This window comes from Staphylococcus sp. KUGN1 (assembly GCF_045984185.1).
In the GTDB taxonomy this organism is placed as follows: Bacteria; Bacillota; Bacilli; order Staphylococcales; family Staphylococcaceae; genus Staphylococcus; species Staphylococcus warneri_A.
Window position 1 is genome coordinate 865,071 of record NZ_JBJQIL010000001.1, and the last position, 115,343, is coordinate 980,413.

General features: G+C 33.1%; 86 protein-coding genes, 1 other RNA gene, 2 pseudogenes and 2 riboswitches (2 of these 91 cut by a window edge). Of the genes and pseudogenes, 12 read left to right on the plus strand and 77 right to left on the minus strand.

Annotated elements, in window-relative coordinates:
- From ebh to ACJQQZ_RS04385, 9 genes and pseudogenes are all read right to left on the minus strand, one after another.
- Window positions 1-24,360: pseudogene (gene ebh, locus ACJQQZ_RS12665) on the minus strand (hyperosmolarity resistance protein Ebh); its annotated part reaches 358 nt to the left of the window's first position; the annotation flags it as partial.
- 341 nt (window positions 24,361-24,701) lie between these two features.
- Complete coding sequence (locus ACJQQZ_RS04350) at window positions 24,702-25,580, minus strand: 5'-3' exonuclease (protein WP_002451163.1); 879 nt, start codon at window positions 25,578-25,580, stop codon at window positions 24,702-24,704.
- Window positions 25,581-25,598: 18 nt separating this feature from the next.
- On the minus strand, window positions 25,599-29,045 hold the full coding sequence (locus tag ACJQQZ_RS04355; protein WP_124228297.1) for a dynamin family protein: 3,447 nt from the start codon (window positions 29,043-29,045) through the stop codon (window positions 25,599-25,601).
- A gap of 192 nt (window positions 29,046-29,237) precedes the next feature.
- A complete protein-coding gene (locus ACJQQZ_RS04360; RefSeq protein ID WP_145505282.1) occupies window positions 29,238-29,876 on the minus strand; it encodes an SDR family oxidoreductase in 639 nt (212 codons plus the stop codon).
- Window positions 29,877-30,008: 132 nt separating this feature from the next.
- Entirely contained in the window at window positions 30,009-31,151 is a 1,143-nt protein-coding gene (locus ACJQQZ_RS04365) for a THUMP domain-containing class I SAM-dependent RNA methyltransferase (RefSeq protein WP_049424107.1), read from the minus strand.
- Between the two features lie 178 nt (window positions 31,152-31,329).
- An RNA gene (gene rnpB / locus ACJQQZ_RS04370) (RNase P RNA component class B) lies at window positions 31,330-31,709 on the minus strand.
- Window positions 31,710-31,872: 163 nt separating this feature from the next.
- Window positions 31,873-32,214 (minus strand): cell division regulator GpsB, encoded by a 342-nt coding sequence (gene gpsB / locus ACJQQZ_RS04375; protein ID WP_002451159.1) that lies wholly within the window; start codon window positions 32,212-32,214, stop codon window positions 31,873-31,875.
- Window positions 32,215-32,224: 10 nt separating this feature from the next.
- Window positions 32,225-32,791, minus strand: a complete 567-nt coding sequence (locus tag ACJQQZ_RS04380; protein WP_124228295.1) for an SLOG family protein — start codon at window positions 32,789-32,791, stop codon at window positions 32,225-32,227.
- Window positions 32,792-32,802: 11 nt separating this feature from the next.
- Complete coding sequence (locus ACJQQZ_RS04385) at window positions 32,803-33,135, minus strand: DUF1798 family protein (protein WP_002451157.1); 333 nt, start codon at window positions 33,133-33,135, stop codon at window positions 32,803-32,805.
- 343 nt (window positions 33,136-33,478) lie between these two features.
- On the opposite strand from ACJQQZ_RS04385, the gene recU reads away from it, so the two are divergent.
- Both recU and ACJQQZ_RS04395 read left to right on the plus strand, forming a co-directional pair.
- Complete coding sequence (gene recU, locus ACJQQZ_RS04390) at window positions 33,479-34,105, plus strand: Holliday junction resolvase RecU (RefSeq protein ID WP_124228294.1); 627 nt, start codon at window positions 33,479-33,481, stop codon at window positions 34,103-34,105.
- Window positions 34,102-36,351: a transglycosylase domain-containing protein gene (locus tag ACJQQZ_RS04395; protein ID WP_049424110.1), complete on the plus strand. Its 2,250-nt coding sequence runs from the start codon at window positions 34,102-34,104 to the stop codon at window positions 36,349-36,351. The genes recU and ACJQQZ_RS04395 overlap by 4 nt, the downstream gene beginning before the upstream one ends.
- A gap of 127 nt (window positions 36,352-36,478) precedes the next feature.
- On the opposite strand, the gene ACJQQZ_RS04400 is transcribed toward ACJQQZ_RS04395, so the two are convergent.
- From ACJQQZ_RS04400 to cmk, 25 genes are all read right to left on the minus strand, one after another.
- Window positions 36,479-36,805 (minus strand): YpoC family protein, encoded by a 327-nt coding sequence (locus tag ACJQQZ_RS04400; RefSeq protein WP_002451154.1) that lies wholly within the window; start codon window positions 36,803-36,805, stop codon window positions 36,479-36,481.
- Between the two features lie 5 nt (window positions 36,806-36,810).
- The gene (gene nth / locus ACJQQZ_RS04405; RefSeq protein WP_049424113.1) at window positions 36,811-37,470 is read right to left on the minus strand and encodes an endonuclease III; all 660 of its coding nucleotides are present in this window, start codon (window positions 37,468-37,470) and stop codon (window positions 36,811-36,813) included.
- Window positions 37,460-38,146, minus strand: a complete 687-nt coding sequence (locus ACJQQZ_RS04410; protein WP_002451152.1) for a DnaD domain-containing protein — start codon at window positions 38,144-38,146, stop codon at window positions 37,460-37,462. Before ACJQQZ_RS04410 ends, nth begins: the two co-directional genes overlap by 11 nt.
- Window positions 38,147-38,280: 134 nt before the next feature.
- Window positions 38,281-39,573 (minus strand): asparagine--tRNA ligase, encoded by a 1,293-nt coding sequence (gene asnS / locus ACJQQZ_RS04415; RefSeq protein ID WP_002451151.1) that lies wholly within the window; start codon window positions 39,571-39,573, stop codon window positions 38,281-38,283.
- Window positions 39,574-39,734: 161 nt separating this feature from the next.
- The gene (locus tag ACJQQZ_RS04420; protein ID WP_145505285.1) at window positions 39,735-42,443 is read right to left on the minus strand and encodes a helicase C-terminal domain-containing protein; all 2,709 of its coding nucleotides are present in this window, start codon (window positions 42,441-42,443) and stop codon (window positions 39,735-39,737) included.
- Between the two features lie 24 nt (window positions 42,444-42,467).
- Window positions 42,468-43,439, minus strand: a complete 972-nt coding sequence (locus tag ACJQQZ_RS04425; protein WP_049424118.1) for a biotin--[acetyl-CoA-carboxylase] ligase — start codon at window positions 43,437-43,439, stop codon at window positions 42,468-42,470.
- Window positions 43,426-44,628 (minus strand): CCA tRNA nucleotidyltransferase, encoded by a 1,203-nt coding sequence (locus tag ACJQQZ_RS04430; RefSeq protein WP_002451148.1) that lies wholly within the window; start codon window positions 44,626-44,628, stop codon window positions 43,426-43,428. Before ACJQQZ_RS04430 ends, ACJQQZ_RS04425 begins: the two co-directional genes overlap by 14 nt.
- On the minus strand, window positions 44,621-45,760 hold the full coding sequence (gene bshA / locus ACJQQZ_RS04435) for an N-acetyl-alpha-D-glucosaminyl L-malate synthase BshA (RefSeq protein WP_145505288.1): 1,140 nt from the start codon (window positions 45,758-45,760) through the stop codon (window positions 44,621-44,623). Before bshA ends, ACJQQZ_RS04430 begins: the two co-directional genes overlap by 8 nt.
- A gap of 35 nt (window positions 45,761-45,795) precedes the next feature.
- A complete protein-coding gene (locus tag ACJQQZ_RS04440; protein WP_049424119.1) occupies window positions 45,796-46,113 on the minus strand; it encodes a nucleotide pyrophosphohydrolase in 318 nt (105 codons plus the stop codon).
- Window positions 46,114-46,280: 167 nt separating this feature from the next.
- Window positions 46,281-46,976, minus strand: coding sequence for a zinc metallopeptidase (locus ACJQQZ_RS04445; protein WP_408023081.1), 696 nt, complete (start codon window positions 46,974-46,976; stop codon window positions 46,281-46,283).
- Window positions 46,977-47,020: 44 nt separating this feature from the next.
- Window positions 47,021-47,617: a DUF1405 domain-containing protein gene (locus tag ACJQQZ_RS04450; RefSeq protein ID WP_124228289.1), complete on the minus strand. Its 597-nt coding sequence runs from the start codon at window positions 47,615-47,617 to the stop codon at window positions 47,021-47,023.
- Window positions 47,607-48,182, minus strand: a complete 576-nt coding sequence (locus ACJQQZ_RS04455) for a YpiB family protein (RefSeq protein WP_124224724.1) — start codon at window positions 48,180-48,182, stop codon at window positions 47,607-47,609. Before ACJQQZ_RS04455 ends, ACJQQZ_RS04450 begins: the two co-directional genes overlap by 11 nt.
- A 15-nt stretch (window positions 48,183-48,197) precedes the next feature.
- A complete protein-coding gene (locus tag ACJQQZ_RS04460; protein WP_124228288.1) occupies window positions 48,198-49,442 on the minus strand; it encodes a tetratricopeptide repeat protein in 1,245 nt (414 codons plus the stop codon).
- 5 nt (window positions 49,443-49,447) lie between these two features.
- Complete coding sequence (gene aroA / locus ACJQQZ_RS04465) at window positions 49,448-50,746, minus strand: 3-phosphoshikimate 1-carboxyvinyltransferase (protein WP_124224722.1); 1,299 nt, start codon at window positions 50,744-50,746, stop codon at window positions 49,448-49,450.
- 11 nt (window positions 50,747-50,757) lie between these two features.
- Window positions 50,758-51,822 carry a 3-dehydroquinate synthase gene (gene aroB / locus ACJQQZ_RS04470; protein ID WP_002451139.1) on the minus strand — a complete coding sequence of 355 codons (1,065 nt, stop codon included), beginning with the start codon at window positions 51,820-51,822 and terminating at the stop codon, window positions 50,758-50,760.
- A gap of 24 nt (window positions 51,823-51,846) precedes the next feature.
- Window positions 51,847-53,013, minus strand: coding sequence for a chorismate synthase (gene aroC, locus ACJQQZ_RS04475; protein WP_037552078.1), 1,167 nt, complete (start codon window positions 53,011-53,013; stop codon window positions 51,847-51,849).
- Window positions 53,014-53,272: 259 nt separating this feature from the next.
- On the minus strand, window positions 53,273-53,722 hold the full coding sequence (gene ndk / locus ACJQQZ_RS04480; RefSeq protein ID WP_002451137.1) for a nucleoside-diphosphate kinase: 450 nt from the start codon (window positions 53,720-53,722) through the stop codon (window positions 53,273-53,275).
- 133 nt (window positions 53,723-53,855) lie between these two features.
- Window positions 53,856-54,815, minus strand: a complete 960-nt coding sequence (locus tag ACJQQZ_RS04485; RefSeq protein WP_049425243.1) for a polyprenyl synthetase family protein — start codon at window positions 54,813-54,815, stop codon at window positions 53,856-53,858.
- A 20-nt stretch (window positions 54,816-54,835) separates the two neighbouring features.
- Window positions 54,836-55,543, minus strand: coding sequence for a demethylmenaquinone methyltransferase (locus ACJQQZ_RS04490; protein WP_002451135.1), 708 nt, complete (start codon window positions 55,541-55,543; stop codon window positions 54,836-54,838).
- A gap of 1 nt (window position 55,544) precedes the next feature.
- Entirely contained in the window at window positions 55,545-56,117 is a 573-nt protein-coding gene (locus ACJQQZ_RS04495; protein ID WP_002451134.1) for a hypothetical protein, read from the minus strand.
- Window positions 56,118-56,625: 508 nt separating this feature from the next.
- On the minus strand, window positions 56,626-56,898 hold the full coding sequence (locus ACJQQZ_RS04500; protein ID WP_001043863.1) for an HU family DNA-binding protein: 273 nt from the start codon (window positions 56,896-56,898) through the stop codon (window positions 56,626-56,628).
- A gap of 170 nt (window positions 56,899-57,068) precedes the next feature.
- On the minus strand, window positions 57,069-58,067 hold the full coding sequence (locus ACJQQZ_RS04505) for an NAD(P)H-dependent glycerol-3-phosphate dehydrogenase (RefSeq protein ID WP_408023082.1): 999 nt from the start codon (window positions 58,065-58,067) through the stop codon (window positions 57,069-57,071).
- A 21-nt stretch (window positions 58,068-58,088) separates the two neighbouring features.
- Entirely contained in the window at window positions 58,089-59,399 is a 1,311-nt protein-coding gene (gene der, locus ACJQQZ_RS04510) for a ribosome biogenesis GTPase Der (RefSeq protein WP_049424537.1), read from the minus strand.
- Window positions 59,400-59,574: 175 nt separating this feature from the next.
- The gene (gene rpsA, locus ACJQQZ_RS04515) at window positions 59,575-60,753 is read right to left on the minus strand and encodes a 30S ribosomal protein S1 (RefSeq protein WP_408023083.1); all 1,179 of its coding nucleotides are present in this window, start codon (window positions 60,751-60,753) and stop codon (window positions 59,575-59,577) included.
- Between the two features lie 283 nt (window positions 60,754-61,036).
- Window positions 61,037-61,696 carry a (d)CMP kinase gene (cmk, locus tag ACJQQZ_RS04520; RefSeq protein ID WP_002451130.1) on the minus strand — a complete coding sequence of 220 codons (660 nt, stop codon included), beginning with the start codon at window positions 61,694-61,696 and terminating at the stop codon, window positions 61,037-61,039.
- 76 nt (window positions 61,697-61,772) lie between these two features.
- Between cmk and ACJQQZ_RS04525 the strand changes: the two genes are divergently transcribed.
- Window positions 61,773-62,747 (plus strand): asparaginase, encoded by a 975-nt coding sequence (locus tag ACJQQZ_RS04525; protein WP_049424542.1) that lies wholly within the window; start codon window positions 61,773-61,775, stop codon window positions 62,745-62,747.
- Window positions 62,748-62,804: 57 nt separating this feature from the next.
- On the opposite strand, the gene ypdA is transcribed toward ACJQQZ_RS04525, so the two are convergent.
- The 4 genes from ypdA to ACJQQZ_RS04545 all read right to left on the minus strand — a co-directional run bounded on the left by ypdA (window position 62,805) and on the right by ACJQQZ_RS04545 (window position 68,321).
- The gene (gene ypdA, locus ACJQQZ_RS04530) at window positions 62,805-63,791 is read right to left on the minus strand and encodes a bacillithiol disulfide reductase YpdA (protein ID WP_002451128.1); all 987 of its coding nucleotides are present in this window, start codon (window positions 63,789-63,791) and stop codon (window positions 62,805-62,807) included.
- A gap of 193 nt (window positions 63,792-63,984) precedes the next feature.
- Window positions 63,985-65,841 carry an elastin-binding protein EbpS gene (gene ebpS / locus ACJQQZ_RS04535; RefSeq protein WP_145505290.1) on the minus strand — a complete coding sequence of 619 codons (1,857 nt, stop codon included), beginning with the start codon at window positions 65,839-65,841 and terminating at the stop codon, window positions 63,985-63,987.
- 151 nt (window positions 65,842-65,992) lie between these two features.
- Complete coding sequence (locus ACJQQZ_RS04540; protein ID WP_049424548.1) at window positions 65,993-67,372, minus strand: RecQ family ATP-dependent DNA helicase; 1,380 nt, start codon at window positions 67,370-67,372, stop codon at window positions 65,993-65,995.
- Complete coding sequence (locus tag ACJQQZ_RS04545) at window positions 67,353-68,321, minus strand: YpbB family protein (protein WP_075777844.1); 969 nt, start codon at window positions 68,319-68,321, stop codon at window positions 67,353-67,355. The genes ACJQQZ_RS04540 and ACJQQZ_RS04545 overlap by 20 nt, the downstream gene beginning before the upstream one ends.
- A gap of 111 nt (window positions 68,322-68,432) precedes the next feature.
- Between ACJQQZ_RS04545 and ACJQQZ_RS04550 the strand changes: the two genes are divergently transcribed.
- Window positions 68,433-68,681: a ferredoxin gene (locus ACJQQZ_RS04550; protein WP_002433578.1), complete on the plus strand. Its 249-nt coding sequence runs from the start codon at window positions 68,433-68,435 to the stop codon at window positions 68,679-68,681.
- Between the two features lie 51 nt (window positions 68,682-68,732).
- Here the strand turns inward: ACJQQZ_RS04550 and ACJQQZ_RS04555 are convergent, their stop codons facing one another.
- The 6 genes from ACJQQZ_RS04555 to ACJQQZ_RS04580 form a co-directional block, all read right to left on the minus strand.
- Window positions 68,733-69,281 carry an ECF transporter S component gene (locus tag ACJQQZ_RS04555; protein WP_075777843.1) on the minus strand — a complete coding sequence of 183 codons (549 nt, stop codon included), beginning with the start codon at window positions 69,279-69,281 and terminating at the stop codon, window positions 68,733-68,735.
- Window positions 69,282-69,343: 62 nt separating this feature from the next.
- Window positions 69,344-69,472, minus strand: a riboswitch (FMN riboswitch).
- A 186-nt stretch (window positions 69,473-69,658) separates the two neighbouring features.
- Entirely contained in the window at window positions 69,659-71,401 is a 1,743-nt protein-coding gene (locus tag ACJQQZ_RS04560) for an ATP-binding protein (protein WP_124228285.1), read from the minus strand.
- A complete protein-coding gene (locus ACJQQZ_RS04565) occupies window positions 71,385-72,110 on the minus strand; it encodes a response regulator transcription factor (protein ID WP_002451121.1) in 726 nt (241 codons plus the stop codon). Before ACJQQZ_RS04565 ends, ACJQQZ_RS04560 begins: the two co-directional genes overlap by 17 nt.
- Before the next feature lie 131 nt (window positions 72,111-72,241).
- A complete protein-coding gene (locus tag ACJQQZ_RS04570) occupies window positions 72,242-72,982 on the minus strand; it encodes a pseudouridine synthase (protein ID WP_002451120.1) in 741 nt (246 codons plus the stop codon).
- Window positions 72,975-73,517 carry an SMC-Scp complex subunit ScpB gene (gene scpB / locus ACJQQZ_RS04575; RefSeq protein ID WP_002451119.1) on the minus strand — a complete coding sequence of 181 codons (543 nt, stop codon included), beginning with the start codon at window positions 73,515-73,517 and terminating at the stop codon, window positions 72,975-72,977. The genes ACJQQZ_RS04570 and scpB overlap by 8 nt, the downstream gene beginning before the upstream one ends.
- The gene (locus ACJQQZ_RS04580; protein ID WP_182459445.1) at window positions 73,510-74,241 is read right to left on the minus strand and encodes a segregation and condensation protein A; all 732 of its coding nucleotides are present in this window, start codon (window positions 74,239-74,241) and stop codon (window positions 73,510-73,512) included. Before ACJQQZ_RS04580 ends, scpB begins: the two co-directional genes overlap by 8 nt.
- Before the next feature lie 92 nt (window positions 74,242-74,333).
- On the opposite strand from ACJQQZ_RS04580, the gene ACJQQZ_RS04585 reads away from it, so the two are divergent.
- Window positions 74,334-74,870, plus strand: a complete 537-nt coding sequence (locus ACJQQZ_RS04585; protein WP_049425189.1) for a DUF309 domain-containing protein — start codon at window positions 74,334-74,336, stop codon at window positions 74,868-74,870.
- A 41-nt stretch (window positions 74,871-74,911) separates the two neighbouring features.
- On the opposite strand, the gene xerD is transcribed toward ACJQQZ_RS04585, so the two are convergent.
- From xerD to ACJQQZ_RS04600, 3 genes are all read right to left on the minus strand, one after another.
- Window positions 74,912-75,799: a site-specific tyrosine recombinase XerD gene (gene xerD / locus ACJQQZ_RS04590; RefSeq protein WP_049425190.1), complete on the minus strand. Its 888-nt coding sequence runs from the start codon at window positions 75,797-75,799 to the stop codon at window positions 74,912-74,914.
- 113 nt (window positions 75,800-75,912) lie between these two features.
- Entirely contained in the window at window positions 75,913-76,359 is a 447-nt protein-coding gene (fur, locus tag ACJQQZ_RS04595; RefSeq protein ID WP_049425191.1) for a ferric iron uptake transcriptional regulator, read from the minus strand.
- Between the two features lie 104 nt (window positions 76,360-76,463).
- Window positions 76,464-77,006, minus strand: a complete 543-nt coding sequence (locus tag ACJQQZ_RS04600; protein WP_124228284.1) for an NUDIX domain-containing protein — start codon at window positions 77,004-77,006, stop codon at window positions 76,464-76,466.
- A gap of 82 nt (window positions 77,007-77,088) precedes the next feature.
- On the opposite strand from ACJQQZ_RS04600, the gene ACJQQZ_RS04605 reads away from it, so the two are divergent.
- Window positions 77,089-77,997: an aldo/keto reductase gene (locus ACJQQZ_RS04605; RefSeq protein ID WP_124228283.1), complete on the plus strand. Its 909-nt coding sequence runs from the start codon at window positions 77,089-77,091 to the stop codon at window positions 77,995-77,997.
- A 93-nt stretch (window positions 77,998-78,090) separates the two neighbouring features.
- Here ACJQQZ_RS04605 and ACJQQZ_RS04610 read toward each other — a convergent pair whose 3' ends face one another.
- The gene (locus tag ACJQQZ_RS04610; protein ID WP_049425194.1) at window positions 78,091-78,852 is read right to left on the minus strand and encodes an SDR family NAD(P)-dependent oxidoreductase; all 762 of its coding nucleotides are present in this window, start codon (window positions 78,850-78,852) and stop codon (window positions 78,091-78,093) included.
- Between the two features lie 159 nt (window positions 78,853-79,011).
- Here ACJQQZ_RS04610 and proC point away from each other — a divergent pair, with 159 nt between their 5' ends.
- Window positions 79,012-79,824 (plus strand): pyrroline-5-carboxylate reductase, encoded by an 813-nt coding sequence (gene proC / locus ACJQQZ_RS04615; RefSeq protein WP_002451111.1) that lies wholly within the window; start codon window positions 79,012-79,014, stop codon window positions 79,822-79,824.
- 40 nt (window positions 79,825-79,864) lie between these two features.
- Here proC and rnz read toward each other — a convergent pair whose 3' ends face one another.
- Window positions 79,865-80,785 (minus strand): ribonuclease Z, encoded by a 921-nt coding sequence (gene rnz / locus ACJQQZ_RS04620; RefSeq protein ID WP_049425195.1) that lies wholly within the window; start codon window positions 80,783-80,785, stop codon window positions 79,865-79,867.
- Between the two features lie 316 nt (window positions 80,786-81,101).
- Between rnz and zwf the strand changes: the two genes are divergently transcribed.
- Both zwf and ACJQQZ_RS04630 read left to right on the plus strand, forming a co-directional pair.
- Window positions 81,102-82,586, plus strand: coding sequence for a glucose-6-phosphate dehydrogenase (zwf, locus tag ACJQQZ_RS04625; RefSeq protein WP_408023084.1), 1,485 nt, complete (start codon window positions 81,102-81,104; stop codon window positions 82,584-82,586).
- Window positions 82,587-82,816: 230 nt separating this feature from the next.
- Window positions 82,817-83,686, plus strand: a complete 870-nt coding sequence (locus ACJQQZ_RS04630) for an AraC family transcriptional regulator (protein WP_049425196.1) — start codon at window positions 82,817-82,819, stop codon at window positions 83,684-83,686.
- Window positions 83,687-83,751: 65 nt separating this feature from the next.
- On the opposite strand, the gene ACJQQZ_RS04635 is transcribed toward ACJQQZ_RS04630, so the two are convergent.
- From ACJQQZ_RS04635 to ACJQQZ_RS04750, 24 genes and pseudogenes are all read right to left on the minus strand, one after another.
- Window positions 83,752-85,398: a glycoside hydrolase family 13 protein gene (locus ACJQQZ_RS04635; protein WP_049425197.1), complete on the minus strand. Its 1,647-nt coding sequence runs from the start codon at window positions 85,396-85,398 to the stop codon at window positions 83,752-83,754.
- Window positions 85,399-85,568: 170 nt separating this feature from the next.
- Window positions 85,569-86,975: an NADP-dependent phosphogluconate dehydrogenase gene (gndA, locus tag ACJQQZ_RS04640; RefSeq protein ID WP_049425198.1), complete on the minus strand. Its 1,407-nt coding sequence runs from the start codon at window positions 86,973-86,975 to the stop codon at window positions 85,569-85,571.
- Window positions 86,976-87,053: 78 nt separating this feature from the next.
- A complete protein-coding gene (locus ACJQQZ_RS04645) occupies window positions 87,054-88,175 on the minus strand; it encodes a M20/M25/M40 family metallo-hydrolase (protein ID WP_002451923.1) in 1,122 nt (373 codons plus the stop codon).
- Between the two features lie 333 nt (window positions 88,176-88,508).
- The gene (locus ACJQQZ_RS04650; protein WP_002451922.1) at window positions 88,509-89,498 is read right to left on the minus strand and encodes an aromatic acid exporter family protein; all 990 of its coding nucleotides are present in this window, start codon (window positions 89,496-89,498) and stop codon (window positions 88,509-88,511) included.
- A 14-nt stretch (window positions 89,499-89,512) separates the two neighbouring features.
- Entirely contained in the window at window positions 89,513-89,950 is a 438-nt protein-coding gene (brxB, locus tag ACJQQZ_RS04655; protein WP_002451921.1) for a bacilliredoxin BrxB, read from the minus strand.
- Window positions 89,951-90,100: 150 nt separating this feature from the next.
- Entirely contained in the window at window positions 90,101-91,396 is a 1,296-nt protein-coding gene (locus tag ACJQQZ_RS04660; protein ID WP_049425199.1) for a dihydrolipoamide acetyltransferase family protein, read from the minus strand.
- 12 nt (window positions 91,397-91,408) lie between these two features.
- The gene (locus tag ACJQQZ_RS04665; RefSeq protein WP_145505295.1) at window positions 91,409-92,392 is read right to left on the minus strand and encodes an alpha-ketoacid dehydrogenase subunit beta; all 984 of its coding nucleotides are present in this window, start codon (window positions 92,390-92,392) and stop codon (window positions 91,409-91,411) included.
- Window positions 92,385-93,386, minus strand: coding sequence for a thiamine pyrophosphate-dependent dehydrogenase E1 component subunit alpha (locus ACJQQZ_RS04670; protein ID WP_075777830.1), 1,002 nt, complete (start codon window positions 93,384-93,386; stop codon window positions 92,385-92,387). Before ACJQQZ_RS04670 ends, ACJQQZ_RS04665 begins: the two co-directional genes overlap by 8 nt.
- 15 nt (window positions 93,387-93,401) lie before the next feature.
- Window positions 93,402-94,829 carry a dihydrolipoyl dehydrogenase gene (gene lpdA, locus ACJQQZ_RS04675; protein ID WP_408023085.1) on the minus strand — a complete coding sequence of 476 codons (1,428 nt, stop codon included), beginning with the start codon at window positions 94,827-94,829 and terminating at the stop codon, window positions 93,402-93,404.
- Window positions 94,830-95,102: 273 nt separating this feature from the next.
- Window positions 95,103-96,779: a DNA repair protein RecN gene (recN, locus tag ACJQQZ_RS04680; RefSeq protein ID WP_002451916.1), complete on the minus strand. Its 1,677-nt coding sequence runs from the start codon at window positions 96,777-96,779 to the stop codon at window positions 95,103-95,105.
- A gap of 15 nt (window positions 96,780-96,794) precedes the next feature.
- Entirely contained in the window at window positions 96,795-97,247 is a 453-nt protein-coding gene (gene ahrC / locus ACJQQZ_RS04685) for a transcriptional regulator AhrC/ArgR (protein WP_002451915.1), read from the minus strand.
- A 301-nt stretch (window positions 97,248-97,548) separates the two neighbouring features.
- Complete coding sequence (locus tag ACJQQZ_RS04690; protein ID WP_037552477.1) at window positions 97,549-98,430, minus strand: polyprenyl synthetase family protein; 882 nt, start codon at window positions 98,428-98,430, stop codon at window positions 97,549-97,551.
- A complete protein-coding gene (locus ACJQQZ_RS04695; protein ID WP_002451913.1) occupies window positions 98,408-98,638 on the minus strand; it encodes an exodeoxyribonuclease VII small subunit in 231 nt (76 codons plus the stop codon). Before ACJQQZ_RS04695 ends, ACJQQZ_RS04690 begins: the two co-directional genes overlap by 23 nt.
- Window positions 98,631-99,968, minus strand: coding sequence for an exodeoxyribonuclease VII large subunit (gene xseA, locus ACJQQZ_RS04700; protein WP_049425204.1), 1,338 nt, complete (start codon window positions 99,966-99,968; stop codon window positions 98,631-98,633). The genes ACJQQZ_RS04695 and xseA overlap by 8 nt, the downstream gene beginning before the upstream one ends.
- An 18-nt stretch (window positions 99,969-99,986) precedes the next feature.
- On the minus strand, window positions 99,987-100,373 hold the full coding sequence (nusB, locus tag ACJQQZ_RS04705; protein WP_002451911.1) for a transcription antitermination factor NusB: 387 nt from the start codon (window positions 100,371-100,373) through the stop codon (window positions 99,987-99,989).
- Between the two features lie 98 nt (window positions 100,374-100,471).
- A complete protein-coding gene (locus ACJQQZ_RS04710; protein ID WP_002451910.1) occupies window positions 100,472-100,834 on the minus strand; it encodes an Asp23/Gls24 family envelope stress response protein in 363 nt (120 codons plus the stop codon).
- A 12-nt stretch (window positions 100,835-100,846) separates the two neighbouring features.
- The gene (accC, locus tag ACJQQZ_RS04715; protein ID WP_002451909.1) at window positions 100,847-102,205 is read right to left on the minus strand and encodes an acetyl-CoA carboxylase biotin carboxylase subunit; all 1,359 of its coding nucleotides are present in this window, start codon (window positions 102,203-102,205) and stop codon (window positions 100,847-100,849) included.
- Window positions 102,205-102,675: an acetyl-CoA carboxylase biotin carboxyl carrier protein gene (gene accB, locus ACJQQZ_RS04720; RefSeq protein WP_002451908.1), complete on the minus strand. Its 471-nt coding sequence runs from the start codon at window positions 102,673-102,675 to the stop codon at window positions 102,205-102,207. Before accB ends, accC begins: the two co-directional genes overlap by 1 nt.
- Before the next feature lie 228 nt (window positions 102,676-102,903).
- On the minus strand, window positions 102,904-104,040 hold the full coding sequence (locus ACJQQZ_RS04725) for an acetylornithine transaminase (RefSeq protein ID WP_408023086.1): 1,137 nt from the start codon (window positions 104,038-104,040) through the stop codon (window positions 102,904-102,906).
- Window positions 104,037-104,780 (minus strand): acetylglutamate kinase, encoded by a 744-nt coding sequence (gene argB / locus ACJQQZ_RS04730; RefSeq protein WP_002451906.1) that lies wholly within the window; start codon window positions 104,778-104,780, stop codon window positions 104,037-104,039. Before argB ends, ACJQQZ_RS04725 begins: the two co-directional genes overlap by 4 nt.
- A 10-nt stretch (window positions 104,781-104,790) precedes the next feature.
- Window positions 104,791-105,982: pseudogene (gene argJ, locus ACJQQZ_RS04735) on the minus strand (bifunctional glutamate N-acetyltransferase/amino-acid acetyltransferase ArgJ).
- Window positions 105,983-105,995: 13 nt separating this feature from the next.
- On the minus strand, window positions 105,996-107,018 hold the full coding sequence (gene argC / locus ACJQQZ_RS04740; protein ID WP_145505304.1) for an N-acetyl-gamma-glutamyl-phosphate reductase: 1,023 nt from the start codon (window positions 107,016-107,018) through the stop codon (window positions 105,996-105,998).
- Window positions 107,019-107,185: 167 nt separating this feature from the next.
- On the minus strand, window positions 107,186-107,743 hold the full coding sequence (efp, locus tag ACJQQZ_RS04745; RefSeq protein WP_002451903.1) for an elongation factor P: 558 nt from the start codon (window positions 107,741-107,743) through the stop codon (window positions 107,186-107,188).
- 25 nt (window positions 107,744-107,768) lie between these two features.
- Window positions 107,769-108,830 carry a M24 family metallopeptidase gene (locus ACJQQZ_RS04750; RefSeq protein ID WP_049425444.1) on the minus strand — a complete coding sequence of 354 codons (1,062 nt, stop codon included), beginning with the start codon at window positions 108,828-108,830 and terminating at the stop codon, window positions 107,769-107,771.
- A gap of 108 nt (window positions 108,831-108,938) precedes the next feature.
- On the opposite strand from ACJQQZ_RS04750, the gene ACJQQZ_RS04755 reads away from it, so the two are divergent.
- Both ACJQQZ_RS04755 and ACJQQZ_RS04760 read left to right on the plus strand, forming a co-directional pair.
- Entirely contained in the window at window positions 108,939-109,517 is a 579-nt protein-coding gene (locus ACJQQZ_RS04755) for a hypothetical protein (RefSeq protein WP_002451901.1), read from the plus strand.
- Between the two features lie 16 nt (window positions 109,518-109,533).
- Window positions 109,534-109,743 (plus strand): SA1362 family protein, encoded by a 210-nt coding sequence (locus tag ACJQQZ_RS04760; RefSeq protein ID WP_002451900.1) that lies wholly within the window; start codon window positions 109,534-109,536, stop codon window positions 109,741-109,743.
- 78 nt (window positions 109,744-109,821) lie between these two features.
- On the opposite strand, the gene ACJQQZ_RS04765 is transcribed toward ACJQQZ_RS04760, so the two are convergent.
- Window positions 109,822-110,652, minus strand: a complete 831-nt coding sequence (locus ACJQQZ_RS04765; RefSeq protein ID WP_124228277.1) for a lipoate--protein ligase family protein — start codon at window positions 110,650-110,652, stop codon at window positions 109,822-109,824.
- Window positions 110,653-110,814: 162 nt separating this feature from the next.
- Here ACJQQZ_RS04765 and ACJQQZ_RS04770 point away from each other — a divergent pair, with 162 nt between their 5' ends.
- Window positions 110,815-111,201, plus strand: coding sequence for a rhodanese-like domain-containing protein (locus tag ACJQQZ_RS04770; RefSeq protein ID WP_002451898.1), 387 nt, complete (start codon window positions 110,815-110,817; stop codon window positions 111,199-111,201).
- Between the two features lie 139 nt (window positions 111,202-111,340).
- Here the strand turns inward: ACJQQZ_RS04770 and gcvPB are convergent, their stop codons facing one another.
- From gcvPB to gcvT, 3 genes are read right to left on the minus strand one after another with little or no spacing between them, the layout of a single operon-like run.
- Window positions 111,341-112,813, minus strand: a complete 1,473-nt coding sequence (gene gcvPB / locus ACJQQZ_RS04775; RefSeq protein WP_002451897.1) for an aminomethyl-transferring glycine dehydrogenase subunit GcvPB — start codon at window positions 112,811-112,813, stop codon at window positions 111,341-111,343.
- Entirely contained in the window at window positions 112,803-114,152 is a 1,350-nt protein-coding gene (gcvPA, locus tag ACJQQZ_RS04780) for an aminomethyl-transferring glycine dehydrogenase subunit GcvPA (protein ID WP_145505307.1), read from the minus strand. Before gcvPA ends, gcvPB begins: the two co-directional genes overlap by 11 nt.
- An 18-nt stretch (window positions 114,153-114,170) precedes the next feature.
- Window positions 114,171-115,262, minus strand: a complete 1,092-nt coding sequence (gene gcvT, locus ACJQQZ_RS04785) for a glycine cleavage system aminomethyltransferase GcvT (RefSeq protein ID WP_002451895.1) — start codon at window positions 115,260-115,262, stop codon at window positions 114,171-114,173.
- A 77-nt stretch (window positions 115,263-115,339) separates the two neighbouring features.
- Window positions 115,340-115,343: riboswitch (glycine riboswitch) on the minus strand; it runs 95 nt beyond the window's last position.

The window sequence follows — 115,343 nt, forward strand, 5'->3', positions numbered from 1 at the left end:
ACATCATTTAACGTGCTAGCAGTATTAATTTGTTGTTGTGCCATTTGTTTTTGAGCATTATTCAAATGTGTTAATTGATCTAATTTATTTAATGCATCAGATTTGGAATCATTTAATCTTTGATTACCATTTAATGCATCTTTCGTATGATTGATCGCATCTTTAAGTTGATTGATTTGATCAGTTGTTAAATTAGATCCAATTGGATGATCTAATGCTTGTTGAGCATTTGTGATAGCTTCATCAAAATCATGTTTGAGTTGTGTATCGGCATTAATATAATTACCACTTTGTTTCGTTGGTTCATTATTATCGTTAACCGCCTGTTGAAGTTCATTCATAGCATGATTTAACGTAGTAGCCTCGTTAACAATATTTTGAATGTCATTCACATCGTTAGAATTGTTGATACTGTCAATTATCGCTTGATGTTGTGCTTGATTTAAAGCAGTTAATTGATCAAGCTGTTGAGCTGCATTTGCTTTTGCTTCTGCAACCTTTTCATCACCATTTAAATCGTGTTTAGCATTTTCAATCGCTGTTATCGCTTGTTCAACTTCTTGTTGTGTCGCATTTTGAGATACAAGTTGTTGTGCTTGTGCTACTGCTTGATTATATGCAGCTTGTTTGTCAGGATCAGCTTGTGTAAAGTCAACAGTATTTGTTACATGATTGTGTTCATCAATCGCTTGTTGTAATTGATCAGTAGCATGATCTAATTGATGTGACTTATCTTCTATTTGTTCGATTGATTTTAACGTAGTTGCTTGATTAACTTGATCTTTCATCGCTGATTTTTGTTCATCATTGAGATGTGGTTGTCGATCAATATCTTGGATAGCTTGTGCTTTTGCATTAGTTACACGTGCGTTTCCATCTAAATCGTTCATCGCCTGTTGTAACGATGTTATTGCATTTTCAACTTCTGTTTGAGTTGCGTTTGGACCTGATTGTGTATCTGTAATATGTGATGCATTTGTTAACGCTAAGTTGAATGCATGCTGCTTATCAGTTGATGCTTCTGTGTAATTAGGCTCAACACTTTCTCTATTTGCTTGATTCATTACATCTTTAAGTCTTCCCATTGCTTGGTCAAGTTGATTTGCAGTTTGGACGATTTGAGCAACATCATTTCTTGTTGGCGCTTGGTTAACCGCATCTTTCGCAGATTCAAGTTGATCATGATTTAAATTGTTAAGTCCATCTAAACCAATGATTGCTTGTTGTTGTGCTTGAGCAAGTTTTTGATCACCGTGTAGATTGGCGATAGCGTCGTTTACTTCTTGTAATGTTTGATCTACTTGAGCTTTATCCATGATAGGATTTGTTGTTTCATTGATGATTGCTTTGGCATTTGAAACGGCTTGTTTATACGCTTCTTGCTCAGGTGTATCTTCATTAATAAATTGACTACTAGATTCAACTTGTGGTTCATTTTGAATTGCATTTCTTAATGAAACCATTGCTTGATTTAATGCATTTGCTTGAGCTATGGATTCTGCGACCATATTACGCGTTGGTGCTTGATTGATTTGACTTTCAAATGCGTCACGTTGCGCGTCATTTAAACCACTAAGTTGATTTAAATTATTAACTGCAAGTTGTTTATCATTTTGGAGTTTTTCATCGCCATGTAAGTGATCTTTCGCATTTGTAACAGCCTGTGTCAATTGTTGAACTTGTGTTCTATCCAATGTTGGATGATCTGTTTGATTAATCAATGCTTCCGTTTGTTGTATTGCATTTGTATAAGCATTTTGTTCAAGTGAATCTTCATTAATAAATGGACTACTAGATTCAACTTGTTGATGATCTTGAATTATGTCTCTCAGTGCTTTCATTGACTCATCTAAAGCTTCTGCTTGCGCTACTTTTTGAGCTACTTCGTCGCGAGTTGGTAATTGGTTAATTTGCGCTTGAAGTGCTTGGCGTTGTGCAGCATTAAGGTGTTGTAGATGATCAATCGTTTCGTTTGCCAGTTGTTTATCTTGAGCTAATTTTTGTTCTCCGTGTAATTGATCTTTTGCATTGATAACCGCTTGAGTTGCTTGTTCAATTTGTGATTGATCTAACGTTGGATTTGTAGCTTGATTGATAATATCTAGTGCATGTTGAACCGCTTGATTATAATCATCTTTTTGTTTTGGATCTTCATTTGTGAATTGACTGCTCGTTTCAACTTGTTGATGGTCCTTAACGCTCTCTTTTAATGCTTGCATTGCATTGTTAAGTGCTTCTGCTTGCGCTACTTTTTGAGCAACTTCATCTCTAGTTTGAGCATTAGTAATTGCATCATTAAGCGCTTGTTGTTGTGCTAGTGTTAATTGATTAAATTGATTCATTGTTTCACCAGCATGTTGTTTATCTTCAGCTAGTTTTTCAACACCATTTAACGCTTGTTTAGTAGCATTCACTGATTCAATCGCTTGATTTACATTATCTTTATTGATTGTTGGGTTAGTCGTACCAGAGATAATACTTTCAGCATGTTGAACCGCATTGTCATAATCTTGCTTTTTATTAGGATCTGCGTTGATGTATGGACTACTATCTAATGTTGTTTGTTTATCGGCAATACTTTGTTGTAACGCATCCATATATTGATCAAGTTGTTGTGCTTCGGTTACATCATTTTTAACAGCGGTACGTGTTGTTTCATTATCAATTAAAGCATCTTCCATATGTTTTTGAGCATCATTAAGATGAGGTAATTGGTTAATGAGTGCCTTAGCATGATCTTTTTCACTTTGCAACTTAGCTACACCTTGAAGTGCTTGTTTACTATTATTAACATCTTCAGTTTTTTGATTAATTACATTTGTATCTAATGTGGCTTGTTGTTCATTAATCAAATCTTGAGCATGTTGGACTGCTTGATCATAATTGTGTTGTTCTGTAGGGTCCTCATTAATGTACGCACTACTTGCTTTAACTTCTGCATTATCATCAATACTTTGACGTAAGTCATGCATAGCTTGATTCAGCGTACCTGCTTGTTGTTCAATTTGTTGAACATCCGTGATGAGTGGTGCGTGATTCACTTGTTCTTTTAAAGCTGATTTTTGTGGATTATTTAAATCTGTTAGTCCATCTATGGCTTGTTGAGCATGTAACTTAGAATCTTGTAATCTTTGTTCGCCATTTAAGTTTTGTAATGCTTGTTGAACTTGAGTTAATGCTTGTTCAACTTCTGGTTGAGTTGTATTTGGACCATGTTGATGATCAATAATAGATTGAGCATGAGCAACAGCATCTGAATATGCAGTTTGTTTATCCGGATCAGCGTCATGATAATTTTCACTACCTAGAATATCGTTTTTATTTGCAATGCCTTGTTTTAAGTTGTGCATTGCATCATTCACATTTTGTGCAAGTTGTTTAACTTGATTTACCTCTTCAATTGTCTGTGCTTGCTCTATTTGATTTGTAAGTGCATCATGTTGTGGTTGATTTAAATCAGGTAATGTATTGAGATTTGCTGTTGCATCTTGTTTAGCTTGAGCTAAGTTTTCAGCACCATTTAAATCATCTTTTGCATGATTAATAGCATTCGTCATTTGGTTCACAGCATCTGGTGATAATTGTACCACTTGATTACCATTAACAACTTGTTGTGCTTGCTCTACAACATTATCATATGCCGTTTGTTTATCTGTGCTAGCTTGAGTGTAATCAGTTGTTTGAGGTACTTGAGTATTTGCTTGTAATGTTTGATTCAAGTTACCCATTGCAGTGTTTAATTCATTTGCAGTTTGTTTGATTTGATCGACACTTGGAACAAGACCTGCTTGATTCACTTGTTCTTTTAGAGCTGCTTTTTGTGCAGGATTTAAGTTTGGTAAACCATCAATCATTGTAGATGCTTGTTGTTGTGCATCGTGCAGATTATCATTACCATTCAAATCACCCTTCGTTTGATCCACTTGTTGTAAAGCATTAGTTACAGTTTGTGGGTCTACGATTGCATTCGGAGTACCGTTGATAATTTGTTCAGCGTGATGGATTGCATCGCTATATGCTTGTTGTTTATCTGGGTTAGCATTTGTGTAATTACCATCTGCAATTGTTTGATCTTTGTCTGCAATACCTTGTTTTAATGCTGACATTGCTTGATCTAGAGCGCTTGTTGTAGCCTTAACCTGATTTACATCATTAACGGTATTTGCTAAATTCACTTGTTGTTTTAATGCTTCTTGTTGAGCAGGGTTCAAATCTTGTGCGTTATTAATTTGCTCAATAGCTTCTTGTTTTGCATGTTCAACGTTTGAATTACCATTTAACGCATCCTTAGCATCGTTAAGTTGTTTTAATGCTTGTGCGATGTCATCTTGTGATGCATTGTTTTGGCTATTATGGTCTACGATACTTTCTGCATGTGTTACTGCATAGTTATAAGCATCTTTCTTAGGTTGATCTGCATCTGAATAATTGATACTACCTAACGTATCTGCTTTAGTTTGTAATGCTTGATTTAATTGATTCATAGCATTATCTAAACTTTCAGCATTTTGCTTAATTTTGTTCGTTGTGGCAATATCAGGTGCTTGATCAATTTGACGAATTAATGCATCAATTTGTGCTTGATTTAAATGATCTAGTGTACCTAACGTTGTTTTAGCGTTTTGTTGCGCTGTAGCAAGTTTTTGGTCACCATTTAAATTATGGTTAGCTTCATTAACATGTGCTAATGCTTGTTTGATAGTATCTGGATCCATGGTTGGATTGCTTTGTTCATTTAATAATGTATCCGCATGATTGATAGCATCATCAAATGCTGTTTGTCTATCTGTATCTGCATCATGATAATTTTCGCTGTCTTTGATATCGTCTTTATTTGCGATGCCTTGTTTCAAGGCTGTCATTGCTTCGTTAAGTTGATTTGCAGCTTGTTGAATCGCATTAACATCAGGGACTTGGGTTGCTTGATTGATTTGTTTATTAAATTCGTCACGTTGTGCTTGATTTAAATTTGGTAATTGATCAAGTGCTTGTGTCACCTGTTGTTTAGCATTAGCAAGATTCGTATTACCATTCAAGTCGTTGTTAGCTTGGTTCACTCGATTTAATGCATCTTGTATTTCACTTGGAGAAACAACAACATTTGGCACACCATCTATTAATTGTTGTGCATGCTTAACGGCATCGTTATATGCTTGTTGTTTATCTGGACTTGCATTGGTGTAGTTACCGTCTGCTAATATTTGATCTTTATTAGCGATACCTTGTTTTAATGCGGTCATTGCTTGATTTAAATCTTGGGCGTTTTGTTTAATTGCATTAACGTCAGCTACAGTTGTTGCGTCAGCAACTTGTTGTTTTAACGCCTCTTTTTGAGCACTATTTAAATCATTTGAATTATTGATTGTATCAGTTGCTTGAATTTTAGCGTTTTGAACATTTGCATTACCATTTAAAGCCTCTTTAGCTTTATTTACTGCTTGAATAGCTTCTGCTACTTCTGTTTGTGTCGCATTATTACCGTTTGTCTTAGATAAAATATGCTCAGCATTGTTAATAGCGTTATTATATGCTTCTTGTTTTGCTGGATCAGCATCTGTGTAGTTAACGTTAGATTTAATATCATCTTTATCTTGAATTGCTTGATTCAAATCATTCATAGCGTGATTTAGATTTTCAGCTTCAGTTTTAATTTGATTAGCTTCTTCTACAGATGTTGCTTGTTTAATTTTATTTTCTATGTCTTTTTGTTGAGCGTTATTTAAATGAACATACGTGCCTACTGATTGATTTGCGTCTTCTTTAGCGTGTGTAAGGTTTTCTCTACCATTTAATGCGTCTTTAGTATTAGTAACTGTTTCTGCAGCTTAGTTGATCACAGTTGGATCAATAACTGGATTAGTTACTTCATTTTGAATACCTTGTGCTGTGTTGACTGCATTGTTATAAGCATCTTTATTATTTTCACTTGAATCAATGTAATTTTGACCATTCTTTGTTTCTGTATGATCGGCAATTGATTGATTTAAGTGTTCCATTGCTGTATCAACTGCATGTGCTTTATTTTCATTTTCATTAACTTCTGCAACAGTTGTTGATTGGTCAACTAATTGTTTTAGCGCTTCTTTTTGTGGATTTGTTAAATGTGTTAATCCATCAATTGTTTGGTTAGCATTTTGCTTAGCATTAGCTAAGTTTTCTTTACCATTTAAAGCCTCTTTTTTACTGTTGACTGCATTTATAGCCGCTTCAACTTCATCTTTAGTTAAGTTACCACCTTGTGTTGGGTTCAAGATTGTTTCGGCATTTGAAACTGCATCCGTATAGTCTGTTTTCTTATCAGGACTTGCGTCGTTGTAATTTTGACTATTAAGTGTTTCAGTTTTGTCATTTAAGCTATCTGCAAGTTGTCCCATTGCATTATTTAATGCCTGTGCTTCATTGTTTAATCGAGCGATATCAGCGAGTGTTTGTGCTTGATCTATTTGATGTTCAATGTTTTCACGTTGAGCGTTGTTTAGATGATTTAAGCCGTGAAGTGCTTGATTTGCATTATTTTTAGCATCTTCTACTTTACGATTACCATTTAAATCTTGTTTCGCTGTATTAATTGCAGATAATGCTGCTTCAACTTCACTTTGTGATGCATTTGATCCAGTAGTTGGATCTGTAATTAATTGTGCATCATTAATGGCATGATCATAAGCGCTTTGTTTAGGTTGGTCTGCGTCACTATAATTACTGCGTCACTATAATTAACACTTTGATGTACTTGATCTTTATCATTGACTGCATTTATTAATTGTTCCATAGCTTGATCAAGTGATGTTGCCTTAGCCTTAACTTGTTCAACTGTCGCGATATTTGGTGCGTCTTTAAGTTGTTGTGTCAAATCTGCTTGTTGTGCTTGATTTAAATTTTCTACTCCATTTAAATCTTGAGTTGATGTTTTGATTTGATTCAATGCTTGCATCACAGACTCTGGATTTAATGTAGGTTGAGTTGTTTCATTAATTATACTTTCAGCATTTGTAATGGCATGATTGTAGTCATCTTGGTTACTAGTATTAGCATCCACATATGGCTGGCTTGCTTGAACGTCATGTTGTTTAGCAACTTCTTGTCGTAATTCAGTCATGGCATGGTTCAAGTTTCCTGCATTAGATTTAATCGTATCGATATCAGGAAGTTGTTGTGCTTGATCAATTTGATCTTGGATACGTTGACGTTGTGCGTCTGACAATCCAGTCATTTGTTGTAAAGCATTTGTTGCTTCTTGTTTTGCATTGGCAAGATTTGTATTACCATTTAATCCTTGCTCTGCATTGTTAACATTTTGAGTTGCAGTATTAATATCTGCAGGATTAATAATGACGTCAGGTGTACCATTGATTAAATTTTGTGCACGTTGGTAAGCATCTGTATAAGCACCTTGTTCTTGTGGACTTGCATTAGTGTAATTACCGTCCGCAACAATTGTATCGTGATCTGCAATTGCTTGTTTGAGTTGTTCCATAGAAGTATTTAATGCATCAGCATTATTTTGTAAATCTGTAACAGCTGCAACAGTTTGTGCTTGATTTACTTTTTCTTTAAGTACATTTTTTGTTGCTCATTAAGATGTGGTGCATTGTCAATGCTTTGAATAGCTTGAGTTTGTGCATCATGTAAGTTCTGTGCACCATTTAGCGCTTGTTCCATATTTGTAATAGCTTGTATTGCTTGTTCAACTGCTTGTTTATCACTATTTGGTCCTGTTGCTTTATCTAATATGTTATCTGCATTTTGTAATGCTTGATCAAAGGCTTGTTTCTTATCAGGATTTGCGTCTGCATAATTTTGGCTATTTAAGATATCATTTTGATTAGCAATTGCTTGTTGTAATTGTTGCATTGCTTGGTCTAATGATTGAGCATTTGCTTGTATTTGATGCACAGCCTCTACTGAAGTTGCAGAACCAATTTGATCTCTTAAGTGATCACTTTGATCATGGTTAATATAATCCAATGCATTTAATTGTGTATTAGCTTCATTTTTGGCATTTTGAAGATTAGTATTACCATTTAATTGATCTTTAGTTGTATTAACTTGATTGATGGCAGCTTCTACTTGTTCTTTTGATAAGTTATTACCATTTACTGGATCTAAAATCGCTTGTGCGTTTGTAACTGCATCATCATAATTTGTTTTTCTATCTAAATCAGCATCTAAATAGTTGATTTGTTGTTTGATAGACGCTTGTTTGCTGATGCTATCTTTCAATTGACCCATTACTGTATCTAATGCATTTGCTTGTTCTAATGCTTGAGCAACTTGAGATAGCGTCGTAGCACCATTAATAGCATTTGTCGCAGCTTCTCGTTGATGTTGGTTTAAATGCGTATCATTATTTAATGTTTGTAGTGCATTGGTTTTAGCTTCTGATACTTTTTCTTCACCATTTAATTCTTGTTTAGCATGATTAACATTTTCAATCGCTTGTTCTACTTCAGACTGTGTAAGATCATGTCCAAGGTCTTTATCAAGTGTATTCTGTGCTTGATGCACTGCATTCGTATATGCAGATTGTTTGTTAGTATCAGCATCAGTATAATCTACACTTTGTTCAACATCTTGATAGTGATCAATACTTTGTTGTAATTGGCCCATGGCATGATTTAAATCTTGTGCGGTTTGTTTAGCTTGTGCTACTTCAGCTAATGTTTGTGCATTGTTGATACGATCTTGAGCAGTGTTTGATTGAGCATGATTTAAGTTTGAGTAAGTGCCTAGTTCTTGGATAGCTGCAGTTTTAGCGGCTTGAACTTTTTCTTCACCATTCAAATCTTGTTGTGCTTGATTCACGTTTGCTAAAGCTTGTTCAACTTGAGATTGAGTAAGATCATCTCCATGGTCTTTGTCAAGGATACTTTGTGCTTTTGTAACAGCATCTGTGTATGCCTGTTGTTTATCAGTATCAGCATCAGTATAATCCACGCTTTGTTCAACATCTTGATGATGTGCAATACCTTGTTGAAGTTGACCCATTGTGTTATTAAGCGTATTTGCCACTTGTTGTGCTTTTGTGACAGCTTCTAATGTTTGTGCATCATTGATATGTTGAGTAGCTGTATTAACTTGAGCATGATTTAAATTTGCATACGTGTTTAATGCTTGTTTAGCTGCAGCTTTAGCTTCTTCAACTTTACGATTACCGTTAAGGTCTTGTTTGGCATCATTTACTTTAGCAATGGCAGCTTCAACCTGAGATTGTGTGGCATTCGTACCACTTGTTGGATTCGTAATAGCTTCGGCTTGTGAAACTGCATTATCATAAGCTTGTTGTTTATCAGTATCAGCATCAGTGTAATTCACACTTTGTTGAACATCGTTATGATTTGCAATGCTGTCTTTAAGTTGACCCATTACTGTATTTAATGATGTAGCTGAATCTTTAAGCGCATTAACAGCTGCAATATCATTAGCTTGTTGAACTTGATCATTCAATGCATTAATTTGATTTTGGTTTAAATGATTCATTTGGCCAATATCATTTTTAGCAGCTTCTTTAGCTTGAATTAAGTTTTGTGCACCATTTAACGCAGCCTTTGTTTCATTTACTTTAGTTGCAGCTTGATTAATTTCAGTAGCGCTCATGTTAGGTTGACTTGTAGCATCGATGATCGCATTTGCTTGATCAATAGCCGTGTTGTAGTCATTTTGATTGCTATTTGATGCATCTAAATAATTTTGTCCTGCTTTAATTGATGGGTTATCTTGAATGCTTTGACGTAATGCTTGCATCGCTTGATCTAGTGTTTGAGATTGTGTTTTAACGTTATCAACATTTGCTACATTTTGAGCTTGTTGAATTTGACGTTTTAACTCATCCTTTTGTAAATTTGTTAAGTTTGGTAGATCATTAACAGCGTTGGTAGCATTTGTTTTTGCTTGTTCTAATATCTGTGTACCATCTAAAGCATCTTTAGTAGATGTTACTTGTGCTAAAGCTTGTGCAACAGCATCTTTATCTAGATTTTGACCGTGGTCTTTATCTAAAAGTTGTTCTGCAGTTGAAATGGCTTGATTATAAGCTTGTTGTTTTGATGGTTCGGCATCGATATAGTTTTGACTGTCTAACGTTTGTTGTTTGTTAGCTATACCATCTTGTAATTGACTCATAGCTGTGTTTAGTTCAGTAGCTTTGTCGCTTTGTTGGTTTACATCTGCGACAGTTGTTGCACCATTAATTTGTTGTGTTAATGCTTCTTTTTGAGCATTGTTTAATGATGTTAAGTGTTCTAAATCAGCTAGTGCTTGAGTTTTAGCATGTTCAACGTTTTGGTTACCGTTTAAAGCTTGTTCTGCAGCTTGAACTTTTTTCATTGCTGCTACAACATCAGTTTGTGATGTGTTAGGACCATGAGCTTTGTCTAATATTTGTTGCGCTTGTTGAACAGCATTTGAATAATCTTCTTTGAGATTAGTATCAGCATCTGTATAATTTACGGATTGCTTCATTGCTTCTTGGTTTGCGATAGCTTGGTTTAATTGGTCCATCGCAGTGTTAAGATCATTTGCACTATTTTGAGCTGCTGTTACATCACTTACATGTGTGGCTTGATTAATTTGTTGTGTAATATCCGCCTTTTGTGCATCTGTTAAATGACTTAAATGATCTAAATGAGTTAAGGCATCTTGTTGTGCATGTCTTAAGTTTTCAGTACCATTTAGTGCTTTTTCAGCAGTAGTCACTTGAGTTGCAGCTTGTGTAATAGCATCAGGATCCATTGTAGGTGATGCTATTGGGTTGATGATTCCATTAGCATTATCAACTTGTCTATTATAAGCATCTTGTAAATTTTGATTAGCGTCTGTGTAATTTTGACTCGTTTTAATATTAGATACATTAGAGATGCTATCTCTTAATGTATGCATTGCATCATTGAGAGTCGTTGCTTTGTTTTTTGTTGTATCAACATCAGGTAATGTTTGTGCTTGTGCGATTTGTTGTTTTAACTGTTCTTTTTGAGCTTCATTTAGTGAAGTTAATCCATCAACAGCTGTTGTTGCATTTTGTTTTGCTTTACGTAAGTTTTCATCACCATTTAAGTCTTGTTTAGCAGAATTAACTTGTGATGCAACATTTGAAATTTCACTAGGAATTAATACAGCGCCATTTGTACCATGAATGATATCTTCTGCATTTGCGACCTGATTTGTGTATGCTTGGCGTTTATCATCGCTTGCATTAATGTAATTGCCGCTTGTCAATGTATCGTTTTTATCAGCAATTGCTTCTTTTAAGCTTGTCATATTGTTGTTTAATTCAGTAGCCAGTTGTTCAATTGCTTTGACATCTGCCACACGCTTACCGTTAGATACTTGAGCTTTTAATGCATCTTTTTGAGCATTATTTAAATCAGGACTGTTATTAATCGTATTCGTTGCATTACGTTTAGCATCTTCAAGGTTACGTTCACCGTTTAATGCTTGTTGTGCTTGATTGATTTGATTGATAAGATTTTGAACTTCATTTATCGGTATATTAGGACCTGATTGTTGGTTTATAATGCCTTGTGCGGTATCTAAATACATATCATAATCAGTTTGTTTAGGTTGATCAGCGTCTAAGTAATTTTGAGTTACTTGTACTGTTGGCTGATTGTTCACTAATGTATTTAATTGATCCATTGCACCATCTAACGATTGAGCCTCTTGTTTAATTTGATTTACATCAGCAATATTATTCGCTTGATTAACATTTGCTTCAAATGCTTGTCGTTGGGCATCAGTTAAGTGTGTTAACTTGCCTAAATATTGTTGTGCATTTGTTTTTGTATCATTTAATTTTTGATCACCATTTAATGCTTGTTTAGCATCCACAATTCGTTGTAAAGCTTCTTCAACTTTATCTTGAGATGTATTAGGACCATTTGCATGATCTAATATAGCTTTAGCAGCTGTTATACTTTGCTCATAATCAGATTGTTTTGATTGATCGGCATCGGTATAATTCTCAGTTGTTTTAACTTGAGGTGCTTGATTTACTTCAGCTTGTAATTGTTGCATTGCTTGATTTAAATCATTAGCAGCTTGTTTGACTTGATTAACGTCGCTAATATGTGGTGATTGTGTGATTTGATTTAATAAATTCGATTTTTGCTGATCTGTAATTTGACCTAATGTATCTAAATATTGTTGTGCTGCTTGCTTAGCCGCGTCTAAGTTTTCATCACCGTTTAAATTAGTTTTGGCAGTTGTAACTTGTTGAGCTTTGCTATTGATTGTATCAGCATTCATTTCAGGATGAGTTGCTGTATTGATAATCGATTCCGCATCTGTGACAGCTGTATTATAGGCTTGTTGTTGATCTGGAGATGCATCATGATAATCTTCATTATCTTTAACTGTTGTTTGGTCAGCAATACTTTGTCGTAATGTGTCCATGGCTTGATTTAATGTGTCAGCATTGTTTTGAATACCTTGAACGTCACTAACTGTTTGACCATTATCAATGTCTTGCGTTAATTGCGCTTTTTGAGCATCTGTTAATGATGTCAGTGAATTTAATTGTTGTTTAGCATTTTGTTTAGCTTGTTCTAAATTCTGAGTACCGTTTAATGCTTGTTCGGCATTTTGAACTTGTCTTAAGGCTTCTTCGACTTGCGCTTTATTTTTATTTGGACCTGCTTGGTTAAGAATGTCTTTAGCCGCTTGGACAGCAGATGTGTAATTCGCTTTATTATCTGGTGAAGCGTCTTGATAATTTTGACTATTTAATATGTCATTCTCATTATTGATACCAGTTTGTAAGTCAGACATCGCTTGATTTAAATCGTTCGCAGTTTGTGTTAACTGTTCGACATCAGCAATGTGATTAGCATGATTGATATTGTCAGTCAAACGCGCTTTTTGAGCCTGATTTAAATGAGATAAGCCATCCAGTGCTGTAGTTGCTGTCGTTTTAGCTTGGTCAAGTCTTTCTTCTCCATCTAAAGCATCTTTTGTTTGGTTAACGTTATTAATCGCTTGATTAATTGTATTCACATCAAGTGTTGGTTGTGATGTTTCATTAATGATAGTTTCTGCATTTGCTACAGCATCATTGTAATTTAATTGTTTTTGCTGCTCTGTATCTATATAATCCTCGCCTTGTTTAACATCCTCTTTATTCGCAATCGATTGTTGTAAGTTTGCCATAGCGCCATCAATATTATTAGCAAGTTCTTTTGCATTATTTACTGTATCAATTTGATGTGCGTCATTGATTTGTGTTTCTAATGCTTGACGTTGTGCTTGATTTAAATGTGTTAACTGACCAAGAGCAGTAAGCGCTTGTTGTTTAGCATTATTAAGGTTGGTATTACCATTTAATGCTTGTTCTGCAAATGTGACTTGTTTTAATGCATGGTTAACTTCATTCGGTGTAAGAATAGGACTTTGGCCTGCACCTTCAACGATAGCTTTTGCTTGATCGTATTTACTGTTATAAGCCGATTTTAATTCAGGGTCCGCATTGACGTAGTTATCGCTTTGAATAAGTTGGTCGTGATTAGCGATACCTTGTTTTAATGCTGTCATTGCATTATTTAAATTACCTGCATTTTGCTTAATGTCATTAGCTTGTTGAACATTTTGTGCTTTTGAAACTTGTTGAATTAACGCATTTTTTTGTGCTTGATTTAAATCATTTGCGCCTACAATTGTTGCAGTTGCTTCATCTTTGGCGCGTTGTAAATTTTGTTGTCCATTTAAGGCAGCTTGGCTTGATTTAACAGTTTCAGCTTGTTGATTGATTGTCGTTGGATCCATGACTGGTTGTGTTTGGCTATCAATAGTACCTTTTGCATCATCAACGGCATTATCATAACTTGATTTGATAGATGGTGTTGCATCTGTATAGTTAATACCTGATTTAATTTGTTCATTATTAGCAATACTATCTCTTAATTTAGTCATTGCATTATTTAATTGATTAATATCATTTTGTAATGATACAAGTGCCGCATGATTTGGTGCAGTATTAATTTGTTCTTCTAAACGATGACGTTGAGCATCATTTAAACTTGTTGCATTTTGTAATGTAGTCAACGTTGGTTGACGATCTAAAGTTAAATTAGTGCGTGCTTGATTTAAATCCGCTTCATTTGTTTGTGCTTGTGCCACTTTAGCTTTAATATCAGCTACCGTTGGTTGACCTGCAATAAGTTGATTTAATTCATTTAATGTTTGTCGTGCTTTACCTAACTCTTGATGATAGGCCTCTAATGAAGCGGCTGTCATACCATCAGTATCAGTTGGTCGATTAATACTTGTTTCTAAACTATTTTTCGCAGCTTCTAATGGTGCTTTATCAGGCGTTAAATGCGCTTTAGCTTGATCTAAATCAGATTTAACGGTATTAGCTTGAGCGACATTAGTATTGATGTCTTGAACTGTTGGATTACCGTTAAGTACTTGTTTAACCGCTTCAAGTTTTTCTTTTGCAGCATTTAATTTATCGTTAAATGTATTGATAGAATCTTGAGTCATGCCGTTAGTATCAGTGTTATCAGCCGCTTGGATACTTTGTTGTAACGCTTGTTTCGCAGCTTCTAAAGGCGCCTTATCAACTGTTAATTGTTGTCGTGCTTGGTTTAATGCATTAGTTACATCTTTTGTTGCACTTGTGTTGGTATTGATATCATCAACGGTTGGATTACCATTTAATACTTGTTCGATATCGCGAAGTTTTTCACGCGCAGCATTTAATTTATGATTATAATTTGCAACTGATTCTTGAGTCATACCATTTGTATCAGTTGTTTGGTTGATACTTTGCTCTAGTTCAGTTTTGGCCTGTTGTAAAGGTGCTTTATCAACTGTTAATTGTTGACGAGCTTGATTTAATGCATCTTTCGCAATGTTTGCTTCATTCGTATTTGAATTGATGTCTGCAACACTTGGTGTACCATTAAGTACTTGAGTAATAGATGCAAGTTTGGCTTTCGCTTGTTCAAGTTTTTCATTATAAGCATTAACAGATGATTGTGTCATACCAGTTGTATTGGTAGGTTGATTAATACTTTGTTGTAACGCTTGTTTCGCAGCCTCTAATGGTGCTTTATCAGGTACTAAGTGTTGACGTGCGTCATTTAAAGCATCTTTTGTATTTGTTGCTTGGTTCACATTGTCATTGATTTGTGCAACAGTTGGATGATTATTTAAGACGCGATCAATCTCTTTTATATTTTCTTTTGCGGCATTTAATTTTTCGTTAAGTGCATTAATTGAGTCTTGTGTCATACCTGTTGTATCCGTAGCTTGCGCCTGGTTTATTGCATCTTGAAGTTCAACTTTCGCCTGTTGTAAAGGTGCTTGGTCTGGCGTTAAGTTTGAACGTGCGTTGTTTAATTCGGTTTTAGCATCATTTGCTGCTGTTGTATTTGTATTGATTTGATCCACGGTTGGATTGCTATTTAAAACTTGATTAACTGCGCGCAGTTTTTCTTTTGCAGCATTTAATTTTGCTTGATAAGCATTAATCGTATCTTGAGTCATACCTGTTGTATCAGTAGTTTGATCAATACTTTGTTGTAATGCATGTTTCGCATTTTCTAAAGGTGTTTTATCTACTGTTAATCCATTACGAGCTGTATCTAGTGCTGATTGAGCATCATTTGCATGTGCAACATATTCTCTGATTGTAGCTACGTTAGGGTGAGATTGTAAGATTTGATTAATCTCTTTTAGTTGTTGTTTTGCAGCATTTAATTTTTCATTGTAATTGACTACTGATTGATCAGTCATACCTGTTGTGCTTGTCACTTGATTAATATCATTTTCTAGATCAGCTTTAGCTCTTTCTAAAGGAGAGACATCAGGTGTTAAGTTTGCAATCGCTTGTTTCAATGTATTGTATTTATCTTCTACTTTTGCTTTTTCGTTTGCGATATCTTGTTCTGTTGCATCACCATTATTAATTACTTGTTGAGCTGCTTTTGATTCTGTTTGAGCAGCTTGTTTCGCTTGTTGATAAGCATTGATTGATTCAGTTGTCATACCATCTGTAGATACTGTTTGGTTAATCTCATCATCAAGTTTAGCTTTCGCAGTTTTAAGTTCACTATTATCCGCTAAAGGTTGTAATTGATTAATCGCTTGTGTAATACGTTCATTCACTTGGTTGACTTGTCTTAAAGCATCTTGAACTTCTTGAACTGTTCGAATTGGCTTATTAATAATAGCATCAGCATTTTGACGTGCTTGAGTTAAATCAGGATTAAGAGCTTGCATCGCTTGGTTGTAAGCTGTGATACTAGCTGGTCTCATTCCTGATGTTGTACCAGTTCTATTAAGAAGTTGAGCTGCTTGTTGCAATGCTTCTGTATCAGCCGTTAAACCAGCTTTAGCTTTATTTAATTCAGCTAAAGCGTTGTCTACATTTTGTTTTTGTGCTGCGATTTGTTGAGCTGTTGCATCTCCGTTATCAATCACTTGTTGTGCTTTTGTGATTTCTGATTGAGCAGCTTGTCGTTTCGCATTGTAATTATCAACACTTTGTTGTGTCATGCCATCAAGTGAAGGCTGTTGATCAATAGAAGATTGTAAGTCATTTTTAGCTTGCACTAATTCATGATTGTCGGCTTTATTTTGTAGTAAAGCTTTAGCTTGATCAATTTTAGCTTGCGCTGCTTGAACAGTGTTTAATGCTTGTGTTACTTGTTCAGGTGATGCAAATTGATCTTGAATGACTTGGTCTGCTTGAGCTTTTGCAGTATTGATTTCATTTTGTGCATTTGTCATAGCATTGTTAAATTGAGTAATACTTGCAGGTGTTTTGCCATCAGTGCTAATAGGATCATCTAAATGATTTTTCGCTGAAATTAACTCGCGTTTGTCAGCTTTAGTAAAAATGGTTTCAGTAATTTGTTCTGTACTACCATCATCATAAGTGATTACCACTGGAATGCTTGTTGTACTACCACCAGCAAGATTAACAGGTAATGGTGTACCTGTTTTGATTGTTGCATTTCGTTTATTTAAAACTTGTACAGCATTATTAATATCTTCAGGTGTTACGTTAGAACCATAATCTTTCACAATTTGATTAATAGTGACAGAATGTGCATTTGATACATTAAATGATCGTGAGTTTGTACTTTCTGCATTACCTGAACCTGCTTTGGCAATTGTCGTGACATCACTATTAGGTTTAATCGTATTTGCATCGAAAGTTACTTTACCTGTCGCACTATCTACGCTTACATAACTTGGTTTATTAGCAATTGTCCATTGTCTATTAGACCCTTTTACAACTTGTAATGTTTTTGTCTGTTCGTTAGTATTACCTACTTTTTCAATATAAGTAATATCTAGCGCTGTTGTTGGGTTGACAAGGTTATTTGGTGTGTTATTTGGTGCGATGTCTACTTTGCCGTTTTCCCAAATGTGAGATGTAGCTTGATTAGGTTGAGGTGCTACAACTGTAAATATTTGACTCGGTTGTTCATCACTTATTAATTCGCCGTTACCTTGTGTTGCAATGACTTGAACATTGTCTGATGGACTAAATGTACCTGGTGCTATTGTAATGCCGCTAGTTGTACCTACAATACCAGTCACATTTTGCGCAGAAGTTTCTTTAGTCCAAGGGCTAGTGTTATTATTACGAACAAATGTTGTGATAACTTGTCCATTGTGTTTAATGACTAAGCGGTCCGCGTACGTATCAACATGCCCTGTACGAGTATCAATGGCTTGGTTTGCACCTGGTGCTATTGTTATAACACCTTGTTTTGACTCGGAAATTTGAGGTGCAGTTGGTTGCACATTTCTAATGATAAATCGTCCAGTTTGTGATGTTGCGAATGGTTGTCCTTGATAAAATACATCATATTTCGCATTTAATATTTGAGCAGCATTTGGTTTAGTTAATGCATCCCAACTTTCAGTATTTGTACCTGTTGTAGCTTGGTTCCAACGATATGTGAAACCATCAGTTGGTAAACCATTTTGATTCACAATATGTTGATATTGAGAGGCTTCAATACCTCGTGCGAAAGTTGTACCTAATGTTGTTGTATAGGCATTTGGACTAAAATCAAATTGATATACGTATAAACTCACTGGTACTTGAACAGGTGTAGCTACTCCAGGATAAGTGACATTAATTGTTAAGTTTTGAACGCCAGCTTGGTTTGTACTCGGTTGTGCTTGGTTTGCCCAATCTGCTGTTATACCACTTGTGTTGGTATTAGGATCAAATGTAATATAATGCATTGCTTCAGTACCTTGAGATAGTTGACCACCTTGTACCTCGCGCGTTGGTGCTTTAGCACGTGCGACTGGGTAAATGGTAACAGGTATATCTACATTTCGAGTACCTTGTCTATTCGGTAGTGTAACGACTGCTGTTTTAGTAAAGTTCCCTACATTATTTTTCCAGTTATCTGCATTATCTTGCCAAACTGCTGTAGCACCTTGAGGTAAATGATCAATATATCTTGCTGCGCTACTAAAATCATTTTGTGTATCATCTTTGATGAAATGTGCACCTTCAGAGATTGCATGCAATTGCGGTGTTACGTGTACTGGATTACTATCGAATGAATCAATCGTTATATCTTGTGTGACATCTTCAACTTGGCCTTGACTATTTTGTGTTGTGTAGGTGATATTTCGAGTTATTAAGCTTGTTATGGCTTTGATTTCACCATCTGGTAATGCATCAGATACAACTACCACTGCATTATGACCTGGACCATAAGTTGTACGAGCAATCGCTAAACTTGTGCCATCGGATTTTAATAAAGTCACTGGTGATTGATTTAAAACATTGCTCACGTTGACTTCTTGATTGGTAAGACCTGCTTTATATAACACTGTATTAGAATCAATTCTAGGTGGATCTGGTCGTACACTTACTAAGAATCTAACGTTTTCACTTTGACCATTTGCATAAGTAACACGAACTACTCTCGTTTGACTACCTACGATATGGAGGTTTGGTGGCATATTACCACTACCAACAAAGGAGAATCTCATATTTTGCTGATCATTATCCCAAGAATGATTAATTGGTTTGAGATAATCTTTAGGATTGTTTGGATTATCAATTCCAGGAATAGGTGTTACCCTATTCGTTACAAAGACTTGTTTTGGAATTGTTCTTACTACCATATAAGATGATTTTTTAACTATTGGTGTTGTTTCGCCATCAAATAAGATGTTAGCTCTAACTGTAATGGATTCACCAATACGCGTATTATTCTTGTCTGGTGTATTGTTTGGAAGCCAAGTAATGGTTGCATCTGGAACAGGATCACCATTCTCTAATGTAAAGAAATCATTCGGTGATGCACCTTTACCATTTGGGAAATCTTGACCTTGAATCGTATATTTCGGGCTAGCTATGACATTGTAGATGACATGTTTGACAGGAACAGTGATTGTTGATGTTGAACCGTCGGCATAAGTCACTGTTACTGTTGCTACAGGTGATTGGTTAAATCTTCCGACATTACCAGTCACAACTTTACTTCTAATCTCATTTGCACCAGCTGTTGCATATGGTCGTGTTCCTGAGATATCAGTAGTTGTTATACTATCAATAATCTTTTGTTGATCCGCTTGTGAAATTGCTGCGTTTTCACGAATATTAGCAATACGAATTGGATTTCCTACTGTTGCATTCGTTGTTACTTGATATTTATCTTTTAATGGTTTGACTGTGACGTTAAATGACTGATTAGTCGTGTTTCCACTTGTATCAGCTGCAACTATCGTAACGGTTTTATCACTACTTGAAGGGACATTTGGTGCTTGTAAAGTTACGGTTTGATTATTATTGCTAACTGTGCCATTTACTTGAGATTGAGGTGCTACTTGAACACTACCTAAAGCATAATTATCATTCGCGGTAATAGTATTGGTAAATGATTCACCAGAGTATACAGTATGGTCATTGTAATTTCCTACAGTTAATGTTGGATTGACACTGTCACTCGGTACAAAATACACATTAATGACGTCTGTTGTGTTTGCTTGATTACTATTAATCGCTTGTAAATAAGCTGGTGGACCATATGGTGATAAGAATAATTGTGCTCGATATACAGGACTATTATTACCAGTAATCGTGTTGTTCTTAATCACATGATCTATTGTAAATGCTGGTACACCATTTCTAGCAGATTCATTCACATTGGTTAATGAAGAATTGGTTGTATTAGAACTTAAGTTTGAATACTTGATAGGTTGACCACCATAACCACGACTTGTTTCTACTAAATCTAAAGCTTGAATGATTTTACCGTTATATGTGAATTCACGTTGGCCAGCAGCATCTGGAGCTGTTAAAGAATAACCTACTGAATTATAGTTTGGTGTTCCGCCAGCTTCTGCTAATGCTTTTTCAGTACCTATAATATTTGTTCTCAAGCCAGGAATCGTTGTATTCGCTGTAATAAGTTTAAATACATCATTAGCATTAATTGTTCTACCACTTGTTGCATCATAACGATAAATTAATGATTTATGATCCTGTGACCATTGGAACCCTCCATCTGTTTGGCGACCAGGAATCGTTTGACTTGTCCAACCTACTGTGTAGTCATTCGGGAAATCGACCCATCTTAAGAAATTCATATTAGTCGCATTTGATGTAAATGATTTTTGTAATTTATCTTTAATGATATTTACCGTAATTGTACTTGTAGACAAACCGTTAAGTGTATTAGTAATGACGACATTGCTATCAGATAATTGAAGTTGACTTCTATTAGCGTTTATAAAGGCTTGCTTAATTTGTGCTTTCTCTTCATCTGTGACATTAAATGTTGAAATACGAAATACACGTTGATCACCTGTTGGTTGATTTACATCTACAACCTTTAATTTCAATGTTAAAGGTGCTTGGTCTTGTCTATAGGCATCATTAGCATTTAAACGATACGTATGTGTACCTACAGCAAATTGAGATACTTGTGCAGCATTTGGTAATGAATCAACTGCGGTAATATTAAATAATGTACCATCAGGTAAATCTGCACCGTTACTTAATGCAAAATATTGTTTTAAATCACCAAATTCAAATTGTTGACCTCTAGCAATTGTTACTGTTGCTTCTTTAGTATTGTTGCCATCAGCATATATTGATTTTCGAATAGGTTCATACGTAATCGCATTAGAAATAGAAATTCTGTCCGTTGACCCGTCTTTATAATTGAAGCTAATCATTTCTGTTGAAGGTATATTGATTGGACTTGAACTATCTAAATATTGGGTAATATTTGAATTAACGGCAGTTAAAGCTCTAATGACCTCTTTTTCCTCTGCACGAGTTAAATCTCCAGGATTGACTACATTCACCTTTTGAACGTTAGGTAATACAATTGGAGAGAAATCATTACTCATTTGACCAATATTAATTAAGATTTGCTTAGATTGGCGATTATTTGTTGTGTTATTGGCGTTATCAGTAGCACTAATTTTAAATCTGATTTGACTGTTGAATGGTTGATTATCAGATACAGTTCCTGTAATTCTAAGTGTACCGCCCTCACCATTTGAATTTCGTACAAACTCAGACGTCCATCCCTGTGGTAATCTACTAATATTTGTCGATTTAATTCCAGTACCATTTGCGCCGTCTGTAATATCAAGCGTAAAGTTGACTTGTTCACCTTTATAATACTTGTTTTTTAAACCTACAGGATTACCAATCGTTGGTGGTGTGTTGTCTGCCTGTACTTCAACCGCATTACTAAAATTAGACATAAGATTATCATTGTAATAAACGATTGCTCTAATGATACCGGTATTTGGTAAGTTCTGCACGAAGTCCTCTTGATTGAATGTCACACTATTACTAGTACTTGTCGGCGTTGCACTGCCTATAATGTCATAATTTCTCGGCACTGAAGCGGGGTCATTAGTTCCATCTTGTGCTAGATTTCCAGTGACAACTAAATAAACAAGGGCATTAGGATCTGCAGGTACATTAGAGACTGTGATAGTAGGTTTAGTGCCTCCTTTACCTCTTAACTGTTCAACACTTGTATCAATATGAGGCGGTAATGGCTTGACTCTTATCTCGAAAGGTTGTTCTTTCTTACGTAAACGCACTGTACCTAGGTAATCACCAGGTGCTATATTACCGACTAATTCAAGGTTTCGTTCACTATTATTATTTGTTCTACCTGCTGCGTTTTCTATTCGTAGTGAACTTGGTAAACCACTAATCTCCCAATCATTGTCATTAAAATCTTCATTACTTGTTAATTTAATGCGTAAGGGTTGAGCATAATCAGATGTGTTGCCATTGTTTGTATAACTATTGCCCATATTTCCTTCTAATACATTAAAGATCGGGTGTCCTGCTGATTTAGATTCAGGCAAATCAGCACGGTTCTTAGGATCATTATTAGTGTAAAATCCAATATTATTTTGCAGTTCAGGTTTCACATATAAATATACTGACTTCAAGGTTTCATCATTACCATAATCATCTTGAATATCGAATCCAATATTTAATTTAATAGGGTTACCAGTTCGACTAGCATTTGTTAGTGTATCGTTGTTGATAAGTTTATAAATTTCAAATTCATTTAATGGTGCCTTCCCTACTCCACGATAACGATTAGTAGGTAATGAAGGATCGTAGAAGCCACCTACATAGCGACTAGGTGTTTTGGCATAGCTCATCGGATCTGAAGCAAAGTCTTCTGAATTCTCATTATTCGAATCTAAAATATATTTTGTGACTTCTCTTCTTGCATTTAAATCGTAAATATCTTTTGTGTTGCCAAGATGATAAGTTCGGTTTATGCCTTCAGTAAATGTTTTTACTCGCTCTGTAAAAACATTTAGTGGTTCTACATATAATTCGTTAAAGCTAAATAATTGTCTGTATTCTAGTGCTCTACCACCTGCTGCATAATAAAATCGTTCGGCAGTATTACCTTGTGTTTTAAATTGTATTGTATAACTTGCATTACCTTTTCCTATAAAAGCATACAATCTATCTATACCATATATTTGATTTTTAAATTCACCATTTAGTAAAGCGAAATTTTGTTCGCCGTTTGTTTTAGCTTCATCTGATGCATCTTGTTCATGTTGAAACTCAGGTGCTCTAGCAAACTCTTTAAAGCTCTTAATGTGAATCGTAGGTTCATCATAAAAGGTATAACCTGTAGGTGGGCCTTGCACAAAATTAGAGGCACGAGAACTATCGATACCACCTGCAGTTCGCCACATGGCAGGTAATGATTGTCCTTCTCCAGCACCAACACCTAAACTACCAATCTTATTTGAGTGGTCAGGGTTTTCGATAGTAAATCTAACTGGCCCTACTGGAACTTGTGGATCCGGCAAACCGAACCAAAAGACCATATGTTCATGCATTCTATGACTTTGATTAAATTTAATTGTCCATTCATAACCATCTTTTAATCTTTTCGTAGTGACATAGGCAATCCCTTTAGAGTCTGAAGCACGTAAAGGCTTCCATGGTGTATTTGGTAAGGCAAACGGTGTTCCTTTGTTTGCAGCATAAATATACGTACCAACTGGATAGCCTGAACCATCGTTTGGACTTTTTACGTAATAAGATGTGATGGCTGTTTGATAACTCTCTGATGCTTTTGGATCAGTAGAGCGTTCTTTTATTTCATGTTTACGTCGTTCTTGTAACTGACGCTTAGGCAAAGTACGCATGGTTGCTACTGCTTGTTCTAAGTCTTGATATGCAAGTTGTAAAGATTTTTCGCTAATTGGATGACTGCTTCCAAGTAATGTATTAACTTTATCGAAAGCTTCCTTAACTTGGTCGAGCGTTGGTTGATCTACTTTATCTCTATCTATAAAGCGATAATCATGATAGTTTGCATCAAAGAAAGCTTGTAACGAATCTTTATTAATTTGAGTCGGCTGTTTTAAATCACTTTCTTGTTGCATGCTATTATGTGTTTCACTATCTATATGCGCGGTTAACTTATTCTCTGTGTTATTTACTTCTGCGCTATGAGTTTGATTAATTTGATCTAAATCATTTGAATGATTAGAATTTGCTGTTTGATCTGTCGTTTGAATCGATTTATCATTATCTATTGAAACATTTTCTGTAGATTGCGTCTCTGTGTGTTCTGTATCAGCTTGAGACATCACCGTTTCTTTAGATGGTTGTTCAGAAGTTACGGTTTCATTGTTAGTTAGTTGATTGGATGTTTGCAAACTGGAATCAGACTGCGAAATGTTTGTCCCCCCATCATGCTGCTGCAGCGTTTGTAGTGCATTCTTTTCTGTTGCACTTAATTCATCAGCTTGTACATGAGAAGCGTTAAAACCTAAAAAGACTAACGTCGCAATGACTGTTGAAAACGTACCAACTGTATATTTACGAATACTAAACTTCTGTAATTTCTCACGATTATTCACAGCTATTGTTCACTCCTTATCTTGTTGTTGTGTCTCTGATGTTGTAGTTGTGATAGGTATGTAGGTCTGTTAATTAAGGTTATGATTTGATATATATTGATTCATTATCATTGTTATGATTTCTCAAATAAATGATAAAAAACAGACAAATCGACATACATCACAACATAATGTTGAACAATTTATTAACGTTCTATTTAATAATATCATAAATTTTATATAAGTGTAATTGGATATAGGATAAATTAAAATTATTTTAATTTAATTCGATTATAAAAATAAAAAGCGACTCATAGATTACCTTGTTTAAGATAATTGTATGAGTCGCTTTGTTTATGATTTTATAAATGGCTTGATATATATTTACCGGAAACATATAGTTCATGTTCATTACAGATTGATAATATATGGTTAAGCGTAGTTGCAAATGCCATATCTTGGAACAATTGTGCACTATCGATAGGTACATTTGTATGAATTTCAGCTAAACGCTTTGATAAGTGTAGTTCATTGATATTGTCGTTAATTTTCTTTCTTTGGCCCGGTGTTAAGGCATCAATTTGATTAATTACCTCTTCAACACTACCATATTGTTGAATCAATTTGAGTGCAGTTTTCTCGCCAATACCTTTAACGCCTGCATAACCATCAGCTGTGTCACCCATAAACGCTTTGATATCGATCAATTGTTTCGGCGCTAATTCATATTCTTCATTAAATCGATGTAAGGTATATCGATTATAAATATTAAAGCCTTTCTTAATGAGCCATACTTCAACATTTTCGTTGATACATTGTAACAAATCTCTATCGCCGGTAATAATATAAACATCGTTATCAGTGGAATAGGTTTGTGCTAATGTACCAATCACATCATCGGCTTCATAATTTGTCACACCGATATTAACGAAACCAAATTGTTCAGAAATCTCTTTGACATAGTCAAATTGTGGAATGAGCTCCTCTGGTGGTGCTGAGCGATTTTGTTTATAACCTTCAAACATGTCATTTCTGAAGGTTGATTGCCCCATATCCCAACAAACAGCTACATGTGTAGGTTGGATCTCGTGGATAGCTGAAAAGATATGACGTACAAACCCTTGAATTCCGTTAGTCGGAACTCCTTTTGAATTGTACATAAATTGATTGTGTAGACTCGTTGCGAAAAAATGTCTAAATAATAAAGCCATGCCATCGACGAGTAATACTTTATTAGGCATTTCGATTGTCCTTCTTTCTTAATATATAATTGCTTCAAGTTGTTGGTGCTTATCTTTAAGTTGTGAAATTAATGATTCGTCTAATTCAAATGATAATAATTCATTGATCTGACTTTGAATATTATCTTCAATGCTATTGAATTGTTGTTCTGCTTCGTCAGACATTTGATCAACATATGTTTCAAGTTGTTGTCTTAAGCGACTAAAGTTAGGTTGAAGTAGTTCTAATGTACTTTGACAAATTGCTTCGTGAATATCTTTTTGAGCATTCGCATTTAAAATTTTACGTTTCGTTAATTGTTTAGGCAATTCAGCCATCATATCGTTTAAATCAATATGAAGCAATGGTTGATCGACAACATATGGTTGTAAATTGAAGCGTGGATGTACAATAATATGCAATTGACTTAACTGTTGCAAGACAGGTGCAACTTGTTCGTCTAATTGTTGGTTAAAATATTTCTTAATTCTTTCAGTAATTAATGATTGCTCTAAAAACATTCTTTGATGAATTTGATCTAGATATATTTTAGTTGAATTTTTCTTTTCAGCATTGAAATCACTATTTTGCGTCATTTGACTGTTATAAACAGACTTAATATCATCCATTAACTGGAGCTTTAATCTTTGATTTAAATGATAGACTTGTTCTTCGACTTCATTATTCGTATGTTGGGTTGTAGTAGCAATTAATTGGTTTTCAAGTCTCTCTTTGTCTTTGTATGATTCTAATTTACGTTGACGTTTCGCGATATCATCTTTATTGGTTTCAAACTCTGAAATCATGTCATGATAGGACTGATCAATTTGTTGGAGTTGATGAATCATTTGTTGTTCTAAGATAGTTTTAGATTCTACATCGACGAAATGTTGAATGCTTTCTTTTAATTGATCCATACCTTCATCACTTGATTTTAATGCTTCTCGACTAGACACACCAAATACTTCAGATTGTAATTGAACTTGGTTAAGTGCATCGGCAACATAATCTTTAACATCATTAAGGTCTTCATCACTTTCGGCTAAATCAACAGCATTAATAATCATTTTGAATGCTTGGTTTTCATTTAACTGATTCATATCTTTCATATGTTCAATGAATGCTTTGTCATTATCAGTAAATGAATGATTGAAATAACTGACGTATAAAATTAAGTCTGATGACGTAAGGATTTGTTCAGTTTCGTTTGTATGACGTTGGTTATTGGAATGTAAACCAAGTGAATCGACAACAATCTTACCTTTAAGCCATTCAACAGGTACTTGTAAATGTACTGTTTTAACGAAAGTTGCATATTCATCTTCGGCAGACCATTTTTTGACATCTTCTTGTGAAATGTGATGTACTTCCCCTTCTTCTAGCATATTGATATACATGTCGTAATGCTTTTCAACTGCTGAAATAAAGGCAAGTTGATTTTTTTCTAGTTTTGATTTTAATTGAGTAATATCGCTATTGATAAACTCATCTAAAGACGAGAATGACTGATTAAAGAACTCAAGTAATTGGTTAATCTCATCTAGTAATTGCTTTGATGATTTTAATGTAATGCTACTACTGTCCCCGTAAGTTAGTTCTGTGGTAGCTGCCGTTGTCGGATTTGGTGAGCTAACTAAGTAATTATCACCTAATAAAGCATTTATTAAACTACTCTTACCTGCACTAAATGTACCGAATACACCAATCTTAGTGATTTTTTGGTCTAAACGCGTGAGTGTTTGTTTAATATCCGTTTGTGTACGCTCGAATAATGGAATATCTTCGATGATATTTAAAGCTTTTTCTATATCTACTTGTGAACGACTTACTGTGTCATCACTGGCTTGAATATGGTCACGATGTTGATGGTGTGTTGTATCATGTTCTTCTTTAATAGTGAAATTCGCTTCAGTGCGACCAGTTAACTTATCTAAAGAGTCTTCCAAATGTATATAGTAATGTTGATAATTGCGTGTAGTGATGGAGTCTTTTAAGTTATTTAATTCTAAGTATCGTTGATATTCATCTGATGTATCATTATCTTCAGTTTCAATCTCATTAGCTTGTACATGTTGAATAGCTTTTTCAAATAACGGATTCGATTGACGTTCAACAAATTGATTGATTGCTTTAACCACTTCATCTGAAAAAGTTAATACATACGTATTACTAATCGTAGTTTGCGGCTGATATAGTGATGAAACTAAATCATTTGGAATATCATATGATTGGTTAAGTATATGTTCGTTTATATTTTTTTGATTGATAAAACGCGTTAAGAATGACATGTCTTCACGCATAGGTTGACGTATTTGAGTATTAATCTTTTCTTGAAGCATGCTGATGGCTTTATCTAAACGTTCAGTTTGTACTTCCTCTTTTTTTTTAGCCTTATTAAAGAGTCCACCTACTTTAAAGTCAGTAGCCTTACTTTCTAAATAAGAACGTAGTTGTTCTCGCATATCATGTGTCATAATATAGGCGTTTTCTAATATATCTTTACGTTTTTGTTTAAGGTACGCTTTTAATTTGTCTTTATCATTGAGTAGTTGTGCTTCTTCTGAAACGGCTTGTGTTTGTTGGAAATTTAAATAAGCTTGTTCAAACTCATCCTCTTCAATATTCAGGTATTCAAGTATACTTTGCATTTCATTTTGAATATATGAAAGTTGAGCATCTGTGATGAATGAAACAGTACGTTCCACATATGTTTCCATTGCCTCTCTATGCTTGTCTAAATACAATAGGTACTCTGATAATTCATCGATTTGATTTTTAGGATGATCGAATTTTGAGACGTAATATATATGTTGTAAATCGATGTCCCATTCATTGATTGATTTCTCAACTCTAGATTTGAATGTATCAAATGAAAGCTCATCATCATTATGTTTATCTATTTGATTAATGATAAATACTACTGGAATACCCACTTCATTAATTCTTTTCATAAATTGAAAATTAAGTGCAGATTGCACATGATTATAGTCAACAGTATAAAATAAAACATTACTCGTATACATAAATTGCTCAGTAGTTGTTTGATGTGTTGCGACATTAGAATCGACACCAGGTGTATCTTGGAATGTAAACCCTTTGTCGAATTTATCGGATTGGAAGTTAATCTCTACAGATTCTACATCTATATTTTGACGATTCATTTGTTTAACTTCATCATATGTTTTTAGCTTTGTGTATTGTTGGTTTGGCAAGTTTGCGATGATATCTTCTGTATCAGATACCGATACAATGGCTGTATTACTAGTAGTAGGTACTGGAGAGCTTGGTAGAATATCTTGCTCTAATAACAAGTTGATAAGTGTTGATTTACCAGCTGAAAAGTGACCAACAAATGATATTGTAAATTGATTTTTATATACTTTTTTAATCACTTGATTAATAGTATTTAGTAAAGCAGTGTTATTTGATTTTTCTACTTCTTTTTTTAATTTATATAAAATGTCTAACTGTTCTGTATGTGTCATGCGTATTAATCCCCTTTAGTTCAGTCAATAAAAAAGAAGAGATTAAGACAAAGTGATTTAAAATTCTATTCCAAATTTTAATGTAAGTGACGTTGTCATAACCTCTTCTTAATAAGTCAGTTATCATAGATTATGATATTACTTAAAATATTATCATATATATCGTTTAAAACCTATGAATTTTAGGCAGGATTATTCAAACCATGAGGGTTTGTTGCCTTCAGTTCCTGGCTTAAATACACCGATATTCTCTTTTGAATATAATTCAGGGTGCTTTGCAATTTGTACTGCTAAATTAGCGACACTTTTTCTTGATACTTCAGTACCTTCAAAAGCCCCTTCTTTACTGCTGATTTCATATATATTTTCATTTTTATCTGTTAACCAACCTGGTCTAATAATTGTATAGTCTAAGTCGGATTGCTCGATTGTATCAGCTGCTTGACGGTATAAGTTTAACTTGTCTCCAAACTGTTGCTTATTCCATTCATTGAAAGCTTCTGGTAACTCATCGTAAATACCAGGTGCAGCAATTAAAATTAATCGTTTAATACCTTTAGCATCCATCGCTTTAACAATCGTTTCAGCGTGACGATTTAATGAGCCAGAGGTACCAGTAAAAACAATATCTATATTGTCTAAGGCTTGTTCTAAATCTTGTTGGTTCTTAGCATCGCCTTCAAAGACTGTAACTCTGTTTGAAGCGTAGTCAGGGATACGATGTGCATTTCTTAAGAACAGGTTCACATTAAAGTTTGAATTCTCTAAGAAAATTTTTGTCGCTTCGATAGCCACACGTCCATTTGCCCCAATAATTAAAACATTCTTCATATTAATTACTCCTCTCAATAATAATGATTATTATATTTATTAATTATAAAAGTAATTTAAATTAAAACACTCTTAATCCAACCTTACTACAGTTGAATTGAGAGTGCTAATGAATTGATTTGATTTTAATCATTATGATTCTTTATTGATTTGTGGTTTCTTACCCCAATATTGATAATACGTACATTCGATATAGCCATTAAACAACTTACGGCGTTTTGTTGCTTTTTTATTAACTAAATGTTCGTATTCTTTATTACTTGTTAAGATATAAGTTGATAAATAATCGTGTTGTTTCATTAACTTACCAATATATCGATACATTTCTTCAACTTCGTCTCTATCACCGATACGTTCACCATAAGGTGGATTACCGATTAGTGCAATGGGTTCTTCAGTATCGATTGTTAATGTATTTACATCTTTTACACTGAATTGAATGATATCAGCTAATCCAACTTCTTCTGCATTGCGTTTTGCGATTTCAACCATCTCTGGGTCAATATCTGAGGCATATACTTGGATTTCTCTATCATAATTTGCGTGTTTGTCAGCTTCATCCCGCATATCGTCATAAATGTTTGGTGGCATAATATTCCATTCTTCAGATACAAAGTCTCTGTTAAATCCAGGTGCGATATTTTGTGCGATAAGACATGCTTCAATGGCAATCGTTCCTGAACCACAGAATGGATCGATAAGTGGTGTATCGCCAGTCCAATTAGCTAACTTAATCAAACTAGCAGCTAATGTTTCTTTAATAGGCGCTTCCCCTTGCGCTAAACGATAGCCACGTCGATTTAACCCTGAACCAGACGTATCAATGGTAAGAAGTGCTTTATCTTTTAATATGGATACTTCTACAGGATATTTTGCACCTGATTCGTTGAGCCATCCTTTTTCATTATATGCATGTTTAAGACGTTCTACGATTGCTTTTTTAGTAATAGCTTGGCAATCTGGCACGCTATATAAGGTAGATTTGACACTACGACCTTGGACTGGAAAGTTCCCTTGTTGGTCTATAATTGACTCCCATGGTAATGCTTTTGTTTTTTCAAATAATTCATCGAAGGTTGTTGCTTTAAATTGGCCCATGACAATTTTGACACGGTCTGCGGTACGTAGCCATAAGTTACATTTGACGATGGCGTTTTCGTCACCTTCAAAAAAGATACGCCCATTTTCTACTTGTGTTTCGTAACCTAGTTCTTGAATTTCTTTGGCTACGATTGATTCAAGCCCCATTGGACATACTGCTAATAATTGAAACATGCGTTGTTCTCCTTTTGGATTAATTTCGTTATGTTTATTCTAACAGAGTTAGATTTAAAATTTAATCATATAGTGTGATTCATTTCGGCTTATAGTTGATCATTTATAAATGTAAATACCGTTTATTGACATTAAAAAAGCTCTCCGTTGTATGGGAGAGCTAAACTAGTGGTGATATTTCTGTAAGCCATGTTCTGTTCCATTGTACTCATAACGTGCACTAGTCACACTGGTACGTTGGTGGTAACCATCTGTCTACACATAACAAATATATGCATGTGTCTCGTTTATACGTTGAATTCCGCTAAACAAGTGCTCCTACCTAATTTGGATTGCTCACTCGAGGGGTTTACCGCGTTCCACCTTTTATATTTCTATAAAAGCTACGTCACTGTGGCACTTTCAAACTATTCTAACCATATCAATTGACTTAGGTTATTTCGTTGCCGTCAAATTAATGCCTTGATTTATTGTTTCATCAAGCACGAACACTACAGCCATCTCAGACTGTGTGAGCATGGACTTTCCTCTATATCACTATAGCGATCACCCAAAATATCACCTTTGAGAGTATAACATAAAAAAAGGTTGAGACAAAGCTTTTTCAAGTATGATAGCAACATCTTCATTATTAAAAAGGAACATGTGTCACAATACTTATCAGTTATATGATATAACGCATTGGCTTATATCACACGGATTGTCTCAACCGATTCATTTATTATTTCCCAAATACAGCTTTTTCTAAATTAGAAATACGTTTTAAAATATCAACATTATTTGATGATGCATTGTTAGAACCATTTGAAGAAAAGTTTTTATTCTCTTGTGGTCTAGTTGTCGCTACGCGTAATCTTAATTCTTCAAGTTCTTTTTTCAGTTTGTGGTTTTCTTCGGAAAGTTTTACAACTTCGTTATTCATGTCTGCCATTTTTTGATAATCTGTAATAATATCATCTAAAAAAGCATCTACTTCTTCTCTTCTATAGCCACGAGCCATAGTTTTTTCAAAATCTTTTTCATAAATATCTTTCGCTGATAATTTTAATGAAACATCTGACATTTTTTCCACCTCATTCGAAACTTTGATCTTGAGACCACTGCATGTCGTTGATGAATTCAGTGAGTTCATCAAACGTCACAATATCACAAGTATAGTTTGTTTTTTCCATAAAATCAACTAACATCGATTTGAAGAATTTAGGACTCGCTTCTTGTTCTTCATCGTATATTAATAATGTTTGGTCAGTATGGTCTAACATAAATTGGTCCGCTTGTTTAAATTGGAATGGCCCTTGATATTCTGAATGAAATACGCTTTCTAAGAAATCTGCTTGATTAATCATATTTATGTATTTCGTTTGAATTTGTTCATTCCATTTAGATGTATGACCTTCAAAAGGTGTAATAACACCTAATTTAAGTTCAGGATATGTTTCTTTTATTTCAATCACGACTTCTGCTGACCATAATTCTATTCCCATCTGCCCTTGAATTAATACCCATTCTAATCCTTCATCTAATAATTGTTTGATTTTATGTTTTATAAATTCCTTTAAATAGTAAACTTCAGGTGCATCATCTTTGAATATATTTAATTCATAAGATTTATACCCTGTGATATAAACAGTTTTAACCATAATCTCCCTCTTTAAACATGTTTATTTAAAATATTGTTCAAATCATATTGTACTGCTTTTATTTTTTCAGTGAAAAGTTTTCTACTTGTACGCTTAAAATGGCATTCAACGGATAATTCTTCTATATTCTTAATTAATAAGTCTAATTTTGGTTTATTCATATAAGTAGTATCAATGAGTGATTGCTCATATGGTTTTAGTTGATCTAGTAGTGAATCGATATGTCGAACATAAGGTTCAACCACTTTGTGAAAGTCTTTGTCTTCGTCATATTCTCTAACTTGTTCGTAAATGTCATTCATATGATTGACTTCCTCTATTAACTGTCGAATAGTATCTAGCATCTAGTTGCCTCCTACATGACTAATTTATCATAATGTTCTTAAAGCGTCATATCAAAGTGTTTAATAATGGACAAAAGCCAGAAAATATTATCAAAGTTGATATTAATTTATGATTTTTACATTAGTGCATTAATGACATGCTATTAAAGTGATAGAAAGATTGTCGATATACATGGAGATAAATGTGATTGTTTTTATTGTTTATTTGATGAAAGCACGTTAAAATAAGGTTTGATGTATTTTTGGTTAGTTAAATATACATTAATTTTATAAAAGTTTGGTAAATCGTAAATTGTTGTGTATAATAATTGCAGTTTACTACCAAGCTTGTGTGGTGAAATATATGAATTATCCTAATGGTCAACCATACAAAGAAAATAAGTCTTTGGACGGACGCAAATCGACGTCAAACTCAAGTAATATTGAGTATGGCGGACGAGGTATGTCACTTGAAAAAGATATAGAGCATTCTAATGCTTTTTATTTAAAGCGTGGCATCGCAGTCATTCACAAGAAACCTACGCCTGTACAGATAGTGAATGTTCATTATCCAAAAAGGAGTAAAGCTGTGATAAATGAAGCTTATTTTCGTACGCCTTCAACAACTGATTATAATGGTGTTTATAATGGCTATTATATTGATTTTGAAGCAAAGGAAACGAAGAACAAAACATCATTTCCTTTGAAGAATATTCATGATCATCAAGTGGATCATATGAGAAACACATACCAACAACACGGTATTGTTTTTTTAATGATAAGATTTAAATCACTTGATGAAGTATATCTATTACCTTATTCTAAATTTGAATTCTTTTGGGATAGATATCAAAAGGATATTAAAAAATCAATAACAGTTGATGAAATACGAAAAAATGGTTACCATATTCCTTATCAGTATCAACCTAGATTGAATTACCTCAAAGCAGTTGATAAGTTGATATTAGATGAAAGTGAGGACCGCGTATGACGGAAAACAAAGGGTCTTCTCAGCCTAAGAAAAATGGCAGTAATGAGAAGTCCGACGAAAAAAAGAATAGAAATGTGAAGAGAACGATTATTAAGATTATTGGCTTTATGTTTATTGCCTTTATTGTTCTATTGTTGCTCGGTATCTTACTATTTGCATATTATGCATGGAAAGCACCTGCTTTTACAGAATCTAAGTTAGAGGATCCAATCCCTGCTAAGATTTATGATAAAAATGGTGACTTAGTCAAGACGTTAGATTATGGTCAACGTCATGAACATGTCAATCTCAAAGATGTACCACAAGGTATGAAAGATGCCGTATTAGCTACTGAAGATAATCGCTTCTATGATCACGGTGCTTTAGACTATAAACGTCTATTCGGTGCAGTTGGTAAAAACTTAACTGGTGGATTTGGTGCACAGGGTGCTTCTACTTTAACGCAACAAGTTGTTAAAGACGCATTCTTGTCTCAACAAAAATCTATCGGTCGTAAAGCACAAGAAGCTTACCTTTCTTACCGTTTAGAACAAGAGTATAGTAAAGATGAAATCTTCCAAGTTTACTTGAATAAGATTTACTACTCTGATGGTGTAACTGGTGTTAAAGCTGCTGCTAAGTACTACTTTAATAAAGATCTTAAAGATTTAAACTTAGCTGAAGAAGCATACTTAGCTGGTTTACCACAAGTACCTAATAATTATAATATTTATGATCATCCTAAAGAAGCTGAGAGCCGTAAAGATACAGTGCTATATTTAATGCATATGCATAAGAGAATTAGCGACAAAGAATATGAAAAAGCTAAGAAAATCGATCTTAAAGCTAATTTAGTTCAAAGAACTGATAAAGAACGTCAAAATACGACTGAAGAAAAAGATCCTGAATTAGCATCTTATGTGAACTTTGTTAAATCAGAATTAATGAATAACAAACATTTCAAAGATGAAAACTTAGGTAACGTTCTTCAAAGTGGTATTAAGATCTATACTAATATGGACAAAGACGTTCAACAAACGCTTCAAGATAAGATTAATAATGGTAGCTTCTACAAAAATGATGACCAACAAGTTGGTGCAACTATCTTAGATAGTAAAACTGGTGGTTTAGTAGCTATTTCTGGTGGACGTAATTATAAAGACGTTGTTGACAGAAACCAAGCTACAGATGCTCACCCTACTGGTTCATCACTGAAACCATTCTTAGCTTATGGTCCAGCAATAGAAAATATGCATTGGGCAACAAACCATGCGCTTCAAGATGAATCATCATATCAAGTTGATGGATCAACATTCCGAAACTATGATACTAAGAGTCATGGTACAGTAAACATCTATGATGCTTTACGTCAAAGTTTCAATATTCCAGCCTTAAAAGCATGGCAACAAACAAAAGAACATGCTGGTAATGATGCACCTAAGAAATTCGCATCTAAAGTTGGTTTAGATTACGAAGGTAAAATCGGACCTTCTGAGGTATTAGGTGGTTCTTCATCTGAATTCTCACCTACTCAATTAGCATCAGCATTTGCTGCAATTGCTAATGGTGGTACGTATAACAATGCACATTCAATTCAAAAAGTTATCACTCATGATGGCGATACGATTGAATATGATCATACAAGCCATAAAGCAATGAAAGATTCTACAGCATACATGTTAGCTGAAATGCTTAAAGGTACTTTCAAAGCTTACGGTTCTGCTTATGGACACGGTGTATCTGGCGTTAATATGGGTGCTAAAACAGGTACAGGTACTTATGGTGCTGAAATTTATAGTCAATATAACTTACCTGATAATGCAGCCAAAGACGTTTGGATTAACGGATTCTCACCTCAATACACTATGTCAGTGTGGATGGGCTTCAACAAAGTTAAAGAATACGGTACAAACTCATTCGTTGGACATTCAGAACAAGAATATCCACAATACCTATTCGAAGACGTTATGTCAGACATTTCATCTAGAGATGGTAAAGACTTTGAAAAACCAAGCTCAGTTGAAGGTAGCGATCCAGACTCATTATCTGTTAGTGGTCACCCTGACAACGATACTACTAATAAGAGTACGCATGGTGACAGCGATTCTTCATCATCTAACAGTAGTAACACAAACGGATCAAATGGTTCATCAAATAGTTCAAATGGCAGTTCACAACAACAAGGTACTAGCTCACAACAACAAAGTGGCAATGCCTTAACTCGTCTATTCAGTTTTAATGCGATATTTAACAATAAAGCATCATAACTCATAGACGAAAAGCACAAACCTTACAACAAGGTTTGTGCTTTTTTTTATGTCCGAATATACAAATAAACTCGCTAATGACAAATATGTCTAGTTAGCGAGTTTATGATAAAGTACTTCTAATCTTTTATTTTCTCTTTTTTCGAATTTGATATGAGGCATTCATTTTAATCAGCTCTGTTTTTAAAGTTTTCATTTGTCTATATCCCATAAAATGATATTTTCGAGCTTGCATATATTGATAACGCTCTGAAAAGTTCATTGGAACAACTGGATAATCATCTAATAAAGCTAAGTCAAAATCACTGATTTCATTAATTTGCTTAAAATAATCTATAATCATATCAAAATAGTCATCGAGTAAAGGTTTAGCTTCTGATGAATTTAACTTTTTTTGACTTGCTAATGTATCAAGTTGTTGTTCCAATTCCTCAAAGTCCTGTTTTTCAATCATTTATTTCACACTTCTTTCAAACTTGCTTTATATCGTTTCTGGCCTTCTCTACAATCATTGAATAAAGGACAAATATCACATTTAGGCTTACGAGCTAAGCAATGATATCTCCCAAAGAAAATGAGTTGATGGTGACTTTTGTTCCATCGTTCTTTAGGTATGACAGAGCAAAGTCTATCTTCAACTTGTCTCACATTATCTTTCCAACGGTTAATACCTAATCGTTTAGATACTCGTTCTACATGGGTATCGACAGCAAGTGAAGGTTCGTTAAATGCAACACTCATGACTACGTTTGCAGTTTTACGTCCTACACCTGCTAAACTTTCTAACTCTTGATGTGTTTGTGGAATTTCACCATCAAACTTGTTTAATAATGACTGACATAATTTTTTGATATTTTTGGCTTTATTTCTATATAATCCAATTGATTTAATATCGTTTTGTAATTCCTCATCACTGACATTCAAATAGTCTTCGGGTGTTTTATATTTAGCAAATAATGATTTAGTTACTTTATTGACTAAGATATCCGTACATTGTGCTGATAAGAGCACGGCAATTGTGAGTTCGAATGCATTATCATGTCTTAATTCGCATTCTGCATCTGGGAACATATCTGCTATGACATCAATCATTTCTAATGCTTTTTTCTTACTTATCATCTGATTTCTCTCCATTTAGCCAATCAAATTTAGGCACCTTTTTAACTGTATGTTTCATTTTAGGTTGATTAAATTGTTTACGAATTTCTTTTGAATCATCGATTGTTTTAACATTATTCTTCTTCCAATTTAATAATATACGATCCATATATTTAAAGCTTAACTTGTTCTGACTATTGGCTTCATCTAGTGCTGCTTGAATAATATCAATATCGTGTTGATCAACATCGATCCATTGATTTAATGTTTCTATTTCATAAGGTGATAAAGGTCTCGCAAAGGTTTGCTCAATCATTTGGAATAAAGTTTTAAACTTTTCTTTATCGCTTTGTACATTGGTAGTCATTGTTTCTTTTTTGAGTAATTGACTTAATTTCTCATAAAAAGGATCTAAATTCATGTATTCAGTGAAGCGACCTTCTTCATCTTTATTAACATTTAATTCTAAGAGTTCACGTTGAATTAAATTTTGAATAACTGCCGTTACTTCACGTGGTTGCATATTAGACCCTTTTTGTAATAATTCTATAGATGGTTGCTTGTTTGATGTTTCAGATGCATAGATGAGTTTAATTAATATAATTAAGTCTTGTTCATCTAATCCTAATTCACTATAATGATCAAGCAATTCTCGCCGAATAACGACAGGTCTCGTTTTTAATTGAAATTTATCCATCTTACCCCTCCCATCATTATTTGTACTTAAGAAATTATACAAGATATATCTAATATAAAAATCTAGCCTGTGACATGATTTTATGTCCCAGGCTTAATAAGTGTAGTATCTATCTAAATTGAATTCATTCAATATTATGGGTATAAACGATTTAATAAACGTGGGAATGGTGACGTTTCTCGCACGTGTTCTACACCAGAGATCCAAGCAACAGTACGTTCTAAACCAAGTCCAAAACCACTGTGAGGTACGCTACCATAGCGGCGTAAATCTAGGTAATAACTATAGGCTTCTGGATCTAATTCGTGTTCATTAATACGTTGTTCTAGTAATTCTAAATCATTAATACGTTCAGAACCACCAATAATTTCACCGTAACCTTCTGGTGCAATTAAATCAGCACATAATACAGTATCTTCATTATCTGGATTTGGTTGCATATAGAATGGCTTAATTTTAGTTGGGTAATTTGTGATAAATACTGGTAAGTCATAATGATTTGCAATAGCTGTTTCATGTGGTGCACCGAAATCTTCGCCCCACTCGATATCATCGAAGCCTTCTTCTTTCAAGAACTTAACAGCATCATCATACGTTATTCTTGGGAATGGCGCTGCTACTTTTTCTAATTTAGAAGTGTCACGATCTAATGCTTTAAGCTCTAACTGACAATTTTTAAGTACTGATTGAACGACATGTGCAACATATTGTTCTTGTACTTCTAAGCTTTCTGCGTGTTCAGTAAATGCCATTTCTGGTTCAATCATCCAGAATTCAATTAAATGACGTCTTGTTTTTGATTTTTCAGCTCTGAAAGTTGGACCAAATGAAAATACGCGACCATGTGCCATTGCTGCTGCTTCCATATATAATTGTCCACTTTGTGATAAGAAGGCATCTTCATCAAAATATTTTGTATGGAATAATTCACTTGTACCTTCTGGTGCACTCGCTGTTAAAATAGGTGGATCAATTTTAGTGAAACCATTTTCATTAAAGAACTCATATGTTGCTCTAATGATTTCATTTCTAATTTTCATCACGGCATGTTGTTTTTTAGAACGTAACCATAAGTGACGATGATCCATTAAGAACTCTGTACCATGGTTCTTTGGTGTGATTGGATAATCATGTGCTTCGTGAATGACTTCGATAGATTTTACTTGCATTTCATAACCTAAGTCTGAACGATTATCCTCTGTAATTGTACCTGTTACATATAAAGAAGACTCTTGTGTAATTTCTTTAGATAAGTTAAAAACGTCTTCGTCTACTTCAGATTTAACTACGACACCTTGCATAAATCCAGTTCCATCACGTAATTGTAAAAACGCAATTTTACCACTTGAACGTTTGTTAGTTAACCAAGCACCGATTGTCACTTCTTGGTTAAGATGTTGCTTTGCTTGTTTAATCGTTGTTTTCATAACCAGTCTCCTATTTTTATCTTTTTTCAATACCTGTTTATTTTAACAAAATATGTAGGTAACTTCTAGAACTTGAATTAAAAGTATGTGCATATACTCACGATTTAAATATGATATGAATTTAAAATGGTAATCACAGTGAAGCGTGATTACCATTTTGATTATTGATTGATGTCTTTATCAACTGTCTTTTGAATTTGCTTCAATAATTTACTAAATTGATTCAAATCACCCTTTTTCTGGCGATAATTTTCTAATGTTTGTTCAAAGAAACTTTTATAATTACTATTTACTAAGCGATCATCGAATGACACAATTAATCCTTTATCATTTTCATGTCGTATTAAACGACCTAACCCTTGTCTAAATCGGGTAACGGCATCAGGTAATACATAATCTTTGAAGGTAGATTCAAATTCTGAATCCATTAGCCAATATTTGGCATTGTTTTTATTCATAAATGGCAATTTAGCAATCATGACACATTTGATGCCATTTGCTTGAAAGTCAAATCCTTCAAAGAACGTAGAGGTGCCTAGTAATATAGATTTATCGAAGTGATTAAATTGTTGAACGATTTTGTAATTTTGATTTTGTTGCTGTGTTAAGATGACATAATCCTCAAATTCTGGTAATTCATTTAACATATCTTGAACCATATGCATCATTTTATAGCTTGTAAATAATATGAGACATTTAGATTCGGTAGTGTTGGTATATTCTATAACATAATTGACAATGGATGCGACATAATCATCAATATTTTTATAGTTATAAGGTGCCACATCTGATGGTATAAAAACATTCGTATTTTTAGTATTTTGAACTGATGTCGTGACTTCATACGTATTAAATTGAATATCCTTATTGAACCAATTTTTGAAGGAATCGAATGAATGATTGAATGTTAATGTACCTGAAATAAATGTTAAAGCATTAAATTTATCTAATACTTGTTGCGTCAAAATGTCTTTAACAGCGTAATCTTTAACGAATAAGCGTATAGTGGATTTCTGACTTAAGTTTTTAATAGAGATAAAGCTTGTATGATGATTTTTTACACTTTGTTCTATTTGTCTAAAGCGTTCTTTTAGATATAGTAGCTGTTTACGCATTGTTTTAATCGTTTTATGACTCATACCATTAAAGACTTCTAATGTTTTATTAAGTTTGTTTATTAAAAGATGCAAGTCCTTCAGAATTTGGTCATTTTCAAATTCATAGACATAGTGATATTTATGAATATCGTCGTCATAAACGTCTGAGCTTTGTACGATATCATAAATATCGTCAAATAAACGTTCATTAAGATCATGTATGTCATTAATATTAGATTTCAAACCAAACACATCGATGGGTGCAATATCTAGCTTTTCTAAAATACGTTGTTGTTCTAAATGATCAATGGCTTTTAGAAGTTTTTCATTTTCGTTTTTACCAATTAAGCCCAACTGATATTTAATATCTGCATAGTTTAACTCATTAGTTACTTGATTAAGAGCATAATCTGGTAATCGATGTGCTTCATCAATGATACAATCATCAAACAATTGATATATAGAATTTTCAGCATCCGAATGGATTAGATGTGCATGGTTAGTAATACCAATTTGGATGTTCTGCGCATTACGTTTGAGATAATTATAGTAATGTATATCATGACGGACTGGCACATAGGTTTCAATCTTCTGATCGAAATACATTTTCTGTCCGCCTTTTAAATTCAATTCTTGAATATCACCTGTTTGTGTTTCAGTAATCCATATTAATAATTGCATTTTAAGAATACTAACTTCGTAATTATTCGTTTCTTCTTTTAGGATTTGGCTAATTAAGCCTAAAGAGATATAGTCATTTTTGCTCTTAATTAATGTAGCATTGACTTTAAAATCAAGTGCTTGATTGAGCGCTGGAATATCCTTTTCTAATAACTGACTTTGTAATAATTTGGTATTTGTTGAAATCATCACATGTCTACCAGTTTCAATATTATACATTAACGCTGCTAATAGATAAGCTAATGATTTACCGCTTCCAAGAGGCGCTTCTATCATTGCTTTTTCACTATGCATAAGTTGTTCTAATATGATTTCAGACAAATAGAGTTGTTGTGGTCGATAGGTTAAGCCTAATTGTTTTGTTGCTTTTTTATATAATGTTTTCAATGATCCGTTAAATTCTGTAACTGGCCCTTTTAAATCGACTTGCTTTTTATAGATGATTTGTTCGAATTGACCATATTGACTGTCTAATGCCACGTTATTATGTTGGCGTACCATTTCAAATAAAATGTGATATAAATCATATTTTAAGTCCTTACTTAAGTAATATAATTGTTTTAATGTATCTAATGGTAATTGTTCGAACTTTTCGAAGGCTTTAATCATGAGTTGAGCTGTAGTTGTCGCATCTTCATCAGCTCTATGTGCATTGTTTAAAGGAATATCATGCGCCTCAGCTAATTCGCTAAGTTGATAGCTTTTATCAGTTGGAAATGCAATTTTAAATAGCTCTAATGTATCCAACACACGTTTTGGACGGTATTTGATATTGCAATTTTTAAATGCCTTTTTAATGAAATTTAAATCAAAGGCGACATTATGTGCAACAAATACACAATCTTGTAATTGTTGATAAATATCATGGGCAATTTCTTTGAAATACGGTGCCTTTTCAAGCATTGTTTCTTCTATAGAAGTGAGTGCTTGAATAAACGGTGGTATATCCAAATCAGTTCTGATCATTGAATGATATGTACCTATTATTTTGTTTTGTCGAACGAATGTAATGCCAATTTGAATAATATCATCATAATCAAGTTGATTACCTGTTGTTTCCAAATCAACAACTGCATATGTTGCTATGCCCATAGCTATCTCTCCTAGTTAACTTTGTTATAATTCTATATCTGCACTGATTAACCTTCTAAGTTGCCCCTCATCATCTTTCACCATTAAGAATCCATCATGGTCGATATCTATTGCTTCGCCAATAAATTGTTTATCATTTTCAGTAAAGCGCAATTGTTTATTCCACATATTTGTTGCAGCGATATATTCTTCTCTGATCTCTTCAAATGGAACAGTCAAAAATTGTTGATAGCGGCATTCAATATTTTGAGTTAATACATCTAGAAATTCATATCTATTAAAGTTATTTTCAGAATGAATTCGTATACTGGTTGCGCTATGCTGAATCTCTTCATCAAAATCAGAAACGTCATGATTCATATTAATGCCTATACCACATATAATTGCTTCAATAGCATCATAATTAGCAACCATCTCAGTTAAAAAACCACATACTTTTTTGCCATCTATGTATATATCGTTTGGCCATTTTATTGTTACATCATGCTTTGAAAATTGTTGTATCGCATCTCTTATACCTAATGCTATAAATAAATTGAATTTAGGAATCATCGCATATGGTACATCGGGACGTAGGACAATCGACATCCAAAGTCCTTTCCCTTTACTAGAACGCCAATATCTATTGAAACGTCCACGCCCTTTCGTTTGTTCGTCGCTTAAAATAATAAATGAATCCTGGTTCCCTACTAGTGCTTGCTTTGCTTTGAGTTGAGTTGAATCAACTGTACTCATAACGTCAACATAGTCAAATATGTGACGTTGCTCAATAATTGGATTAACAATGCCACTGTACCATTGATCAGGTAATTGTTTCAGTAAATGCCCTTTATGATTAATAGATTCTATTTGACACCCGTTCATTTTTAATTGATCAATGACTTTTTTAACAGCTGCTCTTGAAATATTTAATTGATCTGCAATATATTGACCTGAAATATATTCAGGTTGATGTTCATATAACATTCTAACGACATCTTGACTATATTTCGACATGTTTATCCACCCATTTCATTATTTCATCGTGTGTGTTAATAACTTGTTTCGTTATTACTGCACATTCTATTTGTCGTAAAACATCTTTTACCCAAGGTCCACCTCGTTGATTTAAATGTTGCATTAAATCACTACCATTCACTGCAAGTTGTTGTCGTTCATGTATTGGTAATTGATGATAACTTTCCATGATTGACTGTGGATTAATCATCAGTGGATTGGGTGTCTCAAATTGATTCTTAGATAGTAGCGTACTAAGCTCAATTACAGTTAATATATCATTGATATCATAGTCGTATACCATCATTATTAAATCTTTTTTAGTGCTAATGGTTGGTAATTGACTAATAATGTTTGTTAGTTGTTTAATATGAGACTTCTCTTTATTACTTATTTTAAGTGGTGACAAAGATTGTTGTTCATCAAATTTTGAGTTAATCAATGCTATCCATGTATCAAAATGCATCGGTTCGTCGATGTTTAATAGATGCATTTCAAAATTTTGAAAATAAGGTATATAGTTAAACGCCTTTAATTGATTGAGATGATGATAACTCGTAGCAACATTTCGCCCAGAAATTAATTTTTTTAGCTCAACAATGATACGTTCAATTGATAAATATTTAATATCTTCAATTTGATTTGCCATAGCTTTAAATGTATGATTTTCAATTTTGAAATTAAGTTGTGATTGAAAACGCAATCCTCGTAATATGCGCAGTGCATCTTCTTCAAATCGTTCAGTAGGTTGTCCCACCGTTCTGATAATGCCATTTTTAATATCATCTTCGCCATTAAAATAATCAAATGTTTGATAATCTGTATCCATTGCAATGGCGTTGATGGTAAAATCACGACGTTGTACATCTTCATATAAATCTCGCACAAAATGTACATCGCTAGGTCTTCGGTGATCAATATATTCTTCTTCTGCACGGAATGTAGTTACTTCATAATTTTCATGATTGTATACCACATTAATCGTTCCATGCTCTTTGCCTATAGGTATCGTATGATCGAATATGGACTCAATTTCATCTGGTGTGGCACTTGTAGTGATATCTATATCATGGATGGGACGTTGCATTAAGTAATCTCTAACAGAACCACCAACAAAATATGCTTGATACCCGTGCTGTTGTATTTGGTTTAAAATGGGTTTAGCACTCTCAAATAGTTCATTAGTCATGCAAGTCCTCACCTTTATTTAGCATTTTACGATAATAATATTCATATTGGTCAGTAATTAATTCTGAACCAAAACGCTGCTCAATGTCTAATAGCATTTGTGACTGAAATTGTTCATAAAGTTTGCGATCTTGTAACAGTTTAATAGCATATTGTGCTGCTTGTTCGCTATCCCCTACATCGACAATATAGCCTGTTTCACCATGTTTGATAACTTCTTTAATTCCACCTGCGTTTGACCCTATAGGTACGACGCCTGTTTTCATTGCTTCTAACAGTGTTAAACCAAAACTTTCTTTTTCACTTAATAAGAGTACTAAATCGGACAATTGATAAAATGCGCTCACATTGTCTTGTTTCCCTAAAAATAAGACATGTTCTTCTACACCTAAATCTCGTGTCTTTTGACGCATATCAATAAGTTCAGGCCCATCACCTAAAAGTACTAATTTACTTGGTATTTTTTCATGAACTTTAGCAAACGTTTCAATTATGGTGTCGATACGTTTGACGGATCTAAAGTTAGAAACATGTATGAGTACCTTTTCATTGGGTGAAATACCATAATCTGTTTTAAATGTTTCATCATGTCGTGTAGGGAATTCATTTTCTCTTACAAAATTATAAATTGGAACAATTTCTTTGTCAGTATGAATAATTTCTTTTGTTTGTTCTACTAATGAATGACTCACACTTGTAACGATATCACTTTCTTCAATACCAAATTTAATAGCACCTTTTAATGAATGATCATAGCCTAGTACAGTAATATCTGTGCCATGTAAGGTAGTCATCATTTTAATATCTTTGCCTGACATATGCTTCGCTAAAATACCACAGATGGCATGAGGTACAGCATAGTGCATATGTAGAATATCTAAATCATATTCTTTAATAACTTCTGAAATTTTTGTGCTTAATGTAATATCGTATGGTGGATATTGGAAAACGGCATATTGATTTACTTCGACTTGATGGAAAATCATATTTGGTAATGGTTTACGGATTCTAAATGGTATATTTGAAGTTATAAAATGGACTTCGTGTCCTCTTTCTGCCATTTTAATGCCTAACTCTGTAGCAATAATGCCTGAACCACCCATGGACGGGTAACAAGTAATACCTATTTTCATCAATAACCCATCCTTTCTTTATTATTTTTAACTATTTATCTTCTTTCGAATCGATCATGATCTCGAGTATTAAATTTGTCCATTGTTTCATTAAAACTTTCTGTCATATCGATATCTAGAGAATTGGCAATACATAATAATACAAATAGATTATCGCCTAATTCTGCTTTAATGGTATTTTCTTCTTCTGTATCCTTCTTTTTCTTTTCACCATATTGATGGTTGATTTCTCTAGATAATTCTCCGACTTCCTCTGTTAGTCTAGCAAGATTAGCTAATGGAGAAAAATAACCTGCTTTAAATTGACTAATGTAGTCATCTACTTCTTTTTGCATTTGAGTCATTGATTTCAATTAACGTCTCTCCTTTGAATGCATTTCTAATATAGTATATATCAAAATAAAGTGATATGCATTCTTAGTGCAATCAAAGTGAGCGCTTGCTTTAAATAAAAAATGGTTGATATCATCACTTGGATGATATCAACCATTATGTGTATCTAAATTTAAGTCTGACGAGATTAATCACTTGATCTAGCGATTAAAATAATACGAGCTAATTCAGCTAATGCTACTGCAGTAGATGCAACATATGTCATTGCTGCAGCTGATAATACTTTCTTAGCGTGTTTGTACTCTTTCTCATTTACGATATTCAATGCTGTGATTTGTTTCATTGCACGTGAACTGGCGTCGAATTCGACTGGTAACGTCACAATTGAGAATAAAACAGCAAGTGACATTAAACCTGCACCAATCCATAATGCAGTAGATCCGAATGCACTGCCTAATGCAGTTAACACGATACCTAACATAATAACCATATAACTTAAGGAACTACCTAAGTTGGCAACAGATACCAATGCTGATCTGAATCTTAAGAAAACATAACCTTGTTGGTGTTGAATTGCGTGTCCACATTCATGGGCTGCAATAGCTGTACCAGCAACAGAAGGTCTATCGTAGTTTGCAGGAGATAAACAAACAACTTTTTTGTTTGGGTCATAGTGGTCTGTTAAGAAGCCATCACCTTTAACTACATCGACATCGTAAATGCCATTAGCATGTAAAATCTCTTCAGCTACTTCACGACCAGTTTTACCACTAGTGGATCTAACCTGTGAGTATTTTTCATAATTAGATTTAACTTTATGTTGTGCCCACATAGGGATGACCATTAATATTACAAAATAAATAATCATTGATATTAAAGACAATAAACTCACTCTCCTTTAATCATATTCTACTGTCAAATTGCACTTTAATCAAATGATTTAACTTTAATGATACGTTCTAAATACAAATATAAAATTAGTGAAATGACACTTAGACAAATAGATAATACTCCAATTTCTACAACATGGGAAGCAATAAACTTATAATAAGGAAATTGCATTTTTACGTAATCAATATAATCGTTCACTAACACCCAAATGAAAGAGACGATAAAGCCTATTGTCGTAATATTAAAACGAGGATAAAAGTAAAAGGCTTGAAGTGCCATGATACCGTGAGATAACAATAGCATAAGTCCATTTATAGTTATATCACCGTCAATGATAAACATAATGATATTCATAATAACCGCCCACACGCCATATTTAACTAATGTGACAAAAGCGAGTGCTTGGATGATAGATGAAGATCGATTAAGTAAAAGCAAACCAATCGCAATTGATAAAAATAATGAAGCGGTTGGACTATCAGGCACAAACGGTAAAAAATATGTTGGAGTGATATAGAGTTGTCCACTATACCAATCGTAACCATAAATTGTCCCTAATATATTGCAAATCAATAAAAAAATTAAAAATGGACGATTGTACAACGAAATTTCCCAATATTGTTTAATTGTCATCATCAGAGTCTCCGTTATCACTATTCATTTGTTTCGTCTTTAGAACGTTCAGAATTTGAGTAAGCTGATAAAATCGTTCTTGTTCTTTCATTTGAAGACTTAAATCGATATTATCTTGTAGTCGCTCAATTAATGTTGCCTGTTTACGTTCATTTATCGAAATGGCATATAAATCTTGTACATATGATGAATAATTAGGTGAATGAATTAATTGTGCTAATATCAGATCATCTAAGCGACTTTCACGTTGTTGCTTATTTGAAAATTGCAATTGAATATCAAATGAAATTTCATTATTAGCTATCAATTCAAATATTTCATTCGTATTTACAAGTTGTAGTTGTTCACCATTAAATTGAATTGCAGAAGCATGTGATTCTACTTCTGCAATTTGTAAAGTTTGATGATGCGTGATACCTTCATCAACAAAGTGAATATATTGTAGTTTTTTAGGACTAGCTTTTAAATAATTTAATACCCAAACTGAGATACGAGATTTAAATTCATAATGAAATAAAAGATACTCGATAAAGCTTTGTTTCATTTTAGTTAGGGAGTTATTCATTCATTAATCACCCTTTTAAGACTGTAAGCGCATTGCTTCATCGTGCCATGTTTCATTGCTTGGATCCATTTCTAATAATTGATCTAGTATTGATTTAGCTGTATCTTTTTGACCGATTTCTAATAAATAGAAATAGTAGTCGCTTAAAAATTCAGATTGTGATTTAAGTGTAGGATAAGCCAATTCGAAGAAATGCTGTGCTTCTTTATCTCGTTCTTCTTGTCCATATGCATAGGCTAAATGCCACATAAATACAGGATCTAGGTCTTCTTCATCTACATAAGTTAATAATTCAATGATTGCTTCGTAATCCTCTTCACTTCTATACAAATCACTTAAAATAAGTAATGGTTCATGGTAAGCATTATCTACTTCTAATGCTTGTTTTAATAAAGTAACACCTTCATTAGCATCGCCATGTTCAATTTCAAGACTGCCTGTTGATACCATTAATTCCTTATAAAATTGACTCAGTCGCAATCCTTCTTTACCAATTTCAATCGCATCTGGATAATTTTTTTCATTTTCGTATAAAGATTGTAAGTAGAAGTAGCCTTGTAAGAAATCAGGGTCTTTAGATAATAATGATTTCATAATCTTAATAGCTTCTTGTGTTATATCATTTTTTTCATATGCTATTGCCTTTTTGAAATAGTCTTCTGAATTCATTTCAGTTTCATTAATTTCATCATATAATCGAATCGCATCGCTGTAATTACCACTCTGTAAACTACAATCTGCTTGTCTTGAGAACAGATTGATACCATTGACTTCGTATTCACCAGTTTCGAGAACTGTTTCATATTCAGTAGTTGCACGTAGGTATTGTCCATCAAAATAAAGTAATTCTGCTAAAGCAAAATGTAAAATAGGATCGTTTGGTTCTAGCTGGATGGCTGACTGTATCTTGTCGATTGCGACTTCGAGCATGTTTATTTGTTGATATAAGTCTGCTTCAAGCATTAATTTTTCAGTAGATACTTCAACTTGACTTAAATATTCTAACGCTTCATCAGTTTGATTCTCTGACATTAATCCTTCAATAAAGTAGATGAGTAGTTCGCTTTCGTCAGGATATCTATGATATAACGTTCTGAAAACTTCTAAACCTTGAGGTGTTAAGCCGAAATTATATAGCGTTTCACCTAATATGAATAGTGCGTCATCGTTATTAGAACTAAGCGCTTCATTCACACGTGTATCTAAATTTGTTAATTTTTGTAAATTGATATCGTCTATTAATTTGTAGATATCTTCCATTACTATTATCCCTCATTTTCTAAAAGCTTTAATTTTGGTAAGAAGCCTGGAAATGAAACATTGACTGCATCAAATTGTTCAATCGTTAAAGGTTCTGAGCTTAGTAACGATGCGATAGCTAACATCATACCGATACGGTGATCGGTTTGACTATCTACAGTCACACTTGTTTTAAATTCTGACGGATGAATAATAAGGCCATCATTTGTAGGTTGTAATTCGAAACCTAATTGATTTAACATGTCTGCTGTTGTATCGATACGATTGGTTTCTTTAACCTTCAACTCTTCAGCATCTTTAATAACGCTTGTACCAGATGCTTGTGTACATAATAATGCAATCACTGGCAACTCATCTATGGCTCTTGGTACGAGTTCTCCATGAATTTGTATTGGCTTTAAATTAGGTGTGTATTGAACTCTAATAGACGCAGTTGGCTCAGCTTCTTTAGTCACATTAGATAATTCAATACGACCACCCATTTGTTGAACGATATCTATGATACCGGAACGTGTTGGGTTAATGCCAACATTATGAATTGTAACATCACTTCCAGGTGTTATTAAGGCTGCAACGATGAAAAAGGCTGCTGAAGAAATATCACCAGGTACATAGAAGTCATGTGGTTTGATATGTTTTACTGCTAAAGGCTCTGTGACAATCGTTTTACCATTTACAATAATAGGAATATTAAAATGATTAAACATTGTCTCTGTGTGGTTACGACTCACATCAATTTCAGTAATACTCGATGATTCATTTGAAAAAATGCTTGCGAATAAAATAGCACTTTTCACTTGAGCACTCGCTACTTCCATTGTATAAGTCATTCCTTTAATGTCAGAAGGCTTAATAATGAGTGGTGTATAGTTACCCTCTACACCACAAATATTGGCATTCATTTTCAATAAAGGATTGAGCACTCTATCCATGGGTCTTTTACCAATAGATACATCTCCAGATAGAACACTTTCGATACCAATACCGCTCAGTAGACCGGCTAATAAGCGTGTGGTAGTTCCTGAATTACCTGTATAGAGTACTTGGTGCGGTGTTTTAAAATGTTGGTAGCCAGGTGAATCGACGATTAATCTATCTTCTTCTTCAGTAATTGAAACACCTAAAAGTCTAAAAATATTCATTGTTCTTTTACAATCTTCACCGAGTAAAGGTTTGTGAATTTGTGTTTGACCAGTAGCTAATGATGCGAGCATAATTGCTCGATGTGTCATTGATTTATCACCAGGTACTTCTATTTCGCCTTTTAAAGGCCCATTAATTTGAATTGTTTCTGCAGTCGACATCATTTATTCACCTACTTAATTTTAGATTGGAGTTCTTTAAATGCAGCTAAATGTGTAGATTGATCAACGTGTTGAACGACTGCATTACCTAAAGATTTTAATAATACCATCTGAATACCATCATGATTATTCTTTTTATCTAATAGCATAAATTGATAAATATCATCGAAATGAAGTTCTTTAATGATTTGGATTGGATATGCTAAAGCATCTAAATAATTTAAGTAATGATCAATATCGTAGTTTGTTTTTAATAAATGATTTGCCACTATAAACTGATACACAATTCCAATCATAACTGCATGTCCATGTGGAATTTTATATTTATACTCTATTGCATGTCCAAAGGTATGTCCTAAATTTAAAAATTTACGAACACCTTGCTCTTTTTCATCATTAATTACAATATTAAGCTTTGTTTCAATCCCTTTATAAATAAAAGTTTCCATATCATTTAATGAGGCTAAAGCATCTTTATTTGAAAAATGTTGTTCTATCTTCCTAGTATCTGCTTCACCATTGAGTAAAGCATGTTTATAAACTTCCGCATAACCACTAAGTACTTCACTATAAGGTAAGGTTGTTAAAAAGTCTAAATCATATAAAACGGCACTAGGACGATAAAAGGCACCTATCAGATTTTTACCATGTTGAGAATTAATACCTACCTTACCTCCGATACTTGAATCGTGTGCTAATATAGTTGTAGGTACTTGTATAAATGCAACGCCTCTTAATAAGCTTGATGCAACGAATCCTGCAAAATCTCCTGTTGCTCCACCACCAATAGCTACAATTGATGTATTACGCGTAATTTGATGACTGAGTATGGATTCAATGATGTCATGGAAATGTGCAAATGTTTTTGTTTGTTCACCTGATGGTATGATTATTTTAGTAGCATGATTGGCTTGAATCAATTGGTCTAACTTGTTTTTAAATAATTGATATACAGTATCATCGATGATAAAAAATGATTGATCATATGATTGGTTGATTTCATTTAATAGATTGATTGCGCCATGTTCTACAATTATAGGATAGTTGTTGTTTGCGTATGTTGTGTTTAACTTCATATTTAATCACCTGAATTATACGAATTAGAATTCGATATTTAATTGTCTACGTTCTGCTATTTGTGCTTTAAGTTGGTCGATATGATTAGCTTGAAATTCTTCTAATAATGCTTTAGCAAGTTCGAATGCAACGACATGTTCACAAACAACACTTGCTGCAGGTACAGCACAACTATCAGATCTTTCAATAGTCGCTTTGAAATCTTCTTTGGTATTGATATCTACAGAGTTTAAAGGTTTATATAAAGTTGGTATTGGCTTCATCACACCATTGACAATAATTGGCATTCCATTAGACATACCACCTTCAAAACCACCTAAATGATTGGATGCTCTATAGTATCCTTTGGTTTCGTTATACATAATTTCATCTTGAATTTCACTGCCTGGTTTCTCAGCAGCTTTAAATCCTTCACCGAAACTTACACCTTTAAATGCATTGATACTTACAACGCCTTGAGCAATACGGCCATCTAATTTTCTATCATAGTGGACATAACTACCGATACCTACAGGCATATTTTCAGCCATAACTTGAACGACACCACCGATTGAGTCGCCTTCTTTTTTGGCTTGATCTATTTTATCTCTCATTTGTTGTGCGATATCTTCATTAATGACACGAACATCATTTTTATCAACATTAGATTTAAATGTTTCAACGTCATATAGCCCTTCGTCTTTAATACCACCAATTTCTACCACACGACTATAGATATGGATATCTAATTGTTCTAATAATATTTTAGAGACGGCGCCGACAGCTACACGAGCAGCTGTTTCTCTAGCTGATGAACGTTCTAAAACATTACGCAGATCACGATGGTTGTACTTCATACCACCAATCAAGTCTGCATGACCTGGTCTAGGTTTAGTAATTGTACGTTTCATATTTTCTCTTTCTTCATCACTAATTGGCGCAGCACCCATAATTTTTCTCCAATGTGTAAAGTCATCGTTTGTAACAACAAGTGTGATGGGACTACCTAGGGTATAACCATTTCTTACACCTGAAACAATTTCAATTGCATCTTTTTCAATCTGCATGCGACGTCCTCTGCCGTATCCACCTTGTCTCTTAAACATCTCTTTATTAATATCTTCAGCTTTAATTTCTAAATTAGCTGGGACACCTTCAATAATTACTGTTAGTTGTGGGCCATGTGATTCACCGGAAGTTAAATATCTCATCAAAGCACACTCCTTTCCATTGAGTTCGTTTATAAATTATTATATTGGTTTAATCATATCATAATCAATAAATCAATATAAGTTTAGCAAACGATCGCTATATTTATTGATTTTAAAATATTTAAATTTCCATAAATATGATTGATTAATAGATTTAATCATTATAGAGTTTTAGCGTAAAAAAGTCGAAGAAATAAAAAAAGTGATGTGTCATAGACACATCACTTTGGATAAAATGAATAACGTTTTATGTTTGATATTATTCGTACAACCAAGCGTCTCTAGGAGATTCGTAACTACTGATTTCTTCTTCTTTGAACCATAAGTTAATTTCTCTTTCTGCTGATTCAACAGAGTCAGAACCGTGGATGATATTTCTACCAACTGTTAAACCTAAATCTCCTCTAATTGAACCAGGAGCAGCCTCAGATGGATTTGTGCTTCCGATAATGTGACGAGATACTGCAACAGCATCTTCACCTTCAACAACCATTGCAAATACTGGTGCTGAAGTAATGAAAGAGATTAAATTATTGTAGAAAGGTTTTCCTTCATGCTCACCATAATGTTTTTCTGCCAATTCTTGTGGTACTTGCATTAACTTACCACCTACAAGTTTTAATCCTTTGTTTTCAATTCGAGAAATAATTTCTCCAATTAAATTTCTTTGTACTGCATCTGGTTTAATCATTAAAAATGTACGTTCCACCTGCGTAGTCCCCCTGTAATTTAATGTAACAAGTTTCTAGTGTATGTATAAGTTGACTTGTCCGGCTATTAATAACCTAGCTAACTATTATCATACCAATAATTTAAAGCGCTTTCAAGTTGATTTACATGCTTTACACGTTTCGAGAGCCCATTTTTTTAATTAACTTTTTAAATAATTGACGTGCTTGATTGTCTTCTAATTCATCAATTAAATTTAATGCTTTTTCTAAGTATTTTTCACTTATATCTTTAGATACTTGAATATTATTAGATTGACGAATGATATTGATACACGCTTCGAACTGTTCTTTATTACTATTTGGATGTAGTTCTTCAATCATTTGTCTAAATGCTGAATTATCTCTCATTTCAAGTAATACTGGTAAAGTGATATGTCCATTCATTAAATCACTACCAACAGGTTTACCTAGTTTCTTTTCAGTGCTCGTAAAATCGAGTATATCATCAACAATTTGGAAACTCATTCCAATGTAATGACCAATCATTTTTAACTTGTGAATCGTTTTAATATCAGAGCCAGCTGTGATTGCACCCACCTCGGTAGCAAGTTGAATTAAAAGTGCAGTTTTACGGTTGATTCGTCGTAAATAGTTGGTCATTGTTTGTTGGCTATTGAATTGATCTTGGAATTGAAATAGCTCTCCTCGACAGACATCTACAATAGATTCTGATAAAATTTCATGAACACGTTTGTCTTTAATCTCTGATAAATGTTGTAGACCTAATGCTAGTAAAAAATTGCCTGTAATAATAGCTGTAGTTTGATCCCATTTTTTAGATATAGTTAAACGGCCTCTACGTTTATCACTTTTATCTATGACATCATCATGAACTAATGTTGCCATATGAATAAGTTCTAATGCGACGGCTACTTTGTATGTATCTTCAGAAACGCCTTCTTCTTTACCGAATTGGCTACTAAGTATAACAAAAGCGGGTCTTACACGTTTCCCCCCTGAAGATAGTAAATGAAAAGCAGCCTCTTCAAGTACTTTATCTTGACTATGGATAGCTTGTTCAAGACGCTTTTCAACTTTTTTTATTTCATTGTTCATGTTTAACTTTGCCACGTTAATCACCTTTGGTCTGATCATTTTTGTTTATAGCCAAGGTGCATTGCAGCAACGCCACCTGTGAAGCTACGTACTTTAATATTACTAAATCCTGCTTGTTCAAATAGTCGTTTTAATTTTTCTTTACCTGGGAAGTCAAAGGTTGATTGTTGTAACCATTCGTATTCTTCTTTAGATTTTGCGAATAACTTACCAAATATAGGCATTACAAATTTGAAATATAAACGATAAACTTGTTTGAATACTGGTAAAGTTGGTTGGCTAGTCTCTAAACAGACAATCATGCCACCTGGTTTTAGCACACGTTCCATCTCTTTGAGTGCACCTAAGTAGTCAGGTACATTTCTCAAACCGAACCCTATTGTCACATAATCAAATGATGCATCATCAAAAGGTAAATTCATTGCATCACCATGGACTAAATGAATGTTGTCCATATGAGCGGTCTTTTCTTTCCCAACTTCTAACATGTTTTCACTAAAATCTAATCCAGTCACCTCTCCTTGAGGTCCTACTGCTTTACTTAATGCGATTGTCCAATCGGCAGTACCACAACATACATCTAAAGCTGTACTACCTTTCTTTACTGCCATTTCTTTCATAACACGCTTTCTCCAAACTTTGTGTTGTTCGAAGCTAATGATATTATTCAATCTATCGTATTTTTTTGATATGTTTTGGAAAACTGTATGAACTTGTTCTTTTTTAGCATTATTTTCAGCCATCTTAATTACCTCTTCTTTTTTCTAGCGTTTGTTTGATGTCTTTCATTATTTGGTTAATACGTTCTTTATTATAGTTTTTTAAATATGATGGATAGTAATCATGTACATCATCATATAAAAATTCATATATACGATTAGCATTTTCTTCATCGCAAAAATGTGACAGCGTAATATATGGGAATAAAGTTTCAACTTTAAATATGGCGTTACTAGCTTCATCATCAGTTAAAACATGTTGATGAAGTGATGATTTCAACTCACTTACTTCAACAATAGCTTTACTCATTGCAAGCTGATATGTTGGATCATTGATTTCAGCTAGAATAGTATAGAAATGTGCACTAAGTAGATCACCAACTAAAATTGAATGTTTTGATAACCCACTGTTAGATATATCATCTAAATGTTTCATTGAAGTGTCGATTGTGAGGCAAGCTAACTTAGCTTTTTCTGGTAAATCATATGAATCTAATAAATCCCCCAACTTCTCGTTGATTTGGATCGATTCATAATCAACAATACCCTTAAGTCTTTGATTGATATCTATATTTAATTTACTGACAGTAGTTTCCATGTTCACACCTCACGATATTATCACTATTTATATTAACATTATATATCAAAAAATTAAATGTTAGAGTACCTTCTTCTTACAAAGAAAGAAGTTAGGTACTCTAATGAAAAAGCAAAGGCTTTTGTAAACCGCAAAGAACCTTCTTCTTACAAAGAAAGAAGTTAGGTACTCTTATGCAAAAGCGAAGGCTTTTGAAAACCGTAAAAAGGCCTTCTTCTTACAAAGAAAGAAGTTAGGTACTCTTATGCAAAAGCGAAGGCTTTTGAAAACCGTAAAAAGGCCTTCTTCTTACAAAGAAAGAAGTTAGGTACTCTTATGCAAAAGCAAAGGCTTTGTAATATTAATGATAGTTATAGCATTAAGATGCCATTATATGTATAAAATTTAATCGTATGTATTGTGCTATCTATCTTCCATCCAAAAATTTAATAGTTTTAATTAACTGGCTTATATATTCGAAATTCATTATAAAAACAAAAAAGCCCCAGAAGGGCTTTTTTAAGTAAAATTATTTTACTGCATCTTTTAATGCTTTACCAGCTTTGAATGCTGGGACTTTACTTGCAGGAATATCAATTTCTTTACCTGTTTGAGGGTTACGGCCTTTACGAGCAGCACGCTCACGTACTTCAAAATTACCGAAACCGATTAATTGTACCTTTTCACCTTTAGCAAGTGAGTTTTGGATAGATTCGAATACAGCGTCAACTGCTGAACCAGCTTCTTTTTTAGTTAAATCAGCTTGCTCTGCTACTGCATTGATTAAATCAGTTTTATTCATTATGAATTCACCTCCTGAGGTTTGATAATGATATCTTTATATCATTATGGTATGACTTTAACACACTGATTACTGTCATCGCAACGATTTATATATTAAAAATGTTGAAATAAAGCGAATAGAATTAATTTTTTTGAAAATCTCATAAAATAAGTGTTATATTACACTAATTATTCAGATTTTTTGTCACGACCCATTAATTCTTTAATACTTTCTTTAACGGGTACATCTTCAAATAACACCTTATATAACTCAGTTGTTATTGGCATTTCTACGTTAACTTCTTGTGCTAAATAATATACTGATTTTGTTGTGTAAATACCTTCAACTACCATTTTCATTTCTTCAAGTGCTTCATCAGTCGTTTTACCTTGGCCTAATTTATATCCTAAAGTAAAGTTACGTGAATGTGTTGATGTACATGTGACGATTAAATCGCCAATGCCACCTAAGCCAAGGAATGTCATTGGATCTGCACCTAATTTTTCACCTAAGCGACTAATTTCGGCTAAGCCTCTTGTCATAAGTGCTGCTTTTGCATTATCACCAAAGCCCATTCCTGCTACTATACCACTGGCTACGGCAATGATATTTTTTAAAGCGCCACCGAGTTCAACGCCTACAAGATCATTGTTAGTATATACGCGTAAATAGTCATTCATAAATAAATCTTGTATTAATTGACTTACTTTTTCATCTTTTGAAGAGGCAGCAACAGTTGTAGGTTGTTTGATGACCACTTCTTCTGCATGGCTTGGACCTGATAATACACCAATACCTGCATTGTGTTCTGGAGAAATAGAATCTTCTAACATCTCAGAAACGCGCTTAAAAGTACCATTTTCAATACCTTTTGCTACATGTATAAATGTCTTTTTAGAAGTTAATAAATCATCAATTTGTGTTGCTACTTCTCTCATTGCTTTTGTAGGTAAAGCCATTAAATAGATATCAGCAAAGGCAACTCCTTCACTTAAATCAGTTGTAGCTTTGATAGATGGCTCAAGCTTTGCTTCTTTTAAATAGTTTTTATTCATATGATGTGTATTTAATTCTTCAACGTTTTCACTATTTTTACCCCACATTAATACGTCATGTCCGTTTTGTGCTAATACATTTGCTAAAGCAGTACCAAAACTTCCCATACCAAAAACTGATATTTTAGTCATATTAATATTCCCCTCCGTTTATTAGTTTCTTTTTCTTGGAATGATATGAACAGGTGTACCTTCAAATCCAAATGCATGTCTGATTTGATTTTCTAAGTAACGTTTATAAGAGAAATGCATTAATTCAACATCATTTACAAATACTACGAATGTAGGTGGTTCGATAGCCACTTGTGTTGAATAAAAGACATTTAATCTTCTACCTTTATCTGTAGGAGTTGGATTCATAGAAATAGCATCAGTAATGACTTCATTTAAAGTTGAACTTTGAACACGTTTTTTGTGATTTTCACTTGCTTCTTTAATATATGGGAATAATGTTTTAAGTCTTAATTGTTCTTTAGCAGAAACAAAAGCAATTTGTGCGTAATCTAAGAATTGAAATTCTTTTCTAACATCTTCAGTGAATTTCTTCATTGTTTTGCTATCTTTTTCAACGGTATCCCATTTATTTACTACGATAACAATCGCTTTACCTTCTTCGTGTGCATATCCTGCAACACGTTTGTCTTGCTCGATAATACCTTGTTCTGCATCGATAACAACTAAAACGACATTTGAACGTTCAATCGCTTTTAATGCTCTAAGTACTGAATATTTTTCAGTTGATTCATAGACTTTACCTTTTTTACGCATACCAGCTGTATCGATTAATACGTAATCTTGACCATCAAATGAATATTCTGTATCTACTGCATCTCTAGTAGTGCCTGCTACATTTGATACGATTACACGTTCTTCTCCTAAAATAGCATTAACCAAACTAGATTTACCAACGTTTGGTCGTCCTATTATAGATAATCGAATTGTGTCATCATCATATGGATCTTCTTCCTCTTCGCCGAAGTTTTCGACAACAGCATCTAATAAATCACCTAAACCTAGACCATGTGATCCAGAAATAGGATAAGGTTCTCCAAAGCCTAATGAATAAAAATCATAAATATCATTTCGCATTTCAACGTTATCAACTTTGTTTACTGCAAGGACTACAGGTTTTTTACTTTTATAAAGCATTTGAGCAACCATTTCATCACTTTGCGTCAATCCTTCTCTAACATTGACCATAAATACAATGACGTCTGCTTCTTCAATCGCAATTTCAGCTTGTGCTCTTATTTGTGTTTGGAATGGTGCATCTCCGATTTCAATACCACCTGTGTCAATAATATTGAATTCATGCGTTAACCATTCACCTGATGAATAGATTCGGTCTCTGGTTACACCAGGTGTGTCTTCCACGATGGATACACGTTCGCCGACTACTCTATTAAAAATTGTAGATTTACCTACGTTAGGCTTTCCTACAATTGCTACTATAGGTTTAGTCATTTGTTAACTTCCTCTCTTTCTTAATCTCTATAATTTTATCACATGCAAGCACCGATTCAAAATACGATTATAATAAACAATGTAATATATGGAGTTGAATGAGTTATTCGTAAAAAAACACTCCAATTAAAGTTTAACCTCTAATTGGAGTGTTCATTCTTAGCATAATTAATTATTAAAATTTAAGATCTTTAAATTTATCACCGAAGACATCACCTAAAGTAGGATTATCTTCATCAGCGTCATTGTTTAAGTAAGATTGTGTTGTAGAAGCATCACTTTCAACAACATCTTCATTAGGTAATGTTGCTTTAATTGATAAAGAAACACGTTCGTTTTCTTCATCAATACCTAAGATTTTAACACTTACTTGTTGACCAGGCTCTAGTACCTCACCAGGTGTACCGATGTGTTTGTGGTCAATTTCAGAGATGTGAACTAATCCTTGAACGCCAGGAGCAATTTCAACAAATGCACCGAAGTTTGCTAATCTTACAACTGTACCTTCGATAACATCATTTTCATGGAATTGACCTTTAATTTGAGCGAATGGTGTTGGTAACGTATCTTTGATTGATAATGAAATACGTTCAGTATCTTTTTCTACTGATTTAACTTTAACATTGACTTTATCTCCAACAGAAACGACTTCTTCAGGAGTTTGTACGTGTTGATGTGATAATTCAGAAACGTGAACTAAACCGTCTACACCACCAATATCAACAAATGCACCAAAGTTTGTTAAACGTGCTACTTTACCTTCAATCACATCGCCAGCGTTAAGTGAATCTAATAGTGAAGCTTTTTTAACTTCGTTTTCAGCTTGTTCAACTGCTTTACGGCTTAAAATAACACGATTATTTTCAGGGTCTAACTCTTCTACTTTAATTTTAATAGTTTGACCTTCGAAATCAGAGAAGTCTTCGATAAAGTCTGTAGAAATGAGAGATGCTGGAACGAAACCACGTTGTCCAACGTCTACTACTAATCCACCTTTAACAACTTCTGTTACTTTTGCCTCAATCACTTCATTGTTATCAAGTTTTTCTTGTAAATAATCATAAGATTGTTCAGTTTCAAGTTGTCTTTTTGATAAAATATAAGCGCCTGAATCATTTTCTTCATCAAATTCTATTTTCGTTACGTAGGCTTCGATTTCGTCGCCTTCTTTAACTACTTCATTAGGTTTTTCAATATGATGTGTGGATAATTGGCTAATAGGGATTATACCATTGTATTTTCCACCATTAATATGCACAACAACTTGTTTATCTTCAACTTGTTGCACCTCTCCAGTGACTTTGTCACCTTCTTTAATATCATTAATCATTGATTCATTGAATTCTTCAGTCATCTTGTCTGCCTCCTTATACACTACATAATTATAACATCTTACAAACTGACAGAATTGTCAAGAAATTCCCCTTTTACACTTTAAGAAAAAGATTGTTATTTATAAAAGTTGAGCTTTAAAGTGCTTTAGGTTTCAATTTTTATTCAACATTAAGAGGTAAAGATGCATATTTATAGTATATATGATTATTATTTCAGTTTGAAATAACTCAAGTTCATTATAAATCACAATAAAAGCTATATAAACGTTTATGCTTAAGTCGTTTATATAGCTTCTTAATTGATTATTTAATTTGGTTAACCATGTCTAAGATTTCATTCGTAACTGTTTCAATTGATTTGCCTGTCGTATCCAATGTGATAGCGTCGTCTGCTTTTCTTAGAGGTGAAATTTCTCTGTTCATGTCATATTGATCACGTTGCTCAATCTCCACTTTAAGTTGTTCTAAATTAGATTCAATACCGCGAAGTTCATTTTCTTTTTGACGTCGTTCTGCACGTTCTTCAACAGACGCAATCATATAAACTTTAAGTTCAGCATTTGGGAGTACAACGGTACCAATATCTCTACCATCCATAACAATACCTTTTTGAGCTGCTAAATCTTTTTGTTTTTTTACTGCAAATGATCTTACAGGTTCTTTAGAGGCAACATATGAAACATTATTCGTAACATCATTTTCTCTTAAGTAATCAGTGACATCTTCGTTATCTAGTATTACACGTTGTCCCTTAGTTTCGTCATAAGTTAATTCTAATGTTGTATCTTTGATTAATGCTTCGAAGTCTTCAGTTTGATTAGTACGTAAATATTTATATGTGATTGCTCTATACATCGCACCAGTATCTACATAAATCATTGATAGTTGGCTAGCAACCTGTTTAGCAATTGTACTTTTACCTGCAGCTGCAGGGCCATCTAAAGCAATATTAATTAAACTCATTATCGAAATACCTACCTTGTTGTTTGATGAATAATATTTTATCATAAATATGTATTTTATTAATAGGAGGAAAACTATGAAACGTCTACTTGTTATACATACCGGTGGCACTATTAGTATGTCACAGGATAGTTCAAATCGAGTTATTACTAATAAAGAAAATCCAATTTCTCAACATCAGGATATCATCAAACAATATGCACAAGTAGATGAAATACATCCTATGAATGTCCCTTCTCCTCATATGTCCATTCAACATGTTAAAGAACTAAGGGATATTATCATTAATGCAAATCTTAATAATGAAAGTGTTTATGATGGTTTTGTAATTACACATGGTACAGATACCCTAGAAGAAACAGCTTATTTGTTAGATTTGTTATTAGATATAGACGAACCAGTAGTGATTACTGGTGCTATGCGTTCATCAAATGAAATTGGTTCAGATGGATTATACAATTTTATTTCAGCTATAAGAGTGGCTTCATCTAATAATTCATATCATATGGGTGTCATGGTTGTCTTTAATGACGAAATTCATACAGCGCGAAATGTAACCAAAACACATACCTCTAATACAAATACCTTTCAAAGTCCGAATCATGGTCCATTAGGTGTATTAACTAAAGATAATGTGCAATATCACCATCATCCATTACATCATACTAGTTATAAAATGATTAATCCAAAGTTAAATGTACCATTAGTAAAATCATATATGGATATGCAGAGTGACTTGTTGCATTTCTATGCCGAGAGCGATATTGATGGTTTAATTATAGAAGCTATGGGACAAGGTAATTTACCACCTACTTGTTTAGAAGGTTTATATGCTTGTGTTGATAAACAAATTCCGATTGTCATCGTATCTCGGTCATTTAACGGTATTGTCAGTCCTGTTTATGCATATGAAGGTGGCGGATATCAACTTGCTGAAAAAGGATTAATCTTTTCAAATGGATTAAATGGTCCTAAAGCAAGATTAAAATTACTTGTAAGTTTAAGTAATGAATTAAATCGTGAACAAATCAAACAATATTTTGAAGAATAAACTATAAATTAAATAGGCGTAGAAGGTATCAACAATTTACCTTCTACGCCATAATTATTATGATTCAAGTGGTGTTTGCTTTTTAGTAAGAATGCTTTGAGTAATTAAACCACCATGATATTTACCATTTTCAATAAAGATGGTATTCGCATCATTACCTGCAGCAATAACACCAGCGATGTAACAATTTTCTACATTGGTTTCGTATGTTTCACGATTATAAACTGGTGCAGTACCATATTCATTTGTATTAATTTCAATACCGATTGATTCTAAAAATTCATAATTAGGATGATAACCAATCATAGCAAAAACATAATCATTTGGAATTGTAATCGTCTTTCCATCTTTTTCATATGTAACGTTTTCTTCAGTGATTTGCGTTACATTGGCATTAAATTCCATCGTGATTTTTTCGTGATTAACTAATGATTCAAAATTTGGTAGAATCCATGGTTTAATGGCTTTTGGATAGTGATCTCCACGATAGATCACTGTCACATTTGCTCCAGCTTTTTCTAATTCTAAAGCGGCATCTACAGCTGAGTTTTTACCACCTATCACGACAACATTTTGGTCAAAGTATGGATGTGCTTCTTTGAAGTAATGGAATACTTTTGACAATTCAGCACCTTCAACTTCTAATGTATTATGCTGTCCGTAATAACCTGTCGCAACTGTTAAAAACTTACATTCATATACATCTTTAGTTGTTGTGATTGTAAAACGATTATTCATCTTTTTGACAGTTAAAACTTCTTCAAATGCATGGATATTTAATTGATGATGTTTAACGACTTCTCGATAATATACAAGAGCTTGATTTCGACGTGGTTTACTTTCTTCCACGATAAATGGAATATCTCCAATTGATAATTTATCGCTAGATGAGAAGAAAGTTTGATGTGTAGGATAATTATAGATAGATTCCACAACATTACCTTTTTCAATCACTAATGTTTCAATACCTTTTTTCTTTTGTTCGATGGCTGCACTTAAGCCACAAGGTCCTCCACCAATGATGATACTTTCTATTTTTTGCATGTAAAACGGCCTCCTTTAATCACCAAATTATTATATCAGTTATATCCTATTTTCGCGAAGTCCTTGTTTTAGAAAAGTTTAAATTATTTATGACTTTTTTTGGGGATTTGCTTTGATTTGAATAAAATCTAATAAAAAAACTGTAAGTAATGCGTTAACATTACTTACAGTTAATTTGATTGTCGAATATTACCTATGGAATCACTAATGTTTGTCCATTATGGATATTATTACCATTTAATCCATTAGCTTTTCTGATTTTTTCAACATTAGCAGGTGAACCACTGCCGTAATATTGAATGGCAATTCTGTATAGGTTTTCTTTACCGTTTACGGTATGTGTTTGCTTACCTTGTTGGTTACTATTGCTGTTTTGGCTATTACTGCCTTGTTGGCCATTTTGTTGTGAGTTTTGACCTTGACCATTTTGGCTATTTGAGCCATTTTGACTTTGGCTATTAGATGCTTGTGAGTTAGCACCATTAGTATTATCACTAGCACTATTTTTATCTGAATTTGATGCGTCAGATGAATCAGATTCATCACTAGTTGTTGCTTTATCTTTATCAGAGTCTTTTGATTTATCTTTATCTTTTGAACTGTCTTTATCTTTTGAGCTGTCTTTATCTTTTGAACTGTTTTTATCTTTGCTAGTATCGTTGTTTTTCTTGCCATCTTTACTATCTTCATTAGCTATTTTGTTATCATCATTACCACTATTACTATGATTATTTAAGGCCATACCTGCGAAAATAGCGATTGCACCTAAAATTAATACTGCAGCTATAATTGGTAAGATGATTTTCATAAAGCCGCCTTTTTTCTTACCATCATGATTGTCTCGATGATTATTATTATCATCATGTTGGTTAGCTTCTTTTTTATCATGATGGTGTTTAGCACCCGCAGCACCAGCAACACCTGCAGCGCCTGCACCTACTGCAGCAGCTTTCTTACCTTTATTAGACTTATGCTTATCTTTATTATCATGCTTGTCATGGTCATCATGTTTGTGGTCATCTTTGATATCTTTATCGTTATGATGGCTCTCTTTTTTATCATGATGATTTTTCGCTAAACCAGCGGCGCCTGCAGCACCAGCAACGCCTGCACCAGCTGCGGCAGCTTTTTTACCTTTACCAGATTTCTCATCATCTGATTGATGTTTATCTTTCACATCTTTGTCGTTATGTTTATCATCACGATGATTTTGATTACGGTCATTCTTCAATTCATTGTCGTCAGTATGATCGTCTTTCTTATCATGATGATGTTTTGCTAAACCAGCAGCACCTGCAGCACCAGCAACACCTGCACCAGTTGCAGCAGCTTTTTTACCTTTTCCTGAATCGTGGTGTTCTTCATCATGATGCCCTTTTTTAAGTTCGTCTTGGCGATCTTTAGATGAATCTTGACGATGTTCATCTTTAGTATAGTCATCATGACGGTCGCGATCTTTTTGATGGTCACTTACACGATTCTCTTGACGATGATTGTCATCCTGCTTATGATCACTTGTCATTTTTTTACCGACTGCAGCTCCACCTACAGCAGCGCCACCTGCTAGAGCAGCATCTTTACCGTGTCCGTCTTTCTTGTCATGACGATCATCATGTTGCAAATCGTCACTTTTACGACTACGATTTAATGGTTCATCTTGTTTAAAATCTTGTTCAGACTCACGAGTCGAATAATCTTCAGGACGATGATCTTGTTTGTGATCTTTATTTACATCATTGTGATTGGATGCATCATAATTTTTGTTATCTCCATTATGTAATGATGTATCATCATGTCTATCATCTAATGAACCATCTTGGCTAGCTTTTGTACGCGAATCTGCCTGACGGTTATTATTTGTCGCTATATCTCGTCGACGTTTTCTTCTCTGTGCATTTCTTGGTGGGAATTGTTGATTTGCTTTGTCTTCAGTTCTGTCTACTGCATTATCTTCTTGTTCTTCATGTGAAGATGTCTGCTCATTATGATCTTCTGGGTCTATCGCTTGACGATTTTTTTCAAAATCATCTTTGAAGTTATTATTAGACACAATCATCATCCTCTCTGTTTAATTTTATAATGATACATAAACTATACCCATAAATTAAATGATTATGTATAGTAATCAAGAATTTTTAGGTATTAAGATTTTTGTTCATAAGTTAATTATAGCTTGAATAAAGAGTTAAGCAAAATAAAATCTATAGTTCAAATAAATTTTGAAGTTTTTCACTATATGATAGCTTACGTTTAACTTTCTTACGATTAATGACTTTCATACTTGGTAATTCAGTATCATTGTCACAACAGACATCTGGCAGTTTAGGATGTTCATTGAAAAATTCCAACAAATATTTACGGCGACATTGGTCAAGTTGTGTGTAGCCTAACATACGACTATAACCTAACTTTTTGCGTCGAAATGATTGATCAAATATACGTTGCATTTGATTAATTGTATATTGATTATAAAGTATTGTTAAAATGGATTCTTTTTCAGGAGGAATAAATTGTCCTAATTCAAATGAATGAATATCTTCAGATGTAATTCTATCGGCAAATAATATGGTTTCTAAAATATAAGCGTCGTCGGGTTGGAATAAACTAATAGCTTGGCTAGCTTCTCCGTCTCTCCCCGCTCTACCAATCTCTTGTAGATAATTAGAAGGACTTGATGACAAATGAAAATGAATCACTGTGCGTATGTCTTTTTTATTTATGCCCATACCAAATGCACTTGTTGCAACTATGATTGGAATATCATTGTTTAAAAATTGTTGTTGTACTGTCTGTCTTTCTTGATAACTCAAATCACCATGATATATCCCTGTTAAAAAACCTGAGTCATAAATAAGTTGCGCTAATGTTAAACATAATTTTTTTGAAGATACATATATAATAGTGGGCCCAGTTTCATTAAGTTGTGGTAACAACCAATCTATTTTTTCTTCGTCAGAGCCAAAGTTAAGATGTTTCAATGAAATATTTATACGATTCATACTTGTTTTAATGGTATTGAAAGTAACATTAAGCATTTCATTTAAATCGCTTTCTAAATGTGGTGGTGCCGTAGCTGTTAATGCTAGAATTGTAGCTGATTTAAAGGATGTAGTTATTTTTCCAATTAAAGCATAATGTGGTCTGAAATCATAGCCCCATTCAGACAAACAATGTGCTTCATCAAGAACTATTAAACCAAAATCTATATTGGCAATAAGTTTAAAGTTTTGAGGTTGTAATATAAATTCCGGACTTAAATAGATAAATTTACTCTGACGAATGTTACTTAGGTTTTGTCGTTTTTCCGTATTGTCCATACCTGAATGAATACAACAAACTGCGTGTTCACCATTTAATTTCATTTGCATGACCTGATCGTCCATGAGAGAAATTAATGGTGAAATAACAAGTGTTGGCTTTTCTAATATATAAGTAGGTAATTGATAACAAAGGCTTTTGCCACTACCCGTTGGTAAAATACCTAGCGTATGCTTTTGGTCTAATACACTGGAAATGATGTCCTCTTGGCCAGGTTTGAAGGAATCAAATCCAAACCAATCTTTAAGTTTCTGTTGAAGCAACTAAGTCTCCCCTTTCAATACCAACAATCATCAATTTAATTTGAAAATAAGTTAATGTATCAAATTGCTGCTTATACTCACGTAATTTTATTCCAATATGACCTTTATAATAATCGATAAAGGGTTGAATGCTTTTGATGTCTAAATATGTATCATAATCATTGATATAACCTTTGATAAATAACTCTAAAAGATGATCTTCAATCGTATTTAATTTAACATTTTGAATTGTTGAGATGTCGTGTATCGAGTGTCCTTGTTCTAATTGATGTAAGGTTAATTTCGTTTTATTGAGCAATGTTGGTCGTATAATCGTTTGATTTAATATAGGGTGCTTTTGTATATCTTCAATTTCAAACATGACATCGACCAATTGGTTCATTTCTATTTCAAATAATTCTTGTTGAGACTTCGATTCTATTAAACTGACTTGTTGTCTAGTATACATCGCCTCATCATAGCCTTGTAAATAATAGTGTAAATACACATGTTCATGTTTGCTAGCGATGTCTTCAAATAATTGTTCTATTTCTGTGATGAATTTTGATTCTAAATCATTAACTTTAATGTGTTGATAAATATGTTTAACACGTTGTTGAATATATGTTTGTTGCGTTATAGGAACGAATCTAAAATCGTTGTGTATGCTTTGTGATACCGTTTGAATGAGCAATTGGATACAGTTGAATGTATTAATAAGACTATCATATGTACATCTTGGATGCGTTTTGATATTTACTTTTGGTTCCTCATCATTCAATTCATTTAAATATCGCTCAAAAGACGGATATTTTAATCTCGGTAAACTATGATATAATGACAAAAGTTGTTGACTACTTGCGTCAAAAAAAGTTTGATGGGATTTTTTTCCTGTTAAAATATTATAAATACTTTTATTTGTTTTGTAGTTGAATGCGTGTTGATACGCATGATTGATAATTTGATACAAGATAAACCCTCACTCTATAAAACGAATATATTGAAAATGATACTATCGATGTCTACAATAGTAGTATTGTTATTACTAGTGTAGCATTTTTTTCAAAGGAGGCGAATGAAATTGGCTAAATATACAATCGTTGATATGGATACTTGTATAGCATGCGGTGCATGTGGTGCAGCAGCTCCAGATATCTATGATTATGACGACGAAGGTATTGCTTTCGTAATCCTTGATGATAACCAAGGTACTGCAGAGGTGCCAGAAGAGTTATATGAAGATATGGAAGATGCACTAGAAGGTTGTCCAACAGATTCAATCAAAATTGAAGACGAACCATTTGATGGTGACGCACTTAAATTTGAATAATATATTATATTAAAAGCGCCCTTGCACATCATGTGTAAGGGCGCTAGTTATTTATATGTGAATGTTATTTTTAATTCTATTGAATATAAAGTAAAAGATGATTGAAATGATAATACCTTTAATAATATTAAAAGGTATGATACCTGAAACAATAATTACTTTAAGATTATGAACAATGTCACCTAAGTTAAATATCATACCGTAGAGTGGTAACAGTACAAAATAATTTAAAATACTTAATACGACGGTCATGACAACTGTACCTAAAACAAGACCGGTTAATAATGACTTTTTATTGCGTTTGTTTCTATAAATATAATATGCAGTTAATAAGAAACTGGCAATTGCTAAAAAGTTCGCTAATGGTCCTACAGGATCACCCATATTGAAAAAGAAATTGAGTAAATTCTTAATAAAAGCTACTATTAGCCCTGCAATTGGTCCTAATAAAAATGTGGCAAGTAATGTAGGTACATCACTAAAGTCCAACGTTAAGTATGGTGGTAAAAATGGCAATGGGAATTTAATAAAGGTAAGTACGAAAGCCACTGCACTTAGCATACTTATAAAGATTAGACGTCTATTTTGATTGTGTTGCATATATTATTTTCTCCTTCCATTCATCTTGCTAGAAAAGGAGGAAATTTGCACAACAAAAAAACCTCCATCTTCTCCCATCCAGACTATACTGTCGGCTTCAGAGTTTCACTGAATCAGGTAAAATGAGACATTTTACGTCGCAGGCTTAATTTACTGCCGGTTGGGAATTACACCCGACCCCGAAGATGAATTAACTATATTTTTAATTTAAATATATCATACATGATAACTCTGTTATGTACAATGAGTTTGCTCCGATATATTTATATAGATATAAGTTGTCATAAAAATAATCAAATTGTTTAACAATCTATAGATTTCATAATAAATAAAAAACCTGTTAGAGACATTATTTGACTCTAACAGGTTTTAAATGTTTATTTTGGTAATTTAATAATAAAGGTTGTTCCTTTACCCACTTGACTTTCTACTTCAATCGTACCGCCATGTTCTTCTATAATCATTTTACAGATGAATAAGCCTAATCCAGTACCTTGTTTACCCCTTTTTCTTGACGCATCTACTTTATAGAAACGATCGAAGACTTGTTGTAAATGTTCAGGAGCAATTCCAGTACCAGTATCAGCGATGCTTAAAATATGAGATCTATCATCTTCATCAGTTTTTACCGAAATGGTATCTCCAGGTTGTGTATATCTTGATGCGTTATCGATTAAATTGGTTAATACTTGATCCATTCTATCCATATCGTAGTCCCATAGTTGTTGATTGCTTACTTCAAACTGCATATTAAGTTCTAAATCAGTCGCTTGTTGACGATATTTTATTCGCATTTTGTTGAGCAGATCAGCGATTGGTTGTGACTCTTTCTCAACAGATAATCCTTCAGCATCCATACGTGCTACGTTTAATAATTCATTAACTAAGCGGTTCAGACGTTTAGATTCATCTAAGACAATTGCTAGTGATTCATGTATCTCATCTGGTTCAGTTACAACACCATCTACAATAGATTCTGTATAGCCTTGTAATAAGGCAATCGGTGTTCGTAATTCATGAGATACATTTGCGATGAAGTCTTTTTTCATTTGATCAAGGTTATGTTCATTTGTCATATCACGTATAATAGCAACAATACCGCTTCTGCCATCGTTTTGAATACGGTCAATATAACTCATGATAATCACATAATACCTTGTGTTTGCTTCAATTTCTTGGAATTGCGTTTCTTTAGTATTGAAAGTTTGTTCAATTTGTTTTTCTATTAATTCAACAGCATTGTCATCTAATGTATGGAATACTTGGTCTGCCATTTTATTTGATAAAATAATATCCTTTTGTTCATTAATACCAATAACACCTTCAACCATCGAATTAATTAAGCTATCACGTATATTTTTGGATGTGGATAGTGCTTCTACATGTTCTTGAATTTCAAAGCTCATATTATTAAATGCACGTGATAATTCTCCAATTTCATCTTTTGTTGATACTGACGTGATATGTGAATAATCACCTTGTGATACCTTTTGTGCTTGATTTCTTAACTCTCTTAAAGGTTTAGTAATTCTAGATGATAAGAAAAATGCAAAGATGGTACTCACTGCTAAAAATATAATTGCGGTAATTAAGATAATAATTGTTATCGCATTATTGGTATCTTCAATAGATTTTAAATCTTTAAAAATAAAGACGCCGCTATATTCTGTATGACTTCCTGGCTCGGCTTTCATTGGATAACCCACTAATATATACGGATGTGAATTCCCCTGTTCTTTAATCATGACATTACGTGTCATTGACTCACCATGTTTGAAAACACGGTTAAAATCTTTATTATTTTTAATTTCTTTGAGCATAGCTTGTTTATCTGTTGAAATGGTTTGTTGATATGCGGTAGATGTATTTTTCATGATAATTAATCCACCGGGATTATCAATCAATGTTTGGCTATTTTTGATGGCTAAGTTTTGATTTGTAGAGTTTTCTACCAATTTACTTATGCGTTTGGCGTCTTCTTTAATGGAATCTTCCGCTTCTTGTGTATAGTAATATTGAATAAAGGTAATTAAGGCAGCACTTAATAAAATTAAAACTGTCGTTACTATAAAAATTATAGTTAACCACAGTTTTATTACTACACTATTTAGCCGGTTCATCGTTTGTATTAACCTCAAATTTATAACCGACGCCCCAAACAGTTTGTATCATGTGAGCTGCATCACTCGATACTTTGTTGAGTTTCTCTCTTAATCTTTTTACGTGCGTATCCACCGTACGTAAATCGCCATAAAATTCATAATGCCAAACTTCTTTTAATAATTGTTCACGATCAAATACTTTATTAGGAGTTTTAGCTAAATAAATTAATAGTTCATATTCTTTTGGTGTTAAATTAACCTGTTCATTATCAGCTAATACTCTATGCGCATCATTATCTATCACTAAGTGATTGAACTCAATTACGTCTCTTGCATGAGGTTCACTTTGTTCAGGTGTTGTTGTTTGCGTTCTTCTTAATAATGCTTTGACTCTTAAAACGACTTCTCTTGGAGAGAATGGTTTAACGATATAGTCATCGGCACCTGATTCAAACCCTTCGACACGATTCGTCTCTTCGCCTTTTGCAGTGAGCATAATAATAGGTGTATCTTTATGCTCTCTTAATTGAGTGGCTACTTCGATACCGTCCATTTCTGGCAACATTAAGTCTAAAAGAATGCACGCATAGTCATTTTCCATAGCAAGTTGATAAGCTTCTTTACCATCTCTTGCTTCATGTGTTTCAAAAGATTCTCTTTCTAGGTATAGTTTAAGTAATCTTCTGATTCTGTCTTCGTCATCAACGATAAGTATTTCATTCGTCATAATACTAAATTACCTCCTACACATGCTGTTCATTTCATTAGTTATTATAGCATATGAAATAGTCATTAAGTTAGTGTTAAAGAAATCTTTGTGAAAAAAATCTCAAAGATTAAAAATATGAGTGTTTTATTTTAATCATTACCATTTTCTGCTAAATGGCGAATCGTTTTTACTTCATGAGGTGTGAGTACACGACCTTCACCTGCATTCAAGCCTTTTAAATCAAGTGGACCAAATTGGATACGCGTTAATTTACTAACTTGGTGACCAAAATGTTCGAACATACGACGTACTTGTCTATTTCTACCTTCACTAATCGTAATTTCAACGAGCGTCGTATTTTTATCTTTGTCTTGGTTTTTCACTTTTACTTGAGCAGGTTGCGTGAAACCATCTTCTAGTTCGATTCCTTTTTCTAAAGCTTTAACTTCTTCTCTCATTAAATATCCTTTAAGCTTAGCAACATATTTCTTTTTAATATGGTATCTAGGGTGCGTCATTAAATTAGTGAATTCACCATCATTCGTTAATAATAATAATCCAGATGTATCGTAATCTAATCGACCTACAGGATAAATACGTGTTTCGATATCTTTAAAGTAATCAGTCACAACTTTACGGCCACGATCATCCGATACACTTGTAATTACTTGTGCAGGTTTATTAAATAAAATATAAATTTTATCTTCTTGCTCTAATTTGATACCTTCAACTTCTACAGTATCTGAATTTGAAACTTTTGTACCCAGTTCAGTGACGACATGTCCGTTAACTTTTACTTTGCCATCAGTAATTAATGTTTCTGCTTTACGACGTGATGTATAACCACTACTTGCAATTCTTTTTTGTAATCTTTCTAATTCTTTACTCATTTGTATCTCCCTTTTGATTTACCAAGTTACTAAAGAATGCGTCCATTTCTTCTTCATCTTCTTGAGTGGTTGGTAAATCTTCTAATTTTTCTATACCAAATACATTTAAAAATAAGTCTGTCGTGATTAATTGTTGACTACGTGAATGATGGACTTCTTTAGCTTCTACCAAGCCTCTTGCAATGAGGGTTTTAACTGCACCATCAGAATTAATGCCTCTAATAAGTTCGATATCACTTCGAGTTAAGGGTTGATTATACGCAATAATAGATAATGTTTCCATTGCAGCCTGTGATAATTTCATTTTAGATTTTTGTTCGATTAATGCCTCGATGTATTGTGAGGCATCTTTTTTTGTTGTAAGAACACATGTCGTTCCGAATCGTTGAATCATAAGACCATTTGATTCATAAGTGTCAATTAACTCTGCTAATTCATCTTCATTTACTTCTAATATTTCGATTAATTGTTTGACTTCGAGACCTTCGTCTCCTGATGTGTAGAGCAATGCTTCTAATATGCCGTGCTTATTCAACGCCGTAGTTCACTCCTCTTAATATATTAATGTCATCAAAATTTTGATGTTGTTCAATATTAATAATCCCTGATTTGGACATTTCTAAAATAGCTAGAAAGTGTGTCACCACTTGTTCTATAGGTTCTGTAAATGTAAACAGACTAAAGAAATTAAAGGATGCTTTTGTTTTTAATCTGTCCGTAACTTGTGCCGTAGCTTGTTGTATGGTAAATGTTTCTTTCTTAATTTCTACGGAATGAGGTTTATTGATTTCTACTCGGTTTTTAACACGTTGATAAGCAACTATTAATTCGGTTAAATCGATCGTGTTCGATGGATCCCACGATTCATCTGTTTCCATATGTGATAAATCAGTTGGATGTTTAGTGTAATAGTGATCACGTTCTACTTTCATTTCATTTAAGATTTCAGTGTACTCTTTGTAGTTTTGATATTCTATTAATCTACCGACTAAATCTTCACGTGGATCTTCTTCTAAATCGACATCTTCCTCTGATTGTGGTAACAATAATTTACTTTTAATCATCAGTAATTCTGAAGCCATAACCAAGTATTCACTAGCTACGTTGATTTCTAATTGGTTCATTGCGTGAACATATTGCATATACTGTTCTGTTAATGACTTCATAGGAATATCATAAATGTCTATTTCAAATTTTTGAATTAAATGTAATAACAAATCGAGTGGACCGTTAAATGCATCCAGTTTTACTTCATACATAGTATCTACCTCATGTTGCAACTTATGTGCATATTTCACTAAAATATTATAGCATGAATTTATATAACTTTTAAAATTAAGGTGAAATTCAGATGGAACAAGCATTAATTCAATTTTATTACTACTTTCATACTAGGCAACACTATTTTTTATGTCATGACATACTAGAAGAAGCTTGGAAGGAAAATGACAACTTTAGTAAACAAGATGCTATCGTGAGTTTGATTTTATGTGCGACAGCTTGCTATCACTTTCGTCGTAGCAATTTTAAAGGAGCTTATAAATCTTTCTCCAAAGCAAAACAAGTGATTAAAAATGCTAATAAACAAGATCAATCGCAATTACATTTGAATATTCAACGATATTTAGAGATACTTGACGAACAAATGACATGCGTAGCACAACAACAACCCTTTGAACCTATTCAATTGCCTATTAATGCTGACATGTTGAATCGAATTCAATTACATTATTCAGATTATCATTTTGTTTCATCACCTATTTTAAATGATGATATTGTTCATCACCATTTATTAAGAGACCGAAGTGATGTTGTTTTAGCACGCCAAATGGCATTAAAGGATAAACGGTATCAAAGAATTCAATTAGATAATAATAAAAACCAATGATACGATATGCATTAAAGGTATCATTGGTTTTTAACTGTTTATTAAGCTCTAGGGTGGTATTGATTATACATTTTTCTAATTTGTGATTTTGAAACGTGTGTATATAATTGTGTAGTTGAAATATCAGAGTGTCCTAACATTTCTTGTACTGCACGTAAATCGGCACCATTTTCAAGTAAATGTGTTGCAAATGAATGTCTCAATGTATGTGGCGTGAGGGTTTTATTAATATTAGCTTTCAGACCATTTTGTTTAATCATCTTCCATATACCTTGTCTAGATAAAGGTTTACCATGCATATTTAAGAATAAGACATTGGTCACAGTTTGCTTAAGTAATTGTGGCCTTACGGTTTCGATATAGGTAGTTAAATAGTCTATAACCGTATCTCCTAATGGCACAATACGTTCTTTGTCCCCTTTACCAAATACGCGAACAAATCCCATCATTAAATTGACGTCTTCAACTTCAATTTGTATCACTTCTGATACACGCATACCTGTAGCATATAATAACTCAAGCATTGTACGATCTCGATACCCGTTGTTTTTATTTAAATCCGGTGCATTGAGTAAGTCAATGACTTCGTCGACTTCTAAAACATCTGGGAGTTTCTTTTCATATTTTGGCGTTTCTATCAATACTGTTGGATCTTTAGCAGCGTATTTTTCACGTAACGCAAATTGATGAAAACTACGTATTGTTGAAATAAATCTAGCGATAGATTTAGATGATTGACCTTGATCGATTAAATAACCTAAACATTCTTGAATCGTTTGACGATCTACAAAATCGATATTAGAAATCTTTTGTAAAGCTAAGTATTCTTTATATTTATTCAAATCTCGACGATAAGCACCAATTGTATTAACACTTAACCCCTTCTCAATTTGAATGAATTTTAAATATTCTTCTATTATTGTTTCCATTATAAAGCACCTCTTTTGAAGCGGTGGCTTCTTAATATCATATGTGTGTGGCGTACCTACTATGTCCAAACTTTTATAGATTTAATTAGATAAAGCAAAATTATTTTGTCACTTCACTTTTTTTTAGCTTGGCAATTTGAACATACACCATGGAACGTTAATCGATGGTCTAAAATTTTAAAGTTAAATTCTTTTTCAACTCGATTTTCTACTTCTGGTAATAAGTCTTCTTCGATTTCTTCGACTTTACCGCATTCCATACATACTAAATGGTGATGGAAATGTTTAGCGCCTTCTTTTCTTAAATCGAAACGAGCAACACCATCACCAAAATTAATTTTATCTAATACTTTTAATTCTGCTAATAATTCTAAGGTACGATAAACGGTAGCAAGTCCAATCTCTGGTGATTTGTCTTTAACTTTTAAATATACATCCTCTGCACTTAAATGGTCTTTTTCGTTTTCTATTAGAACTCTTACAGTAGCCTCACGTTGTGGAGTTAATTTATATGAAGACTGTTGTAATTGTTGCTTCACGCGATTTAATCGTTCTTCCACGGAAGCCTCACTCCTCTACTAAGAATTATAATCATTTTAATCTAAAGTATGATTCAATATATAAATTACCAGTTTTCTCAATGAAACGCAAGGATATTCGTTCATTATTTAGAATGATTATAATTTAATAATAGATGCTGAAGCACAATAATTGTCTTCGCGTCTTCAATTTCTGCATTTTGAAGTGCTTGTTTGATTTCCTCAATTGAGAATTTATGGACTTCTACAAATTCATCGTCATCAAGATTCATTTGCCCTACTTCTAATTGATCAGCAAAATAAATTGTCAGTTTCTCATTTGAAAAGCCTGGAGAACCGTACATATGTGTCACAAATTGTAAGTTTTTCGCAATATATCCAGTTTCTTCTTCTAATTCTCTTTTAGCAGCTTCTTCTCGTTCCTCATTTTTCTCTAATTTACCAGCAGGAATTTCTAATAATGGTTTTTCAGCGGGCTTTCTAAATTGCTTAACTAAAAGGACTTCATTCTCAGGTGTTACGGCACATACTGCCACTGCGCCATTGTGATATATAAGTTCACGTTTAGATGTGCGTCCATCGGGTAGTTCTACATCATGGATTTCTAAATCAACTATTTTTCCATTATAAATTACTGTTCTATCTATCGTTTTTTCGTTAAATTCCATTTATAATCACGTTCCTTTTAAATGTTTTAATAAATTGATAAACTGAATGCGTTAGTTAAAGTGTATCGAAAGGAGAAAATACATGCAAAAAAATATCTTAAAAAGTGGTATAGAAATTTCTGAGTTAGGTTTAGGTTGTATGAGTTTAGGTACTGATTATAAAACTGCACAACCAATCATAGAAAGTGCTATTGAAAATGGTATTACTTATTTTGATACAGCTGATATGTATGATCAAGGTATTAATGAAGAAATCGTTGGTAAAGCATTAAAACAATATCAAAATCGTGATGACATTGTTATAGGTACTAAAGTTGGTAATCGTTTGACTGAAGATGGCAATATTACTTGGGACCCTTCAAAGAAACACATTAAAGAAGGTGTGAAAGGATCATTACAACGTTTAGGGTTAGATTATATTGATTTATATCAATTACATGGTGGTACAATTGATGATCCTTTAGATGAAACAATTAGTGCGTTTGATGAATTAAAACAAGAAGGACTTATTCGTGCATATGGTATTTCATCTATTCGCCCCAACGTGATTGATTATTATTTAAAACATAGTCAAATTGAAACATTAATGTCTCAATTTAACTTAATTGATAATCGACCTGAAAGCTTATTGGACGACATTCATGAAAAACAAATTAAAGTATTAGCACGTGGTCCAGTATTTAAAGGTTTATTAACGTCTAATAGTAACGAAGCATTAGATAAAAAGTTCGCTGATGGTATATTCGACTATACACAAGATGAATTAGGTGAAACCATTGCTTCTGTTAAAGAAATCGAAAGTAATCTAACTGCCCTTTCATTTAATTATCTCAAATCACATGACGCGTTAGGTTCTATCATCGTAGGTGCAAGTAGCGTAGAACAACTAGAAGAAAATGTTAAAAATTATTATAAAGATGTAAGCTTAGATCAAATTAAAGCCTCTAGAGAACGCGTTAAAGATTTACAATATACGCAACATTTAAAATAATAGATATAGTAAAAGCCATTAAATGACTGATCATTCATTTAGTGGCTTTTTTTAATATTTTATTTTCTTATTCAAATATACATAAGTAAAAGTTTAATGATTGCTTTTGTTATTAAACAAGTGAGAGAAGTGTTTTTCTAAAAATCTAGGTGCTAACTGATATAACTTTAACATTTGGTGCATCCATGTTGGGGCATTGATTTCTTGCTTTTCTTTAATAATACCTTCTACGATACGTTGTGCGAGTTGGTTGGATTGAATCATTATCGAACGATACTGGTTAAAATATGATAAGGAAGGATCTGCTTTCTGGTGAAATGGTGTATCAATTGGGCCTGTATTCACTGACATAACGTGTAAATTGGGTTCTTCTAATCGAAGTGCGTTGAGAACTTGATTAAAAGCAGCTTTAGATGCACCATAGTGAGCAGCGTGAGACTGTGTTACAAATGCAGCTTGACTTGATATGCCCACAATATGCGCATGTTTTATTAAATATGGCTTTATCGTATTGTATAGTAAATTGAAACTAATTAAGTTAACATCGTATGTTTCGATCATTTCTTCTGCTGTATGCGATGCAATAGATTTAAAATAACCTAATCCAGAACTATATATCAATCCGTGTATAGGTGTTTTAATTTGAGATGAAATATTGACTATGTCTTGTCTATTTTGCAAATCGCATTCTATGACATCGACTAAATATGATTGGTTACCGAAATGAATTTGTCGAAATTTCTGCATGTCACGTGCAAGTATGGTTACATGAGTCCCTCTTTTAATCAGTTCATGTACAATATCTAATCCTAAGCCACTTGTACCACCTGTAATAATATAGTGTTGCCCTATCATGGTATTCACTCTCTTTCTTATATAGAGATATCTTATTTTAATATAAAAATGAAGATAAATTGTATACTTAATATTGAATATAACTAATATATGTTACTATGTAGTTATATTCGTAAGATATCATTATTTTATAACTAAAATGAAGGTGATGTGAAGTATATGAAACTTGTATTTTATGGTGCAGGCAATATGGCACAAGCAATCTTTACAGGCATTATTAATTCTAATAATTTAGATCCTAATGATATTTATTTAACAAACAAATCGAATGAAGCGGCACTCAAAGATTTTGCGGAACAATTAGGTGTGAATTATAGCTATGATGATGAAGCATTACTTAAGGATGCTGACTACGTATTCTTAGGTACGAAACCACATGATTTCGAAGCATTAGCTGATAGAATTAAAGATTCAATCACTGATAGTAATCGTTTCATTTCAATTATGGCTGGTTTATCCATTGATTATATAAGAGAGCAATTAAATACCAATAATCCATTAGCTCGCATTATGCCTAATACTAATGCGCAAGTCGGTCATTCTGTAACAGGCATTAGCTTTTCAAATAATTTTGGTCCTAAAGCTAAAGATGAAGTAAATGAATTGATTAATGCGTTTGGTTCAGTTATAGAGGTCTCAGAAGATCACTTACATCAAGTAACGGCGATAACAGGAAGCGGACCTGCATTTTTATATCATGTATTTGAACAATATGTTAAAGCTGGTACACAATTAGGTCTAGAAAAAGATCAAGTTGAAGAATCTATTCGTAATTTAATTATTGGTACAAGTAAAATGATTGAACGCTCTGATTTAAGCATGGAACAATTAAGGAAAAATATTACATCTAAAGGCGGTACAACACAAGCTGGTTTAGATGCCCTATCTCAATATGATTTAGTTGCTGTATTTGAAGATTGTTTAAGTGCTGCAGTTAACCGTAGTGTTGAATTATCCAATACAGATGATTAAATAGTTAAAAAACGCCACTGATTTTGGTCAGTGGCGTTTTTTAAATTTTAAAAGAATCAAAGTCATTAACGAAAGTAAAATCTGGTGTATCTGGTAATGCTTTAAGTTCTTGGTATATATTTTCGATTTCTTCTTTAGTATATCGATTACTCATATGCGTGATTAAGCTATGTTTGACATTTGATTGACGAATTAAATCGAACACATCATCGATATGACTATGATGATAACTATTGGCTAGCGTTTTTTCACCTTCTATATAAGTGGCTTCATGAACCATAATATCGGCATCATTTGCTATAATATGTTCATTAGGACATGGCTTTGTGTCACCAAATATAGCAACAACTGGGCCGGACTTCGCTTCTCCTTTGAATTCATCAGACTGATAAATTTTCCCATTAAATTCAAAGGTATTATTTGTTTTTACTTCCTGATATTTAGGTCCAGGTTCAAGTCCAATTGCTTTTAGTGCATCTACATCAATAGTACCTGGTGTTGTTGGTGTCTCTATACGATAACCATAAGATATAATACCATGATTTAACATTTCAGCTTGTACTGTAAAGCCATCATGATGATAATTTAAGGATTCGTCTATCTCTATGTATGTAATTGGATAATTGAGATGTGATTCTGATAAAGTTAATGTGGTTTCAATATATTTTTGAATACCCTTAGGTCCGATGAGTGTGAGAGGTTTGTTTTCTCCACCTTGAAAGGATCTGCTAGTTAGTAATCCTGGAAGTCCAAAAATATGATCACCATGCATATGTGTAATAAATATATGATCGACTTTACCTAATTTAATCGAATGATGAAGAATTTGATGTTGTGTTCCTTCACCTACATCAAAAAGCCATATTGAATTAGAATAAGGTTCAAGATTTAATGCAATTGCTTGTGTGTTTCTCTCTTTAGTTGGTAGTCCAGCGCTAGTACCGAAAAATGTGACTTCCATGCTCACACCTCCTTCTCTTCGATTTATTTTATCATATATAATGACAATTTTTATAATAAGAAATAAAATGTATATATAACATGAATGATTATGAGAAAGAATAAAAACGCATATGAGTCATTCTTGATGTAAATACAATGTTTAGTATTACTATACGTAAGTCGAATAATTTGGTAATTATAGTCATTATCGATTATCATTTAAATAAATCATAGATACGTTATGACTTTTTACAAAGCATATTATATGACCATAAGTTTTCTTTATCATATAATATAACAATCATATATCTTTTTATAGAATTGAGGTTTTAATCTTGAGTACAAAACAAAAACATATACCTTGTTTAATTACAATTTTCGGAGCAACTGGTGATTTAAGTCATCGAAAATTGTTCCCGTCCATTTTCCACCTTTTTCAACAAGATAACTTAGATGAACATATTGCTATTATTGGAATTGGTCGCCGTGATATTAGTAACGATATGTTCCGTGAGCAAGTTAAAGCGTCAATCCAATCACATGTTAATGAAACACATAAAATTGATGAATTCATGGAACATGTGTTTTATCACAAGCATGATGTAAGTGACGAAGAAAGTTATCAATCATTATTAGAGTTTAGTAATCAGTTAGATACTCAATTCGGTTTAAAAGGTAATCGTCTGTTCTATCTTGCTATGGCACCACAATTCTTTGGTGTTATCTCAGATTATTTAAAATCTTCTGGCTTAACTAATACCTCAGGCTTTAAACGCCTAGTTATAGAAAAACCATTTGGCAGTGACTTGAAATCAGCTGAATCATTAAATAATCAAATAAGACGTTCATTTAAAGAAGAAGAAATTTATCGTATCGATCATTATTTAGGAAAAGATATGGTTCAAAATATTGAAGTGCTACGTTTTGCTAATGCCATGTTCGAACCGCTATGGAATAATAAATACATTTCTAATATCCAAGTTACATCCTCTGAAGTTTTAGGTGTGGAAGATCGTGGTGGTTATTATGAATCTAGCGGTGCATTAAAAGATATGGTTCAAAACCATATGTTACAAATGGTTGCTTTATTAGCAATGGAAGCCCCTATTAGCTTAAATAGTGAAGATATTAGAGCTGAAAAGGTTAAAGTATTAAAATCTTTACGTCAATTACGTCCGCAAGATGTGAGAAAGAACTTTGTTCGTGGACAATATGATCGAGGTGTCATTGAAGGACAAGAAGTGAAATCATATCGTGAAGAAGATCGAGTTGCTGAAGATTCAATAACACCTACGTTTGTGTCTGGTAAATTAACAATTGATAATTTTAGATGGGCAGGTGTACCATTCTATATTCGAACTGGTAAACGAATGAAGTCTAAAACGATTCAAGTGGTAGTTGAATTTAAAGAAGTACCTATGAACTTATATTATCAAACAGATAAATTACTAGATTCTAATTTATTAGTCATTAATATTCAACCAAATGAAGGTGTATCACTTCACTTAAATGCTAAGAAAAATATTCAAGTTATTGATACTGAACCAGTACAATTATCATATGCAATGGGAGCACAAGATAAAATGAATACTGTCGACGCATATGAAAATCTATTATTTGATTGTCTTAAAGGTGATGCTACTAACTTTACACATTGGGAAGAATTAAAATCAACTTGGAAATTTGTTGATGCGATTCAAGAACAATGGAATATGGTAGAACCAGACTTCCCTAACTATACATCTGGCACAAACGGTCCGTTAGAAAGCGACTTGTTATTAAGTAGAGATGGTAATCACTGGTGGGACGATATTCAATAATATGTTGTAACTCAATGGATGATTAAATAAATCAAATAGTGAATGATTATATGGTATTTGAAATGATAATGATATTGAAACGCATAGGTGTGTTCAATATCATTACATTTAGTACCTGTAGTCGTTCACTTTTTTTAATTAATTCATTTATTGCTATGCTTTCAGGTGTATATTTAGACAAAATAATGTAGAATAAAAGTTAATGATTGAAAATAATTGGAGTGAATATTTTGGACGTTATCAAGCAAATACAACAGGCAATTGTTTATATCGAAGACCGTCTACTTGAGCCGTTTAATTTGCAAGAATTAAGTGATTACGTTGGTCTCTCTCCCTTTCACCTTGAACAATCATTTAAAATGATTGTAGGTCTTTCACCAGAGGCGTATGCAAGAGCTAGAAAACTGACACTAGCTGCTATAGACGTCAAACATAGTGCGAGTCGTTTGGTAGACGTTGCTAAGAAGTATAGATATGCAAATTCGAATGATTTTGCAAATGATTTTAGTGACTTTCATGGCGTTTCACCAATACAAGCATCAACTAAAAAAGATGAACTTAAAATGCAAGAACGCATTTATATAAAATTGACAACAACAGAGAGAGCGCCTTATCCCTATCGACTAGAAGAAACGGATGACATCTCTTTAGTTGGTTATGCAAGATATATCGATGCAAAGGATTTGTCAAACCCTTTTAATGTGCCTGACTTTTTAGAAGATTTGCTATTAGATGGTCATTTAAAAGAGTTACGACGTTATAATGATATAAGTCCATTTGAATTATTTGTTATAAGTTGTCCTTTAGATTCTGGGTTAGAAATTTTCGTAGGTGTACCGAGTGAGCGTTATCCAGCTCATTTAGAAAGTAGATTTCTACCTGGTAGACACTATGCTAAGTTTAATTTACAAGGGGAAATTGATTATACGGTAAATGAGGCTTGGTATTATATCGAAACAAGTTTACAGTTGACGTTACCTTATGAAAGAAATAGTTTATATGTAGAAGTATATCCTTTAGAAATTTCATTTGATGATCCTTTTACAAAAATTCAATTATGGTTACCTGTTGAGCAAGAGCATTATAATAATGAAAATTAGACATAAAAAAATCATGCCTACAAAAATGACATTTAGTCATATTTGTAGGCATGATTTTTTTTGAATTATAACTTTAGTACAAAAGCTTCATAAGGCTCGATTTGTTTTATATTAATTTCTTTCTTATAGTTGTGAAGTAATGTTTCTAAACGATCTACATCAAGATCTATATTTAATTGGCTCACTTTATCAGTTAAATTACCCACGATTAATACCTTCTCATTGTTAAGCGTTCTTGAATAAGCAAAGATATTAGGGTTATCAGCATCCACTAAATCAAATTGACCATAAGTATAAATATCAGCAGATTTTTTTAATTGAATTAGAGATTTGTAAAAATTTAGTACAGAATTCGCATCCTCTTGTTGGTCAGCCACGTTAATCTCTTTATAGTTAGTATTTACTGGGAACCATGGTTGACCATCTGTAAAGCCTGCGTTTTTTTCGTTATTCCATTGCATAGGCGTACGAGCATTGTCTCTGTTTTCCATTTTATATTTATCCAATAATTGATTGACGTCACCACCTTGTTCTTTAACGATTTGATATTCATTTTTAACTGCCACATCGTTAAATGTTTCAATACTATCAAATGGATAATTTGTCATACCAATTTCTTGTCCTTGATATATAAATGGTGTACCTTGTTGTAAGAAATACACGACTGCGTGACTTGTAGCTGATTCATACCAATAATCTGTGTCATTCCCCCATGTTGACACACGTCTTGGTTGGTCATGATTTTCAATAAATAGTGCGTTCCAGCCTACGCCTTCTAGGCGTTTTTGCCATCGATTTAGTACATTTTTATATGCGCTGACATCAAATTGAGAATCTCCAGTACTCCAAAGTCCTAAATGTTCAAATTGGAAAATCATATTAAATTTACCATTTTTTTCTCCGACCCATTCATCAGCATCGTCAGGTGTCACACCATTAGCTTCACCAACAGTCATAATATCATAGTTAGACAATGATTGATCTTTCATTTCTTGTAACCAATCTTGGATACCGGGTTGATTCATATCGACGTCAAATGCAGGTGCGTATGTTTTACCATTTGGTACAGGTAAATCACCTGCTTCAAACGTTTTCTTAATATGTGTAATTGCATCCACTCTGAACCCATCAATACCCTTATCAAACCACCAATTCATCATATCGAATACAGCTTTTCTAACGTCTTTATTATTCCAATTTAAATCTGGTTGTTTTTTACTAAACAAATGGAAATAATATTGACCTGTTTTGGCATCATATTCCCATGTTGAACCATTAAAAATACTTTCCCAGTTATTAGGTTCCGAGCCATCAGGTTTTGGATCTTCCCAAATATACCAGTCACGTTTAGGATTATCTTTACTTGATCTTGATTCGATAAACCATGGATGTTCATCAGAAGTATGATTTACAACTAAATCTAGTATTAATTTCATTCCACGTTGATGAACACCTTCTAACAATTGATCAAAGTCATTCATTGTACCAAATTCGGCCATAATCGCTTGATAGTCACTTATATCATAGCCATTGTCATCATTTGGAGATTTGTACATTGGACTCAACCAAATTACATCTATACCTAAATCTTTTAAGTAATCTAATTTTTCAATCACACCGGGTAAATCCCCTATACCATCGTTGTTACTATCATTAAAACTTCTCGGATAAACTTGATATGCAACGGCTTCTTTCCACCAATTTTTAGTCATCTTAAGTACACCTCTAATATATATTGTTAATTAATGAAACCGGTTTCTTTATCAATTATTTTATCGATAAAATGAGCAAGGGTCAAAATTTTTGATGTGAAAATAAAATAAAATAACTTAAAAAAACGCCTTACACTTTCGTGTAAGACGTTTTAAATCAAATATGAGTATTACTCTTCAACCCATTGTGTATGGAACACACCTTCACGGTCTTTACGTTCATAAGTATGTGCACCGAAATAGTCACGTTGAGCTTGAATAAGATTTGCTGGTAAATCTTCAGAACGATAACTATCATAATAGTTCACACTGGCAGAGAATCCTGGTGTTGGTACACCGTTTTTAACGCCTGTTGCTACAACATCTCTTAACGCATCTTGGTAATCTGTAACAATATTTTTGAAATATGGATCTAATAATAAGTTTTCAAGTTCAGGATTATTATCATAAGCATCTTTAATTTTTTGTAAGAATTGTGCACGAATGATACAACCTTCACGCCATATCATTGCAAGCTCACCTAATTTTAAGTTCCATTCGTGGTCTTCGCTTGCTTTTCTCATTTGAGCAAAGCCTTGAGCGTATGAACAAATCTTACTCATATATAATGCTTTTCTGATTTTTTCTAAGAATTCTTCTTTATTACCATCAAATGATGCTTGCGGTCCATTTAATGATTTAGAGGCATTAACACGTTCTGCTTTAATTGATGAAATGAAACGTGCAAATACTGATTCAGTGATAATTGTTAATGGAATTCCTAATTCTAAAGCATTAATAGAAGTCCATTTACCTGTACCTTTTTGACCAGCAGTATCTAATATTTTTTCTACTAATGGTTCGTTGTTTTCATCTAGTTTAGTGAAAATATCGCCAGTAATTTCTATTAAGTAACTTTCAAGTTCTCCAGCATTCCAGTCTTTGAAAGTTTGAGAAATTTCAGTATGACTCATACCTAATAAGTCTTTCATCATTGCATAACTTTCTGCAATTAATTGCATATCTGCGTATTCAATACCGTTATGAACCATTTTTACATAATGGCCTGCACCATTTGGTCCAATGTAAGTTACGCAAGATGCACCATCTTGAGCTTTTGCTGCAATGGCATCTAAGATATCACTGACTTTATTATAAGCAGCTTCTTGACCACCAGGCATTAAAGAAGGACCAGTTAAAGCACCTACTTCACCACCTGAAACGCCCATACCGATGAAATTAACGCCACTTTCAGCTAATGCTTTATTTCGACGAATTGTATCTTGATAGTTTGTATTACCACCATCAATTAAAATATCATCATCATCTAATAAAGGTAATAAACCATCTATTGTTGCATCAGTAGCAGGACCAGCTTTAACCATTAATAAAATTTTACGGGGTTTTTCTAATGAATTAACAAATTCTTCTAAAGAATATGTTGGGTGGATACTTTTACCTTTTGATTCTTCCACCATTTCATCCGTTTTTTGTCTAGAACGATTATAAACAGATACACTATAACCACGTGATTCAATATTCCATGCAAGGTTTTTACCCATTACGGCTAAACCTACTACACCTATTTGTTGTGTCATATTACTTACCTCTCTTATTCGAATATTTCATTCATATTGTATCACAAAATGTGTACGTACTTCACTAAATTGGCCATGCTATTCTGCAACGAGCTCAATAATTTTTAAGACTTGACTAGTTAACATATTAAGATCTTTGACGGCAATTCTTTCACTTGTTGTATGGATATTTTCATAACCAACGCCTAAAATAACAGAAGGAATGCCATACGTATTAATGATACTACCATCTGAACCACCACCAGAGATTACTGTATCTCCTTTAAGACCTAGAGCAACTGCACTTTCTTTAGCTATTTTAGTCACTAATGCATCGTCCTCAATCTTAAATCCAGGATAGCTTTTTTCTATATCTACACGCGCTTGACCACCTAAATCTTTAGCGGTTTGTTCAAAGGTTTCTTTCATGTGTTGAACTTGTTTTTCAATACTTTGATCATTATGTGAGCGTGCCTCTGCTTCAATAACTACTTCGTCAGCTACAATGTTTGTTGCTGAGCCACCATGAAATTTCCCTATATTCGCAGTAGTTAATTCATCAATTTGACCTAGATGCATTTTGCTAATTGCTTTAGCAGCTATATTGATTGCACTAATACCTTCATTTGGTGTACTAGCATGTGCAGTTTTCCCATTAATTGTAGTATTAATCTTCATCTGAGTTGGTGCTCCGACAACAGTCGTACCAACCTCAACACTTGCATCAATAGCATATCCAAAGTCAGCATCTAATAAAGAGGTATCCAGAACTTGAGCGCCTAATAGACCTGATTCCTCCCCTACAGTAATCACAAATTGAATTTGTCCATGAGTTAAGTGTTGTTCATTAATAGTAGTAATTGCTTCAATAATAGCTGCTAGACCTGCTTTATCATCAGAACCCAAAATGGTCGAACCATCTGAATATATGTAACCATCTTCTGCCACATGAGGTTTGATATCAAGGCCTGGAACTACAGTATCCATATGACTTGTAAAATATAATTTAGGTACATCTTTATTTGAAATATTACTTGGCATCGTACAAATGAGATTGTTTGCCCCCAGACCATCTGTTTGACTTGCTTGGTCTTCTTCAACTTTTAAACCCAGTGATTCAAATTTTTCTTTTAAAATTGGTTGAATTTTCTCTTCATTACCTGTTTCTGAATTTATTTTTACTAAATCTAAAAATGTATTTAAGAGACGTTCTTTATTCATCGTCGTCATTCCCCCTTATTCATATAACTCCAGTTTAACTGAATTCTGAATATATCAAAAATAAATTGATTGCAATTCGGAATTAAATCATATAATGTTAATCTATACCTAGATTTTGTATTATGAATGACGTCTTAAATACGTTTTTATGTAATTGGAGGAACATCATATGACGAATAAAGTATTACGTGTAATTATAGTAGTGATGTTAGTAGCGGTAGTATTAGCCCTACTACTTACAAGTTTAGTCCCAATGTTGAACTAATCTTTGATATACTTAAAAAGCCAGAGGCATCTCTAATCGATGTCTCTGGCTTTTTTTACTTAAATTTTTTAAGCATAATTTTTAATTTCACTATGCAATTTTAATGATCCAAATTGAGATTTAATATTTAAATACTCTTCTAATTCATTTAATAATTGAATAATATTTGCGCGCGAATTTAAAGCTTGGTGTGAAGTAGGCAACGGTAATTCATCTAAAGATAATCTTATTTCATACAGTGAATGTAATCGTAAAGCAGTATAATCATTACTATTAACATTACTACCTATTTCAGAAAGTAATTGTGAAATACGATCTAATATTGGATCTTTAGTTTGTATATTTTCTATTAAAAATTTCATTCTTTTTAATAAATCTACTTGCTCTTCGCGCATATCAAAATAATGATAATATGAATTTTCATTTCTTACAAAGTGATTCTTAACATCTCTAAATGCTAGTGATTTAGCTTTTCTAAGGTTTAATGCAAGAGGCTCAAAAGTGATATTGAGTTTATGGTTATCCTGTTTACATGCATTTTCAAAAGCTATAAAAACGTCAGTAATTTGATGTTCTATATCATTTTTAAAGTGTTTTAAAGTTTTGTCTAAACTTGGCATAATCAAATTCATTATAAAGGCAATGCCGAGTCCAACAATTAACAACATCATTTCATTAAGAATCAGATGTCCATTGATTGCTTTAGCATTAAAAACGTGGAGTAATATTACACAACTTGTAATTACACCTTCTTGAGCATTTAATACAACTGTTAATGGAATAAATAATAATACAATTAATCCTAGCACGACGGCATGTTGTCCTAGTATTGAAAATATTGCTGATCCTAAAAATAGGATTAACAAACATGATACTAAGCGAGAGACAATCGCCGTTAGTGAATGCATTTTAGTATGTTTGATACAAAGTACAACAAGTATTGCACTTGAAGCATAGTTATCAAGGCCCAAAAGCTTACAAATTATAACACCTAATGTCATTCCTACTGCTGTCTTGAGTGTTCTAAATCCAATCTTATAAGGATTTAACTTGAGCATCTGACTATGACCTCTTATCTTTCTTCACAATATTGATCGAATAGGTTTTGTAATTGATTAATCACATTCATTACATCATGACCTTCAATTTGATGACGTTCAATCATCTCAGTAATCTTACCATCTTTAATCAGTGCGAATGAAGGACTTGATGGTGCATAACCTTCAAAATAATCTCTAGCTTGTTGCGTTGCTTCTTTGTCTTGTCCTGCAAATACAGTTACTAATCGATCTGGTAATTTATCATAATGTAGAGCATGTGCAGCTGCTGGACGTGCAATGCCACCTGCACAACCACAAACAGAGTTAACCATAACAAGTGTTGTACCATCTTGTTTTAATACTTTATCAACGTCTTCAGCTGACGTTAGTTGTTCATAACCAGCATCTTCAATTTCGTTTCTTGCTTGGTCTACGACACCGTTCATATATAAATCAAAGTTTAAATCCATAAGTTAGAATCACCTTTCGTTATTAATTTAACTGTCTTTATTTTACTAATTAAACGTTGATACTTCAACATGCATGATTATTGAAAATAAAATAGACATAAATACTTTCATCAATATAAAAGTATTTATGTCTATGAATAAAAAGTGTAATTAATATATATTAGTGTTCTCTACTGTGTATTGTTCTACGCGTTGTTTTATATGATTCATGAATTGGCCAGTTTGTAACCCATCTAAGATACGGTGGTCGATGGATATACAGAGATTAACCATACTTCGTATCGCTATCATATCATCGATAACTACAGGTTTTTTAACAACTGATTCAACTTGTAAAATAGCTGCTTGTGGATGGTTAATGATACCCATTGAAGATACAGAACCAAATGAACCTGTATTATTTACAGTAAATGTGCCACCTTGCATATCCTCTTGAGTTAATTGATTGTTTCTTGCTTTTTGAGCAAGTTCATTAATCTCACGAGCGATACCTTTAATTGATTTTTCATCAGCATGCTTAATGACTGGCACATACAATTTATTTTCATGTGCAACTGCAATGGAAATATTGATATCTTTATGAATGATAATTTCACTGCCATTCCAACTACTATTTAACATTGGGTAAGCTTTTAAAGCTTCTGCGACTGTTTTAACAAAGAAAGCAAAGAATGTAAGGTTATAGCCTTCATTATTTTTAAAGCTATTTTTATGATAGTTTCTAGTTTTAACTAAATTAGTAGCGTCAGCTTCAATCATCATCCAACCGTGTGGTATTTCAGTAGCGCTTGTTACCATGTTATTTGCAATCGCTTTTCGCACACCATTAACAGGTATCGTACTTTGGTCACCGGTCCATTGATGTTGTGCATCGTTTGACTCAGTTGTTACTTGTGGTTGAGCATTAGCAGATGATTGTGACGTGTTAGTCTGTGTTGGATGTGAATCTGCTGCATTGATAAATGCTAAGATATCTTTTTTAGTTACCCTGCCTTCGAATCCAGTTCCTGGAACTTGTGATAAATCAATTTGATTTTCAGAAGCTAATTTAAATACTACAGGTGAAAAACGACCATTATTTTTAGGTTGAGTCTCATTTTGAAGTTGAGTAGTATGATGATCTTTTTTGGATGTCTCTTCTTTTACATTCTGCTTTTGAGCGTTTGACGCATTTTGTTTATCGTCATTTGAATTTATTTCTGAAGAGTTTTCTTCAGGTGAATCAATTTTACAAATAACTGTATCGATTTCTACAGTTTCGCCTTCACTTACAGTTAATTCTGTAATCGTACCTGAAACGGTAGATGGTACTTCAGCCGTTACTTTATCTGTAATTACTTCACATAGTGGATCATATTCATCGACATGGTCACCTACAGATACTAGCCATTGCTCAATTGTACCTTCATGAACACTCTCGCCTAATTTTGGCATTTTAATATCCAATGTAAAGCCTCCTTAAAATTCTGCGAGTTCACGCATTTTTGCCTGTATTTTCTCAGGGTTCATCATTAATTCATTTTCTAAAACTGGTGAGAATGGCATTGAAGGAACATCAGCACCAGCTAAGCGCATAATCGGTGCATCTAATTCGAATAAGCAGTTTTCAGCGATAATAGCGGATACTTCTGACATAATGCTACCTTCTAAATTATCTTCAGTAACTAATAATACTTTTCCTGTCTTTTTAGCACGTTCGATAATAGTATCTTTATCTAACGGATAAACAGTTCTTAAGTCAACTACTTCAACGTTGATACCATCTTCTGCAAGAATATCAGCAACTTGTAGACAATAATTAACCATCAATCCATAACAAAATACTGTTATGTCATCGCCTTGACGCTTCACATCAGCTTTACCTAATGGAACTGTGTAGTAATCTTCTGGTACTTCTTCTTTTAAGAAGCGATATGCTTTTTTATGTTCAAAGTAAAGCACTGGATCGTTAGATTCTATTGAAGATAAAAGTAATCCTTTAGCGTCATATGGTGATGATGGAATAACAATCGTTAATCCCGGTGTTGAAGCAAAGATACTTTCAATACTTTGTGAATGATATAAGCCACCATGCACGCCACCACCAAATGGTGCTCTAATTGTAATTGGACATTGCCAATCGTTATTAGAACGATAACGCATTTTGGCTGCTTCACTAATAATCTGATTTGTCGCTGGTAAAATAAAATCTGCGAATTGTATTTCGGCAATAGGACGTTTGCCTAACATAGCTGCACCTATTGCAGTACCGACTATATTTGATTCAGCTAACGGTGTATCAATGACGCGTTCTTTACCATATTTACTTTGTAAACCTAAAGTAGCACCAAATACGCCACCTTTTTTACCAACGTCTTCACCAAGAATAAAAGTATTTTGGTCTTTTTCCATTGCTAAGTCTTGTGCTTGGTGAATGGCATCTAAGTAAGATAGCTTAGTCATGATTGATACTCCCTTCTTCTTCATAAACATAGGCATAAGCTTCTTCGACTGAAGGATATGGTGCTTCTTCTGCAGCTTTTGTAGCATGATTAATGATATCTTTATGTTCTTGTTCTATTTCAGTTAACCAAGCATCGTCAATGATACCTAAATCCAACAAATGATTTTTAAAGCGGATATTACAATCAGCTTCTTTTAAGCCGTCACGTTCTTCTTGCGTTCTATATTTATCATCATCGTCTGATGAATGTGCTGTCATACGAGTTGTGATTGCTTCAATTAACGTAGCACCTTCTCCATTAAGTGCTCTCTTTCTTGATTCTTTCATAGCTTTATACATTGCGATTGGATCATTACCATCAACTTGTACACCTTCCATGCCATAACCAATGGCACGATCTGATAAATTTTTAGCTGCATATTGTAATGAATCTGGTACTGAAATCGCATATTTATTATTAATAATGACACACACAAAAGGTAATTGATGTACGCCAGCAAAGTTCAAACCTTCATGAAAATCTCCTTGGTTAGAACTACCTTCACCAACTGTTGCAGTAGCGATATTGGGCTTTTTATCCATTTTTAATGCTAATGCTGCACCAACTGAATGTGGAATTTGAGTTGCTACTGGAGAACTTTGGGATAAAATACCCTTTTCTCTATGACTATAATGAGATGGCATTTGTTTACCACCTGAGTTAATATCGTCCCTTTTACCAAAAGAAGCTAACATAGTATCGAGAGGCGTCATACCCATGTATGTTACAAAAGCTAAATCTCTATAATATGGAGATGAAATATCACCTTGTTCCATAGCATAGGCCATACCTATTTGAGTTGCTTCTTGACCTTGACCACTGACAACAAAAGGAATTTTACCGGCTCTATTGAGCAACCAAAGTCTTTCGTCTAATTTACGTCCAAGATCCATCCATTTATACATATTTTTTAGGTCTTCTTCTGTAAGGCCTGCTGACTTATAGTCAATCATGTTATTTCCTCCTATTTAAACGTGAATTGCTCGATTTTCAATTTTTAGGCCAAGTTCCATCAATACTTCAGAAAGAGATGGATGAGCATGAGTAGTTAAACCTAATTCTAATGATGAGCCATTCATAAATTGTAATAATGATACTTCATTGATTAATTCAGTTACGTGTGGGCCAATCATATTGATTCCAATGATTTCATCTTGATCTTGATCAACAATCACTTCACAAAAGCCATTTTGAGGGCCAGTAGATTCTATCATTGCTTTACCAATTGCTTTAAATGAAACTTTATAATTTTTAGCATTGATAGTGTCCTGCTTAGCTTGTTCTAAGTTTTTACCTATTGAAGCTATTTCTGGATAAGTATAAATACATTTGGGCATTAAATTATAATTGATAGGTATTGGTGATTCGTCAAACATATGTTCAACTGCTGTGATACCTTCTTTTGAACCTACATGTGCTAACTGCAATTTACCAATACAATCACCTGCGGCATATATATGCTTATCTTCTGTTTGTTGGTATTGATTAGTGATAATATGACCTGATTGAGTCGTTTTCACTTTTGTATTTTGTAATCCTATATCAGACGTATTTGGTTTACGGCCGACTGATAACAAAATTTTATCTACAACGATTTGTTGATCATTGATATGAAGCGTTGCACCATTATTATCTTTGTTAACCTTTACACTTTGATCATCTAAGACAACATTTTCGAAGAATTTTGTTCCGCGATTTTCTAATTCTCGTTTAATTGTTTTGGCAATTTGAGTACTTTCATTTGGTAGAATGCGTTCATTAGCTTCAATAACAGTCACAGCAACACCTAAATCCGTTAAATATGAAGCGAATTCTAAACCAATGACACCACCGCCAATAATTGCGATACTATCTGGCAATATATCCATATTTAAAATATCATCACTAGATAAAATGACGTTATGATCAAATTTTAAGAATGGTAAAGATTGTGGCACAGAACCAGTAGCTATAAGTACGAATTGATTTGGAATCATTTCGTTTTCTCCATCTTCAAATTCTACCGATATCGTACCACTTTGTGGAGAAAATATAGATTCTCCTAGTATGCGCCCAGTACCGTTAAATACATCAATGTGATTCTGTTTCATTAAATGCTGAACACCTTGATACATTTGATTAACGATTTCATCTTTTCTTTCTAAAATGCGCTCATAATTCAAATTATACTCTGGAACATCAATACCAAATTGTTTCGCATTCTTTATAGTATGGACTACTTCTGCAGATTTTAATAATGATTTGGTAGGAATACATCCTTTATGTAAACACGTACCTCCTAATAGCGATCTTTCGACAATAGCAACTGTTTTGCCTAATTGTGAAGCACGTATTGCCGCTACATATCCTGCAGTACCTCCACCTAATACAACTAAATCATATTGCTTTTCAGACATATGCTTACTCCTAACTATATGTATAGAGAACATTAATAAAACTATGTTTATTAAAAATTCTCTGATAATTAAAGGTTATCTTTCTTTTCATCTTCAAAATTAATCAATACTATAATATTTTACATCAGTTAAAACATTTTCGAAATTCTAAATACTTCATTTTTTTGTATAAAAAGTGACTATTCAATACAACTGGAAAATTTACAGACTAACGAAACATCATTACTTAAGTATTAATTATTAATGATGTTTTACTTAATTTAAATTAATACATTATTTCCTTTGATTCTGAGCTATCATTTCTTTTGCATTCTCTCTCGTTAAATCTGTAACACTAGCGCCAGAAATCATACGAGCTACTTCATCAATTCGATCATCATTTTCAAGTTCTTTAACTTGTGTTGTTGTTCGGTCTTCTGTTGTATGTTTAGAAATAAGTAAATGATGATCACTCATTGTAGCAACTTGAGGTAAATGTGAGATACATATTACTTGAATATATTCAGCTATATCACGCATTTTCTCAGCCATTTTTTGAGCTGCTTGACCTGAAACGCCTGAATCAACTTCATCGAATAATATAGCTGTTTGTCCTCTAGATTGAACAAATATACTTTTTAATGCGAGCATGATTCTAGATAGTTCCCCGCCTGAAGCTATTTTATTTAAGCTTTTTAGAGGTTCACCTTTATTTGGGCTAATTAAAAATTCTACAAATTCAATACCTTCAATATTCGGTTCATCAAGTGGTTTAAATGAAATTTCTAAATTGGCATCTTTCATTTGTAAATTTTGTATTTCTGATACAATATGGTCTCTTAATTCTCTAGCAACTTTCCGTCTTTTTTCTGATAATGATTTACCTACTTTAATTACTTGTTGGTATAAATCGTTAATCTCTTCACGTAGTTGTGATGTACTTTGTTCATAGTTTTCAATTTTATTGATTTCATTTTCAAGTTTGCCTTGATATGCAATCAACTCGGAAACATCCTTACCATATTTACGTTTTAAGTTATTAAGCAAGTTCATACGTGATTCAAGTTCATTAAGGACTTGTTCATCAAATTCAGTATTAGTCATTTCATCATAAAGTTCGTGTTTGGCATCTTCTAACGTATAGTAAAACTGATCTACTTCTTCTTTTAATGTTACATATTTATCAGGAACAATATCATTAATTTCATTTAAGAAATTGCTTAGTTCATAGAGTCGATCAGTAATTGCATTTTCATCTGTTAAAGTCAAATGTGCATTATTTAAAGCTAAACTTAGTTTTTCTGAGTTTTGAATTCTTTTAATATCTGATTCTAGTTGGTCGACTTCTCCCTCTTTTAAAGATGCTTCTGTCAATTCTTCTAATTGAAACTTCATTAAATCTAGTCTTTGTAGCAATGCTTGGTCAGCAGATTCTAATTCTTCGAGTTCTTTGCGTTTAGATTTATATTGATTAAAGACCTCGTGATATTGTGATAAAAGATCACTATATTGCTCACCAGCGTAATCATCGAGTAATTGTAAATGATATTTTTGTTTAAGTAATGATTGTGTTTCATGTTGCCCGTGGATATCTAAAAGTTCCTGCATTACTTTTCTTAAATCTTGTAATGTAATAGTTTGATTATTAATTCGACAGATACTTTTGCCAGAACTAAAAATTTCTCTTTTAACTAATAAAAAGTCTTCATCGATATCAATATTTAAATCTTGCAACACATGTATTGCATCTTTGCTATTATCAATATCGAATATACCTTCAATAATTGCTTTTTTCTCACCATGTCTAACATAATCTGATGACGCTCGCATACCGATAAGTTGTCCAATAGCATCGATAATGATTGATTTACCTGAACCTGTTTCACCACTTAAAACAGTTAAACCATCTGAAAATTGAATTTCTAATTCATCGATGATTGCAAATTGTTTTATTGATAAGGTTTGTAACATAAATTCATCGCATCCTTATAATAAATTGAAAATTCTTGTTTTGATTTCTTCACTCGCTTCATCATTTCGACAAATAATAAGGCAAGTATCATCACCACAAATTGTTCCTAACACTTCTTCCCAATCAATTTGGTCTAATATTGCACCTATGGATTGTGCATTACCTGGTAATGTTTTTAATACTAGTAGATTACCTGTACCTTCAATATTTACAAATGAATCCATCAAATATCTACCGAGTTTTTCAAGAGGATGATATTTACGATCATTAGGTAAACTATAAACATATTGGCCTGATGCGGCTGGTACTTTTATTAGTTGTAATTCTTTAATATCACGAGAGACAGTCGCCTGTGTCACATTTAATTCATATTCATTCAAACGTTTAACTAATTCATCTTGTGTTTCAATTTGTTCATTCGATATAATTTCTCTAATTTTTATATGTCTTACCGATTTTTTTGGCAAAATTAACACCTCTAGTTACGAATATTTATACAGTTATTTTAACATATGCATTTAGTTACTACTACTCATCACCCTTTTGAATAAGGATATAAAGTACGTTGAATAACTGCTAATATAGTTTTCTATGAATAATATATTACAAATAAATTAATCGTACTTTATATGCATTTTAATGATATTGATGAATATTTATTGTATAACAGCTTAGAATTTAATTTTGAACATAAAACGAGGTTAACAAAAATTGAATGTAATTTCTGTTAACCTCTATCATATGAGTAATATTGTAAAATAAATAAAATTAATGATCACGATGATAGAATAAATCTACAATGTCTCTTAAATTTGTAGTTTCATATTGATCACTTATGTTATCTAAACATTTGAGTGCTTCATTACGATGATAATTTAATTTATTCTCCGCACCGTCTTTATTCAATATAGAGACATAAGTACTTTTATCATTCTCTAAATCACTACCCACTTTTTTACCAAGCTTTTGTTCGTCGCCATATATATCTAATAAATCGTCTTTGATTTGGAACATTAATCCAAGATGGTCACTAAATTCATTTAACATTGCAGATGTATGTTCATCAGTGTCGGCAATGTCAACTGCACTCATAATTGCAAAAGTAAGTAATGCACCTGTTTTTGTTCTATGAATAGATTCTAACGTTGAAATATCTATCTTTTTATCTTCACTCTGCATATCTAGTGTTTGTCCACCAACCATACCCAGATGTCCGCTAGCATATGCTAATCTTTGTAAGACTTTAACCTTTTTAGCATCACATAAAGCTGAATCGTAAGACACGAGTTCAAAGGCTTTAGTTAAAAGCGCATCACCAGCTAAAATGGCTTTCCATTCACCATATACTTTGTGGTTAGTTAGCTTGCCTCTGCGATAATCATCGTTATCCATGGCTGGAAGATCATCATGTATAAGTGAATATGTATGAATCATTTCTAAGGCCAAGGCGCTTTGCATGCCTTGACGATAATCTTCATTTAACATATCTAAAGTAAGTAGCAATAATACAGGTCTAATTCTTTTTCCACCTGCATTAAGAGAATAAAGCATACTTTCTTCTAAATTTGTATTTAGCGTAGACTCTGGTATTGATTTCTTAAGAGCGTCATTAATTTCATTAATTAAATCATTCATTTGTAGTTTCATCATTATCCTGTTCCTCAGCTTCTTCTTGCATTAATTTATTTACCTTTTTCTCGGCATCTTTTAATGTTGAATCGCATGCTGTAGATAATTTCATTCCTCGTTGATATAAATCTAGAGATTCTTCTAATGATACGGTTTCATTATCTAATTTTTGTACAATGCTCTCAAGCTCTTGCATCATTTCTTCAAAGCTTTGTTTTTCTTTACTCATCATTACACCTTACTTTCTTAACAATGGCATCGATTTGACCATCTTTCATAGTTAAAACAATTTCATCATTTTCCGACATGTCTTTTGTACTTGTGACAACGTTATCTTCTTTGTTTACAATTGCGTATCCACGTAACATTGTATTGGTTGGGCTTAATTGATTCAGTTGTTCAATTTTTGATTTTAGTGCATTTTTGTATTGTGATAAATCGTTATTTATCTTTTGAGTTAGGCGTGATTTAAGTTGGCCATTCTGTTGTTGATTTCTAATAATAGAAGATTCGAGATGCTTTGGATTAAATCTTTGTTTCAAAATACTTATTTGATGTTGTTGCTGTTCTAACTTACTAGTCAACTTTTGATTTAATTGCTTTTCAAGATCATCTCTTTTTTGAATTTGCTGATCATATAATAGAGATGGTTGCTTAAATTTGTAATACGAAGATAGATGTTCAAGATGCTTTTTATGTTGTTCCACATATTGCTTGATATGTCTAGTTAATGTGAATTGATATTGCTTAATTTGCTGTAATAATTCATACTGATCTGGCGTTGCCATCACTGCTGCTTGCGTTGGTGTAGCTGCTCTTACGTCAGCCACAAAATCACTTAATGTAAAATCGGTTTCGTGACCAACTGCTGATATAATTGGCGTTTGACATTCGAAAATGGCTTTAACAACTTCTTCTTCATTAAAATTCCATAAATCTTCAATTGATCCTCCACCGCGTCCAACAATAATGGTATCTACATCTAATTGATCTGCATATTTAATCTTTTCTATAATGTCAGCTTTGGCTTGTTGTCCTTGCACCAATGTACTAATTTGTATTTGTTCAACAAGGGGATAGCGACTATTAATTGTTGAATGTATATCTCTGATTGCTGCACCTGTACTAGCAGTAAGGACTGCAATTTTTTTTGGAAAACGAGGTATAGTTTTTTTATTACTATTATCAAAATAACCTTCTTTTGAAAGCTTTTTCTTTAATTCTTCCAATTTTTGATAGAGATTACCTATACCATCGAGTTGCATCTTATTTACATATATTTGATAGTTTCCTCTGCGCTCATATACAGATACACGTGCCTCTAATAGTACTTCATCCCCCTCTTTAGGTTCGAAGTTGAGTTTAGAAGCACTACCTTTAAACATCATTGCACTAATTACACTTTCTTTATCTTTTACATTAAAGTATAAATGACCACTTGAATGTTTTTTAAAGTTAGATAATTCTCCTTTTATAAGAACGGACTGTAAATGTGGATCTTGATCAAATTTATATTTAATATATTTAGTTAATGTGGAAACTGTTAAGTAATCAGTCATATATATCACTCAATTTTATTAGTTTATGTTACTCAGTACGCCATTGATGAATTTATAATGATCATCATCGCTAAATTGTTTAGCTAACTCAACGGCTTCGTTTATGACTACTTTAGATGGTGTATCACTGTGCAATATTTCAAAAGTTGCCATGCGTAAGATGATACGGTCTGTTTTTAATAATCTTTCGAGTGACCAATCTTTGAGATATGGTTTGATTTTTTCATCTAATACAGGTTCGTGATCTTTAACACCAGTCACTAACCAATTAATGAAATCAAAGTCTAAATCTGGATAGTCATCTTTAATAAAGTTAATGGCTTCTTTGATAGTTAAATCAGTGTCTTTAATTTCTAATTGAAATAAAGTTTGAAAAGCTTGGACTCTTGATTCTTTACGACTCATAAATAACTCCTTCAAACGTTTTTATAAAAGATTAGGTACTATTGAGATGTGTTTTTAATGATGATATCTCTAAACTAGTACCTAACTTAATTTATTATTTATTTTTCTACTACAATTTGGGTAATGTGAACATTAATTTGCTTTGGTTCAATTGCTGCCATTGTAGAAATTTGATTGAAAATAGCAGATTGAATTTGATTCGCTGTTTTAGAAATATTAATGCCGTGTTTTAAAGCACAATAAACATCGATATAAATACCATCTTCTCGAGCTTCAATTTTTAAATCTCTATTTAAATTTTTACGACTAATTTTTTCTAAGTTAGTATTTTTTAATTCTGCAAAATGTCCTGTAATGCCATCTACTTCTGAGGTAGCAATACTAGCAATAACAGATAAAACTTCTGGAGCAATTTCGATTTTGCCTAAATTTGTGTGAGAATAATCCGCAACATTGACCATTGTTTTAACCTCCTATTGGTTGTCATCAGCCATAATATTATATTTTTCTAAGAATTTAGTATTAAATTCACCACTTCTGAAGATATCATTTGTTAATAATTTTAAATGGAATGGAATCGTAGTATCTATTCCTAAAACTAAATATTCACTTAACGCTCTGATACCTGTCATGATTGCTTCATCTCTTGTCGACTCATGCACGATAAGTTTAGCAACCATCGAATCATAATATGGTGGAATTGTATAATTAGTATAACATGCAGATTCAATTCTGACTCCGAATCCACCTGGTGCTAAATATTGAGTGATTTTACCAGGAGATGGCATGAAATCTTTGTATGGATTCTCGGCGTTAATTCTAAATTCAATCGCATGTCCGTTAATTTTGATATCTTTTTGTTTAAATGGTAATGCCTCACCCATTGCGACTTTTAATTGTAATTTGACTAAGTCTACACCTGTAACCATTTCAGTAACAGGATGCTCAACTTGAATGCGGGTATTCATTTCCATGAAGTAGAACTGATCATCATTTAAATCATAAATAAATTCTATTGTTCCAGCATTTTCATAGTTTACAGCTTTAGCAGCTCTAATTGCTGCATTACCCATTTCTTGACGTGTTTCTTCAGATAAAATTGGTGAAGGTGCTTCTTCTACTAATTTTTGCATACGTCTTTGAATTGTACAGTCACGTTCACCTAAATGAATCACATTGCCATAACTGTCACCGATGATTTGAATTTCGATATGACGGAAATTTTCAATGAATTTTTCTAAATATAATCCACCATTACCAAATGCAGTTTCCGCTTCTTGTTGTGTCATTCGGTACCCCGTTTCAAGTTCTTTCTCATCTCGAGCTACACGTATACCCTTACCCCCACCACCAGCAGTGGCTTTAATAATGACAGGGTAACCAATTTTTTTAGCGACCTTTTTCGCATCGTCAATATTATGAACTAAACCTTCACTACCTGGAACAACAGGAACATTGGCTTTGATCATTTCCGCTTTAGCGACATCTTTAATACCCATTTTTTGAATAGATTCATGGCTAGGTCCGATAAATTTTAATTGGCATGCTTCACATAATTCAGCAAAGTCACCATTTTCAGCTAAGAAACCGTAACCTGGGTGGACACCATCGCATCCTGTTGATGTAGCAATTGATAAGATATTAGGGATATTTAAATATGAATCTTTAGACAGAGTTGGACCAACGCAATATGCTTCATCAGCAATTTGAGTATGTAAGGCGTCTTTGTCTCCTTCTGAATAAATAGCAACTGTTTGAATACCTAGCTCGTGGCAAGCTCTTATGATTCTAACTGCGATTTCACCACGATTTGCGATAAGTACTTTTTTCATTATTTCACCTTAAATAACGGTTGGCCATACTCTACCATTTGTCCGTCTTCTACTAATATTTCAACAATTTCACCTGAGATTTCTGCTTGGATTTCATTAAATAGTTTCATTGCTTCTAAAATACAAACAGTTGTGTCATTTGAGACTTTATCTCCAACTTGTACGTAAGCACCTTCTTCTGGTGATGGTGATTTGTAAAATGTACCAACCATTGGTGCATTAATTGTTTCATAATTGTCTGCCACTTCTTCTTGTGCTTGCGCATTATCACTGACTTGTGGTGCAGATTGAGCAACTTGAGGTTGAGCAATAGATGGTGCCGGTTGTTGTGCCACTTGTGGTGTAATAATTTCAGTTTCTTTTTCTTTTTTTAAGTTAACAACGCTACCTTTATTATCTTCAATGTTAATTTCTGTTAAGTTTGATTGATCAAGAATCTCTATTAATTCTTTTATTTCTTTAAAGTTCATAATTATTACTGACTCCTTCAGTTTGTTTTCATCTACCCGTCTATTTTACTTGAGACAACCTTTCAATTCAAGCATGATAAGATATCCTATATTTTGAAATGGACTTGTTGGCTTAAAATCATAGTATCAGGAGATAAACTAAGTCATGGCGTAATAGTCTAAATAACTAATTTAAAATAATAAACGTGATGACATGATAGTACATCATATCATCACGTTAGAGTTAAATTATGATTCGTTAAATATGTCTCTCAATACCCTTACAGCACGATTAATTTCTTGTGAACTAATGGTTAGTGGTGGCAATAATCGGATGACATTTTGACCGGCAGTTAAAATAATTAAACCACGTTCACGTGCTTTGACTACAAGTTGCGATAAGTCTAAATCAGTTTCAATACCGATCATTAATCCTTTACCACGTATGTCAATGATATGAGGATTGTCTACTAATGCATTATTTAATTTGAAGAATAATTCTTCTGATTTTTTTGAAACATGATTTAAAAAATGAGCTTTATTGATAATTTCTAATGTGGCTTTTGCAGCTGTCATTGCAAGTTTGTTTCCGCCAAATGTAGACCCATGACTACCATAATCAAAGACATGCGATAGACGTCTCTTACCTAACATAGCGCCTACAGGAACGCCATTAGCAAGACCTTTTGCAGAAGTGACAATATCCGGCTCAATATCATAATGTTCGAAAGCGAAACATTTACCTGTTCGTCCAATGCCAGTTTGAACTTCATCAACGATTAATAAAATGTCATGTGCATGACACAGTTGACTTAATTGTTTGATAAAGGATGATTTAGCGACGTGAATGCCAGATTCTCCTTGAATAAGTTCAAGCATGATAGCTGCTGTATCTTTAGTAATTAGTGATTTCACACTATTGATGTCATTAAATTTTGCATAACTAAAGTGAGGAACTACATCTCCAAAGCCTGCTTTTATTTTTCCTTGACCTGTAGCAGACATTGCACCATATGTTCTGCCATGAAATGATTGATCAAAACATATAATTGATTGTTTGCCTGTATATTTACGTGCTAATTTAATAGCCGCCTCATTTGCTTCAGCACCGCTATTACAGAAATATACACAATAGTCATATTGACGTACTAATAATTGGGCCACATCTTCTTGTAGCGTATTTAAATATAAATTGGGAGTATGCCAAATTTGAGCAACCTGTTTCTCTAATTGTTCTTTAACGTATGGATAAAAACCTAAATTTGTTACACCGATGCCCGAAGAAAAATCGAGATATTTATTACCGTTTGTATCCAATAACTCATTTAATTCTGCTTTAACGAAATCGACATTTGCTCTTTTGTAATTTTGAAATAAGTAACTCATTTGATGTTCCCTTCTATGATTGTTCCTGTTAATAAATTATCTCCAATAATAACTTCTTGAACGCCGGACTTAACTGTTGATACGGCACTATTAATTTTAGGTATCATACCACCAGTAATAATATGGTTGTCGATTTTAGATTGCACGTGGTTAATATTTAATCTTTTTATCAAAGTTCCATGTTCTATCACACCTTTAACATCAGTCATTAATATTAATTTACGTGCTTTCATTGCGATAGCAATTGCTGTTGCTAAATGGTCGGCATTGATATTAATTAATTCACCATCTTGATGTGTACCGATAGAACTTATAACAGGAATCATATTTTGAATTAAATAATTTTGAATTGCATTTACGTTTACTTGTATATTTTTACCTACAGAGCCATAGTGTTGATAGTTCAAATAATCCGCTTGAATGATTGATAATTGATCTTCTCTTAATTGCTTCACATTTAAATTCGCTGCTTTTAAATCACTTGTTAATTTTTGACCGACATGATTAAACAAGGCATCTTTAATAATTGGTAAATCTTCCTTAGCAGTTACTCTCAATCCATCTTTTTTAACTGTAGGGTGATTTGCTTTCATCAATAGTGATTCAATAACATTACCGCCACCATGAACGATAATAATTTGATCATTTTGTTTAATCCAATTCTTTATCTGCATTATAGTGTTTTTACTTAAATGCTTTATGGCTATACCGCCCATTTTAATTACAATAATTTGATTCATTTTGTTACCTCTATGTTGTATATAATGCATTAATTTTTACGTAATCATAAGTTAAATCACAACCCCATGCAGTACCTGATTTATTACCTTGATGCATATTAATGTTGATATGAATGTCTTTATTTTTTAATTTATTGCGCATAGTTTCAGCATCAAAAGTGATTGGTGTTGAGCCAATCATGACGGGGATGTCTTCTATTAAGATATCAACGTTATTAATATCAAAGTTAGATTGGGTATAACCAATAGCTGCGAATATACGTCCCCAATTAGGATCTTCTCCATATATGGCTGATTTTACTAAATTTGAACCAACAACTGTCTTGGCTATCATTCTTGCAGATTTTTCATTTGGCATTTTATCTACTGTCACTTCAATTAATTTTGTAGCGCCTTCTCCATCTTTGGCAATTTGTATCGCTAGTGAACGCATAACATGTTCTAACATATTGCAAAATGTTTTGAATTCTTTAGTGTTTGGTAAAATTTCTTTATTATTAGCTACACCATTTGATAAAACTAGTACTAAATCATTAGTAGATGTATCCCCATCGATAGTAATTTGATTAAATGTTTTATCAATGTTAGTTTTTAGTGCTTCTTGTAAAGTTTCCGTAGAAATATTAGCATCACATGTAATAAAAGCTAACATTGTAGCCATATTAGGATGTATCATACCTGAACCTTTGGCAACACCTGCCATGGTTACAGTTGTCTGGCCAAATTTTTCAGTTACGACACATGTTTTTGTATTTAAATCAGTAGTTAAGATTGCTTTTGCAAAATAATTCGCATTACCATCTTTGTTTAACTGTTGAATACCTTTTTTAATTTTAGACATTGGTAAACGTTGACCAATAATTCCTGTAGAAGCAACACAAATGAAATCTTGATTGATACCTAGCGTTTCTGATACTTGTTGTTGCATTGAAATGGCATCTTCCATACCCTTCTGTCCTGTACAAACATTGGCTATGCCTGAGTTGGCAATCACGGCTTGAATTTTTCCAGTAGTTTGTATTGTTCTTTTATTTAAAATTAAAGGTGCTGCTTTGACTTTATTAGTAGTTTGAACATAAGCAACGCTTGATGGGCATTCTGACACAATCCATCCTAGATCTAATTTTTTTTTTAATTCCTACATGTATTCCATCTGCAGTGAAACCTTTTGGGCTTGCAATATTTCCTGTAATTTCTTTCATTTTATACTCCTCACTACACTAATGGAGGTACACTGCAAAGTCCTTCGGTTTCATCAAAACCAAACATAAGATTGATATTTTGTAGTGCTTGTCCAGAAGCGCCCTTGATTAAATTATCTAGTACTACCATAACCGTTAAAATATTTGTTTTATCATTATATTTAAATCCAATATTCACATAATTTGTTCCAACAACTTCATTTAATTGTGGCATGGTTCTTAGTATACGTATAAAAGGTTTATTCTTATAAATTAACTCATATGTTTCGGTAATCTGTTGAGCAAAAGTTGAACTTTTCAGTTTACAGTAAATTGTTGCTACAATGCCTCTATTTACAGGTATTAAAGAAGTAGAAAATTGAATATTCTGTAAATTGTGATCGTAGTGTTTTAACATTTGTATAATTTCAGGAATATGTTGATGTTCGTTTAATTTATAAGTTAAATAATTGTTATTTATATTTACAAAGTGACTAGCTGTTGTAGGATTTTTTCCAGCACCTGACAAGCCACTTTTAGCATCAATGATAATTGAGTCTAGTTGGATTAATTTGTTTTGTAACAAAGGAATAAGTGCCAGTTCAACTGCAGTTGCATAACATCCTGGGTTTGAAATAAATCGATGGTTCGAAGATGTAGTAAATTCTGGCAAACAATAGGTGAACTGTTTTTGAATATCGTTATTAACAGGTTCTTTTTTGTACCATAATTTATATTCATCTGAAGGTAATCTATGATCACCTGAAATATCGACAACTGGAAAATTTGAATTAACAAATTTTGATGATAATTGACTAGCAATGCCGCTTGGCGTTGCGAATACAACTAGGTCGCTATGTTTCATAATTTCATCTGCATCAAATGGTTGTACAATCAAATCGTATATACCTTTTAAATGTGGATATAATTCTGAAATTGATTTACCAATTGATTGAGTGGCATGTATAGATGATACCTCAATATGAGGATGATGATGTATAAGGCGTAGTAGCTCTAGCCCGGAATATCCAGTGATTCCTACAATACTTATGCGCATACTTAAACCTCTTTTCGTATTTTTATACAAATTTATGTTATAAAATACGAAAAATCAAGTGCACAATATAATGATTGACTAGATACTCCTCAAATTCTTTGCATAAAAAAATACATAACTTACGTTGTCGTAAGTTATGTATTTATTGTTAAATTATTTTTTCTAAATTAACCTCTAGAAATGTAACTTCCATCACTAGTGTTGATAACAAGAATGTCACCTTCGTTTACAAATAAAGGTACATTAAGTGTGTAACCTGTTTCAACAGTAGCTGATTTAGTAGCGCCTGTTGCAGTATCACCTTTGATACCTGGCTCAGTTTCAGTTACTTGTAATTCTACTGTTTTTGGTAATTCTAATCCAATTACTTCTCCATCATATGATTGAATTTGTACTTCCATGTTGGCTTTTAAGTAATTTAATTCATCTTTTAAGTAGTCGCCTGGTAATTCTGTTTGGTCAAATGTTTCATTATCCATGAATACATGATTATCACCATCAGCGTATAAGTATTGCATGCGACGATTTTCAATCATTGCTTGTTCTACTTTTTCACCAGCTCTAAATGTTTTTTCTTGGATAGCACCCGTTCTTAAGTTACGTAGTTTTGAACGTACGAAAGCAGATCCTTTACCTGGTTTTACATGTTGGAAATCAATTACTTTCCAAATGCCATTATCTACAGAAATTGTTAAACCTGTTTTAAAATCATTTACTGAAATCATTCAGTTTCCTCCTCAATATACACGCTTATTTTAAAATAATAAGGTCTTTTGTGCATTTAGTAAAGACTTCACAACCATTTTCTGTCATCAAGATATCATCTTCAATTCGAACGCCACCTAAACCATCAACATATATACCTGGTTCAATAGTGACGCAATTATTTACTCGAAGTTGACCAGATGCATTTTTAGATAGTAATGGACCTTCGTGTATGTCTAAACCAATACCATGACCTAATGAATGACCAAATTCCTCACCATATCCATGTGCTTCAATAAAATCTCGGGAAAGTGCATCAGCTTCTTTTACTGTCATACCCGGTTTGATTTCATTGAGCGCTTTTTGTTGTGCTTTTAATACTATATCATAAATTTCTTTCATTTTAGGATTTGGTTCACCTATTGCAAAAGTTCTTGTGATATCTGAACAATAACCTTTATAGTATGCACCAAAATCTAATGTAACCATATCACCTTGCTCAATAATTTTATCACTTGCAACACCGTGTGGTAAAGCACCTCGATGACCAGATGCTACTATTGTATCAAAAGATGGTCCATCTGCACCTAAATGTAACATTTTACTTTCTAGTTCGGCTTTTACTTCGCGTTCAGTCATACCTGCTTTCACAATTGATAAAATATAATCATAGGTTTCATCAACAATTTGAGCTGCTTTTTTGATTATTTCAATTTCTGTATTTGATTTTACTTCTCTGATTTTTTCAATAGCATCAGAAATACTGATTAATGTGATCATGCCTTTACTTAATTCTATATAAGTATCATAACTTACTTTATGACCTTCAAATCCTACGTTACTTAAGCCCTCTTCTTTTAATATTGATTTTATTTCAGATATTAAATCAGATTTTCTATTTATAATCTCAAACTCTGAAGCTTGTTCTTTTGCTTGTTCGATGTATCTAAAGTCTGTGATTAAATATTGATGGTTTGGAGTAATAATTAAAGCACCACTTGTACCTGTGAATTCAGATAAATATCTTCTATTAAAATCTGAAAGAATAACAACTGCGTCTAGCTTTTTTTGTTGTAAAAGTTGGTGTACTTGTTCTAATTTGTTCATAGAATCCCCTCCGAATCTTGTTTAACGTTTGTACATTTTATATGAATACATTAAAATGATAGCATAATCAATAAATAATATAATAGTTTTTAGTTTAGGGAGATAATCATGAAGAGATATATAATCGTGATTGGCGCATCTTGTTTATTAGCTGGTTGTGGTAGTCAAAATCTTGCACCACTCGAAGATAAAACTACAAAACTAAGAGATGACAATCATCAATTAAAATTAGACATTCAACAATTAAATCAAGACATTAGTAATCAAAAGTCGACGATTGCAGGATTACAAAAAGATAAAGAGAATGGCAAACAAACAGCAGATAATAAGAAAAAAGAGAAAAATTTAAAGGCGAGTTCTACGTATTATGACAAAGTAGCAAGTGCAGTTGATAAGTATAATGACATTAAACCTGATGTAACTAAAAATAAAGGTAGTCAATCTATCCAAAAGAAATTATCGACGATAACTTCTGATTTAGATGATGCATATAATACGTATAATTCTGATATCGATGAAGATTCGATGACTAGTGAAGATAAACAAACTAAAAAAAATATTAGCAGTTTAAATAAAGATATTACTGCTGCCTTTGATAAGATTGAGACAGGATATCAAGAAAAAGATAAAAAGAAAATTGATAAAGGACAGCAAAAATTATCTACTATACAAACAGATGCAAATTAGAATTAGGTGAATTTCAATGAAAAATATTTGGTTTTATATTGTGTTAGCTATTGCAGCATTTGGTTTAATTATGAATTTAGATGTGTTTCTATTTTCAATCGTTAGAATGTTGATTAGCTTTGCAATTTTAGTATTAATCATATATCTTATATATTATTTCTTCTTCCTAACAGAAGAACAGCGTAAATATAAAAGAGCACAACGTAAGTATCGTAAACGTAAATAATAATCAAATTAAAATAAAGCAGTAGTCATCTTTATCAAATTGATATGAATGACTACTGCTTTTTGTTTTAATTAAATATCATTTTCTATAAGTCCAGTCATCTGAACGGAATTTTTCTTCCAATGCTTTGACTTCTTCTAACTGTGCATCAGTTAAAGTTAATGGTTTAAATTCAATCTGTAATCCCTTTTTGAATCCATCTTCGAAAGCTTTTTCCATCTCATTCAAAGTAATATGTTGTTCTGAAATGTCATTGATAGCTACTGCTTTGTCTACAAATGCTTCTTTCATTTTAGCTTTTAAGCGATCATGCTTGAAAATGAACAAATCAAATAGTTCATCGATATCTATATCTTGTAAAATAGAACCATGTTGAAGAATGACCCCTTTTTGACGTGTTTGAGCACTACCTGCTATTTTACGGCCTTCGACAACAAGTTCATACCAACTTGGTGCATCAAAACATACAGAACTACGTGGTTGCTTTAACTTCTCTCTTTCTTCTTTCGAACGAGGAACAGCAAAATAAGTATCGAAACCTAAGTTTTTGAATCCTTCCAATAACCCTTGTGAAATAACTCTATAAGCTTCTGTAATCGTCAATGGCATTTTAGGATGTGATTCAGGTACTATAACACTATAAGTCAACTCTTTATCATGTAATACGCCTCTACCACCAGTTTGACGTCTTACTAGTCCATAGCCCTTTTCCTTCACTTTTTCGATATCAATTTCTTTAGTTAATCGTTGAAAGTAGCCAATTGATAATGTCGCTGGGTCCCAAGTGTAGAAACGAATGACAGGATCAATTTCACCTCTAGATACGAAATTAAGTAATGCTTCATCCATTGCCATATTATAATATGGATCGTGACTACCAGTATTAATAAAGTTCCATGTTTCTGTCATGATTAAAATCCCCCATTAATGTATGCTTAGTAACAAAATTTGCTATTTTGCTTATTAATTTTGAATAAATTATTAAAACATCTGTGATATCATAAAAATATTTTGATAATTTGTTCTAACAGTCTTATAATTATAATATCGGTAAATTAGGGAGGATGCAACATGAGTATCTCTTTGTATATTGCAATTATTATATTAGTTATAATAATTGGTTATATGGTCGTTCAACAAATTCTTAATAAACGAGCTGTCACAGAATTAGACCAAAATGATTTTCACAAAGGCTTACGTAAAGCACAAGTGGTTGATGTTAGAGAAAAAGTTGACTATGATTATGGTCACATCAATGGCGCACGAAATATTCCAATTACTATGTTTAAACAAAGATTCCAAGGTCTAAGAAAAGACCAACCCATTTATCTTTGTGATGCAAATGGTATTGCAAGTTATCGTGCTGCTCGTATGTTAAGAAAAAATGGCTATACAGATCTTTATATGCTTAAAGGCGGCTATAAAAAATGGACTGGTAAAATCAAGTCCAAAAAATAGTTAGGTTAGCCTAGATTAATGTTTATGTATTATGAGTGAAATGTTTAAGACAAATAAATGTCTTATTCTTTTCACTCATTTTTTATGAAAAAAACATTCCTCTACAGTTAAATGAGTAGAGGAATGTTTAGATTGTGTATTATTTTTCAGCATGTAAGTTTTCAAATTTAAGAATTGGTTTTCTTGCTGCTGTCGTTTCATCTAATCTGTCGATAATAGTAGTATGAGGTGCTTCGAGTACTTTATCTGGATCATCTTTCGCCTCATTAGCAATTTGAATTAACGTATCAGCAAAATGATCTAAAGTTTCTTTAGATTCTGTTTCAGTAGGTTCAATCATCATACCTTCTTCAACATTTAATGGGAAGTAAATTGTAGGTGGATGTACACCAAAATCTAATAAACGTTTAGCCATATCTAAAGTTCTTACCCCATATTGCTTTTGTTTAATTCCACTTAAGACAAATTCATGTTTACAGTATTGTTTATATGGAATTTCAAAATGATCTGTTAATCGTGCTTTAAGATAATTAGCATTTAATACTGCCGCTTCAGAAACTTCTTTTAATCCTTGAGCACCCATTGTTCTAATATAAGTATATGCTCTTAGATAGATGCCAAAGTTACCGTAAAATGGTTTTACTCGTCCAATTGAGTTTTTAATATCATTATCATATTTAAAATAATCATTTTCTTTTATAACCATTGGTTTAGGTAAGTAACTAGCTAATTCTTTAACAACACCGACAGGACCTGAACCTGGGCCGCCTCCACCATGTGGGCCAGTAAATGTTTTATGAAGATTTAAATGGACAGCATCGAAGCCCATATCACCAGGACGAACTTTATCCATGATAGCATTTAGGTTTGCACCATCGTAGTATAATAGTCCTCCTGCTTCATGAACAATTTCTCTGATTTCCATAATATTCTTTTCAAAAATACCTAAAGTATTTGGGTTTGTTAACATGATAGCAGCAGTATTTTCATTAACAACACGTTTTAAGTCATCAATATCTACTTCGCCACGTTCATTTGATTTAACGGTTACAGATTTAAAGCCAGCAAATGATGCTGAAGCAGGGTTTGTACCATGTGCTGAGTCAGGAACAATAACTTCATCACGATGTCCCTCTCCATTATTTTGATGATACGCTTTGAAAATCATTAATGCAGTCCATTCACCGTGTGCACCAGCAGCTGGTTGAAGCGTCACTTCATCCATACCTGTAATTTCTTTAAGTTCTTCTTGTAAATTATATATAATTTCAAGAGAACCTTGGATTTGATTTTCATCTTGTAATGGGTGTGCTTCACTAAAGCCAGGAATTCTTGCAACTTTTTCATTAATTTTAGGATTGTATTTCATAGTACATGATCCTAATGGATAGAATCCTGAGTCTACACCAAAGTTTTTATTAGATAATTCTGTATAGTGACGAACTAAATCTAATTCTGCTACTTCAGGAAATTCAGCTTTTTCTTTTCTAATAAATTTATCATCTAAAATTGATTCAAATGATTTATTGTTAATATCGCTTTGCGGTAAAGAATAGGCATATCTTCCTTCTTTAGATCTTTCAAAAATAAGTGGGCTTGATTTACTTACCATTAATTTCACCAGCTTTCTTAACAAATGTATCAATCTCATCTTTTGTTCTTAATTCAGTAACAGCTATTAGCATATGATTTTCAAACTCATTAGAAACAGCACTTAAATCGAAGCCACCAATAATATCTTCTTGAGCTAATGCTTTATTAACTTCACTGATTGATTGATTAAATTCAACAACGAATTCATTAAATGATGTACCTTCTAAGACATTGAATCCAGCTTCTTTAAATGCTTGTTTAGCATAATTTGCATGTTCAAAGTTTTGCACAGCAATATCATAAACACCTTGTTTACCTAAAGCAGACATTGCGATTGATGAAGCTAATGCATTTAGAGCTTGGTTAGAGCAAATATTTGAAGTCGCTTTATCGCGGCGAATATGTTGTTCACGTGCTTGTAACGTGAGAACGAATCCTCTGTTTCCTTCATTATCTTGTGTTTGACCAACTAGTCTGCCTGGTACTTTACGCATTAATTTTTTAGTCGTTGCAAAATAACCGCAGTGCGGTCCACCGAATTGTGCTGGGATACCGAATGGTTGTGTGTCACCTACTACAATATCAGCTCCAAATGAACCAGGAGGTGTTAATAAACCTAATGCTAATGGATTTGCATACACGATAAATAATGCTTTTTTACCTTCAATAAAGCTTTGAATTTTTTCTAGGTCTTCAATTGAACCAAAGAAGTTAGGATATTGCACGGCAACTGCTGCAGTATCATCATCTACAGCTTGTTCTAATTTTTCTAAATCAGTAATCGTACCGTCTAAATCAATTTCTACAACTTCGAATTCTTCACGCGTTTTAGCGTATGTGTTTAATACTTGTAATGCTTGATAATGTAATCCTTTTGATACAACAATTTTATTTTTCTTAGTATGACTGTATGCGAAAATACAAGCTTCTGCAAAACTAGTCATACCATCATACATTGATGAATTTGCTACATCCATATTAGTTAGTTCGCAAATTAATGTTTGGAACTCAAAAATGGCTTGCAATTCCCCTTGAGAAATCTCAGGTTGATATGGTGTATAAGCAGTGTAAAATTCAGATCTAGAGATCATTGCATCTACAACTGATGGTGCATAATGATCATAAACACCTGCACCTAGGAAAGAAGTATGTGTTTCTTTAGTAATATTTTTACTTGCTACTTTGTTTAGTCGTTTTAGTAAAGTAGTTTCTGCTTCTCCACTAGCTATTCCTAAATCTCTATTTAATAAAATATCAGAAGGTACATCTCCAAATAATTCATTAATGGATTTAGCACCAATAGTGTCTAACATGTCTTGCTTATCTTGATCAGTTAACGGAATATAACGATGACTCAACTTGTCCACCCCTTTGTTCTATTTTTCGATTTGATTTTTCTTAACGATTTTAGCTTTTACCTGTCTTTTACGAACTTGTACTAATAACTCTCTACCCATTTCAAATGCGTCTCTATTGATAATAGCTAATGCAATTGATTTATCAGATGAAGGAGATTTTGTTCCTGAAGTTACTTCTCCAATTTGATTACCATCTAAGTCTAGTACTTCATAGCCAGTTCTAGCGATACCTTTATCTAAAAGTTCTAAACCAACCGTTCTTCTAGATGATCCATTTTCCTTTTGGTCTTTTAAAACAGATTTACCAATAAAGTCTTCTTCAATTAATGGTTTTGCAGCAAATGCGATACCACCTTCATATGGTGTAATTGATTCTGTTAAATCTTGACCATGTAAAGGAAGACCTGCTTCTAATCTTAGAGTATCTCTAGCTCCTAGACCACATGGTGTTACGTCATATTCTAGTAATCCTTCCCAGATAGCTACTGTATCATTGGCATCACAATAAATTTCAAAGCCATCTTCGCCAGTGTAACCAGATTGAGAAAGAATAACATTTTTATTGAATAATTGAACATCTTTTTTAAATTCAAACATTCCCATTTCAGAAATATCAATATCTACTAATTTTTGCATTAAGTCTCTAGCTTTAGGACCTTGAAGTGCTAATTGGCCATATTGTTCAGATACATTTTTAACTTCAACATCAAAAGATTTAGCATGTTTTTCAATCCATTTAAAGTCTTTATCAGTATTGGCAGCATTAACCACTAATAAATAGTTATCATCTGCTAGTTTATATGTAACCAAGTCGTCAATAATGCCACCTTCTTCATTACATAATGCAGTATATAGTGCTTTAGAATCTGTTAAATTATTAGTGTCATTGGATAAAATATATTGTACGAAAGATTTCGCATCATTACCTTGAATTTGAATTTCTCCCATATGACTTACATCGAACAATCCAATTTCATATCTAACTGCGTTGTGTTCTTCCTTGATACTTGAGAATTGAACAGGCATTGCCCATCCACCAAATTCTACAATTTTAGCACCACTGTCTACGTAATTTTGATATAATGGCGTCTTTTTTAACTCACTTGTCATTTGAAAACCCCCTATATTTATTTAAAAACAGGATAGCAAAAGCTTGCTACCCTGTTTAAATATTTTTTCCAGGAACGCGTT

Bases quoted from the DNA above. Each gene is read 5' to 3' on its own strand.
- ACJQQZ_RS04605 (WP_124228283.1), top strand. From the start codon at position 77,089: ATGCAAAAAAATATCTTAAAAAGTGGTATAGAAATTTCTGAGTTAGGT.
- ACJQQZ_RS04650 (WP_002451922.1), bottom strand. From the start codon at position 89,498: ATGCTCAAGTTAAATCCTTATAAGATTGGATTTAGAACACTCAAGACA.
- ACJQQZ_RS04560 (WP_124228285.1), bottom strand. From the start codon at position 71,401: ATGAACCGGCTAAATAGTGTAGTAATAAAACTGTGGTTAACTATAATT.
- ACJQQZ_RS04365 (WP_049424107.1), bottom strand. From the start codon at position 31,151: ATGTTTCAATTATTAGCAGTATGTCCAATGGGGCTTGAATCAATCGTA.
- der (WP_049424537.1), bottom strand. From the start codon at position 59,399: ATGACTAAACCTATAGTAGCAATTGTAGGAAAGCCTAACGTAGGTAAA.
- ACJQQZ_RS04355 (WP_124228297.1), bottom strand. From the start codon at position 29,045: ATGACACATACAGAACAGTTAGACATTTTATATAAATTAAAAAAAGAA.
- ypdA (WP_002451128.1), bottom strand. From the start codon at position 63,791: ATGCAAAAAATAGAAAGTATCATCATTGGTGGAGGACCTTGTGGCTTA.
- xerD (WP_049425190.1), bottom strand. From the start codon at position 75,799: ATGGAAACAATAATAGAAGAATATTTAAAATTCATTCAAATTGAGAAG.
- ACJQQZ_RS04610 (WP_049425194.1), bottom strand. From the start codon at position 78,852: ATGATAGGGCAACACTATATTATTACAGGTGGTACAAGTGGCTTAGGA.
- rpsA (WP_408023083.1), bottom strand. From the start codon at position 60,753: ATGACTGAAGAATTCAATGAATCAATGATTAATGATATTAAAGAAGGT.
- ACJQQZ_RS04400 (WP_002451154.1), bottom strand. From the start codon at position 36,805: ATGATTGAAAAACAGGACTTTGAGGAATTGGAACAACAACTTGATACA.
- ACJQQZ_RS04635 (WP_049425197.1), bottom strand. From the start codon at position 85,398: ATGACTAAAAATTGGTGGAAAGAAGCCGTTGCATATCAAGTTTATCCG.
- nth (WP_049424113.1), bottom strand. From the start codon at position 37,470: ATGATAAGTAAGAAAAAAGCATTAGAAATGATTGATGTCATAGCAGAT.
- ACJQQZ_RS04385 (WP_002451157.1), bottom strand. From the start codon at position 33,135: ATGCTAGATACTATTCGACAGTTAATAGAGGAAGTCAATCATATGAAT.
- ACJQQZ_RS04565 (WP_002451121.1), bottom strand. From the start codon at position 72,110: ATGACGAATGAAATACTTATCGTTGATGACGAAGACAGAATCAGAAGA.
- ACJQQZ_RS04490 (WP_002451135.1), bottom strand. From the start codon at position 55,543: ATGGCTGAAAATAATGCTAAAAAAGAACAAGTTCATACAGTTTTCCAA.
- ACJQQZ_RS04645 (WP_002451923.1), bottom strand. From the start codon at position 88,175: ATGAATAAAGAACGTCTCTTAAATACATTTTTAGATTTAGTAAAAATA.
- gndA (WP_049425198.1), bottom strand. From the start codon at position 86,975: ATGACACAACAAATAGGTGTAGTAGGTTTAGCCGTAATGGGTAAAAAC.
- gpsB (WP_002451159.1), bottom strand. From the start codon at position 32,214: ATGTCAGATGTTTCATTAAAATTATCAGCGAAAGATATTTATGAAAAA.
- accB (WP_002451908.1), bottom strand. From the start codon at position 102,675: ATGAACTTTAAAGAAATAAAAGAATTAATAGAGATTCTTGATCAATCA.
- bshA (WP_145505288.1), bottom strand. From the start codon at position 45,760: ATGAAAATAGGTATTACTTGTTACCCGTCCATGGGTGGTTCAGGCATT.
- ACJQQZ_RS04710 (WP_002451910.1), bottom strand. From the start codon at position 100,834: ATGGTCAATGTTGCGGATTATTCTCACACAAATTTAGGCAAAATCGAA.
- ACJQQZ_RS04395 (WP_049424110.1), top strand. From the start codon at position 34,102: ATGACGGAAAACAAAGGGTCTTCTCAGCCTAAGAAAAATGGCAGTAAT.
- lpdA (WP_408023085.1), bottom strand. From the start codon at position 94,829: ATGTCTGAAAAGCAATATGATTTAGTTGTATTAGGTGGAGGTACTGCA.
- brxB (WP_002451921.1), bottom strand. From the start codon at position 89,950: ATGGATTTAAACTTTGATTTATATATGAACGGTGTCGTAGACCAAGCA.
- ACJQQZ_RS04755 (WP_002451901.1), top strand. From the start codon at position 108,939: ATGAAGAGATATATAATCGTGATTGGCGCATCTTGTTTATTAGCTGGT.
- gcvT (WP_002451895.1), bottom strand. From the start codon at position 115,262: ATGACAAGTGAGTTAAAAAAGACGCCATTATATCAAAATTACGTAGAC.
- ACJQQZ_RS04725 (WP_408023086.1), bottom strand. From the start codon at position 104,040: ATGAGTTACTTATTTCAAAATTACAAAAGAGCAAATGTCGATTTCGTT.
- efp (WP_002451903.1), bottom strand. From the start codon at position 107,743: ATGATTTCAGTAAATGATTTTAAAACAGGTTTAACAATTTCTGTAGAT.
- ACJQQZ_RS04750 (WP_049425444.1), bottom strand. From the start codon at position 108,830: ATGAACAAATTAGAACAAGTACACCAACTTTTACAACAAAAAAAGCTA.
- proC (WP_002451111.1), top strand. From the start codon at position 79,012: ATGAAACTTGTATTTTATGGTGCAGGCAATATGGCACAAGCAATCTTT.
- ACJQQZ_RS04460 (WP_124228288.1), bottom strand. From the start codon at position 49,442: ATGGAAGATATCTACAAATTAATAGACGATATCAATTTACAAAAATTA.
- ACJQQZ_RS04580 (WP_182459445.1), bottom strand. From the start codon at position 74,241: ATGTATGAAGTAAAACTGGATGCATTTAACGGTCCACTCGATTTGTTA.
- ACJQQZ_RS04665 (WP_145505295.1), bottom strand. From the start codon at position 92,392: ATGACTAAGCTATCTTACTTAGATGCCATTCACCAAGCACAAGACTTA.
- xseA (WP_049425204.1), bottom strand. From the start codon at position 99,968: ATGACTGATTACTTAACAGTTTCCACATTAACTAAATATATTAAATAT.
- ACJQQZ_RS04570 (WP_002451120.1), bottom strand. From the start codon at position 72,982: ATGAGTAAAGAATTAGAAAGATTACAAAAAAGAATTGCAAGTAGTGGT.
- ACJQQZ_RS04495 (WP_002451134.1), bottom strand. From the start codon at position 56,117: ATGGAAACTACTGTCAGTAAATTAAATATAGATATCAATCAAAGACTT.
- ACJQQZ_RS04360 (WP_145505282.1), bottom strand. From the start codon at position 29,876: ATGAAGAATGTTTTAATTATTGGGGCAAATGGACGTGTGGCTATCGAA.
- ACJQQZ_RS04760 (WP_002451900.1), top strand. From the start codon at position 109,534: ATGAAAAATATTTGGTTTTATATTGTGTTAGCTATTGCAGCATTTGGT.
- argC (WP_145505304.1), bottom strand. From the start codon at position 107,018: ATGCGCATAAGTATTGTAGGAATCACTGGATATTCCGGGCTAGAGCTA.
- cmk (WP_002451130.1), bottom strand. From the start codon at position 61,696: ATGAGTTTAATTAATATTGCTTTAGATGGCCCTGCAGCTGCAGGTAAA.
- aroC (WP_037552078.1), bottom strand. From the start codon at position 53,013: ATGAGATATTTAACTTCCGGTGAATCACATGGCCCACAACTAACAGTA.
- ACJQQZ_RS04525 (WP_049424542.1), top strand. From the start codon at position 61,773: ATGAAACGTCTACTTGTTATACATACCGGTGGCACTATTAGTATGTCA.
- nusB (WP_002451911.1), bottom strand. From the start codon at position 100,373: ATGAGTCGTAAAGAATCAAGAGTCCAAGCTTTTCAAACTTTATTTCAA.
- ACJQQZ_RS04420 (WP_145505285.1), bottom strand. From the start codon at position 42,443: ATGGGCATAGCAACATATGCAGTTGTTGATTTGGAAACAACAGGTAAT.
- ACJQQZ_RS04765 (WP_124228277.1), bottom strand. From the start codon at position 110,652: ATGACAGAAACATGGAACTTTATTAATACTGGTAGTCACGATCCATAT.
- accC (WP_002451909.1), bottom strand. From the start codon at position 102,205: ATGAAAAAAGTACTTATCGCAAATCGTGGTGAAATCGCAGTTAGAATC.
- ACJQQZ_RS04410 (WP_002451152.1), bottom strand. From the start codon at position 38,146: ATGGATAAATTTCAATTAAAAACGAGACCTGTCGTTATTCGGCGAGAA.
- ACJQQZ_RS04505 (WP_408023082.1), bottom strand. From the start codon at position 58,067: ATGACTAAAATATCAGTTTTTGGTATGGGAAGTTTTGGTACTGCTTTA.
- ACJQQZ_RS04670 (WP_075777830.1), bottom strand. From the start codon at position 93,386: ATGATTGACTATAAGTCAGCAGGCCTTACAGAAGAAGACCTAAAAAAT.
- ACJQQZ_RS04430 (WP_002451148.1), bottom strand. From the start codon at position 44,628: ATGACTAATGAACTATTTGAGAGTGCTAAACCCATTTTAAACCAAATA.
- gcvPB (WP_002451897.1), bottom strand. From the start codon at position 112,813: ATGGTAAGTAAATCAAGCCCACTTATTTTTGAAAGATCTAAAGAAGGA.
- argB (WP_002451906.1), bottom strand. From the start codon at position 104,780: ATGAATCAAATTATTGTAATTAAAATGGGCGGTATAGCCATAAAGCAT.
- aroA (WP_124224722.1), bottom strand. From the start codon at position 50,746: ATGTCGACTGCAGAAACAATTCAAATTAATGGGCCTTTAAAAGGCGAA.
- ACJQQZ_RS04770 (WP_002451898.1), top strand. From the start codon at position 110,815: ATGAGTATCTCTTTGTATATTGCAATTATTATATTAGTTATAATAATT.
- ACJQQZ_RS04350 (WP_002451163.1), bottom strand. From the start codon at position 25,580: ATGCCTAATAAAGTATTACTCGTCGATGGCATGGCTTTATTATTTAGA.
- ACJQQZ_RS04695 (WP_002451913.1), bottom strand. From the start codon at position 98,638: ATGAGTAAAGAAAAACAAAGCTTTGAAGAAATGATGCAAGAGCTTGAG.
- ACJQQZ_RS04500 (WP_001043863.1), bottom strand. From the start codon at position 56,898: ATGAATAAAACTGATTTAATCAATGCAGTAGCAGAGCAAGCTGATTTA.
- asnS (WP_002451151.1), bottom strand. From the start codon at position 39,573: ATGAAAACAACGATTAAACAAGCAAAGCAACATCTTAACCAAGAAGTG.
- ACJQQZ_RS04600 (WP_124228284.1), bottom strand. From the start codon at position 77,006: ATGGAATTTAACGAAAAAACGATAGATAGAACAGTAATTTATAATGGA.
- rnz (WP_049425195.1), bottom strand. From the start codon at position 80,785: ATGGAAGTCACATTTTTCGGTACTAGCGCTGGACTACCAACTAAAGAG.
- ACJQQZ_RS04690 (WP_037552477.1), bottom strand. From the start codon at position 98,430: ATGATGAAACTACAAATGAATGATTTAATTAATGAAATTAATGACGCT.
- ACJQQZ_RS04425 (WP_049424118.1), bottom strand. From the start codon at position 43,439: ATGTCGAAATATAGTCAAGATGTCGTTAGAATGTTATATGAACATCAA.
- ACJQQZ_RS04585 (WP_049425189.1), top strand. From the start codon at position 74,334: ATGGAACAAGCATTAATTCAATTTTATTACTACTTTCATACTAGGCAA.
- ACJQQZ_RS04455 (WP_124224724.1), bottom strand. From the start codon at position 48,182: ATGAATAACTCCCTAACTAAAATGAAACAAAGCTTTATCGAGTATCTT.
- ACJQQZ_RS04555 (WP_075777843.1), bottom strand. From the start codon at position 69,281: ATGCAACACAATCAAAATAGACGTCTAATCTTTATAAGTATGCTAAGT.
- recN (WP_002451916.1), bottom strand. From the start codon at position 96,779: ATGTTACAAACCTTATCAATAAAACAATTTGCAATCATCGATGAATTA.
- recU (WP_124228294.1), top strand. From the start codon at position 33,479: ATGAATTATCCTAATGGTCAACCATACAAAGAAAATAAGTCTTTGGAC.
- ACJQQZ_RS04380 (WP_124228295.1), bottom strand. From the start codon at position 32,791: ATGGTTAAAACTGTTTATATCACAGGGTATAAATCTTATGAATTAAAT.
- aroB (WP_002451139.1), bottom strand. From the start codon at position 51,822: ATGAAGTTAAACACAACATACGCAAACAACAACTATCCTATAATTGTA.
- ACJQQZ_RS04450 (WP_124228289.1), bottom strand. From the start codon at position 47,617: ATGACAATTAAACAATATTGGGAAATTTCGTTGTACAATCGTCCATTT.